This window comes from Clostridioides sp. LIBA-7678, assembly GCF_056716065.1.
This window is the reverse complement of the sequence record NZ_CP196987.1, coordinates 115343-230685: the sequence shown is the minus strand read 5'-3', so window position 1 is coordinate 230685 and position 115343 is coordinate 115343. Positions and strand designations below refer to the sequence as shown.

At 33.5% G+C, this 115343-nt stretch carries 89 protein-coding genes, 34 tRNA genes, 12 rRNA genes and 2 riboswitches (2 of these 137 running past the window's edge); of the genes, 9 read left to right on the top strand and 126 right to left on the bottom strand.

Annotation, left to right across the window (positions count from 1 at the left end; translation table 11 throughout):
- Window positions 1-315, bottom strand: the beginning of a protein-coding gene (locus tag ACTG46_RS01420) for a hypothetical protein (RefSeq protein ID WP_054268746.1). 510 nt of this gene lie to the left of the window's left edge; 315 of the gene's 825 nt are visible here — the first part of the coding sequence; it begins with the start codon at window positions 313-315; its stop codon lies beyond the left edge, outside the window.
- Between the two features lie 276 nt (window positions 316-591).
- Here ACTG46_RS01420 and ACTG46_RS01415 point away from each other — a divergent pair, with 276 nt between their 5' ends.
- Window positions 592-1779, top strand: a complete 1188-nt coding sequence (locus ACTG46_RS01415; RefSeq protein ID WP_407814221.1) for a class I SAM-dependent methyltransferase — start codon at window positions 592-594, stop codon at window positions 1777-1779.
- 130 nt (window positions 1780-1909) lie between these two features.
- On the opposite strand, the gene ACTG46_RS01410 is transcribed toward ACTG46_RS01415, so the two are convergent.
- The 4 genes from ACTG46_RS01410 to ACTG46_RS01395 all read right to left on the bottom strand — a co-directional run bounded on the left by ACTG46_RS01410 (window position 1910) and on the right by ACTG46_RS01395 (window position 6712).
- The gene (locus tag ACTG46_RS01410) at window positions 1910-3136 is read right to left on the bottom strand and encodes an NAD(P)/FAD-dependent oxidoreductase (protein ID WP_054275606.1); all 1227 of its coding nucleotides are present in this window, start codon (window positions 3134-3136) and stop codon (window positions 1910-1912) included.
- Window positions 3111-3584 (bottom strand): 4Fe-4S dicluster domain-containing protein, encoded by a 474-nt coding sequence (locus ACTG46_RS01405; protein WP_054268743.1) that lies wholly within the window; start codon window positions 3582-3584, stop codon window positions 3111-3113. The genes ACTG46_RS01410 and ACTG46_RS01405 overlap by 26 nt, the downstream gene beginning before the upstream one ends.
- On the bottom strand, window positions 3577-5478 hold the full coding sequence (gene cooS, locus ACTG46_RS01400; protein ID WP_054275605.1) for an anaerobic carbon-monoxide dehydrogenase catalytic subunit: 1902 nt from the start codon (window positions 5476-5478) through the stop codon (window positions 3577-3579). Before cooS ends, ACTG46_RS01405 begins: the two co-directional genes overlap by 8 nt.
- Before the next feature lie 169 nt (window positions 5479-5647).
- The gene (locus tag ACTG46_RS01395) at window positions 5648-6712 is read right to left on the bottom strand and encodes a CapA family protein (RefSeq protein WP_479923448.1); all 1065 of its coding nucleotides are present in this window, start codon (window positions 6710-6712) and stop codon (window positions 5648-5650) included.
- Window positions 6713-6996: 284 nt separating this feature from the next.
- On the opposite strand from ACTG46_RS01395, the gene ACTG46_RS01390 reads away from it, so the two are divergent.
- A complete protein-coding gene (locus ACTG46_RS01390) occupies window positions 6997-7167 on the top strand; it encodes a DUF362 domain-containing protein (RefSeq protein WP_009888017.1) in 171 nt (56 codons plus the stop codon).
- A gap of 169 nt (window positions 7168-7336) precedes the next feature.
- Here the strand turns inward: ACTG46_RS01390 and ACTG46_RS01385 are convergent, their stop codons facing one another.
- Together ACTG46_RS01385 and ACTG46_RS01380 are read right to left on the bottom strand one after the other, a co-directional pair.
- Window positions 7337-7876, bottom strand: a complete 540-nt coding sequence (locus tag ACTG46_RS01385) for an FmdE family protein (protein WP_054268740.1) — start codon at window positions 7874-7876, stop codon at window positions 7337-7339.
- 144 nt (window positions 7877-8020) lie between these two features.
- A complete protein-coding gene (locus ACTG46_RS01380) occupies window positions 8021-8653 on the bottom strand; it encodes a redox-sensing transcriptional repressor Rex (RefSeq protein ID WP_021382595.1) in 633 nt (210 codons plus the stop codon).
- 135 nt (window positions 8654-8788) lie between these two features.
- Here ACTG46_RS01380 and ACTG46_RS01375 point away from each other — a divergent pair, with 135 nt between their 5' ends.
- Entirely contained in the window at window positions 8789-10702 is a 1914-nt protein-coding gene (locus ACTG46_RS01375) for an ABC-F family ATP-binding cassette domain-containing protein (RefSeq protein ID WP_479923447.1), read from the top strand.
- Between the two features lie 15 nt (window positions 10703-10717).
- Window positions 10718-12094, top strand: a complete 1377-nt coding sequence (locus tag ACTG46_RS01370; protein WP_407814225.1) for an MATE family efflux transporter — start codon at window positions 10718-10720, stop codon at window positions 12092-12094.
- A gap of 99 nt (window positions 12095-12193) precedes the next feature.
- Here ACTG46_RS01370 and ACTG46_RS01365 read toward each other — a convergent pair whose 3' ends face one another.
- Complete coding sequence (locus tag ACTG46_RS01365) at window positions 12194-12844, bottom strand: Crp/Fnr family transcriptional regulator (protein ID WP_054268737.1); 651 nt, start codon at window positions 12842-12844, stop codon at window positions 12194-12196.
- A 466-nt stretch (window positions 12845-13310) separates the two neighbouring features.
- Between ACTG46_RS01365 and ACTG46_RS01360 the strand changes: the two genes are divergently transcribed.
- The 3 genes from ACTG46_RS01360 to ACTG46_RS01350 all read left to right on the top strand — a co-directional run bounded on the left by ACTG46_RS01360 (window position 13311) and on the right by ACTG46_RS01350 (window position 18280).
- Entirely contained in the window at window positions 13311-15314 is a 2004-nt protein-coding gene (locus ACTG46_RS01360; protein WP_479923446.1) for a sigma-54 interaction domain-containing protein, read from the top strand.
- A gap of 359 nt (window positions 15315-15673) precedes the next feature.
- Window positions 15674-16894 (top strand): M20 metallopeptidase family protein, encoded by a 1221-nt coding sequence (locus tag ACTG46_RS01355; protein ID WP_407814227.1) that lies wholly within the window; start codon window positions 15674-15676, stop codon window positions 16892-16894.
- Window positions 16895-16930: 36 nt separating this feature from the next.
- On the top strand, window positions 16931-18280 hold the full coding sequence (locus tag ACTG46_RS01350; RefSeq protein ID WP_479923445.1) for an APC family permease: 1350 nt from the start codon (window positions 16931-16933) through the stop codon (window positions 18278-18280).
- An 85-nt stretch (window positions 18281-18365) separates the two neighbouring features.
- On the opposite strand, the gene ACTG46_RS01345 is transcribed toward ACTG46_RS01350, so the two are convergent.
- From ACTG46_RS01345 to metK, 27 genes are all read right to left on the bottom strand, one after another.
- Window positions 18366-18833, bottom strand: coding sequence for a VOC family protein (locus ACTG46_RS01345; RefSeq protein WP_479923444.1), 468 nt, complete (start codon window positions 18831-18833; stop codon window positions 18366-18368).
- A 391-nt stretch (window positions 18834-19224) separates the two neighbouring features.
- On the bottom strand, window positions 19225-20175 hold the full coding sequence (gene hpdA / locus ACTG46_RS01340) for a 4-hydroxyphenylacetate decarboxylase activase (RefSeq protein WP_479923443.1): 951 nt from the start codon (window positions 20173-20175) through the stop codon (window positions 19225-19227).
- A complete protein-coding gene (hpdC, locus tag ACTG46_RS01335; RefSeq protein ID WP_054275595.1) occupies window positions 20168-20425 on the bottom strand; it encodes a 4-hydroxyphenylacetate decarboxylase small subunit in 258 nt (85 codons plus the stop codon). Before hpdC ends, hpdA begins: the two co-directional genes overlap by 8 nt.
- A 3-nt stretch (window positions 20426-20428) precedes the next feature.
- Window positions 20429-23137: a 4-hydroxyphenylacetate decarboxylase large subunit gene (gene hpdB / locus ACTG46_RS01330; RefSeq protein WP_054275594.1), complete on the bottom strand. Its 2709-nt coding sequence runs from the start codon at window positions 23135-23137 to the stop codon at window positions 20429-20431.
- 296 nt (window positions 23138-23433) lie between these two features.
- Window positions 23434-24450, bottom strand: a complete 1017-nt coding sequence (tsaD, locus tag ACTG46_RS01325; protein WP_054268729.1) for a tRNA (adenosine(37)-N6)-threonylcarbamoyltransferase complex transferase subunit TsaD — start codon at window positions 24448-24450, stop codon at window positions 23434-23436.
- A 5-nt stretch (window positions 24451-24455) separates the two neighbouring features.
- Window positions 24456-24932, bottom strand: coding sequence for a ribosomal protein S18-alanine N-acetyltransferase (rimI, locus tag ACTG46_RS01320; protein ID WP_054268728.1), 477 nt, complete (start codon window positions 24930-24932; stop codon window positions 24456-24458).
- Entirely contained in the window at window positions 24922-25638 is a 717-nt protein-coding gene (gene tsaB, locus ACTG46_RS01315; protein WP_479923442.1) for a tRNA (adenosine(37)-N6)-threonylcarbamoyltransferase complex dimerization subunit type 1 TsaB, read from the bottom strand. The genes rimI and tsaB overlap by 11 nt, the downstream gene beginning before the upstream one ends.
- Window positions 25638-26090 carry a tRNA (adenosine(37)-N6)-threonylcarbamoyltransferase complex ATPase subunit type 1 TsaE gene (gene tsaE / locus ACTG46_RS01310; protein WP_054268726.1) on the bottom strand — a complete coding sequence of 151 codons (453 nt, stop codon included), beginning with the start codon at window positions 26088-26090 and terminating at the stop codon, window positions 25638-25640. Before tsaE ends, tsaB begins: the two co-directional genes overlap by 1 nt.
- A gap of 137 nt (window positions 26091-26227) precedes the next feature.
- On the bottom strand, window positions 26228-27268 hold the full coding sequence (locus ACTG46_RS01305; RefSeq protein ID WP_054268725.1) for a DUF4116 domain-containing protein: 1041 nt from the start codon (window positions 27266-27268) through the stop codon (window positions 26228-26230).
- A 336-nt stretch (window positions 27269-27604) separates the two neighbouring features.
- Complete coding sequence (locus ACTG46_RS01300; RefSeq protein WP_167640128.1) at window positions 27605-28210, bottom strand: ECF transporter S component; 606 nt, start codon at window positions 28208-28210, stop codon at window positions 27605-27607.
- Window positions 28211-28333: 123 nt separating this feature from the next.
- Window positions 28334-28451: riboswitch (FMN riboswitch) on the bottom strand.
- Between the two features lie 59 nt (window positions 28452-28510).
- Window positions 28511-29677 carry an amidohydrolase gene (locus ACTG46_RS01295; RefSeq protein WP_054268723.1) on the bottom strand — a complete coding sequence of 389 codons (1167 nt, stop codon included), beginning with the start codon at window positions 29675-29677 and terminating at the stop codon, window positions 28511-28513.
- Window positions 29678-29821: 144 nt separating this feature from the next.
- Window positions 29822-31963: a Tex family protein gene (locus ACTG46_RS01290; RefSeq protein WP_054268722.1), complete on the bottom strand. Its 2142-nt coding sequence runs from the start codon at window positions 31961-31963 to the stop codon at window positions 29822-29824.
- Between the two features lie 146 nt (window positions 31964-32109).
- Window positions 32110-33217, bottom strand: a protein-coding gene (prfB, locus tag ACTG46_RS01285; protein ID WP_479923441.1) for a peptide chain release factor 2 whose coding sequence is annotated in 2 segments (ribosomal slippage) — window positions 32110-33141 and window positions 33143-33217 — 1107 coding nt in all. Because the reading frame shifts where the segments join, the coding sequence is not laid out codon by codon here.
- Between the two features lie 14 nt (window positions 33218-33231).
- Complete coding sequence (gene secA / locus ACTG46_RS01280; RefSeq protein WP_054268720.1) at window positions 33232-35907, bottom strand: preprotein translocase subunit SecA; 2676 nt, start codon at window positions 35905-35907, stop codon at window positions 33232-33234.
- Window positions 35908-36038: 131 nt separating this feature from the next.
- Window positions 36039-36590 (bottom strand): ribosome hibernation-promoting factor, HPF/YfiA family, encoded by a 552-nt coding sequence (gene hpf, locus ACTG46_RS01275; protein WP_054268719.1) that lies wholly within the window; start codon window positions 36588-36590, stop codon window positions 36039-36041.
- Between the two features lie 550 nt (window positions 36591-37140).
- Window positions 37141-37815: a copper homeostasis protein CutC gene (locus ACTG46_RS01270; protein WP_054275590.1), complete on the bottom strand. Its 675-nt coding sequence runs from the start codon at window positions 37813-37815 to the stop codon at window positions 37141-37143.
- A gap of 2 nt (window positions 37816-37817) precedes the next feature.
- Window positions 37818-38870, bottom strand: a complete 1053-nt coding sequence (locus ACTG46_RS01265; RefSeq protein WP_479923440.1) for a Sapep family Mn(2+)-dependent dipeptidase — start codon at window positions 38868-38870, stop codon at window positions 37818-37820.
- A gap of 46 nt (window positions 38871-38916) precedes the next feature.
- The gene (locus ACTG46_RS01260; RefSeq protein WP_479923439.1) at window positions 38917-39876 is read right to left on the bottom strand and encodes a glycosylasparaginase; all 960 of its coding nucleotides are present in this window, start codon (window positions 39874-39876) and stop codon (window positions 38917-38919) included.
- Window positions 39877-39952: 76 nt separating this feature from the next.
- Window positions 39953-40471, bottom strand: coding sequence for a GrdB-related putative oxidoreductase (locus ACTG46_RS01255; RefSeq protein ID WP_054268715.1), 519 nt, complete (start codon window positions 40469-40471; stop codon window positions 39953-39955).
- A 10-nt stretch (window positions 40472-40481) separates the two neighbouring features.
- A complete protein-coding gene (gene celB / locus ACTG46_RS01250; protein ID WP_054268714.1) occupies window positions 40482-41816 on the bottom strand; it encodes a PTS cellobiose transporter subunit IIC in 1335 nt (444 codons plus the stop codon).
- Between the two features lie 38 nt (window positions 41817-41854).
- Window positions 41855-42181 carry a PTS sugar transporter subunit IIB gene (locus ACTG46_RS01245; protein WP_074179932.1) on the bottom strand — a complete coding sequence of 109 codons (327 nt, stop codon included), beginning with the start codon at window positions 42179-42181 and terminating at the stop codon, window positions 41855-41857.
- Window positions 42182-42206: 25 nt separating this feature from the next.
- Complete coding sequence (locus ACTG46_RS01240) at window positions 42207-42515, bottom strand: PTS lactose/cellobiose transporter subunit IIA (protein WP_054268712.1); 309 nt, start codon at window positions 42513-42515, stop codon at window positions 42207-42209.
- A gap of 140 nt (window positions 42516-42655) precedes the next feature.
- Window positions 42656-44569 carry a BglG family transcription antiterminator gene (locus tag ACTG46_RS01235; RefSeq protein WP_074179954.1) on the bottom strand — a complete coding sequence of 638 codons (1914 nt, stop codon included), beginning with the start codon at window positions 44567-44569 and terminating at the stop codon, window positions 42656-42658.
- A 333-nt stretch (window positions 44570-44902) separates the two neighbouring features.
- Window positions 44903-45685, bottom strand: coding sequence for a ComF family protein (locus tag ACTG46_RS01230; RefSeq protein ID WP_054268710.1), 783 nt, complete (start codon window positions 45683-45685; stop codon window positions 44903-44905).
- Between the two features lie 2 nt (window positions 45686-45687).
- On the bottom strand, window positions 45688-47907 hold the full coding sequence (gene recD2 / locus ACTG46_RS01225) for an SF1B family DNA helicase RecD2 (protein WP_223153382.1): 2220 nt from the start codon (window positions 47905-47907) through the stop codon (window positions 45688-45690).
- A 259-nt stretch (window positions 47908-48166) separates the two neighbouring features.
- Window positions 48167-49264, bottom strand: a complete 1098-nt coding sequence (locus tag ACTG46_RS01220; RefSeq protein WP_054268708.1) for a YkvI family membrane protein — start codon at window positions 49262-49264, stop codon at window positions 48167-48169.
- A gap of 318 nt (window positions 49265-49582) precedes the next feature.
- A complete protein-coding gene (gene metK, locus ACTG46_RS01215; RefSeq protein ID WP_054268707.1) occupies window positions 49583-50776 on the bottom strand; it encodes a methionine adenosyltransferase in 1194 nt (397 codons plus the stop codon).
- A gap of 136 nt (window positions 50777-50912) precedes the next feature.
- Window positions 50913-51016: riboswitch (SAM riboswitch) on the bottom strand.
- Between the two features lie 188 nt (window positions 51017-51204).
- Here metK and yyaC point away from each other — a divergent pair.
- A complete protein-coding gene (yyaC, locus tag ACTG46_RS01210; RefSeq protein WP_161803358.1) occupies window positions 51205-51714 on the top strand; it encodes a spore protease YyaC in 510 nt (169 codons plus the stop codon).
- A gap of 110 nt (window positions 51715-51824) precedes the next feature.
- On the opposite strand, the gene fabZ is transcribed toward yyaC, so the two are convergent.
- From fabZ to ACTG46_RS01005, 41 genes are all read right to left on the bottom strand, one after another.
- On the bottom strand, window positions 51825-52253 hold the full coding sequence (gene fabZ / locus ACTG46_RS01205; protein ID WP_054268706.1) for a 3-hydroxyacyl-ACP dehydratase FabZ: 429 nt from the start codon (window positions 52251-52253) through the stop codon (window positions 51825-51827).
- A 15-nt stretch (window positions 52254-52268) separates the two neighbouring features.
- On the bottom strand, window positions 52269-53288 hold the full coding sequence (mreB, locus tag ACTG46_RS01200) for a rod shape-determining protein MreB (protein ID WP_021382530.1): 1020 nt from the start codon (window positions 53286-53288) through the stop codon (window positions 52269-52271).
- Window positions 53289-53483: 195 nt separating this feature from the next.
- Entirely contained in the window at window positions 53484-53744 is a 261-nt protein-coding gene (spoIIID, locus tag ACTG46_RS01195; protein WP_044212029.1) for a sporulation transcriptional regulator SpoIIID, read from the bottom strand.
- Between the two features lie 97 nt (window positions 53745-53841).
- The gene (locus tag ACTG46_RS01190) at window positions 53842-54510 is read right to left on the bottom strand and encodes a M23 family metallopeptidase (RefSeq protein ID WP_054268705.1); all 669 of its coding nucleotides are present in this window, start codon (window positions 54508-54510) and stop codon (window positions 53842-53844) included.
- Between the two features lie 65 nt (window positions 54511-54575).
- On the bottom strand, window positions 54576-55640 hold the full coding sequence (gene spoIID / locus ACTG46_RS01185) for a stage II sporulation protein D (protein ID WP_479923438.1): 1065 nt from the start codon (window positions 55638-55640) through the stop codon (window positions 54576-54578).
- A gap of 86 nt (window positions 55641-55726) precedes the next feature.
- Window positions 55727-56980, bottom strand: a complete 1254-nt coding sequence (gene murA, locus ACTG46_RS01180) for a UDP-N-acetylglucosamine 1-carboxyvinyltransferase (RefSeq protein ID WP_054268703.1) — start codon at window positions 56978-56980, stop codon at window positions 55727-55729.
- Window positions 56981-57000: 20 nt separating this feature from the next.
- Window positions 57001-57738, bottom strand: a complete 738-nt coding sequence (locus ACTG46_RS01175; RefSeq protein ID WP_479923437.1) for a YwmB family TATA-box binding protein — start codon at window positions 57736-57738, stop codon at window positions 57001-57003.
- 86 nt (window positions 57739-57824) lie between these two features.
- Window positions 57825-58694, bottom strand: coding sequence for a 4Fe-4S binding protein (locus ACTG46_RS01170; RefSeq protein ID WP_479923436.1), 870 nt, complete (start codon window positions 58692-58694; stop codon window positions 57825-57827).
- A 181-nt stretch (window positions 58695-58875) separates the two neighbouring features.
- Window positions 58876-60177: a rhodanese-like domain-containing protein gene (locus ACTG46_RS01165; RefSeq protein ID WP_479923435.1), complete on the bottom strand. Its 1302-nt coding sequence runs from the start codon at window positions 60175-60177 to the stop codon at window positions 58876-58878.
- Window positions 60178-60370: 193 nt separating this feature from the next.
- Window positions 60371-62203, bottom strand: coding sequence for a glutamine--fructose-6-phosphate transaminase (isomerizing) (gene glmS / locus ACTG46_RS01160; protein WP_074179926.1), 1833 nt, complete (start codon window positions 62201-62203; stop codon window positions 60371-60373).
- A 268-nt stretch (window positions 62204-62471) separates the two neighbouring features.
- Window positions 62472-63818: a phosphoglucosamine mutase gene (glmM, locus tag ACTG46_RS01155; RefSeq protein ID WP_479923434.1), complete on the bottom strand. Its 1347-nt coding sequence runs from the start codon at window positions 63816-63818 to the stop codon at window positions 62472-62474.
- Between the two features lie 170 nt (window positions 63819-63988).
- A complete protein-coding gene (locus tag ACTG46_RS01150) occupies window positions 63989-64546 on the bottom strand; it encodes a 2-oxoacid:acceptor oxidoreductase family protein (protein WP_054268697.1) in 558 nt (185 codons plus the stop codon).
- Window positions 64547-65299: a thiamine pyrophosphate-dependent enzyme gene (locus ACTG46_RS01145; protein WP_003420710.1), complete on the bottom strand. Its 753-nt coding sequence runs from the start codon at window positions 65297-65299 to the stop codon at window positions 64547-64549. It lies immediately after the preceding gene.
- Entirely contained in the window at window positions 65299-66378 is a 1080-nt protein-coding gene (locus ACTG46_RS01140) for a 3-methyl-2-oxobutanoate dehydrogenase subunit VorB (protein WP_021382548.1), read from the bottom strand. Before ACTG46_RS01140 ends, ACTG46_RS01145 begins: the two co-directional genes overlap by 1 nt.
- A gap of 28 nt (window positions 66379-66406) precedes the next feature.
- A complete protein-coding gene (locus ACTG46_RS01135) occupies window positions 66407-66622 on the bottom strand; it encodes a 4Fe-4S binding protein (RefSeq protein ID WP_021382532.1) in 216 nt (71 codons plus the stop codon).
- A 42-nt stretch (window positions 66623-66664) separates the two neighbouring features.
- Window positions 66665-67342, bottom strand: coding sequence for a hypothetical protein (locus tag ACTG46_RS01130; RefSeq protein ID WP_054268696.1), 678 nt, complete (start codon window positions 67340-67342; stop codon window positions 66665-66667).
- Window positions 67332-68411, bottom strand: a complete 1080-nt coding sequence (buk, locus tag ACTG46_RS01125) for a butyrate kinase (RefSeq protein ID WP_054268695.1) — start codon at window positions 68409-68411, stop codon at window positions 67332-67334. The genes ACTG46_RS01130 and buk overlap by 11 nt, the downstream gene beginning before the upstream one ends.
- 21 nt (window positions 68412-68432) lie before the next feature.
- On the bottom strand, window positions 68433-69335 hold the full coding sequence (ptb, locus tag ACTG46_RS01120; RefSeq protein ID WP_021382540.1) for a phosphate butyryltransferase: 903 nt from the start codon (window positions 69333-69335) through the stop codon (window positions 68433-68435).
- A gap of 305 nt (window positions 69336-69640) precedes the next feature.
- Window positions 69641-70822: a CdaR family protein gene (locus tag ACTG46_RS01115; RefSeq protein WP_479923433.1), complete on the bottom strand. Its 1182-nt coding sequence runs from the start codon at window positions 70820-70822 to the stop codon at window positions 69641-69643.
- Window positions 70819-71658, bottom strand: coding sequence for a diadenylate cyclase CdaA (cdaA, locus tag ACTG46_RS01110; RefSeq protein WP_021382536.1), 840 nt, complete (start codon window positions 71656-71658; stop codon window positions 70819-70821). The genes ACTG46_RS01115 and cdaA overlap by 4 nt, the downstream gene beginning before the upstream one ends.
- 914 nt (window positions 71659-72572) lie before the next feature.
- A tRNA-Arg gene (locus ACTG46_RS01105) sits at window positions 72573-72646 on the bottom strand.
- A 9-nt stretch (window positions 72647-72655) separates the two neighbouring features.
- A tRNA-Gly gene (locus tag ACTG46_RS01100) sits at window positions 72656-72730 on the bottom strand.
- A 10-nt stretch (window positions 72731-72740) separates the two neighbouring features.
- Window positions 72741-72817, bottom strand: a tRNA-Asp gene (locus tag ACTG46_RS01095).
- A gap of 5 nt (window positions 72818-72822) precedes the next feature.
- Window positions 72823-72898: transfer RNA gene (locus ACTG46_RS01090), tRNA-Val, on the bottom strand.
- Window positions 72899-72903: 5 nt separating this feature from the next.
- Window positions 72904-72977: transfer RNA gene (locus ACTG46_RS01085), tRNA-Gly, on the bottom strand.
- A 9-nt stretch (window positions 72978-72986) separates the two neighbouring features.
- Window positions 72987-73061, bottom strand: a tRNA-Glu gene (locus tag ACTG46_RS01080).
- 14 nt (window positions 73062-73075) lie between these two features.
- A tRNA-Met gene (locus ACTG46_RS01075) sits at window positions 73076-73151 on the bottom strand.
- 14 nt (window positions 73152-73165) lie between these two features.
- Window positions 73166-73251: transfer RNA gene (locus ACTG46_RS01070), tRNA-Leu, on the bottom strand.
- 5 nt (window positions 73252-73256) lie between these two features.
- Window positions 73257-73331: transfer RNA gene (locus ACTG46_RS01065), tRNA-Asn, on the bottom strand.
- Window positions 73332-73337: 6 nt separating this feature from the next.
- Window positions 73338-73454 (bottom strand): 5S ribosomal RNA (gene rrf / locus ACTG46_RS01060).
- 114 nt (window positions 73455-73568) lie between these two features.
- Window positions 73569-76465 (bottom strand): 23S ribosomal RNA (locus ACTG46_RS01055).
- A gap of 273 nt (window positions 76466-76738) precedes the next feature.
- Window positions 76739-76814: transfer RNA gene (locus tag ACTG46_RS01050), tRNA-Ala, on the bottom strand.
- 55 nt (window positions 76815-76869) lie between these two features.
- Window positions 76870-78372: ribosomal RNA gene (locus ACTG46_RS01045) — 16S ribosomal RNA — on the bottom strand.
- A 110-nt stretch (window positions 78373-78482) separates the two neighbouring features.
- Window positions 78483-78559 (bottom strand) — tRNA-Ile (locus tag ACTG46_RS01040).
- An 11-nt stretch (window positions 78560-78570) separates the two neighbouring features.
- Window positions 78571-78659: transfer RNA gene (locus tag ACTG46_RS01035), tRNA-Leu, on the bottom strand.
- A 5-nt stretch (window positions 78660-78664) separates the two neighbouring features.
- Window positions 78665-78781, bottom strand: a 5S ribosomal RNA gene (gene rrf / locus ACTG46_RS01030).
- A 199-nt stretch (window positions 78782-78980) separates the two neighbouring features.
- Window positions 78981-81877: ribosomal RNA gene (locus tag ACTG46_RS01025) — 23S ribosomal RNA — on the bottom strand.
- A 273-nt stretch (window positions 81878-82150) separates the two neighbouring features.
- Window positions 82151-82226, bottom strand: a tRNA-Ala gene (locus ACTG46_RS01020).
- A 55-nt stretch (window positions 82227-82281) separates the two neighbouring features.
- A 16S ribosomal RNA gene (locus tag ACTG46_RS01015) occupies window positions 82282-83784 on the bottom strand.
- Together the 16S, 23S and 5S rRNA genes with 13 tRNA genes alongside form the textbook arrangement of a ribosomal RNA operon.
- 802 nt (window positions 83785-84586) lie before the next feature.
- Window positions 84587-85126, bottom strand: coding sequence for an anaerobic ribonucleoside-triphosphate reductase activating protein (gene nrdG, locus ACTG46_RS01010; protein WP_054268693.1), 540 nt, complete (start codon window positions 85124-85126; stop codon window positions 84587-84589).
- A gap of 21 nt (window positions 85127-85147) precedes the next feature.
- The gene (locus tag ACTG46_RS01005; protein ID WP_054268692.1) at window positions 85148-87499 is read right to left on the bottom strand and encodes an anaerobic ribonucleoside triphosphate reductase; all 2352 of its coding nucleotides are present in this window, start codon (window positions 87497-87499) and stop codon (window positions 85148-85150) included.
- Between the two features lie 372 nt (window positions 87500-87871).
- On the opposite strand from ACTG46_RS01005, the gene ACTG46_RS01000 reads away from it, so the two are divergent.
- Window positions 87872-89056 (top strand): pyridoxal phosphate-dependent aminotransferase, encoded by a 1185-nt coding sequence (locus ACTG46_RS01000; protein WP_227832691.1) that lies wholly within the window; start codon window positions 87872-87874, stop codon window positions 89054-89056.
- 198 nt (window positions 89057-89254) lie between these two features.
- Here the strand turns inward: ACTG46_RS01000 and rrf (ACTG46_RS00995) are convergent.
- The 50 genes from rrf (ACTG46_RS00995) to rplF form a co-directional block, all read right to left on the bottom strand.
- Window positions 89255-89371, bottom strand: a 5S ribosomal RNA gene (gene rrf / locus ACTG46_RS00995).
- A gap of 114 nt (window positions 89372-89485) precedes the next feature.
- Window positions 89486-92382 (bottom strand): 23S ribosomal RNA (locus ACTG46_RS00990).
- 273 nt (window positions 92383-92655) lie between these two features.
- Window positions 92656-92731, bottom strand: a tRNA-Ala gene (locus ACTG46_RS00985).
- A gap of 55 nt (window positions 92732-92786) precedes the next feature.
- Window positions 92787-94289, bottom strand: a 16S ribosomal RNA gene (locus tag ACTG46_RS00980).
- A gap of 115 nt (window positions 94290-94404) precedes the next feature.
- A tRNA-Met gene (locus tag ACTG46_RS00975) sits at window positions 94405-94481 on the bottom strand.
- A 7-nt stretch (window positions 94482-94488) separates the two neighbouring features.
- A tRNA-Phe gene (locus ACTG46_RS00970) sits at window positions 94489-94564 on the bottom strand.
- Between the two features lie 3 nt (window positions 94565-94567).
- Window positions 94568-94644, bottom strand: a tRNA-Ile gene (locus ACTG46_RS00965).
- Between the two features lie 6 nt (window positions 94645-94650).
- Window positions 94651-94727, bottom strand: a tRNA-Pro gene (locus ACTG46_RS00960).
- 61 nt (window positions 94728-94788) lie between these two features.
- Window positions 94789-94864 (bottom strand) — tRNA-Trp (locus ACTG46_RS00955).
- An 11-nt stretch (window positions 94865-94875) separates the two neighbouring features.
- Window positions 94876-94949 (bottom strand) — tRNA-Ile (locus ACTG46_RS00950).
- A gap of 4 nt (window positions 94950-94953) precedes the next feature.
- A tRNA-Pro gene (locus tag ACTG46_RS00945) sits at window positions 94954-95030 on the bottom strand.
- Between the two features lie 8 nt (window positions 95031-95038).
- Window positions 95039-95129 (bottom strand) — tRNA-Ser (locus tag ACTG46_RS00940).
- A gap of 24 nt (window positions 95130-95153) precedes the next feature.
- A tRNA-Ser gene (locus ACTG46_RS00935) sits at window positions 95154-95242 on the bottom strand.
- A 2-nt stretch (window positions 95243-95244) separates the two neighbouring features.
- Window positions 95245-95320: transfer RNA gene (locus ACTG46_RS00930), tRNA-Lys, on the bottom strand.
- A 10-nt stretch (window positions 95321-95330) separates the two neighbouring features.
- Window positions 95331-95406 (bottom strand) — tRNA-Gln (locus tag ACTG46_RS00925).
- A gap of 9 nt (window positions 95407-95415) precedes the next feature.
- A tRNA-Arg gene (locus tag ACTG46_RS00920) sits at window positions 95416-95492 on the bottom strand.
- Between the two features lie 10 nt (window positions 95493-95502).
- Window positions 95503-95576: transfer RNA gene (locus ACTG46_RS00915), tRNA-Gly, on the bottom strand.
- Window positions 95577-95585: 9 nt separating this feature from the next.
- Window positions 95586-95670: transfer RNA gene (locus ACTG46_RS00910), tRNA-Tyr, on the bottom strand.
- A gap of 14 nt (window positions 95671-95684) precedes the next feature.
- Window positions 95685-95759, bottom strand: a tRNA-Thr gene (locus ACTG46_RS00905).
- 12 nt (window positions 95760-95771) lie between these two features.
- Window positions 95772-95848, bottom strand: a tRNA-Asp gene (locus ACTG46_RS00900).
- A 5-nt stretch (window positions 95849-95853) separates the two neighbouring features.
- Window positions 95854-95929, bottom strand: a tRNA-Val gene (locus tag ACTG46_RS00895).
- A gap of 5 nt (window positions 95930-95934) precedes the next feature.
- Window positions 95935-96009, bottom strand: a tRNA-Glu gene (locus tag ACTG46_RS00890).
- 4 nt (window positions 96010-96013) lie between these two features.
- Window positions 96014-96088, bottom strand: a tRNA-Asn gene (locus tag ACTG46_RS00885).
- Window positions 96089-96095: 7 nt separating this feature from the next.
- Window positions 96096-96212, bottom strand: a 5S ribosomal RNA gene (rrf, locus tag ACTG46_RS00880).
- Window positions 96213-96344: 132 nt separating this feature from the next.
- A 23S ribosomal RNA gene (locus ACTG46_RS00875) occupies window positions 96345-99241 on the bottom strand.
- A 268-nt stretch (window positions 99242-99509) separates the two neighbouring features.
- Window positions 99510-99585 (bottom strand) — tRNA-Ala (locus ACTG46_RS00870).
- Between the two features lie 55 nt (window positions 99586-99640).
- Window positions 99641-101143, bottom strand: a 16S ribosomal RNA gene (locus ACTG46_RS00865).
- Between the two features lie 283 nt (window positions 101144-101426).
- Window positions 101427-102131, bottom strand: a complete 705-nt coding sequence (gene cwlD, locus ACTG46_RS00860; RefSeq protein WP_074179374.1) for an N-acetylmuramoyl-L-alanine amidase CwlD — start codon at window positions 102129-102131, stop codon at window positions 101427-101429.
- Between the two features lie 530 nt (window positions 102132-102661).
- On the bottom strand, window positions 102662-103054 hold the full coding sequence (gene rpsI / locus ACTG46_RS00855; RefSeq protein WP_003421105.1) for a 30S ribosomal protein S9: 393 nt from the start codon (window positions 103052-103054) through the stop codon (window positions 102662-102664).
- A gap of 28 nt (window positions 103055-103082) precedes the next feature.
- Entirely contained in the window at window positions 103083-103514 is a 432-nt protein-coding gene (gene rplM, locus ACTG46_RS00850) for a 50S ribosomal protein L13 (RefSeq protein ID WP_021382526.1), read from the bottom strand.
- A gap of 119 nt (window positions 103515-103633) precedes the next feature.
- Window positions 103634-104365, bottom strand: coding sequence for a tRNA pseudouridine(38-40) synthase TruA (gene truA, locus ACTG46_RS00845; RefSeq protein ID WP_479923432.1), 732 nt, complete (start codon window positions 104363-104365; stop codon window positions 103634-103636).
- Window positions 104366-104394: 29 nt separating this feature from the next.
- Entirely contained in the window at window positions 104395-105198 is an 804-nt protein-coding gene (locus ACTG46_RS00840; protein ID WP_054275571.1) for an energy-coupling factor transporter transmembrane component T family protein, read from the bottom strand.
- Complete coding sequence (locus ACTG46_RS00835) at window positions 105192-106058, bottom strand: energy-coupling factor transporter ATPase (RefSeq protein WP_054275570.1); 867 nt, start codon at window positions 106056-106058, stop codon at window positions 105192-105194. The genes ACTG46_RS00840 and ACTG46_RS00835 overlap by 7 nt, the downstream gene beginning before the upstream one ends.
- Window positions 106046-106879 (bottom strand): energy-coupling factor transporter ATPase, encoded by an 834-nt coding sequence (locus tag ACTG46_RS00830; protein ID WP_054268686.1) that lies wholly within the window; start codon window positions 106877-106879, stop codon window positions 106046-106048. Before ACTG46_RS00830 ends, ACTG46_RS00835 begins: the two co-directional genes overlap by 13 nt.
- Window positions 106880-106998: 119 nt before the next feature.
- Window positions 106999-107340 (bottom strand): 50S ribosomal protein L17, encoded by a 342-nt coding sequence (rplQ, locus tag ACTG46_RS00825; RefSeq protein ID WP_003421117.1) that lies wholly within the window; start codon window positions 107338-107340, stop codon window positions 106999-107001.
- Window positions 107341-107360: 20 nt separating this feature from the next.
- The gene (locus ACTG46_RS00820; protein WP_003427733.1) at window positions 107361-108308 is read right to left on the bottom strand and encodes a DNA-directed RNA polymerase subunit alpha; all 948 of its coding nucleotides are present in this window, start codon (window positions 108306-108308) and stop codon (window positions 107361-107363) included.
- A 77-nt stretch (window positions 108309-108385) separates the two neighbouring features.
- Window positions 108386-109009 (bottom strand): 30S ribosomal protein S4, encoded by a 624-nt coding sequence (gene rpsD / locus ACTG46_RS00815; RefSeq protein ID WP_021382518.1) that lies wholly within the window; start codon window positions 109007-109009, stop codon window positions 108386-108388.
- 32 nt (window positions 109010-109041) lie between these two features.
- On the bottom strand, window positions 109042-109440 hold the full coding sequence (gene rpsK / locus ACTG46_RS00810) for a 30S ribosomal protein S11 (RefSeq protein ID WP_003421122.1): 399 nt from the start codon (window positions 109438-109440) through the stop codon (window positions 109042-109044).
- A 35-nt stretch (window positions 109441-109475) separates the two neighbouring features.
- A complete protein-coding gene (rpsM, locus tag ACTG46_RS00805; RefSeq protein ID WP_021382517.1) occupies window positions 109476-109847 on the bottom strand; it encodes a 30S ribosomal protein S13 in 372 nt (123 codons plus the stop codon).
- 152 nt (window positions 109848-109999) lie between these two features.
- Window positions 110000-110113 carry a 50S ribosomal protein L36 gene (gene rpmJ, locus ACTG46_RS00800; RefSeq protein WP_002509257.1) on the bottom strand — a complete coding sequence of 38 codons (114 nt, stop codon included), beginning with the start codon at window positions 110111-110113 and terminating at the stop codon, window positions 110000-110002.
- A 35-nt stretch (window positions 110114-110148) separates the two neighbouring features.
- The gene (gene infA, locus ACTG46_RS00795; protein WP_003421127.1) at window positions 110149-110367 is read right to left on the bottom strand and encodes a translation initiation factor IF-1; all 219 of its coding nucleotides are present in this window, start codon (window positions 110365-110367) and stop codon (window positions 110149-110151) included.
- 37 nt (window positions 110368-110404) lie between these two features.
- Entirely contained in the window at window positions 110405-110674 is a 270-nt protein-coding gene (locus tag ACTG46_RS00790) for a KOW domain-containing RNA-binding protein (protein ID WP_021382520.1), read from the bottom strand.
- 21 nt (window positions 110675-110695) lie between these two features.
- The gene (gene map, locus ACTG46_RS00785; protein WP_021382516.1) at window positions 110696-111442 is read right to left on the bottom strand and encodes a type I methionyl aminopeptidase; all 747 of its coding nucleotides are present in this window, start codon (window positions 111440-111442) and stop codon (window positions 110696-110698) included.
- Window positions 111443-112093, bottom strand: coding sequence for an adenylate kinase (locus tag ACTG46_RS00780; protein WP_054268685.1), 651 nt, complete (start codon window positions 112091-112093; stop codon window positions 111443-111445).
- A 16-nt stretch (window positions 112094-112109) separates the two neighbouring features.
- Window positions 112110-113378, bottom strand: a complete 1269-nt coding sequence (secY, locus tag ACTG46_RS00775; RefSeq protein ID WP_054268684.1) for a preprotein translocase subunit SecY — start codon at window positions 113376-113378, stop codon at window positions 112110-112112.
- 43 nt (window positions 113379-113421) lie between these two features.
- The gene (gene rplO / locus ACTG46_RS00770; protein ID WP_003421135.1) at window positions 113422-113865 is read right to left on the bottom strand and encodes a 50S ribosomal protein L15; all 444 of its coding nucleotides are present in this window, start codon (window positions 113863-113865) and stop codon (window positions 113422-113424) included.
- A 32-nt stretch (window positions 113866-113897) separates the two neighbouring features.
- Window positions 113898-114083, bottom strand: coding sequence for a 50S ribosomal protein L30 (gene rpmD, locus ACTG46_RS00765; RefSeq protein ID WP_003421137.1), 186 nt, complete (start codon window positions 114081-114083; stop codon window positions 113898-113900).
- 14 nt (window positions 114084-114097) lie between these two features.
- The gene (gene rpsE / locus ACTG46_RS00760; RefSeq protein ID WP_003421138.1) at window positions 114098-114607 is read right to left on the bottom strand and encodes a 30S ribosomal protein S5; all 510 of its coding nucleotides are present in this window, start codon (window positions 114605-114607) and stop codon (window positions 114098-114100) included.
- 20 nt (window positions 114608-114627) lie between these two features.
- Entirely contained in the window at window positions 114628-114996 is a 369-nt protein-coding gene (gene rplR / locus ACTG46_RS00755) for a 50S ribosomal protein L18 (protein ID WP_054268683.1), read from the bottom strand.
- Between the two features lie 35 nt (window positions 114997-115031).
- Window positions 115032-115343: the 3' portion of a 50S ribosomal protein L6 gene (rplF, locus tag ACTG46_RS00750; protein ID WP_054268682.1), read on the bottom strand. It continues 231 nt past the right edge of the window; only the last 312 of its 543 coding nucleotides appear in the window; its start codon lies off the right edge, out of view — the gene reads right to left on this strand; the stop codon is at window positions 115032-115034.

Below are 115343 nucleotides of genomic sequence, written 5' to 3'. Positions count from 1 at the left end.
TCCTTCAATTGACAATCTATCTACAATCTGATTAACCATTTTTTTTGATGTACCAATAATAAGAATCTTGCTTATATTTTCATTTTTAATTGTATCTCTAACTTCTTTCCTATGCTCCAAATTATAAAAAATAGCTCTTTTAACTGCTTCTATAGTAGTATTTGCTTGTTTTGCTGATATTCCAGCTAAAACCTTGTTTTTATATATTAAAATTCCATCATCAATTATATAATCTATATCATTTTCATATGCAAACTCTAAAGCCTTAAAACTCTTTCCTGTACCACTTGACCCAACCAAGGCATATACTTCCATTTTACATCTCCTTCATAAAACAGCTTTAAGCTATTTACTCAAAATTTTATTACACTTTATTGATTAAAATTATTATATCATTAACAGTTGAATATTATATCCAATACGAAATTTTATAAGCAAAAAATATACCACAATATGAAATTCTCTTACAAAAGACAGATTTCCTTCAAACAAAAAATTTATTGAAAAAATTTTACTTTTTTAAAAAAAGGAATATAATATATTTTAAAGCAAGAAAAACTTACTGGATTTACATTAGAAGGAGCTGGTAATATGAATATTACAAAAAATTTTTTAAGAGACTATTTAGAAAGATTTGGCGAAACACCATTTCTAGTTAGGCTTAAAGATGGAGAAGAATTTCTAATTGGAGATGGCTCTCCTCAGTTTAAAGTTATTGTAAATAATGATATTAGCAAATCTGAACTACTAAAAAGTACATCTTTAGCACTTGGAGAAGCCTACATAAATAGAGATATTGAAATTGAAGGAGATTTATTCTTAACTTTAAATCTACTTTTAAGACAAATAGACAAATTCAATATTGATAATTCAGCTGTAAAACATCTATTACACTCATCAAATTCAATGAGACATCAAAAGAAAGAAATACATGCTCACTACGATATTGGTAATGATTTTTATAGTTTATGGTTAGACAATACACTTAGTTATTCTTGTGCATATTTTAGAAATGATAATGATACTCTTTATGAGGCTCAAGTCAATAAAGTTCACCACATATTAACTAAACTAAATTTAAAAGAAGGTATGAGTCTTCTTGATATTGGTTGTGGTTGGGGATTCTTACTAATAGAAGCAGCAAAGAAATATAAGATTCATGGTGTTGGAATTACACTTAGTGAAGAACAATATAAAGAATTTAATAAAAGAATTCAGGAAGAAAATCTTCAAGATTATCTCGAAGTAAAGCTTATGGACTATAGAGAGCTTAAAAACTCAGACCTTATGTTTGATAGAGTTGTAAGTGTTGGTATGCTTGAACATGTTGGTAGAGAAAATTATGAGCTTTTTATTAAAAATGTAAATGCTGTTCTAAAGGATGGGGGATTATTTTTACTTCACTATATAAGTGGTCTTAAAGAGTCTTATGGAGACCCTTGGATAAAAAAATACATTTTCCCAGGAGGGGTTATTCCTAGTCTAAGAGAAATGATACATATCTGTAGTGATTACAAATATCATACTATAGATGTAGAAAACTTAAGATTACATTATGTAAAAACCTTATTATACTGGCAAAGAAATTTCTATGAAAATCTTCCAAAGATTAAAGAGATGTTTGATGATAAGTTTATAAGAATGTGGGACTTATACCTTTGTTCTTGTGCTGCTGCTTTCAACACTGGTATTATAGACATACATCAGATACTTTTCACCAAAGGTATAAAAAACGATTTACCTCTTACTAGAGAATATATGTATACTTGTTCAAAATAATATCTTTACAAACTATAACATAATCTAAACTTAGTTATAAAAATAGAGCTATTTCTAAACAAGATTACTCATTCTAGAATAGCTCTATTGATTAATTTATTATATTGTAAGCATTGCTCTACATATATCTTTATACACTATAGCAAAACTCTCCATTTTCTTTTATATTAAAAAAGTCTGCATAACATACATCAAATATCCTATTTTCTAAATCAGATATTTCAACTTTGTTTTTTATCAAATACGTTAATACACCAACATATGAAATATCGCCTTGTACAACAGCTCCATAAATTATATTGTCCTTAAAAACGAATTTTTTATAATCATTAATCCCATCTCTAGTTAATACTTTATAGCTATTATCTACTGGTGTATTCATACCTATAGATATGGTTGGTATATCCATGAAATTCATGCTATTTTTAAAAGCAAATTCATCTTCTATCTTTTTATCTTTTCCAACCATATTGTACGCAGCTACAATTCCTTGCTTTACTGCTAAAGGCCAAATAGCATTTTTACCAACAACATCACCAGCTGCATATATATCTTTTTGTGTTGTTTGGCACATATCATCTATTACTATACCTCTATCATATTCTATTCCTGTTCCATCTAGAAAATCAGCATTTGGTTTAACTCCTGTAGCCACAATTACCATATCAGCATCAAGAATCTCTCCATTTGAAAATGCAACACCTTTAACATTTTTATTATCATCCAAGACAATTTCTTGGATTGATGCACTTGGGTAAAATTTCACACCCTTTTCTTTAAACTTGTTTTCATATACTGAAGCTGTATATTCATCCAATTGTCTATCTAAAATGTACTTTTCCATAAATGCTACAGAAATATTTAACTGCTCATATTTAAATAATCCAACTAATGCATCTATACCAACTAGCCCAGCACCTATTATAACTACATTTTTAGAGTTTGCTGCTTTTTCTTTTATTTTATAAATATCATCTATGTTTCTCACAGAATATACAAAATTTCCATCTCTTAAATTTTTTATTGGAGGAATAGCAGAAGACGCACCTGTAGCTATTAAAAGCTTATCATAATTTACAGTAATATCTTCTGTCTGAACTACCTTTTTATTTATATCTATACCTTTAACAGTTTCACCTGAAATCCAATTTACATTATTTTTCTCCATAAAATCTTCATCAACAAAATTTATTTGTTTTAAAGTTCTGTGTTCAGATATAACATGATGTAACATACATCTTGAGTATATATTTTCATCTTTAGAAATTACTACTATATTTGAATCTTTATCTAATTCTCTTAATGTTTTTACTGCATTGATACCAGCAGCACTAGCTCCTAATACTACATAATTCATCGTTTTCCTCCTTCTGTAATTCAATTGCTCCACTTGGGCAATTAGCTACACATCTAGGATATTCCTCATCTTTACATAAATCACATTTAAGTATGTTTTGCTTGCTTCTGTCATCTGGCTTTAATAATCCATATGGACAAGACATTACACACATATAACATGAACCACATTTTTCTTCATCATAAGAAACGATTCCACTTTCGCTATCTTTATGCATTGCACCACTCATACATGCTAATACACATTCAGGTTCATCACAGTGTCTACAAAGAATTGGAACTGGATTATTATGCTTGCTATCTAACTCTATATGTCCTCTACTATCATTATCTATATTTTCTAAATCAAGAGTATACATATCATAGTCTTTATTGTGTTTTAGCATACATGCTAATACACAACTCTTGCATCCTGTACATAAATCTTTATTTATAAAAATTCTATGCATTACATTCCACATCCTTTAACCCTAAATTTTTTCTTCTGTCTATTATTATTTCTTCTAATTGATTAGCTGAAGATTTAGGGTCTGGATTCACTATAACATGTCCTCCTGTTAAGTCTTTTAATTTTTCTGTTAATACTTCTGTTACTAATTTTCCTCCTGTTATAAATGGAGGTAAAGCTAAATGAAGAGGTAAACCAAGAGCAAGACCAAAAGCTCCATCAGCTAATGCTTGTTCTTCCAACCATTGTGGCGCTGAAAGTACCAATGGTAATTGTGGTAAGTCTATTCCAAGCTCAGCTGCTAATTCAGTTGCTACTATTTCTAGTCTTCCTATAGCTAGACATGGACCAAAGTTTAATACTGGTGGTATCCCTAGAGTCTTACATACTTCTTTTAAGTTTTCTCCTGCTAATTCTTCTGCTCCAGGTGACATAAGACCAACATTTTCTAAGCCTCCAGTAGAACATCCTGCAGAAAGAACTATGATATCTTTTTTAATCAATTCTTTAGTAAGCTCAACAGTATTTACATCATGTCCTCCTGCTGTCATATTTGAACATCCTACAACAGCTGCAACACCTTTAATTTTTCCTTCTGCAATTAAATTAATGAGAGGTTTCCATGAATCTCCTAAAAACGCTTTTAAGTTCTTTTCACTTACACCAGTTAAAGATTGCTCGAATCCATGGTCTTTTGGTATGTCTATTTCAACACTTCCTCTTCTCTCCTTATAAGATTCTAATGCTTTTTCTATCAATGTATTACTAAGTTCATCTAATTTACTTCTGTCTAATCCTATATATTCTGCATTTGCTTTTTTGGCAACATCATCTAAGCAAACCATTTTAACTTTATATTTATCTGCTATTGGCTCAAGACCTGGTATAGTACAGTTAAACTCTGAGAGAACTATATCTATTGCTCCAGTTGATAAAACTGCTTCACTTGTAAAATTGTTACCTGCATGTCCAGCAAATACTTCTTGATAATGTTCTCCTCTTAATTGTAAATCTTGACCAACGCAAGTACATCCTACTAACTTAAAGCCTTTTGCTCCAGCAGCTTGAGCTAATTTTATAACATCTTCATCTTTTAATCTATCTTGGAAATTTGCAAATGTTGAATGTTGATGACCTGTTATCATTATATTTATGTAGTCTGGGTCTATTACATTAAATCCTACAGGAGCCATTCTTATAACTGGTTCCCCTAACATAACATCATTTAAAAGATTAGTTAGTGTAAGACCATATAATCCTGTTGATATACCTAGATTTAAACAGTTAACTAACATATCTACTGGATCACTATTTAAATTTGTTGATGATTTTACTATTGCATCAAAAACTTCTGACTTTGCACCACCAGGCATTATACCTAACTCTTTCCATTTCTTCACTCTAGGTGCATAAGCTATTTTTTCTACCAATTCCATTTTGTCATCTCTTGATTTATATAAATCATTAATAACTTTATCAGCAACTTTTATACATTTATCATATTTTTCATCACTTTCAATTCCAAACATCTCTGCTAATTGATTTAATGTTTTTTCTCCTTTAATAACACCTTTAGTTATTCCAACATTCTTTAAATTCTTAGCTGTATTTTCTACCACATGTAAATAACAAGCTGCTCCTGATGCTACAGCTCTTAAAAAGTTTCTTGCTACTATAGTGTCTGCATCTGCTCCACATATACCTCTTGGAGATTTAGGAGTTACTCTACATGGTCCATTTGAACAGAGTCTACAACAAACCCCCTGAAGTCCAAAACCACATTTAACTTTTTGATCTTCTGTTCTATGAAATGCTGTTTCAACATCCTTTGAAGCTACAAAACTTTCTAATTTCTTGTCTGCGCTTTCGCACATTTTACAAGTGTTACAAGCCATTACAAATTCCCCCTTATATTTTTATATTAAAAAAGTAGATTAGATAGCTTTATTATAATTGATTATAATTTAACTATTAAAATCTACTTATTTAATACCACGTTTTACCATATCCTAAACAAAATATAAATTATTAAAATAAATATATATATTTATTTTTTTTTACATTTTATTTATTCAAATCTTTACTTATTTTTTCTAGTTTATTTAAAACTCTATCTTTCTCACTTCCATCCAGCACTTTTGGTTGATAATTGTTTCTAAAACTACTAGATGTTATTGATGTTGGTATTATATTTGGCTCTTTAATTGAAGTTAATTTGTCATCTGAAAAAGAAAAAGTCTGTTGATATATATAGCTATCTGTATCAGAAGGATTCTTATTTCCTCCAAAACAAAAATTTCCTAAACTATAAGCTATGTACTTATCTTTATATTTTTCTATACCTTGAATAACATGTGGATGAGAACCCATAACTAAATCAGCTCCCTTATCTATTACATAATGAGCAAAATCTTTTTGTTTTTTATCTGGATAATAATCTAATTCTATACCCCAGTGAAAATACACCACAACAACATCTGATTTTTTCTTTAGTGCTTTAATATCATCTTCCATTTGTTTTAAATTCTTTTCATTATATTCAGTTGATAATCCATTATATCCTAATAAACCTACCTTAATTCCTTTAACATCTATAACAACATCTTTACCAAGACCAAAATAGTTTATTTTATTTTCATCTAATATAAACTGTGTATCTTTCATTCCTTCTTCAAAATAATCTTCTGAATGGTTATTTGCGATACTTACTGCCTCTACACTTCCAGATTTTAAAATATTTACATACCCTGGAGTCCCTTTAAATGCAAATTTCTTTTCTTTTGCATTTGATGCAGTAGTAAGTGGTCCTTCCAAATTAACTACTGTTAAATCATCTTTTTCAAATATAGGTTTTACATTTTTAAGAAAATAATCATAATCTTCTCCTTGTCTTTTAAATTCATGGTCAAAACTACCATAATAAGATGACCCTTTATAGTTTCCCATAGTTACATCACCAGCAAAACTTATAGTTATGTCTTTTTTTACAGGCTCTTTTTTTTCTTCAACCTTACTTTGGCTATTTTTAGAATCCTTTTTAATATTGCTTTCCTTATTTGGATTATTAGAACATCCTACTACAAATAACACTATACTCATAATACATATGTAAACTAATTTATTTTTCATATTAAACCCCCTTTGTATTAATAGTTTTTAAGATAAAATATACTTTTTTAGAGTATAACATTTTTAAATAGAATCGATACCCTATTCTTTAACTTTAATTTTATTTTTAAAATAAGCCCCTTTAAGATAAATAAAAATATAAGCAGATTAAACTTTATTGTAAAACTTTCAAACAAGAATATCACAATAAAGTTTTTGTTGTAGAATTAATTTAATTGTTATATTCAATAATATTTGTTATAATGTTATTGAATTACAATACATATAAAAGGGAGGATTTCAAAATGGCATATAAAATTACTGACGCTTGTATAAGCTGTGGTGCTTGTGAGGCTGAATGCCCTGTTAGCTGTATATCAGCTGGAGACGACGCATATGTTATAGATGCTGGTTCTTGTATAGACTGTGGTTCTTGTGCAGGAGCTTGTCCTGTAGATGCACCTCAACCAGAATAATAATTCGTTATTCATAAAGAGACTGATTTTATTTTATCAATATTAATCAGTCTCTTTTTAATTATGTATAATTCAAGTATCATAATTTATATAATTTGTTATATTCTATATATTTCTCTTCTTAATATACTATTAATCTACATTTAGATACTTTTAATTTAATATAAATTTAATCCTCTTCATAAAATCTTTCATATTTATCAAAGCAATCAAGGCATACTTTTTTATTTTCTTGAATCCTTATATACTGCTCAGGTGCAAATTCACCACATACTTCACATTTAAGAGATTTAAATATTCTTGCTTTTTCAGGAAGTTTTAGCTTTGTATCTGTAATCTCAAAGATATCTTCAAAATCACTTTCTAATAAGTATTTTTTATACCCTTCTCTGTCCATGTCAAACGGTTTAGATTTTACATATATTCTTATAGATTTTCCATTTTCTCTATTAAAGAAATGATATACTGATTTTCCAGTCAGCCTAAGTAGTAAATTTCCTTTGCCCATTGTACAGCTTAGCACTACTTGTATACCATCTACCCCACAGGCATCATTTTCAGAAATGCATACAATTTCCTCATCTCCTGATTGTTTACATCCTAAGTATTCTCTTGCTGCAAGTGCTGCTTTAAATCCTATAGCCAAACCTGGACATTCATGACCATGAAATTCAATAGCCTTTGACCATAATTCCTCCACTAAAATCACTCTCCTTAAATATTATTTATTTATATAAATTATTTAAATCTTTATTTTATCCTAATACTTCAAAAAGCCAGAGGATTTAATATTAAATCGTCTGACTTTCTCAATACTTCTCATAACCACTGATTATTAATATGTTTAAGTTGTCTACTTTCCTTCTTTCATTAAATATGATAAGGTAAATAAGCTTTCTGTTAGGTTTACATTTTCAACTATAACACCTTTCGGAACTTCTAAGTCTAATGGCGCGAAATTCCACACCCCTTTTATTCCAGCTTTTACAACTCTATTAATAACTTCCTGCGCTCCATTTTTAGGTATACATAATACAGCAATATCTATATCATTATTTTTTATAAAGTCTTCTAAAGTATCTGAATCTAATACTTCAAATTCTCTTATCTTTAAACCTATCATTCTAGGATTTGCATCAAATAAAGCTTTTATCTCGAATCCAGCTTTTCTAAATCCTGCATAATTGGCTATGGCTTGTCCTAAGTTACCTGCTCCTACAAGAACTGCGTTGTATGGTCGATCCAATCCAAGAATTTTACCTATCTCAGTATGAAGAGCCTCCACGTTATAACCATATCCTTGTTGTCCAAATCCACCAAAGTTGTTTAGGTCTTGTCTTATTTGAGAAGCAGTAAAACCTATTATATCACTCAATTCTTTAGAAGATATTCTTTGTATATCCCTATCTAATAAGTCTCCAAGATATCTATGATATTTTGGGAGCCTTCTTATAACTGCCATTGATATATTTTTATTTCCCAACATCTTCACCTCCTAAAAGTGTCCTCTTTTTTGTTTGATTCACAATAAAATATTTCTTTTTCAAAACTAATACATATAACCTTGATTATATTATATCAAAACATTATAATTTTAGATAGTTCAAGGAGGTAGAAATTTATGATTGTTTTGTCATGTAATAACTTAAATAAAAGTTTTGGTATAGATTCTATATTAGAAAATATTAGTTTTACAGTAAATGAAGGCGATAAAATTGGTATAATCGGGGTTAATGGTACTGGAAAAACTACTTTATTTAAAATAATTTCAGGAATTTATGGTTATGATAGTGGAGATATTTACACTTCTAAAGATTGTGAAATCGGATATTTAGAACAAAATACCAATTTTTATTCGGATAATACTATTTTAGAAGAAGTGTTAGAAGTTTTTAAAAATTTGATAGAGATGGAATCTTATCTAAGAGAATTAGAGGTTAAAATCTCAGAAGAAAGTACAAAAACAGACTCTCCAATTCTAGAAAAAATAATGGACGAATATTCACATAAACTGGAATTATTTTCAGATTTAAATGGATATGGTTATAAATCTGAAGCCAAAGGTGTTTTAAAAGGATTAGGATTTAGTGAAAATGATATGGATAAACCAATAAGTATACTTTCTGGTGGTGAAAAAACTAGGGTTCTTTTAGGAAAATTACTTCTTAAAAAACCAACTTTATTGTTACTTGATGAACCGACTAACCACTTAGATTCTGAAGCTATAGAATGGTTGGAAGTATTTTTAAAACAATATAAAGGTACTATTATGTTAATATCTCATGATAGATATTTCCTAGACCAATCTGTAAATAGAATTTTTGAGGTTCATAATAAAAGACTTAAAGTATATAATGGTAACTACTCTAAATTTGTTGAGTTATCTAAAGTAGAAAAAGAATTAGAACTTAAAAAATTTGAAGACCAGCAAAAAGAAATAAAAAAGCAGGAAGAATCAATAGAAAGACTTAAAGCTTATGGTAGAGAAAAACATCTAAAACGTGCAAGAAGTAAAGAAAAAGCATTGGATAAAGTAGATGTTCTAGATAAGCCAGAAGCTTATAGAAAAAAAGCTCGTATACAATTTACTCCTTCTGTCCAGAGTGGTAATGATGTTCTTCAAATCAGAGATGTATCCATGGGTTATGGGGAAAGAATACTTTTTAAAGATTTGGATTTAGATATATATAGAGGAGAAAAGGTAGCTCTTATTGGTGCAAATGGTATTGGTAAATCTACATTATTTAAAATAATAACTAACGAATTACAACCTCTTAGTGGTAATATTAAATTTGGGACTAATGTACACGTTTCTTACTTCCATCAGGAACAAAAAACCCTTAATTTAGATAACACAATAATTGATGAGATTTGGGAAAATAATACGCATCTTACTCAAACTACCTTGAGAAATATGTTAGGAGCATTTTTATTTGTTGATGAAGAAGTTTTTAAAAAGATTTCTACATTAAGTGGTGGAGAAAGAGCTAGAGTTGCCATACTTAAACTTATATTATCAAATGCAAATCTATTATTATTAGATGAGCCTACTAACCACCTAGATATTGATTCTAAAGAAGTTCTTGAAGAGGCATTAACTAATTATGATGGGACTATATTTACAATATCACATGATAGATATTTTCTAAATACAGTTGTTGATAAGATTTTAGTTTTAGATGAAAATGGAATTACTGAGTACCTAGGAAATTATGATTATTATATTGATAAAAAAAGGCAAATCCAAGAGATGAGTCTTCTAGAAGAAAAAGAAGAAAAAACTAGAACTCAAATAAAAGATGAAAAAAGAAAAGAAAGAGAACAAAGAGAAGTAGAAAAGAAGAATAGAATAAAAAGACAAAACATAGAAAAAGAAATTGAAAAGTTAGAACTTAAAATTGAAGAATTAGATATACTTTTATGTCAAGAAGAAGTATACTCTAATCCAGATAAGGCTAAAGAAGTTAGCCAAGAAAAAATTAATCTAGAAAATAACCTTGCCTCTCTATATGATGAGTGGGAAGAATTTATGTAAAAAGGAGAGGATTATTTGCAAGAACTATTTTCTTTAAAAGACGAAAATAAAAGATTTTATAAAATACTTCTATCTTTATGTATACCTATTATCATACAGAACTTAATTTCTACTTCTGTCAATGTAATAGATACAGTTATGATAAGTAGTTTGGGGGAGGTATCTGTAGCTTCAGTTGGAGTTGCAAACCAGTTTTTCTTTCTTTTTAATATGTCCCTATCTGGTATTACAGGAGGAGCTGGAGTTTTTATTTCACAGTTTTATGGAAAGAAAGATATAAGTAACATAAGAAAAGTCACAGGACTTACTTGTGTATTGGCCATTGTCCTAAGTTTTGTATTTGTTATTCCTGCTTTACTAACACCAGAACCAATTATACACATATTTTCTTATGATTCAGAAGTTGTAAAACTTTGTATAGATTACTTTAGTATTGCAGTATTTAGCTATCCATTAATAGCTATAAGTACAGTATTTAGTACTGGTTCCAGAGGTGTTAGAAATCCTAAGTTAGGTATGATTTGTAGTGCATTTGCTCTTGTAACAAATGTTGTTTTAAATTATGGATTTATATTTGGTAATTTTGGTCTTCCTGCATTGGGTGTAAAAGGTGCAGCATTAGCAACTGTTATTGCTAGAATATGTGAACTAATTTTAATGATTACTTACGTTTATTTTTATAAAAAGGACTATATATTAAAATTCGGTTTGAAAAATTTAAAAGCTATTGATAAGATTTTTATAAAATCTTTTTCATCAAAAAGCTTTCCTATATTTGTAAATGACTCTGTATGGGCAGTTGGAACTGTTCTGTATTCTGTTGCATATGCAAGAGCAGGTACATCAGCCATAGCAGCAAGTCAAATAGCAACCAGCACAGGTAATTTTTTCATAATGACGGCTGTATGTATTGCATCTGGTGCATCTATTATGCTTGGAAATGAACTTGGAGCTGACCATATTAAAAGAGCTATTGAGTATGCTAAAAAGTTTTCTATACTGGTATTTTTAGCTGGCTTAATACTTGGAATTATTTTAATTTTAAATATACCATTATTATTAAAGATGTTTAGTGTCTCTGATAGTTTATCTTCTGATATAACTAAGATATTCTTCATAATGGGAGTACTAATGGCTCTTAAATCCTTTAATACATTAGTCATAATTGGTATTTTAAGAAGTGGTGGAGATACTAAATATGCTCTATTTTTAGAATTAGGATGTATGTGGTTAGCTTCTATCCCTTTAACTTTTATAGCTGCATTTAAAGGAGCTCCTATATTTATTCTTGTTCTACTCACTTATAGTGAAGAAGTAGTTAAATTTATATTTGGTGTTCCTAGAGCCTTATCTAAAAAGTGGGCTATTAATATAGTAAAGGAAATTGACTAATAACGATACTATACCTTATAAGTATATAATATTTATAAACAGTCTCATTGAAAACAATTAAGATATTTTTTATTTTCAATGAGACTATTTCTATATCCTCTATTCATCTTCCAAAAACTCTTTTACTTCAAATGACAACCTATGTAATTCATCATAATTTAAAATCTCATATGTATTGCTTATTTTTTTTATTATCCCCTTCTCAGTTAATTTTAATAGCGAATAATACCTACTTTTTCTACTAATAGAATATATTTCACTAAAATGGCGAATAGCTTTTATATTGCAGACATTATTTTCTTGTTTTTTAAAAATACAATATGCAATAACTTCTGTGCAAGAAAATAACTCTCTTACCATTCTAGTTTTATATAGCTCATATATTCTTCTTGTGCATTTGCTATGAAATAGTGCAATAAAATCTGGTTTAAGATAAAATTCTTCAAAGATATGTTTCTCAAATCGAAATAATTTTATATTGGTCTTTGCAAATATATCGCATTTCAAATTATGTTCATATATATAACTGATTTTACCTATAAATTCATTTTCAGGTACAATGTCAACAAGAAATTTATTTCCCCCTCTAGTCGTACATTCTACTAAAGCAACTCCCTCTATTATGAAAAATACTTCTTGTAAATCTTTATCTGATGCTACAAATCTCTGACCTTTTTTATATTCAACAATTGATACTTGATTTAAATTATTTTTAATAATTGGGTATATGCTTGTTTTTTCTGCTTTCATCAAAGTTCTCCTTTATAGTATATTGTATAAAACGTTTTATTTATATATTTAAATTTATATTATTTTTAATAAAAGACACTATTACTATTAAATTAATCTTGACAAATCCATTCTACTCACGCAGAATAAACTTATACATATATATTTTCATACATTATTTATTTTAATACAATTCTATATTTATGAAATTATTTTATCAATAGAATTTATTAAAATAAATTTTTTAGGTGTATATTATAATTTAATCGAATAGAAATGAAAAATATACATACAGTTTTAATTTTAAGCAACAATTAGGGGGATTTGGTGACAAGATTTAATTATAAGTAAGAAAGTGTCTTAAGGTGACTTTTATAAAGTCATGGATAGACACTTTCTTTTTTATTTGATAAATTTAAATTATAAAAATTATATAGCCCTATACAAGCATTTTATTAGAGGCTATCTATTATATAAGGAGAAGTTAATGAAAAAATCAGTTGCATTGGTAAATGATAGTAGAAAAGATTTAATAGATTTTTTAGAAAATAATTTAAAATTAGTTTTTGGAGATTATATAAATATTAACAGATACTTTATAGATGAAATAAATGATAATGACATTATAAATGATGATGTGATATTAGTAATGTCAGTAGAAAGATTAGATAAAATCATAAATAATATATTAGATAAGAAAAAAGTTATTGTGATAAGAAGAACTTTTAAGGAAGATAAAATATATAATTTATTATCTTTACCACAGGGAACAAATGCTCTAATCGTAAATGATTCCGATGAAACTACTCTAGAAACTATAAGTTTGTTTTATAAAATCGGAGTAACTAATATCAGACCAATCCCATATATGAATGACAATACTTATAAAGATATAAAGATAGCTATAACTCCAGGAGTTCCAGAAAAAGTACCTAGCTTTATCTCAGATATATTTGATTTAGGCCATAGATATATAGATATATCAACTTTTATAGAAATAATAAACTTATTACAAATTGATTCAAAAGAAATACAATCTAAACTAGTAAAATATTCAGAGGAGATAATAAGTCTGGATACTGGTATAAAAGATAAATATAAAGAACTGTTCTTAAAAATAGAAGAATTAGATACAATATTAAACTTGTCAAAGGATGGCATACTATTTACTTCAAAAGATGGTGAAATAAATACATATAATAGTAAAGTAAAAGACATCTTAGACATAAAAGAAGATATATATGGAAAGCATATTGAAGAAATATTTACAGATAGTTTAAAGGTTTTATTAAATGAAAAAGAAATACTGGACAAAGTTATTATGTTCAATAAAAAATATATAAATGTAAATAAAAAAAATATATACAATAGAGATGAAAAGATGGGTACATACTATAGTTTACAAGAAATAACATATATAAAAAAATTAGAACAAAATCTTACTAAGAAATTAAGGGAAAAGGGACAAATAGCAAAATATACATTTAAAGATATAAAAACAGATAGCCCTAAGATGATTGAATGCATAGATTTAGCTAAGAAAGTTTCTAAGTCTGACCTAAGTATACTTATCAGAGGCGAAAGTGGAACTGGTAAAGAACTAATAGCACAATCTATTCATAATAATTCAAATAGAAAAAATCAGCCCTTTATAGCAGTAAATTGTGCGGCCGTCCCTGAGAATTTACTAGAAAGTCAGTTATTTGGATATGATAAGGGAACTTTTACTGGAGGTCTAAAAGATGGAAAACAAGGATTATTCGAACTTGCTAATAATGGGACAATTTTCTTAGATGAAATAGGCGATATGCCCTTAGAATTACAAACAAAACTACTTCGAGTTCTTCAAGAAAAACAAATAATGCCAGTTGGCTCTCACAATGTAATTAATATAGATGTTAGAATCATATCTGCTACAAACAAGAACTTAGAACAAATGATTGATAAGAGCCAGTTTAGGGAGGATTTATATTATAGATTAAATACAATTCCAATAAACATCCCTCCTCTAAGAGAAAGAAAAGAAGATATATTAATTATCATGGAAGATTTAATTAATAAGAAATTAGTAATTACACCAGAGGCCAAAAAGCTTATACAAAACTATACATGGAAAGGTAATATAAGAGAACTCCAAAACGTAACATCTTATTTAAATATTATGTGTGATGATATTATACTAGAAAAAGATTTACCCCCAAATTTAAGAACTTTAAATAACAAAAATTCATCATTAAAATTAAAATATAATAAAAATGATATATTAAATATACTTGAGATATTAATTTTAAATAAGGAATCAGATGTTGGAATTGGTAGAGGACTAATTTTAAAGACATTACTAGATAAAAATATCCAAATCACAGAAGGTAAAATTAAAAAAATATTTGAATATCTGAAAAAAGAAGAACTTATAATTTGTGGTTCAGGGAGATATGGAAGTAAAATAACTCAACAAGGAGAAGACTTTTACAATAAATTAAAATTATAATATATTAAACAAAGAAATCTATTCAGGTGCAAGACGCTTCCTCAATAGATTTTTTATTTTTCAAATGTGTAAATATAGTACATTATTTCATGTGTAATCAATAGGAATTAATAGGAATAGGATAAGTTTAATAATTCCTATTATTTTTATATAGGCTAATATATAAGCTTATTCTTATTTAAAACAATACTTTTTTTGGAAAATTGCAATAAAATAATCATTTTTATATTTTGTCAACAAATAAATGATTATTTTATTGCAAAATTCTTATAAAAAACAAAATTTATTCCTTAAAAATTATGGCACAATAATTGCTACTATAATTAACCAAACAATAAAAAGTAATTGGAGGAATAAAGATGCAACAGGCTTTAAAATTAGAATATCAAACTAAAGAATTAGAAAAAGATTTTGTAATAGAAAATTGTAATTCTATAAAACCTTGGCTAATAAATGTAAGAAGAGAATTGCACAAAATTCCAGAATTGGCTCTTGAAGAAAACCTTACCAAGCAAAAAGTCATTTCTTATTTAGAAGAAATAGGAATTGATTATATTGAATTTACAAAACACAATGGGATTATGGCATATATTTTAAAAGAAAATGCAGATAAAACTATTTGTATAAGAGCGGATATGGATGCCCTTCCTATAGAAGAAGAAAATAATATACCTTATAAATCAATACATTCTGGAAAAATGCATGCTTGTGGTCATGATGCACATACAACTATGCTACTTGGAGCGTGTAAAGTTTTAAATTCAATAAAAGATAGATTAAACGTAAATGTAAAGTTCTTATTTCAACCAGCAGAAGAAGGCTTTGGAGGAGCAAAATTCTTAGTTGAAGATGGATGTCTGGAAAATCCTAAAGCTGATTATATATTTGGACTTCATGTTATGCCACATATTGAGACAGGATTTATTGAAACAAAGTATGACACATTAAATGCTAGTGTTGACACTATAACGATAAATGTTAAAGGCAAAAGAGCTCATGGTGCATACCCTGAAAATGGTATTGACGCAATAGTTACAGCATCACAAATTGTTACATCATTACAAACTATAATAAGTAGAAACTTAGAACCAAATAATGCTGCTGTTTTAACTATAGGTAAAATATATGGTGGTGATGCACACAATGTAATATGTGAGGATGTAAAACTAGAAGGCACTTTAAGAACTTTAAATGGCAAAACAAGAAACTTTATGATTGATAAGATATCTAAGATTGTTGAAGACACTGCATCTGCATTTGGATGTGTTGGAACATTGCATGTAAGTGATGAAAATTATCCAGCTGTTATAAATGAAAAGGAATTAGTAAATACTGTTATCTCAAGTACTAAAGAATTATTTGGAGAAGAAAAATTTATATTAAGACCAAACCCTTCTTTAGGTGGTGAGGATTTTTCTTTTTATACAGAACATTGCAAGGGGGCATTCTTTCATTTAGGCTGTAAAAATGAAGAAAAGGGATTAATTTCACCTCTACATACATCTAGCTTTAATATAGATGAGAATTGTCTTCCAATAGGTGTTATGATGCATGTAATGAATACTTTATATTTTAATTAATACAGTAATTAATAAAAGAATAGGAGATAAATTAATATGGAAAAGGCTAAAAAATTAGGGTTATTTAGTATGATATTATTAGGAATTAATAGTATAATAGGTTCAGGTATATTCTTACTACCAGGTAAAGTTTATAACCTAGCAAGTCAAAACAGTATATTTATATACATTTTTGCTACAATTTTAGTTCTATCAATACTTTTATGTTTTGCAGAAGTTGGAAGTATGTTTGATAAAAATGGTGGTGCATATCTATATTCCAAAAAAGCATTTGGAGATTTTATAGGCTTTGAAGTTGGTACCATGTCTTGGGTTATAAGAATTATATCATGGTCTACTCTAGCAGTAGGATTTGCAACAGCTTTAGGTTCATTTTGGCCAGAAGCTGCAACTGAATACAAGGGCTATATAGCAGCAGTATTAGTAACACTACTTTCTATAAATAGCTTATTTGGAATTAAAAGTACAAAGATAATGAATAATGTAATAACTATAGCTAAATTAGTACCACTAATAGTTTTTGTAATAGTCGGAATATTCTTTATAAAATTCGGAAATATTGCCCCTTCAGGTAACGTAGTTAACTCTAGCATGGGACCAGCTATCATATTGGTATTTTACGCATTTACTGGATTTGAATCATTTATCGTAGCAAGTGGAGAAATGGAAAACCCTAAAAAAAATCTTCCAATTGCCTTAATAACTACAATATTTATATGTGCAATAATTTATATTTTAATTCAAGTTGTCTGTATGGGTATACTTGGAGATAAACTATTTGAAAATAGTATTCCAATTGCAGATGCTTCAAGTGTGTTTTTAGGTAACTATGGTAAGGTATTTATATCTGTAGCTACATTAATATCTATATTTGGTATAAATATAGGTTCTTCAATAGTAACTCCTAAATGTGGTTCTTCTCTAGCAGAAGAAGGTTCTCTTCCATCATTTATAGGAAAAACAAATAAATATGATGCTCCATATGTAGCAATAATTATATCTTTAATTTGTTGTATACCACTTGTATTGACTGGAAGTTTTGAACAACTTGCAGTAATGAGCGTAATTGCAAGATTTGCTCAGTATATCCCAACTTGTTTGTCAGTAATAGTTTTAAGAAAAAGAACAGATATTCAAGGCTCTTTTAAGATTCCATTTGGTCCAGTTATACCAATAGTAGCTATTTTAGGTAGTTTATGGCTGTTACAACAAGCTTGGGCAGAAGATATGGCAAAACCTATAACTCAAAATAGAGTTTTAATAGGATTAGGAGCAATGTTATTAATAGCCCCTCTATACATATTTATGAAAAAAAACAAGGGAATTGAGTATGAAGATAAAGCAGAGGATTCAAAATTATATATTTCTAGAGAAAAAATTCAATAACATTTTATAGATTATTTAGAGAATATAATAAATAAAGGCGAAAGCATAGATTTGCTAACGCCTTTATTTTAATATAATCTATCACCTAGTTTAAAACTGATTCAATATATTCAATAGTTACATCCATTCTTTTAGCCACCTCATTCATTGAAAGTCCACTATCTAAAAAACGTCTACATACAGATGATATAGTTTCCCCAACCTCAATAATATGACCATCTAAATCATAAAATCTAATTGCTCTTTGACCCCAACTATGTTCTACAACCAGATGAATATAATTTATATCTTTCATTGTACTCAATCTTTCAACAAAAATATCAAAATATTCTTCTTCAAAATATAACTCTGCATCATTTCCATTGAATTGTACTTCATTATCACTCTTATTAATAAACTCTAACCAAAGTTTTTTTTCTTGTAATGATATATTACCTTCTAACACAACATTTTCTTCAAAATCACAGGTTACATTTAATCCTAAAACATCATAATAAAACTTTTTTGATTTCTCAATATCTTTAACCACTATTAAAGCATTTACAAACTTCATATTACCTCCTTGATATACATATATTTTATTTATATCTTATAAATAAAATTAAACTATATAGATTTCAATAGGATATTATATAAATAAAGAAATTACAAACCTTATTGAAATAGTATAGTTGATTGTATCATATAGTACATATTTTAATCTTGTAAAAAACGGACATCTATAATACTCTCTATACTTTTTGTACCTTTCATTGATAATTTATTTTAGTTGTTTATAAAATAGATTCTATTAAATTTTTTCATATTCATGCTTTACCATATTACATTTACTACAATAAAGTAAACGTAATATATCTTCTAATCATAATTTAAACTATATAAAAAGGATGTCACTCTAGCTTTTAGTGTAACATCCTTTTTAATTAACCTTATATTATTTACTTTTAGAAAGCTGTCTCATGACCAACATAACAAGCAATACCATTATCCAAAAATATATATTGTAACTCTTCAAGATGCTCTTCATCAACATCGCCCTTATCAGAATACTCATACTCCTTACCTAATTGAATCCACTTTGATTCTCCTAGCCTATGAAATGGTAATAAGTTAATCTCTACCAAGTTGTTTTTGTGCATAAAAGATATAATATCACTTATATTTTCAGTACTATCGTTAAATCCTGCTATAACTGGAACTCTAAGTACCAATCTTCCTTTCCAGTCAGAGTTAGCAAGATTTGATACATTTTCCAATATTAAATCATTATACACACCTGTTTGCTCTTTGTGTTTTTCTCTATCCATATGCTTTATATCAATAAATGCAAAATCAATATCTTTAAATATTTTATTAAAAATTTCATTGGAAACACATGCACTCGTCTCAATAGCAGTGTGTACATTTATCTCATGACATTTCAATAATACTTCATGTAAAAATTCATGTTGAAGTAGTGGTTCTCCCCCACTAAATGTTACTCCTCCATTACTTCTCCAATTATTAGAATCACGTTTAATTACTCTTATAAGTTCATCTACAGTATAAGGCTTCGCACATAACTTAAACGCATTGTAATAACATGAGTTGACACATTCAAAGCTTTCACAGTCTTTACATATGTTCCAATCTATAATTGGCTTATTATCAAGATTAAAACTCAATGCACCTTTTTTACATTTACCATGACATACAGTACACCCATCTTCATATTTACAAGATAACTCACTAAACATCATATGGGGTCTTACAGTCCAACTTTCAGGATTTGCACACCATTTACAACTAAGTGGACATCCATTTAAAAATACAGTTGTTCTGCAACCTGGTCCATCATGAACTGAAAAGCTTTGTACATCAAAAATCATACCTGCTAGTTGATTTTGGCTACTCATTAAACATATGTCCTTCACAAGTAATTGCATTTAATGTTGAATATACCCAGTCTTCCTTTTCAAGACCAACACATTTGCCTATACCTTCATCATTAACATCAACGAAATTTTTACAATTTTTACATTTTGGCATCACTTTTAATTCTTCACAAGCTTCATCATCTAAGTTAAGCATTTGTTTTGATAGTCTACAAATTCCTTTTGTAGCATCTACTGCACAAAAATTCATACAATCACTATGTTTTTTCATATTTTACACCCCTTCATACTCTGTTCTAGCAATTACTTCATCCTGTATTGGTTTTCCTAATTCACACCAGTATTGAGTAAATCCAGCAACACGCACCATCAATTGACGATAATTATCAGGATTTTTCTGTGCCTCTTTTAATGTTTTAGAATCCACGACATTGTATTGAATATGGAAACCACCTTTTCTTAAATAACTTCTTGTTAAATCTAATAATTTTTTAGTACCTTGTTGTCCTTTAATTGTTGTTGGATGAAGTTTTAAATTCATCTGAGAATTTTGAACTACTGCTTGGTCCCAAATAGTTGCAGACTCAAATAATGCATAGACACCATTTTTATCAGTTCCTGCATATGCAGAGACTGAGCCATCTGAATATGTTGTTCCACTTAGTCTACCATCTGGAGTAGCTAAAGTGGCAGCTCCTTGTGGTCCATGTGTAGAAACAGATATTTGACAAGGATACATTTTTTTAGCATATAAAGATTGTGCTTCTTCGCACACTTTTGCTAGCCATACTTCATAGTTTTTAAGAATGCTATCTGCATATAAATCATTATTTCCGTATTTAGGTGCATCAAGACAGGCCTTGTAGATAGCATCATATTTACCAGTTTTATCTACTTTTACTTGGTCTGCCATAGAATAGTTTCCAACTTCTAAAGCATCTTTAAATCCAAAGTTATTCAAAATAGCCTCTTTCATTTCTTCAAGTGTAAATTCTTTATCATCATATACAAGTTTTTTAAGTGCAGCAAATGAATTAACCATAGTAACAGTACCACAAGTTTCTACATTTAATGTCGCATTATAACGGTATCCCATATTTCCTATATGTTGACCCTTGTCTAAACAATCTGGTTTTAATAGCGAATTTATTACAGAAGTATCAAACTTTCTCCATATATCTAATTCAATATTATTTGCTCTTTCAAGGACATTTATTGCTTGTTTATAATAATCTTTAAATACTTCTACGACCTCTTCATATGTATTTAGAGGTTTATTATGAGGTTCAAATACTTGCACATTCATACGATGGTCTTTACCATTCATAAGAACAAGTTCTAATATTTTAGGATTAGCTAAAAAATGCACTCCAGAACCAGCTGTTTGCCCTGCTCCACCTGCTATAGAATATGTTTTCCCATTTAAAGTTAATTGTTTCCAACATCCTGGAGATGTTTCTAGACATCCGCCTAATGCAAAAGCTCTAGCTTCTTCAACAGTCATACCCTCATCGCCAAATTGTCTCATCATGAAAGTTGTCCCATTTGAGTTGTTTACCCATGCTGGATAACCAGAACCAAGCTTTGTACATTCAACAGCCTTCATCAAGAAATCTTCTGGAAGTTTTTCATCGTACAACATAGTTAAACTAGGTTGAGGAGTTCTACATCTCATACTTGCTTCTAATAGTAATTCTTCTAATTCATTTGCTCCTGTAGAGCCATCTTCTCTTAGTCCACCTATAGATAATGTGTTAAATGTATTTCCTGATAATACTCCTCCATTTACTCCTGCTGAAGCAAAACAGTCAATACAAGTAATCTTTATTCTATAAAGTTCTAATAATTCAATTACTTCTTCTTTTGTGATTATTCCTTTTTCTATATCTTGCTCATACCAAGGATATAAGATTTGACCAAAGCGCCCTATAGACATACCAGATATAGCATCTTCGTTTACTGATGCTATATGGATTGTATAAGTCAATTGAAGCGCTTCCCTAAATGTACGAGGTTGTTTGTGTGCAATGTGCTCTAATATCTCCACTAAATCTGAATATTCTTTTTTAGCTTCTAAATCTTTCTCTATACTTTCTAAATATTTTGCATGTTTTGCATAATTTAAAATCCAAGTTTGTAGACCTTCAATAACTTGAACAACTGCTTCATAGAAATATAGACGGTCCATTCCAATAAGTCCATCTCCAGATGCGTTTCCTGCAACTGCTTTCTTACATTCTTTTGCCATTTCTATGATTCCATCTAGCCCATAATTCAAAGGATAAAAATAGTTTATAACTTCTCTACCTTGAGGAAGTGTATATCCTGAATCAAACATACAAATAAGTGTACTCATTAATTTTTCTTTTAAATCATAATCTGGCATCATTTTCTCATAATGAAAACCTAAATCTTCAACTGATCTTCCAACCCATTCCTTAGCCATTTTTACAAGTACAGGTACTTCTTCTTTTCTCATTCCAAATTTACCAGCTATTGAAACAACATTTCCAAAACTCTCAGTTACATTTCCCCCACCAGAACCAAATTTTGTAAGTTCATCTGCTGTGTTACTAGCTAACTTATTTGCTTCTTCTTTCATTTGTTCCCCTTGAGCTACGAAGAAACTCTCACTTACCCAAGGCATTGGAAATGACCCTCTATAGTGGCGTGTTTTTTGCATTACTATCTTCTCGCCTGGTATTATATTTGGTGTCATATGAGAAAAAGCAGATTTAAGAGCTTTAGCTCTTCTAACTACAGGTATATCACCATCTGATTTTCTATATTCTCTATTATACCAATATGGAAATTCCATATCAGCTGTAGACAATGTATTATAATATACATTTAATAAATCATCAGCCCTTTTACTTGCTTTTTTTTCACTAAATTCATCTAAATTTTCTTTATCTTGAAAATTTGCCTTAATATTTTTTGCTTCTAAAATACTTCTTATTTTGTCTTCTTTACTTTGACTCATTTCTTCCCCTCCTTAATCTTTCTATAATTAGTATAAAACTTTTTAATAAGGGAAAAAAAGGGTATATTACCCACTTTTTAAAATAATCTTTCTACAAAAAAATTAAACTTGAAGTAAATTCACACCAAAGATAAACTTTATATCCTAAATGTATTGCAATTCATTAGAATATAAAGGTTATACATCGTTTTACTTCAAGTTTTAACATATACTATATTTATTTTGATTGTATTTATTTTTACTTATATTTATTTTTCTGAAACAATTCTTTAATATATTTATAAATTTATTTCATATTACTGATTTATTTTTAAATTTGGAACTGCATTTAAACTCATATCATGTGTTTTACCATTTATAAAATTATAATATCCTGCACACCCAATCATCGCTGCATTATCTGTGCATAAAATTAAAGGCGGATATTTAACAGTGATACCACTATCTTTTGCAATCTCTGTTATTTTAGCTCTGAGCCCTGAATTAGAAGCAACTCCACCAGAAAGAGTTATAATATTGTAGCCTTTATCTCTTGCTGCTTTTAGTGCTTTAGTAGATAAAACTTCTACCACAGCCTCTTGAAAAGATGCTGCTACATCTTCAACTACTATTTCCTCATTTTTCATTCTTTTTCCATTTAGATAGTTTAACACAGAAGATTTTAATCCACTAAAACTAAAATCATAGCTATCTTCTTCTAAATATGCTCTTGGAAACTCTATAGCATGCTTATTTCCTTTTTTGGCGAGATTATCAATAATAGGTCCTCCTGGATAGCCTAGATTCATCGCTCTTGAAATCTTATCAAATGCTTCTCCAGATGCATCATCTCTAGTTTTTCCTAAGATTTCATACTTACCATAGTCTTTGACCTCAACCAAGTGGGTATGACCTCCAGATACTATTAATGTTATAAAAGGAGGTTTCAAATCCTTATGCTCTATATAGTTTGCACTTAGATGACCTTCTATGTGATTTACTCCTACAAGTGGTATATTCAAAGTATATGCAAGTGCTTTAGCATAAGATAAGCCTACTAGTAAAGCTCCTACCAACCCAGGTCCATATGTAACTGCAATATGGTCTATATCATTAAATCCTATATTTGCTTTATCTAAAGCCTCCTGGACAACTATATCAATATTTTCCACATGTTTTCTTGAGGCTACTTCTGGGACTACACCACCAAACTTTTTATGTGTTTCTATTTGGGTAGAGATTATGTTTGAAAGTACTTCTCTACCATTTTTTAAAACTGATGCAGCTGTTTCATCACAACTACTCTCTATAGCTAATGTTATTATATCACTCATAAACTCTACACCTCCTTTAATTGGTTCCACATTATAATTGCATCTTCTTTATTATCACTGTAGTATTCTTTTCTTATTCCACCCATTTTAAATCCATATTTTCTATATAGATTTTGTGCTATTTTATTTGATGCTCTAACTTCTAATGTCATAGACACAATATTATTGTCTTTGCACAAATCAACTATACCTTTTATCAACTTGTCTCCTATTTTTTTGCCTCTGTAGTCACTATGAACAGCCACATTATTTATATGCCCTTCATCAAGTATAAGCCAAATTCCCACATATCCAACAACTTTTCCATCTAGTTTAGCGACTATATACCTTGCTACTTCATTAGATAACTCTTTTCTAAAAGATTCTTTTGACCAATAATCTTCAAAACAATTTTTTTCTACTTCAAAAACTTCATCTATATCTTTAATAGTCATTTCTTCTATTTTTATATCATCTACTATTAGTTTTGTATTATCTTTCATCATTTAGCCTCTTCATTTTTTCATCATATTGTACTTCAGCTTGAGATTTTCTGATATACATAGGATTTATTGTATAACAAGTATGTACATCTATATTTTTATTATATTTACTTAATGCCAAAGAACATAAACTTCCTGCATTAGACACATTGTTAACTGGCGAAGGTATTTTTATATTTTTTACATTCTCTAACCTATCTTTATATTTATATACAGCTTCTCCAACTACTATAAATTCTTCATCACTTGATACTATTTCCTCTAATAAAGTATCAAATTCTACAACATTAACACCCTCTAATTCTATTAGCTCTCCATTCTCAAGTTTATATTTAGCTGAATAGACTTGATTCTTCTGTGCATCTAATATACAACATATCTTCCTCTCACATAGATTCATGTTATTTGCTAGGGATTCCAAAGAATTCACTGCTATTATTGGTATATTATTTACATGAGCCATAGCTTTTACTGTAGCCATACCTATTCTAAGACCTGTAAATGAGCCAGGACCTATACATATAGCTAATAAATCTATATCTTTTATACTTAAATCACTCATGTTCAACATACTTTCTATCATTGGCATAAGTTTTTGCGAATGAGTTTTTTTGTTATTTACTGTAAACCCACATATTAAGCTATCACCTTCTACAACTGACACACTTGCTGCCATAGAAGATGTATCCATACCTAGTATTTTCATTATTTAATCAACTCCTCAACTATCTCTTTGTAAAACTCTCCCTTTGGAGTTAATATCATTTCTCTTCCTTCATCTTTATATTTTAATTCTATATTTAAATATTCTTTTGGAAGTATATCTTCTATTAGATTAGCCCATTCAATTATGCAAATTCCATTTGAATTTACATATTCCTCATATCCAATATCATACATTTCATCACTGCTACCTATTCTATATACATCAAAATGATACAAAGGTACTTTGCCTTCATATTCATTTATTATAGTAAAAGTTGGACTTGTTATATAGTCTTTTATGCCTAATGAATCTGCCAAACTTTGTGTCATTGTAGTTTTCCCAGCCCCTAAATCTCCTACTAAACAGATAACACTACCTTCTTTTAAGAGTTTACCTAATTTATATCCTATTTCTCTAGTTTTGCTTTCATTTTCCAAATATATTTTTGCCATTAATTCATCTCCATTTTGATATAATCGTCATGTGAATTTATATCACTGCTTAATTAATTATAGTATAAGCCTCAATTATTATAAAGTACTTCTATTTATCTTTTTTATCTTTCAATATTAATAATCTCATCTAAATCTTATATACATTCTTCAATATAAATCTTCACATATTCCTTTGCCTTGCAATTCTGCTTTAAGGCTTCTCTACATATTTTCTCAGATTGTTCTTTTACATACTTGAGAGATTTATAATTTTCCTTTACTGCTTCAATGCACATTCTCTCTGTTTGATTTTTTATATACATTAACATCTTTCCATTTCGCCTTACAATTTCTATACATATATCTTCTGTATAGCTATCTATGTAACTTAACACATCTTTAATATTATATCTTTTATCTAGATATCTTATGGCTTTTATACATATTGCTTCTGTCTTATTATTAACGAACTGTAGACTTCTTCCATCTTGTTTGACAGCTTCCATACATATATTATCTGTTTGCTTATTTACATATTGCAATGCCATACCATTTTGATTTACAGCTTCTATACACATTTTATCTGTTTGATTTTTTACATATTGTAGTGCTTTATAATTTTGCCTAATCGCTTCCATACATAATTCTTCGCTCTGCTCTCTAACATATGCAAGACATCTACCATCTTTTTTAATTGCTTCTAAACATATACTCCTTGTTTGAACTTCTAAAGCTTTTAAAATACTTACAACATCTATATTAGAAGAACACCTTATTACTTTTATAATAAGCTCATCAGTTTTATTTCTTACATATTTAAGTGCATTACAGTCCTTTTTTATGGCTTCAAGACATATATACTCTGTCTGTTCTTTTACATATTCTAGTGCTTTATAGTTATATCTTATCGCCTCTAAACATAATTCTTCTGTTTGTTCTTTTATATACTCTAGTGCTTTATAATTCTGCCTTATTGCTAGTATACACATCCCATCAGTTTGATTTTTTATATTTTTTAATTCACGATAATCATACTTTACACTTTCCATATTTTCAATATATTCATTTGTAATATACTTTAAAGACTTTTCCAATTTTGAGTTATCAATACCTATATGAATATTTTCCCAATTACTATTAAAATAATACCCTTTATCATCTAAAAATAAATTTTTCAATTTTTTAGATATGTTCATCTATATACACCCCTATCATTATTAAATTAGATATTATTAAAAAATAAAGCATAAATCTTTATTTATTTTTAATAATATCTTTATTTTTTGTTTATTATAAATTCGCTCTGTGTATTATAGATACCTTTTTAGTATTTTAATAGTTAATCGTTTTAATTCTTCCTTTATTTCAAAAATTAAACTTGTCTAAATATTTCTTATTTTATATACAATTTTTGATAAATTAATAAAGCCATAATATATTTAATATATCAATCACAGTGTAGGACTGAAGTTACAAATAAATTATGGCTATTCAATGCGTTTAATTTTAAAATTTTATATTTTCTTGTCTAATTATTTTTTTATTACATTACCCATTTTTTTGTAAAGTGGTAACGTTACTAAGGATATTACAACAGCCTTTAATACATTAAATGGAGCTATCATCCAAATTACAAAAGTAAATAAATCATGAACTTGAGGGTTTATAGCTGAACCTAGACCTATTATAGCATCTAGTCCCATTAATTGCCCATAAAGTGGTAACATTACAAAATAATTCACCAATGAACCAATTATAGTCATAGTTATTGTCCCTAATACAAATCCAATTACTACACCTTTTAAATCTTTACTTTTCTTATATGAATAACAAAGTATAAGTACATAAGAGCCACCAATTAATATATTTGCAAATTCTCCTACTCCTCCAGTTGTTGTCGCTGTTATCATTTGTAGTATATTTTTTACTACAACTACACCAAATCCAACTAATGGTCCTAAAGACATTCCGCCAAATATTGCTGGGATATCTGATAAGTCAATTTTTAAGAAATCTGGAAAAATACCTGGTATTGGTGCCTGAATAAACATCAATAAATAAGATATTGCAGATAAAATTGACATAACCACCAAAGTTCTTGTTGAAATCATATTTCCTCTTTTTACTGTATTTTGCATAACTACTTTCCTCCTAATCAATAGTTTATATTTTTTAGGAAAAACAAAAAACTCGAAGATCCTATCTTCGAGTTTTTATGGACATAGTTTAAACAAACTAAAATAAACTTATTTATATTCCATAAATATCTTCTCTCATCCAGACTTTACTGTCGGCTTTGGAATCTCACCAAATCAACCACCTAAGTAGTTCGCGGGCTATACCGCCGGTAGGGAATTTCGCCCTGCCCCGAAGATCTTCTTTGATTTTTTAATTTTCCTTACACTCTTATATTAGTTAATTTTTTAATAATTGTCAAGTTATTTTTTCTCATATACTATTTTTCCATTTATTATAGTGTAAAGCACATTACTTTGAATCTCTAGTGGGGAATTATCCCATATTACTATGTCTGCATCTTTACCAACTTCTATAGAACCTACTTTATCTTCTATTCCTAAAGTCTTAGCTGGATTTATTGTAATTGATTCTATTGCCTTTTCTTCTTTCATACCATGTTTAACAGCTATGCCTGCACATATTGGAAGATATTGAACTGGTATCACTGGATGGTCTGTCATTATACATACATCAAGACCTGCATTTGAAAGTATTCCAGCTGTATTAAATGTCAAGTTTCTAAGTTCAAACTTAGACCTTTCTGATAAAGATGGGCCTACTATTACAGGAAATCCTTCTTCTACTAATTCTTCTACAACAAGATGACCTTCTGTACAATGGTCTAATGTAAGTTTTAAGTTAAATTCTTTTGCAATTCTTATTGCTGTAAACATATCATCAGCTCTATGAGCATGTGCCTTAAATGGAATTTCTCTCCTCAATACAGGTATTAAGCTTTCCATTTTTATATCATATTCAGGCTTTTCACAGTCTTCATCATCATGGCTCTCATATACATCAATATCCTCTAGATATTCTTCTGCCTTTTTTAAGTTCTCTCTAAGCAAAGCCGCTATAGCCATTCTAGTCTGTGGAGATTTATCATCTTGACCATAACAACTTTTTGGATTTTCTCCAAATGCTATTTTAGATGCAACTGGATTTTTTATTACCATTTTGTCAATTCTTCTTCCATATGTTTTTATGGCTATACATTGACCACCCATAACATTTGCACTTCCAGGTGTTGTACATACAGAAGTTATACCACCTTCAAAAGCTTCTTTAAATGTTCTATCCATTGGATTAATACCATCTATAGGATTTAGTTGTGGTGTTATTGGGTCAGTTTCTTCATTCCCATCTGCCCCTTCAAAACCTATGCCATCTTCCCATAGCCCCAAATGAGTATGAGCATCTATAAATCCAGGGAACACAAGTTTATTACTTGCATCTATTATATCAACATCTAAAGGTGCTATTAGATTTTCCCCTATTTCTATTATTTTTCCTTCATCTATAAGGATATCTCCTTGAATTATTCCATTTGTTACGGTATTTATTTTACCATTTTTTATAAAAATCATTCATTTTCCTCCTGATTTTCAAGACTCTCGTACTTCTTTCTAACATTGTTTTTTACAATATAATTTTACACTTTTTTAATACTTATATATTCTATAAATCATACTTACAAATATAGTATCAAAAACAAACATACATAAGCTTATTTATTTTTTCATTGATAGAGCTACTCTCTTTTTATTTAAGTCAATTCCAATAACTTTTACATCGACTATATCTCCTACTGTAACAATACTCATAGGGTCTTTTACAAAGCTATTACTCATTTCTGATTTATGGACTAATCCATCATTTTTTATTCCGATATCTACAAATGCACCAAAATCTACAACATTTCTTATTGTACCTTTTAAAGACATTCCTTCTTGTATGTCTTCAATTTTTAAGACATCAGTTCTAAGAATAGGTTTTATTCCTTCTTCTCTTGGGTCTCTTCCTGGCTTTTTAATTTCAGATATAATATCTCTTAAAGTGACTTGACCTACTTCCAGTTTTTCACTTAATTCTCTCAATCCAATCTCTTTTATTTTCTCATCTATTTCTTCTATATTTTTATTTTTTATATCATTTAAAGAGTATCCTATTATCTCAATCATTTTTTTGCATATATCATAACTTTCAGGATGCACACCTGTATTATCTAGTGGGTTTTTACCATCTAAGATTCTCATAAATCCAGCACATTGAGTAAATGCTTGAGGTCCAAGTCTTTTTACTTTTTTAAGTTGTACTCTTGATGTGAAGTCTCCATTTTCTTCTCTATATGCTATTATGTTTTTTGCAATGGCCTTACTTATTCCTGCAATATGCTCTAGTAGAGAGTATGATGCTGTATTTAAATCTACTCCAACACTGTTTACAGAATCTTCAACAACACCATCTAGTACTTCTTCTAGTCTCTTTTTATTTAAATCATGCTGATATTGACCTACACCTATACTTTTAGGGTCTATTTTTACAAGCTCTGCTAATGGGTCTTGTAATCTTCTAGCTATAGATATAGCTCCCCTTATTGATACATTTATATCTGGATGTTCTTCGTTCGCAAGTTCAGATGCCGAATAAACAGAGGCTCCAGCTTCACTAACTATAACATATTGTACTTCCCTATCTATCTCTTTTATCATTTCTGATACAAAAGTTTCTGATTCTCTAGATGCAGTACCATTACCGATTGAAATTATATCTATATCATATTTTTCAATCAATCCTTTTAAAACTTTCTTTGCCCCTTCCACATTATTTTGAGGGTCTGTTGGGTATACTGTTGTATAATCTAATAGTTTACCATTTTTATCTACTATAGCTATTTTACATCCAGTTCTAAATGCGGGGTCAAATCCCATAACTACCTTGTCTTTAACTGGTGGTTGAAGCAATAAACTTTTAACATTTTTTCCAAATACACTTATAGCTCTTTCTTGAGCTATTTCTGTTAAATGATTTCTTATTTCTCTTTCTATTGATGGAAAAATTAATCTTTTATAAGAATCTTCTATTGAGCTTACGATTTCTTCTTTATTTTTGAAATTTTTATCATTTACATATTCATTTATTATGTAATTTAAAACTTTATCATTATTTATTTCTAACTTAACTTTTAGGAAGTTCTCTTTTTCTCCTCGATTTATCGCCAAAACCCTATGTGGAGCCATACTCTTTACTGCTTCATTATAATCATAATACATATCATAAACTGATTTCTCATCAGTAGAACTTTTGCTAACTATCATGCCTTCTCTTAAAGCTAATTCTCTTATATATTTTCTAATCTTAGCATCATCTGAAACTAATTCTGCAATTATATCTCTCGCACCTTTTAATGCATCTTCAACAGAGAGAACTTCTTTCTCCTCATCAATATAATTCTTTGCTTCTATTTCTATACTATCTAGACTATTCTCTAGTATTGACAATGCTAAGTTTTCTAATCCCTTTTCCTTAGCTATTATTGCTCTAGTTCTTTTCTTTTGTTTATATGGAGCATAGATATCTTCTACTTCTTGTAATGTCTTTGCTTTTTCTATATTTTTTGTTATTTCATCTGTTAGCTTTCCTTGCTCATCTATTAGTCTAACTACATCATCTTTTCTACTTTGAAGGTTTCTTAAATACATCAATTTTTCATGAAATTCTCTTAGTGTGACATCACTCATCTCACCAGTCATTTCTTTTCTGTATCTAGCTATAAATGGTATTGTATTACCCTCATCAATAAGTTTTAATGTATTGTTTATTTGCTCATCTCTAAGATTAAATTCTTTTTTTAAGATTTGATTTATATCCAATTTTTTCACTCCTAATGTTAGTTTTTTCATAAGTATAATAATAAACAGAACGAAGGCTGAGGGTTGTCGTCCTCAGCCTAAGTGCTGTAAGTGCATAGTAAGCACTAACCTTCTTATACATATCTCTTAATTACGGTGCATATTTATTAAACTGTTTTATTCATTTTTAAGTATTCATTAATAAATAGGTCTATATTTCCATTCATTACACTATCTACATTTCCAAACTCAGCATTTGTTCTATGGTCTTTAACCAATTTATATGGTTGAAAAACATATGACCTAATTTGACTACCCCATGTTATTTGTGAATATTTCCCTTGTATGTCTTCTATTTTTTCTTTTTGTTCCAATTCTTTTAATTCTATCAATTTTGCCATCAAAAATCTCATAGCTCTATCTTTATTTAGATGTTGAGACCTCTCATTTTGACACTGAACTACTACACCTGTAGGGATATGTGTTATTCTAACTGCTGAATCAGTTGTATTTACATGTTGCCCTCCAGCTCCAGATGCTCTATATGTGTCTATCTTTAAATCTGATGGATTAATTTCTACTTCTATGTTCTCATCTAGCTCTGGTGTTACATCTATAGATGCAAATGAAGTATGTCTTTTTCCTGATGGGTCAAAAGGAGATATTCTTACCAACCTATGAACACCTTTTTCACTCTTTAAGTATCCATAAGCATTTGTTCCCTCTACAAGAATTGTAGCTGTCTTTATTCCTGCTTCAGGGTCTGATATTATATCTAAAAGCTTAACTTTATAGCCCTTGCCTTCTGACCATCTTATATACATTCTCAAAAGCATCTGAGCCCAATCTTGGGCATCTAATCCACCTGTTCCAGCGTTTATAGATAATATGGCATTATTTTTGTCGTACTCTCCACTTAGAAGAGTTTTTATTTTAATTTCAGATAATTTTTCTTCTATTGATTCTATGGACTTTTCTATATCCTTTTCTACAGAATCATCCTCTTCTTCTAGACCTATTTCAATTAATACTTCTACATCTTCTAATAAATTTTTTAAGCTTTCATATTCTTCTAGTGTCTCTTTTAAAGATTTATTTTCTTGAAGTACTCTTTGAGCAAACTCATTATCATTCCAAAAATCCTGTTTGTTCATCTTTTCTTCATTAATCTGCATCTTTTCCATCAATGAAGCTATGTCAAAGAGAAACCCTCAATTCTTCTAAATTTGAAGCTATTTGCTCCACGCTATGTCTATACTCTTGTATCTTTAACATTTAATCCTCCAAGATTATCTACCACAACAGTTTTTATATTTTTTACCACTTCCACAAGGGCATAAGTCATTTCTTCCAACTTTTTCATCTTTTTTAACTGTTTTACTTGTTGGAAGTGTCCCATCTGATGGTGAAGATAGATTTTCAACATCTACAACTGCTTTTCTTTCCACTGGAGTTTCTATTGTTATATTAAATAAATATCTTACAGTATCTTCTTTGATATGTTTATTCATTTCATCAAACATGTCAAAACCTTCCATTTTATAAGCAATAACTGGGTCCTGTTGACCTACAGCACGAAGACCGATACCTTGACGTAATTGGTCCATAGCATCTATATGGTCTATCCAATGGTTATCAACAGCTTGAAGTAAGATTACTCTCTCAACCTCTCTCATTCTTTCATAGCCTACTTGTTCTTCTTTTGAAGTGTATATCTTCATAGCTATTTCATAAACTTTTTCTGTTATTTCAACTGGATTAAGTTTTTCTATTTCTGGTATCTCTATGCTACCTTTTGGTAAGAACAGATTATACATATGCTCTTTAAATCCATCTTCATCAAACCCTTTATCTTGTGTATAAAGAGTCACAGCTTCCTCTATTATAGAATGAGTCATTGACTGTATTTGCTCTTGTAAATCTTCACCTTCTAATACACGCTTTCTTTCTGCATATATTATTTCTCTTTGTTTATTCATAACATCATCGTATTGAAGTACATGCTTTCTTATTCCAAAGTTTTTACCTTCAACTTTCTTTTGTGCTCCTTCAATAGATTTAGATAATATTCTATGTTCTATTGGCATATCTTCTTCAAGACCTATTTTATCTACAATTCCAGATATCCTATCACTTCCAAACAATCTCATAAGGTCATCATCAAGACCTATATAAAATCTTGAACTACCTGGGTCACCTTGACGACCAGCACGACCTCTCAACTGGTTATCTATTCTTCGAGATTCATGTCTCTCTGTACCAATTATAGCAAGTCCACCTGCTTCTACAACTTGTTTTTGTTCTTCTTGTGTTTGTTGTTTAAACTTTTCAAATAGTCTTTCATACTCTGCTCTAGCTTCAAATAGAGTCTCATTACCTTTTACAGGTATACCTTCTATTGGAGTATCTACCCTATTTACTATTTCCTCTTTAAATCCATTTCTTCTCATTTCTCTCTTAGTTAAGAAATCTGGGTTTCCACCTAAAACTATATCTGTACCACGACCAGCCATATTTGTAGCTATTGTAACAGCGCCTAATCTACCAGCCTGTGCTATTATCTCTGCCTCTTTATCATGATGCTTAGCATTTAATACTTCATGTTTAATGCCTTTTTTCTTTAATATTTGTGATAATAATTCTGATTTTTCTATTGATACTGTACCTACAAGTATTGGCTGATTAACTTTATGTCTTTCAATTATTTCTTGTGCTACAGCATTAAATTTACCTATTTCACTTTTGTATACAGAATCTGGTAAATCTTCTCTTACCATAAGCTTATTGGTAGGTACTTGGAAAACGTCCATTTTATAAATTGCTTTAAACTCTTCTTCTTCTGTTTTTGCTGTACCAGTCATACCAGAAAGTTTTTTATACATTCTAAAGTAGTTTTGGAATGTTACAGTAGCTAGTGTTTTAGATTCTCTTTGTATTTTAAGACCTTCTTTAGCTTCTATTGCTTGGTGTAAACCTTCTGAATATCTTCTACCAAACATAAGTCTACCAGTAAACTCATCAACTATTACTATTTCTCCATCTTTAGCAACATAGTCAACATCTTTCTTCATTATTACATGCGCTCTTAAAGCCTGATTTATATGATGGTATAACTCTGTATGAGATATATCAGTTATATTATCAACATTAAAATATACTTCTGCCTTTTGTATACCTGATGCTGTTAGAGATACCGCCTTGTCTTTTTCTTCTAATTCGTAATCATCTGGTTTTAGAGTTAACACAAATGTATTTGCATCTGAATATAAGTGAGTTGATTTGTCGCCAGGCCCAGATATGATAAGTGGTGTTCTAGCTTCATCTATTAGTATAGAGTCAACCTCATCCACTATAGCATAATTTAATCCTCTTTGAACTCTTTGCTCTTTGTGTATTACCATATTGTCCTTTAAGTAGTCAAATCCGTACTCATTATTTGTACCATAAGTTATATCACAATCATATTGCTCTTTTCTAACTTTTGGATTTTGACCATGTATAATAACACCTACACTCATTCCTAAAAATTCATATATTTTTGCCATTTGGTCTCTATCACGTTTTGCAAGGTAATCATTTACTGTTACAACATGTACACCTTTTCCTGTAAGGGCATTCAAATAAACAGGAGCAGTTGCAACCAAAGTTTTACCTTCACCTGTTTTCATTTCGGCTATTCTTCCTTGATGTAACACTATACCTCCAACCATTTGGACTCTATAGTGTCTAAGTCCTAACACTCTCTTAGAAACTTCTCTAACTACTGCAAAAGCTTCTGGAAGTATATCATCTATACTTTCATTATTTGCTAATCTTTCTTTAAATATATTTGTCATATTTTTAAGTTCCGAGTCTGCCATAGATTCAAATTTAGGTTCTAATGAATCTATTATATCAACAGTTTTATTGAACTTTTTTAATTCTTTTTTATCTGCCATGTTGAATAAATTATCCATAAAGCTCATATTTTACATCTCTCCTCGTTCTTTATTGTACTATTATTCATTTTACCATAAAAACTATACTTTTAATATTAATTTAAAAAGCTATCGATAATTTATTTATCGATAGCTAATATGATTAAATCTAAATTGCTTTATTCATGTTCTATTATACCATATCCACCATTATGACGCTTATAAACTACTGCTATTTCATCTGAATCTATATTCTTGAACATATAAAAGTCATGTCCTATTAACTCCATTTGTAATACAGCTTCTTCTTCGCTCATTGGTTTAACACTAAATTTTTTACGTCTTTGAATTACTAATTCTTGATTTTCATCCCCATAATCTTCTTGCTCATCAGCTAGATTTATTTCTGCATCTTGGAATCTTATGCTCTTGTTGTCTTTATGTTTATCTTGTAATCTCTTTTTATATTTTTTTAATTGTTTACTTAATTTATCATATACAACATCTATAGCTGTGTATAAATTTTCCTGCATATCTTCTGCTCTAATTATAGGACCATTTACAGTAGCTATTGTTACCTCTATTTTTTGTCTTGCTTTTTTAGCACTTACTGTAACTTTTACATCAGTGTCTGGATGAATGTAATTATCTAACTTACTTAGTTTGTTTTCGATTTTACTTTTTATTGCATCAGTTAATTCGATTTGTTTTCCAGATATAATTATGTTCATAAGTACATCTCCCTTCAATTATGCCAGTATAAGAAAATTTATACTTTAATAATATATTCTACACGAACTTTCATAATCCTCTTTTTATTATTAACTTTTATGATTTTTTATATTCAATTGATAGAATTATTTATCATTTTTAGTTATTTAAAAACTTATGTGGATTAATATTATTACAACCACCTGTGGATAATGTGGATAAAATTGTTAATAACTCTTGTATTTGTTTATTTAAAGCTATTTTTGCTACTGTTTATATCCACAAATATCTCCATTAATTGTTTATTAATATGTGAATTCATGTCATAAGTTGGTAATTTTAGGAAATTATATGTATTATATGCCGTTCGACTTTTATAAATCTTTTATAAATATAAACCCTCTAAAACCTCCATATTTTATTTTTTCTTTCATTATTAGTATTCAAGACTATATAAAAGTAGTAAAGCACCTCCAACAATAATTTCATACTTAATACCTATTATCATGCATATACCCAAATTATAATTAACTCACACTCTTTATTTAGATTAAATATTTAATGTTTGTATTATTTTGAAATTATATTTACAAGCTGTTTAAGTTTTTGTTTATCTATATCTTCAAAAGGACTGTTATTTATTCTAATAGCTGTACCAAAATGAAAATTGCTTGCTTTAGTTAATTCCTTTATCTTCTCTATATTGCTGAAATTAAGACCTCCACCTAAAAGAATTTTTATATGATTAGAATTAAGTATCATATTATTTATTGTTTGTATGTTATCAACTATATTGCCCTTTCCACCTGATGTTAATATATTTGTAATTTTATTATAATCCTTCAAAATTTTAATACTATCCATTATACTTGATTCATCTATAGCTCTATGAAATGTAACATCAAGATTATCACAACATTCTAACAAAACATTTAAATTTTTTTCATCTATGTTATTGTTTTTATCTAACATACCAAATACAACTCCATTAGCACCAATATCTTTAATTATGCTTATATCTTTTTGCATGATTGTTATATCTTCTTCACTATAAGTAAAACTTTTTGCATGATGTCTTATCATTACATTCACAGGTATCTTTACACTATTAACAACTCTTTCTATAAGACCAAAACTTGGTGTCAATCCACCTTCAGTTAAAGCACTAACCAGCTCTATTCTATCTGCGCCACAATCTTCTATAATTTTAGCGTCTTCTACTGTCATTCCTATTATCTCTAACATAATTACTCCTTCGCCAATTCATATATTGCATTTGCAAATATCTTTGCATTTAAAATTATATCTTCTATATCCATGTATTCATCAGGATTATGAGCTATTCCTTTTTGTCCTAGAAATGAAGGTCCAAATGGAACTATATTTGGCATTACTTTTGCATATGTACCTCCATTGGTTGTTACTGGAGTTCCATCTAATAATGTAACTCTTTCATATGCTATCTGAAGTTTTTTAATAAGCTCACTCTCTTTATCAAAATATACAGGATTAAAATTAGAAATTACTTCTACTTCAATACTATTTGGAAAACTAAATTTTATTTCATCTAATACATTTTTTAGTTTATAACTAAAATCGTATTTTACCTTTATATCCAATATAATATCACTATTCTCTTTGTTTAACTCTTTATATGTAACAAGCACATTTTCAGACATGTTTTCTATAAAACCTAAAAATGTGTCTTCTTCATAGGTATTTTTGCTTTTGATTCTAATCTTTGCCATTCCTTTTTCACCATATACAACAGGATACTTGCAATCTGGTGTAAATCCCATAAGAGGAGCTTTTTCTTTTTCTAAATAATATGGTATATCTTCAAATCCACTCTCTTCGTTTGTACCAAATATTATTCTAACTTTTTTATCTAAATCTAAAGCCAATTCTTTAATAGCATACAATCCATATAAAGCAGATATTATAGGTCCTTTATTATCTAATACTCCTCTACCATAAATTCTTCCATCGACTTTTTCTCCTTTATAAGGTTGATACTCCCAACCTTCACCTTCATGTACAATATCTACATGACCAATCACGCAAATGTAATCTTCACTCTCTCCATATTCTGCGTAACCGATATAATTATCTAAGTTTTTAACCTTAAATCCCAATTTTTTTGATATTTCTAATGCTTTATTAAGTGCTTTACCTACTTTTTCGCCAAAAGGGAAGCCATTTTCTGACTCCCCTTTAACACTAGGTATTTTTACAATATCTATAATATCACTTAATAAGTCTTCTCTTAATTCATCTACTTTATTATTTATGATATTCATAAAAATCTCCTTATTATAAAAAACTCTACATTATTATATGACTGATTTATTCTTTCACTTCTATTGGAGCTTTTATTCTAGCTTCGTATGCTTCCATCCATTCATTTGATATAACCTTATGTATAGTTTTCCCATTCACTCTATTTGAAATATAGACTGTAGGTGCTTCTTCCTCAGTTACTACTGAAAAAGTAAAATCAGCTATATTTGTAGCTACTCCCCATTCGCCCTTATTGTTCATGGCAACTAGTGATAAGTCACCAGCTTTCCCTCTTCTTTTAATAAGCTGTTTATCAAGTTCATTTACTGCTATATCACAAGCTTCTTGTGGATGTTTTCCTTCTTTCATAAGTCTAACTATTTCATAAGATATACATCCCTTCATCAAGTCTTCTCCTAGACCAGTAGCTGTAGCTCCTCCTATACTACTATCAACAAAAAATCCCGAACCTGATAGTGCAGAATCTCCTATTCTGCCTCTTTTCTTCATAAATAATCCACTTGTTGAAGTAGCTGCACACATCTTCCCATTTTTATCTAAAGATATCATTCCAACAGTATCATGACCCGAATATGGACTTAATCCCTTGTCTAAAGTTTCTTTTTTTCTCTTTTTATAATGCAACTTTGCTCTGTCGGTCAACATATTTTTTCTTTCAAATCCATTTTTATGTGCATACTCTTCAGCACCTATTCCGACCAAGAAATTATTTACCTTCTCATAACTAAGTTTTCTCGCTATGCTGACAGGATTGGAATAATCCCTTATCCCAGCAACTGCTCCAATATCTAATGTATTACCATCCATAAATGCAGCATCAAGTTCTACCTCACAGTTTTCATTTGGAAGTCCTCCATAACCAACTGACTTATAGAATGGATAATCTTCGACTCTTCTTACAGCAAGCTCTACTGCATCTCCTGCTTCCATACCATTTTCCAAACTCTCTGATGCCTCAGTTATACCTTCTAGAGCCATTCTCCATGTTGCTATCATTCCCCACATGTCAAAATTCCCCTCCTTATTATATAGATTCTAGTAATCTGTTTTCATTATAAATATTATATTACTTAGATTTGTATTAATAACAAAATTCTTCTCTCATTAAAGTTATATCCTCTTTATTTGCCATTGATTTTGCTAATTTACATATGTTGTTTAATGAATCGTTAAGCCCAATCCCACCTTTTTTTGGTGTTTTAACTATACATATATCATTTCTATATTCGTTTATTATATCTATATTTTCTTCTGACATAGCCGCAAACGCTGATATATCAGTCTTATCATTTATATTTTTGCATAATATAGCTGACATCTTAGAAAAATTTTCATAATTGAAACTTGGACCACAAATTACTACATCAGGATTTAATTTTTTTACCATGGCTATCATTTTGTTTGTTACATCTTCTTCGTTATTTATAAAAAATTCGTCTCCACAAAATAATGTAGCTATTACTTTAGAATCATCTAAAAATGGTTCCATCATTATACCTGGACCTAATGGGCTTGATTTTCCAGCAGGAGGTATATTATTTTTTTCTTTTCCTCCAGCACCAGCTTGTATTTGATCCAATATCATAACTATTTTTTTCATAATATTCCTCCTATAATACTAAATCATCAAAAGATATATCATCATCTTCCTCTTCAACATTTGTCTTTTCTTCTCTCAAATATTGTTTGTCCAGCATTTTTATAAATGGCATATACATAAATATTCCTAGTACAAGAAGTGCTAATTGTAAGACAGCCCCTTGCCATCCTGTTGTTAGAAATCCAGAGAATATAATTGGAGTTGTCCATGGTAATTGGACTCCATTTGTAAGTGGTACCAAACCTGCTGACATACAGAAATAAGCTATTATTATATTTATTGTTGGAACTATTGCAAATGGTATCAATAATATTGGGTTAAGCATTATTGGTAGACCAAATATCAATGGCTCATTTATACCAAATATTCCTGGTAAGATTGATAATTTTCCCATTGACTTTATACGTTTACTTTTACATATTAATAACATGGCTATGACTAATGATAGTGTACTACCTGCTCCACCAAATGTTGCAAACATATCTTGGAATTGACCAGTTATTATGTTTGGTATTTTTGAACCAGCTTGAAATGCAGCTAAATTTTCAGCTGATAAAATCTTTAATATAGGATTATATACAGCTCCAACAACACTACTTCCATTTATTCCAAAGAACCAGAATAAGTGTAAGAATATGTAAGCGATTGCCATAGCACCCAAGCTATTTCCTAGTTTTAACAATGGCATCTGTAAAAATTTAAATATAAATTCATGTATACTTCCATATGGTGTAGCTTCAAAGGCTATCTTAACTAAAAAGAAGACTATCATAACTATTGCACTTGGTATTAATGCAGCAAATGATTTTGATACAGTTGGAGGAACTCCATCTGGCATTTTTAATGTCCATCCTTTTTTGACAACTGCTGCAAATAATTTTACAGAAGTTATTGCTGTTATCATACCTACAAACATTCCTTTAGAGCCCATCCACCCCAGTGGTATTCCTGTGACCATATAAACTGATGTTGTTCCTTCTGGTGTATATGGTATCACAAATGGTGTTACTATAAAAAAAGCAACTATTGCAACTGCTGCTGATGCTATTGGGTCTACATCTATTTGTTTTGCATAAGAATATCCAATTCCTAGAACTGCAAGTAGAGTCATTACTTCAAATGTCGCTACAGTTGGTTGTTGTAATTTGACAGCCCAATCTGAACCAAAAATTTGACCTACAAATTCATCCCATCCTTTTATCGGAAAATTTGCTACCAATAAAAATAACGAACCTATTATTAATAATGGTGATGATACTAAAAAACCATCTCTAATTGCAATTAATAATTTATTTTTACCTATTTTCTCAGCCAATGGCATAAGTATTCTTTCCAATTTATTCATCTATCCACCCTCATTTCCAATTATTTTCTATTATAATCCTACACTTGTTTAGATTTTATTAACTTTATAGCAAGTTTTAATACTTTTTCACCATTCATAGTTCCATAATCAGCTTCATTTATCATATCTATAGGCTTACCTTGTGCTTCAAACTTTGGCTTTAATTCCTTTAACATGTACTTAACTTGTGGCCCTAATAATATACAATCTGGATTTTTTTCTGCAACTATTTTATCAATTTCTGCTATCGGAAATGCTTCTACTTCTATTGGTAAATTATGCTCATCAGCTACCTTTTGCATCTTACCTGCAAGCAAACTTGTTGACATTCCAAAACTACAAAATAAATATACTTTTCTTTTCATTCTTCTAAATCCCCCTTAATCTTTTTTATTTTAATTTTTGAATTTCTTTTCTTAATATAATCATTTCTTTGATAAGATTTCTCTCGCTCATACAAGTCATTAGATGGTCTTGAGAGTGAATTAACAATATAGATATATCTGACTTATCTCCTCCAGCTTCTTTTTGTATAAGTTCAGTTTGTACTTTATGTGCTTTTAAAATTTCTTCGTTTGCACTTTCAATTAATTCATCTGCTTTTTTAAAATCGTTTTCCTTTGCACAACTAAGTGCTTCATAAAGCATGGATTTTGCATTTCCAGCGTGAATTATAATCTTTAAAACTATTTCTTCCATTTTTTCCTCCTAAGTTGCTTCTCTGCTTTTAGATAGTTTATATCTTACAAATATATAATATCGTATAAAAACAAAAAAACATGCACAACTTTTTCCATCACATGGAAAATTTTGTGCTTATTTACATCTCACTATGAATTTTAAATAAGAACATCTTTTATTTTTGATATATCACACTTACTTAGAGTATCCAACATACCTTCATCTTCTGTTAAACTAGATATTTCTTTAAATAACTCTCTAAATATTTTTCTATCATCATCCTTTTTGTAAGCTAATAAAAGTATAATATTTATATCTTTTCCATTTCTAATTTTTATTGGTGTCTTTAATCTTGCAAAACATAACACAGATTGCTTTATGTATTTCATATCTCCATGAGGAAATAGTATTCCTTTGCCAACATTGGTTGGATATGATTTTTCTCTTGTTATAATAGATTCTAAATACTCTTTTTCAGCATAGTGCTTTTCAATTAACAAATTAGTTAGATATGTTATAGCTTCATAAATATCATCGTGTTCTAACTCTCTTATTAAATAATCAGACATCATTAATCTATTCATAAGCTTGTATGATGTATCTTTTTCTTTTATTTTATTTGTAAATTCCTTAAGTTTGTTTTCATCTTCATCAGTAAATAACGGCGTTGTTATGAAAATTGGCTTTTGAATATTTTCATATTCTTGAAATGCAATTATAAAGTCTATCATTTTATTGAAGTTGTCTCTTTTTAAATCTTCCTCTCTTAGAGTTTCAACAATTTCTATATTATCAAATCTCTTTTCTATTTTCACTTTTAATAACATACTTACCCCAAAACTAAATGGGCATACAATACTTGCTTTCTTATTTGATTCCCTCTTATTATATTTCCTTTCTAAAGATGTTTGAAAGTGGAGTGTAAGATAACCTATTTCATCTTCTGTTATTTGTTTTCCTTTTAATTCAATTCCTATTGAATTTGATATTACTGTGAATAAAAAGCAAAATTTAGTTTTTATATTATCTAAAAGTGGATTCTCCAAATATACATTACTTTTCATTTGGTGCATTGTAACATTTAAATGACATATTAATTGCTCATAAAGCAATATATCATTATTGAAATTTATTCCTGATTCTTCTGATACTAAATTTATAATTTTTTTTGTATATTCTACTAACTCTTCATTTAAATATAATGCTCTTTTAGTGTTACTACTATTTATTTGCTTATTCATACCAAATATTAAGGATTCTATAAACAATTTTTCTTCATGATTTAACACTATAGATAAATTAGATTTTAATTCATCTTCTATATCTAAAATAAGCATTTTTAATTTGAGCTCTTTCTTGTCATTTAATACCTCCAAAGAATTTCCTAATCTTATTCGTATTATATTTATAAGTAAAAACAACATTAATTGTCTGAATGATATATCTGTAAGTCTTATATCCATATTCTCTTCTATGGTAGACATTATATTTTTAACAACTATTATATCTACTATATGAAAATATTCTATTTCATCTATATTTAGCCTATATTTATCTATGTACTTAAACAAGAATGATACTAACATTACTCTTATGTCTTTCTCATCTCCTTCAATACATATACCACTGCCTTTTTTAGTTAATACATTTAAGTTATAATTATTTAATAACAATGATAATTTACTTATTTCTTCTCTGACAATATTTTTATTTATATATAATTTGTTAGATAAATCATTTAAGGTGATTTTCTTATTGTTACAAAGCAGTAAATTCAATATCTCAACTTGCTTATGTAGCTCACTATTTACTCTTTTAACTTCACCTCTTAACTTCTGATTTACTAGTATTTTATCTGTATCATCTCCACTAAATTTAACTCCTATGTTAGGTTTTCTTTTTATATAAGCATTACAGAAAGTAGATAACCAGTCATCAATATATTTGCAATCATTTCTTATTGTCCTTTCTGAACATTCAAAATCATTAGCAATCTCATTTACATTTATAAAATCTTTTTCTAATAGCAATGTCGTTAACAAGTTTTCCTGTCTTTTGTTCAAATATATCACCTCTTTATGACCTAATTTTAATTTATTATACACAAAAAAGAGCTACACATAAAAGTATTATGCTAGCTCTCTTTAATATGATATTTAGCTGACCTGGTTTTTGACCCCACACTCGCCTACTGGAGGGTTCGCTTGGGTTCGCCGCACTACTACTCTCTCTCGATTTTATTACCGGTAGGTCTTACTTCTAAGCCGCACCATGATCATTAACCCAATTTTTAGTGTTAACTTACGTGGATCCTTTTGCCTGCGACTGGCTTGGACTTTCAACCACAGACCTAAATATCACTTATTCATTTTAATATTTTAAATTAAAATTGTCAACATATAAGATTATTCCATAACATAATTATCACTTGCTCTTGTCAGTAGAGTCAATACAAATACCTTATTAGCACCAGATAACTTTAGAAGTTTAGAAATTTCATTTGTTGTCAAACCTGTAGTAAATATATCATCTATTAAAAGTAAATTTTTATCATTTATTAATTTTATATTTTCTTTAACTTCAAATACATTTTTTAGTTCTTCTTTTCTTTCTTTTTTGTTTAATTTATAGAGCATTCTTGTATATTTTTTTCTACTTATACAATCTAATAATGGAATATTAAGTATCTTACTTAAATTAGACGCTATTTTTTGTGCTTGATTAAAGCCTCTTTTGTTCAACCTTTTTTTATGAAGAGGAACAAATAGTATATAATCAAATTTCAAGTTTTCTAAATGCAACTTTTCTTTCATTATCTCAGCTATATACCTAGCCATAAATGTTTTCTGATTATATTTTAGCCCTAATACTATCTTTTTGGTTACATCATTATATTCAATACAGGATATAGATTTATCAAAATAAAAATCTTTATTAAAACAGTAACTACACTCTTCAAAAAACTCCTTTTCAATTGAATGATGTATTATTGGTTTTCCACATTTCATACAACCATCTTGTATAAAATTCATTTCATTAAAACAGCTTTTGCATATTGAATAAGTATTTGTTTTCTTTATGGATTTATCACAAATTATGCAACTTATATTCTCAGGATATATAAAATCCAGACATTTATTAATCATGTTTTGTAAACGCTTAATAAAATTATCATTGCATATTTTCATATTTATTCTATCAACAGCCCTTCTCGCTTAAATTTATTTAACTTATATCCTAAATTTGAATACCTTTGATTCACTCTATTATTTTTTATCATATATTCAAGATACTTTACATCTCCAACTAATACAACTAATTTTTTTGCTCTTGTTACAGCTGTATATAACAAATTACGGCTAAGTAACATAGGTGGAGCCCAAGTTATTGGTAATACTACAACTGGAAATTCACTTCCTTGACTTTTATGTATTGTTGTACAGAAACTATGGTCGATTTCATCTAATTCATCATATAGATAAGATACAATTTTAGTTTGGTCAAATAATACATATATGGTTTTCTTATCTTTATCTATGTGGTAGACATATCCAATGTCTCCATTATAGATGCCTTCTCCACTTTCTTTTTGGTCTTCTGTCTCCCATTTTTTTGTATAGTTATTTTTTACTTGCATTACTTTATCGCCAACTCTAAATAGTCTTTTAGAAAAACTTTCTTCAACTTTAAATTTTTCTTTTTTGTTAAGATACTTCTGTAACTCTATATTGAGATTAGTAACTCCTAACTCACCTTTTCTCATTGAAGATAAAACTTGTATATCTTTTAATTTATCAACTTTATAAAATTTAGGTAATCTTTCATTAACTAATCCTATTATTTCATTTAATATTTCTTCATTAGTAGATTTTCTTATAAAAAAGAAATCTTTCTCTTTTGTATTTAAATAAAGAGGTTCTCCATTGTTTATTTTATGAGCATTTACAATTATCATGCTCTCTTGTGCTTGTCTAAATATTTCATTTAATTTAACCACATTTATAATATTAGAATCAATCATATCTTTAAGTACATTTCCAGCTCCTACAGAAGGTAATTGGTCACTATCTCCAACCAAAATAACTCTTGTTCCTAATTTTATAGCTCTAAGCAAGTTGTACATTAAAATAATATCTACCATTGATACCTCATCAACAATGATTACATCTGAATTTATTGGGTCTTCTTCATCTTTGAAAAAAGTTAAATCATCATCTGTTGAGAAACCCATTTCCAACAATCTATGTATAGTTTTTGCTTCTTTATCAGAAGTTTCACTCATTCTCTTTGCTGCTCTTCCTGTAGGAGCTGCTAAGGTAACACTTTTACCATTATTCTCAAATATTTCTATGATAGAATTAATAGTGGTTGTCTTACCAGTTCCTGGACCACCAGTTATAATTAATACGCCACTATTAATAGATTCTTTGACTGCTAAAATTTGTTTTTCTGCTAGCTTGATTTTTTTATCTTCTTCCAAAATATTAATTTCACTATCTATATCTATTTTCAAGTCTTCGAATTCATACTGTGATAGTTTTACTATTTGGCTACATACTCCATTCTCAGCTAAGTAGTATGGCATAAGATATATAAGATTTTCATTGTTTACTTTCTCTATATGTATTTTTTGATTATAAACTAGCATCATTATGCACTCTTTTATTATTTCTCCTTTTAGCTCCAATAATTTTTCCGAATCTTGTATTAAGATATGCTCTGGTAAATATGTATGTCCATTGCTTAGAGATTTATTTAAAGTGTATAAAATTCCCTGACAAACTCTATCCTTGGAATTTTTATCTATACCAATTTTATTGGCTATACTGTCAGCCACCTTAAATCCAATTCCTCTTATATCTTCAGCAAGTTGATATGGATTTTTATTTATAACTTCTATTGCACTACTTTTATATTTCTTGTATATTTTTAGACAGTAATTTGGTGTTATTCCAAAAGGAGATAGTTCTATTATTATATTTCTCAGTTCTCTATCTTCTTCATAACTTTTTACTATTTGTTTTACCTTTTTACTCCCTATACCCTCTACTTCTTGTAGTCTCTCTGGTGAATTTTGTATGACATTTAGTGTATCTACACCAAATTTATCAATTATTCTCTTAGCCATTTTTTCACCAATACCATGTATCATTCCAGAAGATAAATAGACATAAATTCCTTCTAAGGATGAGGGTGTCACTGGCATAAAACTATTTACTTCAAACTGAGTACCATAAATCTTATGGTTTACCCATTTACCTTCAACTTCTATACTTTCTCCAGTTGCCAAAGTAGGCATACATCCTACAATTACAATTTCATCTTTTTCATTTACTAGATGAGCTATTGTATATCCATTGTCCTCATTTTTAAAGACTATTTCACTTATCATTCCTTCTAATTTTTCCATTTTTATCTCCTAAAAATACTAATACTCGCTCCTGTTAAGTCAGTATGTTTTATATGTCAAACTGTGATAGTTCTAGAAAAGTTTTTATATTTTTATACTTAACGTAATTTCCAACTATTATACATTTTATCAGAAACAAAAAAATTGTGCATCCAAAAATATGACACCTTAAAAAACAGGTGCCATATTTTAATAACTATTTTATTTTAATCACTTTATGTGTAAACTACAAATTAAATTTCATAAAACTATCCTAATACTAACTTATTTCAGATTTATTTTCCTTATATCCACTGGTCTTAGTAATTCTTCTATAAAGCATACATAGTAAAATTAAAATTCCCATGTAACCTGTATATGGATATAGAGTTCCTACTAGTTTATCAAATGGTAATAAGCCTCCTATACATGCTAATATACTTACTACTATTGTTATAATTCTAAATTTAGGATGGTCATCTTCTACAAATCTGTTAGTTACTGACCATAATAGTGGAACAGCTGTAGTGTATATTCCTAATAAAAGTACTACTGAGAATAAAACACCTATTATTGGAGATATTTTATCAGCTAAGTAAAGTGCTGGTATCTCTTTTGTATATATATTTCCTATGTCTGAAAGCAATGCTAGATTCATCATTATAGCTGCTGCCATAAGAGCTATTCCTCCTACTATACCACCCCATACAGCATCTTTTTTGTTTACTGCAGAAGAGCCCATTCCTGTTAAGAATGTGATTACTATAATTACATTATAACAAGTATAAAGCACACCTGAGAAATACCCACTTGATGTAGCAGTTTTAATGTTTAAACTATCAACCATAGCCCCAGCATTTGGTAAAGCATCAATATTACTACATAGACTAATAGCTCCTACTAAAAGTGTAAATATTATTATTATAGGACCTATATTACCTAGTATCTTAGAAAGTCTTGTTAGACCTAAAGAAACAGTTATTAGGGAAACGATTGCCATACCAATCCTACCTACATATGGATTTAATCCATAGTACTCTGATAATGTAGCTCCTGCCCCTGCAATCATTATTACTAGTGTTCCAAATAAGAACAATGGTCCAAACCATTCAAAGAATGTACCAAGATATTTTCCACAATATACTTGATAAATCTTTATTGGCTCCTTAAGTTTTAGCTCTCTTCCTTTATCTATAACTTCTGCTCCAAACCATGAAAATAATACCATAGATATTATTCCACCTATAATACCAGCATATCCATAAAACGTAAAAAATTGCAATATCTCTTGACCAGTTGCAAATCCAGAACCTATTACAGTAGCTACATAAGCTCCAGCAAAACTTATAACAGTTTTAATATTTACTTTTCCTGACATACACTACTCCCCCCTAATTAAAATAATTTTTAAAGTGTAAGTTTATTAAGATTATATTAGATGTATTGTTGTGATATTTCAATATATTTTCAATTATTTAACAGTAGTTAACACAATCTTAACCATTCTTTAACATATTTTCCATGATATGTACTGATTTAGTATAATATTAAAAAATATAATACACTAATCTAATTAAATACTGTTTATCTATTATATGATGGGAAATTAACATTTATTAAAAATATTTAATCTACAATAAAAAAACTGTTAGAATATAATCATAAAATTACATTCTAACAGTTTATTAATTAAAAATTATTCACCTAAGGCATCTTTTCTTAATTGCTCAACTTTGTCAATTTTTTCCCAAGGTAAATCTATATCAGTTCTACCAAAATGACCATAAGCAGCAACTTTTTTGTAAAGAGGCTTTCTTAAATCTAAGTCTCTTATTATAGCTCCTGGTCTTAAATCAAAGTGTTTTTCTACTAATTCAACAAGTTTTTCCTCTGAAACTTTACCTGTCCCAAAAGTATCTATGAATATAGACAACGGTCTAGCTATACCTATAGCGTATGCAAGTTCTATCTCGCATTTATCTGCAAGACCAGCTGCAACAATATTTTTAGCAACATATCTAGCTGCATAAGCAGCAGATCTATCAACTTTTGTAGGGTCTTTTCCTGAGAAAGCTCCTCCACCATGTCTAGAATATCCACCATAAGTATCTATTATTATTTTTCTTCCTGTAAGACCTGTATCTCCTTGAGGTCCTCCTATAACAAATCTTCCTGTTGGATTTATATAAATTTTAGTTTCTTCATCAAGTAATTCTGCTGGTATAACTGCTTTAATAACATGATTAATTATATCTTCTCTTATTTTATCATTTGATACTGTTTCACAATGTTGAGCTGATATAAGAACTGTATGTACTCTTACAGCTTTATTTCCTTCATATTCAACAGTAACTTGAGTTTTTCCATCTGGTCTTAAATAATCAACTATACCTGTCTTTCTAACTTCTGTAAGTCTTCTTGATAATTTATGAGCTAAAGATATTGGAAGTGGCATTAATTCTGGAGTCTCATTACATGCAAATCCAAACATTATTCCTTGGTCTCCAGCTCCGACTTTTTCTATTTCTTCTTCTATTTCTTCTCCAGTCTTACTTTCTAGACCTTCATCAACTCCCATAGCTATGTCTCCAGATTGCTCATCTATAGAAGTTATAACTGCACAAGTATCACAGTCGAATCCATATTTCGCTCTTGTATATCCAATTTCTTTTACTGTTTCTCTTACTAGTTTAGGAATATCTACATAAGCAGATGTACTTATTTCTCCTGCTACTAAAACTAATCCAGTCGTAACTGTAGTTTCACAAGCTACTCTAGATTGTGGGTCTTTTTCTAATAATGCATCTAATATTGAATCTGATATTTGGTCACATATCTTATCAGGATGTCCTTCTGTAACTGATTCTGACGTAAATAAATGTCTTGCCATTTTTATTCCCCCTTATACATTCTCAATTTTTATTATAGGTTTTACCTTATTTTTAATTTTAGAAATTTTACTCAAAATAAAAAACCTCTCCTTTATAAGAAGAGGTTAATAATCGTAATCGCATACTAATTAACTGACCTCATCTTTCAAGACTTTTGTCTTGTAGGAATTAGCACCTTTTCCCATTTGGGTGGTTGCTGGGCTTCACAGGGCCTATCCCTCAGCCGCTCTTGATAAGGTAATCAAGATTTAAGTTTTGTTTTACTTTACTAGCTTACTATTTTTTTAAAATTTTGTCAAGATTTTTAGTCATATTTTTCCCATTCCTTTTTTTGTAAGACAAATAAAATATTATCTCTATCTGAAATTTAAAGTTAGGTCTTTTTATTGTTTTTTATTCATATATTTTTTTGAAGGGGGTGTTCCTATTGTATTTAGCTAAAGTAAATTACAGCGATGATGATGTTATACAGATGCTAAGTTCAGTTCTAAAAACTATAATTAATGAAAATACGATTGTTGTTTGCATAGGAACAGACAGGGCTATAGGTGATACTTTAGGCCCTTTAGTTGGAACAATACTTAAGAACAGTAAATTTAAATACCCCGTTTACGGTACACTAGATAACCCTATTCACGCCTTAAATATATATGAGTCTTTAGATACTATAAAAAATACACATATACAAGGTAACTTCTTGGCTATAGATGCTTGCTTGGGGTCGCAGAGTAACATAGGTAATATACAAATTAGAGAAGGACCTATCCTGCCCGGAAAAGGTGTTGGCAAAAAACTACCTCAAATAGGAAATTATTCTATAGTAGGAATTGTAGATAAAATTGATGAAAATAATAGACTTTCATTTAATAATATACGTCTTAGCTTTATATTGGACTTAGCTGAAACAATAGCCTTAGCTTTATTAGTATCCACCTAAGTCCAATGTGAAGTAACTGATAAAATTTTTTATATAAAAAGGTAGATATTTTAGAGTATCTAATTGAATACTCCAAATTATCTACCTTTTTACTTTTATATTGTGAATTTTTACTTTTCCACCAAAGCGAACATTAATTCACCTTTACAGACAAGCTCATCACCAACATATGCCTTAGCATCTGCCTTAGCTATATTTCTTCTAAGAGTTGTCATTTCAACTTCCATAGTTAATGTGTCTCCTGGTCTTACTTCTCTCTTAATTCTAACCTTATCTATACCTGCAAATACACCTAATTTTCCTTTATTTTCATCTACAGACATCATTGCAACTCCACACACTTGTGCCAAAGCCTCTACTATCAATACTCCTGGCATCAATGGATATTCTGGAAAGTGACCTTGAAAAAATGGCTCATTCACTGTTACATTTTTTATACCAACAGCTCTTTTCCCAACTTCTAACTCTGTAATCTTGTCCACTAATAAAAATGGATATCTATGTGGTATTAATTTTTTTATTTCATCTATATTTAGCATTCTTAACTCTCCTAATTATTTTCTTCTAAAAGACCCACCTGTTTCAAGTAAGTCTATTGAACCCAAAGCTATTCCTGTCCCTTTTGCAACACAAGACAATGGCTCCTCTGCTATTGTAACAGTTATCCCTGTTCTTTGTTCTATTATTTTATCCAATCCGTATAATAATGAACCTCCACCAGTCATTATTATACCAACATCTCCTATATCTGCTGCTAATTCAGGGGGTGTTTTTTCTAAAACAGCATGAGTGGCAACTACTATTTGCTCAACACATTCTCTAAGTGCTTCTAGCATTTCTGTTGAATTTATAGTTATAGAACTAGGAAGCCCTGTAATTAAGTTTCTTCCTGTTATCTTCATATATTTTTCTTCTTCTCTCTTAAATGCAGAACCGATTTCAAACTTAATTTTCTCTGCTGTTCTTTCACCTATAAGAAGATTGTGTTGTTTTTTCATATACTTAACTATAGAATCATCAAATCTATCTCCACCAACTTTTATAGATTCACTTACAACAGCTCCTCCTAGAGATATTACGGCTATATCCACAGTCCCTCCACCAATATCTATAATCATATTACCATTAGGTTGTGATATGTCTACTCCAGCTCCTATGGCTGCTGCTATTGGTTCTTCTATGATATATACTTCTCTAGCTCCGGCTTGTCTAGTAGCATCCTCTACTGCTCTTTTTTCTACTTCTGTAACACCAGTTGGCACACATACCATAATTCTTGGCATGAAGAATCTTCCAAATCCTTTTTTATCAACTATCTTATCTATAAAAGATTTTAACATCTTCTCAGTTACATCATAATCCGAAATTACACCATCTCTTAAAGGTCTTATAGCAACTATATTACTTGGTGTTCTTCCTATCATTTTTTTAGCTTCTTCTCCCACAGCTAAAACAGAATCTGTCCTATTATCTATTGCTACAACAGATGGTTCTTCTAAAACGATTCCCTTACCACTAACATAAACAAGTACGTTTGCAGTACCTAAATCTATGCCTATATCAGCTCCAGCCATTTTTTCAACTCCTTCATTTATATATTAGATTATATTATAAGTCTACTTTAATACTCCTATAATAAAGCATATACAAAAAACTCGCTTTAATCAAGAGAAAATAAATGTTTTGAGGGTATTATTATTTTGATATTTATAATTATTTAATATATTTATTACAATAATCTAATTCAATAAAAAAAGTAGGTTTTTAACCTACATTTTTTTATGTTCCTTCTCATACTTTAATTTAGTTGCTAATCCCCCTCTAATATGTCTCTCTGATTTATTCTTGTCTAGCACACTTTTAACTTCTTTGGCAAGGGATGGATTTATTTCCTTCAATCTTTCTGTAACATCCTTGTGAATTGTACTTTTACTTACTCCAAATGTCTTGGCGGTTTGTCTTACTGTAGTGTTTTTTTCAAGTATATATTTTGCTACCACTATGGCCCTTTCCTCTATATGAGATCTCAAAGATTACCCCCCTCACATAATAGCTTTAATGATATATATGTAAAAACACCAAAAAATATAACAAGCTTAACCAAATATGATTAAACTTGTTATACTTTTACTTAATTAGACTCATTGGGTCTATAGATTTCTCTCCATTATATGCCTCTAAGTGTACATGGATACCCTCTTCACTTTCTATTTGAGAAGTACTTCCTACAGTACCTAGAGATTGTCCTTCTGTTACCTTTTGTTCTTTTTTAACACTAACATTTTCATCTAAATTTGAATATACAACTACAATATTATTGTCACTTTTTATTTTTACTGATTTTCCATATTCTTCATCATCAAATACATCTACTACCATTCCGTTTAATAGAGATTTTATTTCTTTACCTTTAGTACAGCTAACATCTACACCTTTATGAGTCTCCCAGACATCTAGTGTTTTTGAATAACTAGGTTCTTTTTCTGAATATCCTCTTATTATTTTATCTCCAATGTAGTTTAATTTTGTTGTACTCGACTTATTTTCCTCTTTTGACTTAGCTTTTTCTAAGTTTTGTTTTGAATCTGTTGAAGTGGGAATAGCATCTTTCTTATCTTTTTCAATTAAATGTATTTCCTCTTCACTATCTTTATTAGCATTTTCTATCATGCCTTTATTAGAAGCTAATTTATCTACATTATTATTTGTAAACCAAACTCCACCTACTGCTAATAAACAAACACATACAAATAAAGATAAATAAAAACCATCTTTTTCTAATAGCTTTTTCTTCATTTTGCACCTCCAAATATATTTCTACATTTGGATTATTGACGTGTTTTTGGTATTTTATACAATTATTAGTATATATCTTTTATTTTTGTATCTGTGTAGTAATGTGATAATATATCATAATATTTATAGCCTTCTTCTGCCATTCCTTCTGCTCCCCACTGGCTCATACCAACACCATGACCATATCCTTTTACTACAAAATCTATGTATCCTTCTCCAAACTTTATGTCAAAATTTGCAGAGTTCAACTTAAAAATAGTTCTAATGTCTTTTCCAGTCAACTCTTTATTTCCTAGTTTTATTTTCTCTACAGTTCCTGCATCACTTCTTTGAGTTATTGAAACTTGTTTACTTAAATTATTTGCATCTATTACAATAGTACTATATGCTCTTCTAAGACTCTTGACAAAGTCTGTATTACTTATTTTAAGTGTGGATGCAAACTTAGGAGAATACTTATCATAAGGACTTTCTACAGATTTTAAATAAGGATATTTTGCAGAAAATACTTCTTCACTGTTTTCTGTTTTTCCTGAAGATGTAGAAAAGTAAAGAGGAAGTATTGCCTTATCACTATAAGTTATTATCTGTCCTTTAGTTCCTCCAACTGCTTCTTGGATTTTAGAGTATTTGTTCTTAATCCATTCTTCTCCATTTAACTTTTTGAGAGTAGCATAACTTTTGTATTCCTGACAGTGCTTATAGTCAGTACATACTACTGCATTTTTATGTTTACCTGATTGTCCATGCTCTTGCTTATATACTACATATGTTCTAGCTGCCACAGCTTGAGCTTTTAAAGCTTCTATGTCAAAATCTGAAGACATCTCACCAGCTATCACTCCACATAAATAATTTTCCATGTCCATTTTTTCAGTTTTTCCTGTTATATGATTGTACACATTGATGATTGGTGTTTTTTTATTTACAGTTTCATAGTTCACTATCTTTTTTTCTTCTTCATTACTTTCTTCTTTAATATCGCTTTTTTTAATAGTTTTGTTTATAGAAACTGACTTCTCTGGTTTTTCAGTTAGTTCTACATTTTTATAAGAGACTAAAGTTATAAGTGATGGAACTAACACAGAGCAAGTCACGAATCCTAACAAAACAACCAATGGGTTCTTCATATACTCTCCTCCTTAGCTTTTAAAACCTTGTATTTAAGTATATGAACAACCCTATTAATTTATAACTTTCTTCTCTAAACCAATTATTAATCTTCTACTATTTCGATTCGACCACCTAATGCTGTTATCTTCTTATCTATATCAACATAACCTCTTTGAATATGGTATATTTCTCCTATTTGAGTTTCTCCTTCTGCTATAAGACCACATAAAATAAGTGCTGCACCTGCTCTTAAATCAGTAGCATTTACTGCTGCACCATGTAATTCATCTACACCATTAACAACAGCACTTCTTCCATCTATTTTTATATTAGCTCCCATTCTATTAAACTCTGCAACATGCATAAATCTATTTTCAAAAACAGTTTCTATAACTACACCAGTTCCATTTGCTACAGTAAGCATAGCCATAAATTGTGCTTGAACATCTGTAGGAAACCCTGGATGTGGTAAAGTCTTTATATCTATTGGTTTTAACACCTTTGGACCCACTACTCTAACAGAATTGTCCATCTCTGTAATTTCACAACCAGCTTCTCTTAATTTAGCTACAACTGGCTTTAAATGCTCCATTAAAACATTTTCAACAGTTATATCACCTTTTGTCATAGCTGCTGCAACCATATAAGTTGCTGCTTCTATTCTATCTGGAATTACATTATGCTCTGCTCCTTTTAGCTCTTTAACACCTTTTATCTTTATAGTGTTAGTACCTGCACCTTTAACATCTGCTCCCATTTCATTCAAAAAGTTTGCTAAATCTACTATCTCTGGCTCTTCTGCTGCGTTTTCTATTATTGTAGTACCTTCTGCTAAAGAAGCCGCCATCATTATATTTTCAGTTGCTCCAACAGATGGGAAATCTAGATATAATTTATTTCCTACTAACTTTTCTGTTGCTGCTTCAACAAATCCATGGTCCATCTCTATGTTTGCACCTAAAGCTTTAAATCCTTTTAAATGTAAATCTATAGGTCTTGTTCCTATAGCACATCCTCCTGGCATAGAAATTTTTGTACTATTAAATCTAGCAAGTAATGGTCCCATAACCAAAAAAGAAGCTCTCATCTTTCTTACAAGCTCATATGGAGCTTCACAAGTCTTTATATTACTTGCATCAACAGTAAGTGTATTTTCTTTATATTCAACCTCTGCTCCTACATGTCTTAATAAATCTGATATAACATGAACATCTCTTAAATTTGGTACTCCATTCAATGTTGATTTTCCGTTCGCTAATAAAGTCGCTGCTATTATTGGTAAAACTGCATTTTTTGCACCATCTATTTTAACACTACCTTTAAGTGGATTACTCTTTTTTACTATTATCTTAGCCATATTTTTTGATCTCCTCATAATTAATAATCTAATTTTATAATTGGTGTGGCAATATATATGAGTGTTTTTCCTTCATCCTCATTATATCTAATTCCTATATTTAAATTAATTTTTTCCCCTAAATATTCTAAATCATCATCATTTAATACTTTACTATATGCTGTTACTGATAAAAAGTTTACGTCTTTAACTTTATCTATTTGCTTAGCATTCATATTATATAATATTTTTTGTAAAATATCATCATATTTGTTGTTTTGTAACCTTTTTGTGTATTCTCCAACAATACAAGCAGACACATCTACTTGAGATGAATATTTATTTAACACATTTTCTACGTTACTATAAATATCCTCTTTATGTTTATATACTTTGTTATCCAATATGTCAACTATTATGTAACTTTCTTTATTATTTTTATTTATTCCTTTTATAGAAATTTCTTTATCGCTACCTTTTATAGTAGCACATAATTGCATTTTATCGCCATACCCTTTTTGATTCCAATTTATTCCTTTTCCATCTAGCTTTAGATTGTTAATTATTTCTATAAAAATATTACGAAATTCTTTATTTGGTAAATTATAATTTATAACAGAATTAATTTTAACATTATAAAATTTGAAGTCTGCTTCCGAAATTTCAAGTGCATTAGTTAATTTATTATACCTAGTATTTATACTTGTATCTGCATAAGATATTGTCATCCCTATAGTCATTAATATAAAAAAGCATATAGCTAATTTTATCCTTTTCATAATAAAAAATCCCCCTTAAATATGTTTTTCCTTATAACAGAATTATTAACAAATTTAAGAGAGATATACTTTCTCAATAGGTATTTTTATGCATTTTGCAATTTTATATTCATTAAATGTTTCTCAAACTCTTCAATACCAATTCTTTCTAATACTTTACTTATTCTTTCTCCTGGACTTGCTAATTGTTTATATGTATTAAATACATCTTGAACTAATTCTTCTATATTATCTTCTGTATACAGACTACTAAGTCTGTCTCCAAATCTATAACCTCTTCCCATTCTACCACCAAGATAAACAGCTAATCCTTTTTTATCAACTTCCATAGCTCCAAATGGACATACCTGAGCACATTTTCCACAATTTACACACTCTTCTTTATTCCACACTAGTTTCTTATTTTCCATATATACTGATTTTTGTCTACAAGATGATGTACATAATCCACAATTTTTACATTTATCTTCATTAAATTTTACATATACTTGCCCTACAATACCTACATCATTAGTATTCGCTTTTGCACAATTGTTTGGACATCCAACTAGAGTAATCTTAGTTTTAGATGGTAAATCATATCCAAAATATAAATCATGTAACTTCCCACATAATTCTTGTGTATCATATATTCCATGTTGACATACAGTACCTTTACATGCAACTAGTGGTCTTACTTTCTTTCCTGTACCACCATGTTCTAAACCTACAGTTTTTAAATCGTCTTTTATTGAATCTATATCTTCATATTTTATCCATGGTATTTCCACAGCTAGTCTAGTAGTAACACCCAAATAACCTCTACCATATTTCTCAGATAACTTTGACAAGTTAATAAGTTGTTCTGCTGTAAAGTTTCCAGCTCTACTTAATATTCTTATTGAGAAATATCCCTCTTGACTTTGAGCCAATATCCCCTCAGCTTTCAGCTTTGCTTTTTCATCTTTGCTAATCATCTCTTACACCTCATAATATAAATTTATAATTCTATACTGCTAATAATATGTTTAAATAAGTCTATATTTATATAATCATATTCTAACTCTGTTTATATTTTAAAACATAACAAAGGTATATTCAACTTATTAAAGAGAATACACCTTTATATTAAGTAATTCTATTGTACTTTAAAAGGCTCTATTTATACGCTCCAACTTCAATTTGATTTGAGTTATCAAGACTCCATCCCATCCATCCATCACTATAAAGAGATGTTTCTTCAACACCCATTACATTTGCATATGTTAATACCTCAGCAGCACGCCATCCACTTCCACACATGAATATAAGCTGTTTATTCACATCTATACTTTCTTTATTCCACATTTCTAAAATCTCATATTTATTTCTCATTGTGTCATCAATATTACGATATTCTTCTAGTGAAACACTATCACTACCTGAATGCCCATATAAAGCCCCTGGTACACGTCCCTTTTTATCATAATATGTATATCCAGATATTTTACCTATATGCTCATCCCAAGTACGAATATCTACTAATGCACATTTATTTCTTTCTTTTAGTCTTTGCTTTAATTGAGATGTTGTAACAATTAATTGCGGGTTGACTGGAATATTTGCTCCAAAATTAGTGCATGAATGCCTTGAGTTACTAGTAAATTCTAATTCATATCCTGCTGATATCCATGAATTTATTCCACCATTTAAAACCCTTACATCTCTTACTCCTATATAACTTAATATAACAGCTAGTCTATAAGATGCCATAGTTGTACTGCTTGAAACTATTACAGTATCATCCTTCGTAAATCCATAATTTAATGCAAACTGAGTCAGATTATTATCATTGTCTAGCATCCATGTTGGAGGTGGTTCTATAATATCAGTATTTATATGAACACTTGTAGGTATATGACCTTTCGCATACGATTCTTTTTCTTCTCCCCAACTTGCTTCAATCATTTTTATATGTTTGGAATTTTCAAATGTCTCTGGTATTCCCCCATCCAGTATTTCTTTTATTATAGAAGCTGGTACTATCATTTGATAATTTTTATACCTTTCCATTGGAAGATTCTCATTCTCTGCCCATTGATTAACATCATATTTATATAAATACTTATATCCCTTTTTAAACAAATACTCTGCTACAAGTAAAGCATCTTTTCCATTGGCATCATATAATACTATATTTTTATTTAAATCAATTCCCTTAGTTCTCAGTGCTTGTTCTAGTACTTCATCTTTTTTATCTGAGTATACACTTAACCAATTAGCAGAGAAATCTACAGCACCTTTTATATGTCCTCCTCTTTTTACTCCATCTAACTTCCATCCATTATATGCATCATTTAAACGAGTATCAACTACAATCCAAGATTTATCTTGTATTTTTTCTTGTAAAATTTCAGTAGAAATTGATTCGAGATTAATAAAAAAATCTTCTTTATTTTTCTTTTTAAAATCATCCGACATAATTTATTCTCCTATTTATAATATTTTTTTATTTGAAATTATTTCATTAAATTAAAACTGTTTTCTCATAAAGTATTAAATTAATTATAACAAAAAAAGATGCTTAATTCTTATAAAAAAGCTCATCCTATAAAATACAAACAATAGAATGAGCTTTTTAATAAATATTATCTATTTAATTTTTAATATATTTTTATTCAACTGTTACTGACTTAGCTAGATTTCTTGGTTTATCAACATCGCATCCTCTTAATACAGAAACATGGTAAGCAAGTAATTGCATTGGTACAACTGCTAATATAGGAGATAAAATATCATCTGAATTTGGTATATAGATTATTCTATCAGCAGCTTTCTCAACATCCTTATTGTGACTTTGAGCTATAGCTACTACATAAGCACCTCTTGCTCTTACTTCCTCCATATTAGAAACCATTTTTTCAAATAATTTTTCTTGAGTAGCTATAGCAATTACAGGAGTTCCTTTTTCTATTAAAGCTATTGTTCCATGCTTTAATTCTCCTGCTGCAAAAGCTTCTGCATGTATATATGAAATCTCTTTTAATTTTAATGAACCTTCCATTGCTAAACTATAATCTATTCCTCTTCCTAAATAGAATGCATGATCAGAACTCACAACTGTTTTAGCAATTTCTTTTATATATTCTTCGTTATCTAGTATTTCTTGTATCTTTGATGGTATTTCTTTCATCTTAGAAATCATACTATCATAAAATTCTCTATTTATTGTTCCTTTCTTAATAGCAAAGTCTAGAGCTATCATATATAGAGAAGTTATTTGAGTAGTATATGCCTTAGTTGATGCAACTGCTACTTCAGGACCTGCCCAAGTATAGAAAACATCATCTGATTCTCTAGCTATAGATGAACCTACAACATTAGTTATAGAAAGTATTCTTGCTCCTTTAGCCTTTGAGTCTCTTAATACTGCTAAAGTATCTGCTGTTTCACCAGATTGACTAACTAATATTACTAATGAATTTTCATCTACAAATGGGTCACTATATCTAAACTCTGATGCTATATCAGTTATTACTGGTATATTTACAAATTTTTCTATAGCATACTTACCAAGTAATCCAGCATTATATGCTGTTCCACAAGCCACTATATAAACTTTATTTATTTTATCTAAATCTTCTTTAGAAATATTTATGCTATCTAAAACTATGCTTCCATTGTCATCAAGTCTTCTTTCTAGCGTTTCTCTAACACCTGTTGGTTGCTCATGAATTTCTTTTGACATAAAGTAATCATATCCACCTTTAGATGCAGCCTCTACATCCCAAGTTACATGGAATACTTCTTTTTCTACTAGATTTCTATTAGAATCATAAACTGTTACGTTTTCATCTTTTAGATGAACTATTTCTCCATTTTCTAAGAAATAAACATCTCTAGTGTATTTTAATAAGGCAGGTATATCTGACGCTATAAAGTTTTCTCCTTCACCAACACCAACTACAAGAGGACTATCTTTTCTTACTGCAACTAGTTCATTTCCATGTTCTTTACAGATAACACCTAGTGCATAAGCTCCTCTTAATTTTGATATAGTTTTGTATACAGCATCTAATAAATTACCTTCATAATATTTATCTACTAAATGTGCTATTACTTCTGTATCTGTCTGAGATTCAAATTTAACACCTTCAGAGATTAACTCCTCTTTTATTTCCATATAATTTTCTATTATCCCATTATGAACAACTGCTATTGTTTTAGCTTGATTAAAATGAGGATGAGAGTTTACATCAGATGGTTCTCCATGAGTTGCCCATCTTGTATGCCCTATTCCCAAATTTCCATCAATAGGATTCTTTTCTAAATCCTCTGCCAATACAGAAAGTCTACCTTTAAATTTTCTGATATCAAGCTCTTCTCCATTAGAATTATTAACTGCTACTCCTGCAGAGTCATAACCTCTGTACTCTAGCTTAGAAAGTCCTTCTACTATAACTTCTGCTGCCTTTCTACTTCCTAAATATCCAACTATTCCACACATTATTTGTGTCCTCCTAAAAAATATTATTTATATATTTTAAGAGTTAGGTCATATAAGTTTACTTTGGCTTCCCTTTGTCCATAGGATTACTCCTATTATTTAAAGAAGTCTTTCGATGGTAAACACACCGCAGAGCATCCGCCGACAATTCGATTAACTCTGACCTCGTCAACTTAGTTCCTATGTTACTTAATAATTATGTCTATAACTAAGTTCTGGCGCTTAGAAAGGTGCTCTCAGTATTTATACCTGAGAATACCCTTATAAATTACGATAATTTTTCTTGTATAAGATTAGCTAAATTTGTTGCTAATTCTTTTATTTGACCTTCCTCTTTACCCTCTAACATAACTCTAACTAATGGCTCAGTTCCTGATGGTCTTATCAAAACTCTACCATTTCCATCTAAAATAGATTCTATTCTTTCTATCTCAGTTTTTATTTCTGGATATTCCATATATTTAGTTTTATTTTCATTTTTTATTGTTGCATTTACTAATACTTGTGGATATTGACTCATTATTGATGCAAGCTCTGATAAAGGTTTCTTTTCTTGCAAGATTATATTTGCAAGTATTAAAGAACTAAGTACTCCATCTCCAGTTGTATTGTAATCTAAGAATATCATATGTCCAGATTGTTCTCCACCAAGATTGTATCCATTCTTAACCATATCCTCTAAAACATATCTATCTCCAACTGCTGTAGTAGATAAATTTATTCCATTTTCTTTAGCAGCTATTGTTAATCCTATGTTACTCATAACTGTAACTACTAAAGTATCTTGTGCTAATTTATTATTTTTCTTTAAATTTAAAGCACTCAATATCATTATATGGTCTCCATCAACAATTTGACCCTTTTCATTTACAGCAATTAATCTATCAGCATCTCCATCATATGCAAGACCTAAGTCAGCATTATGTTCCAAAACAGCATTTTGAAGTTGTTCTGGATGTGTAGAACCACATTTATAATTTATATTATTTCCATCTGGTGAGCTATTTATTGAAATTACACTTGCTCCTAATTCATCAAATACTATTGGTGCTACTTTATATGATGCACCATTTGCACAATCCAATACTACTTTTAATCCTTTAAAATTGGTACTTATTATTGATTTCAGATAGTCTACATAGTCCCTTTGTGCATAATGTTCATGTAACTTTCTTCCTACATTTTCGCCAATTGGTAGACATTCAATTTTATCTATATCATCTATATACTCTTCTATTCTTAATTCAATTTCATCATCCAATTTATATCCATTCTTATTAAAGAATTTAATTCCATTATATTCAACAGGATTATGAGATGCAGATATAACCACGCCACAATCAGCACCATATTTTCTAGTTAAATATGCCACTGCAGGTGTTGGTATTATTCCAACAGTAATAACATCACATCCAACAGACATAAGTCCTGCTATTAAAGATGCTTCTAACATATCTCCTGATATTCTCGTGTCTTTACCTACCACTACTTTTACCCTGTGGTCTCCTTGAGCTAAGACAAAACCACCAGCTCTACCAAGTTTATATGCTAAGTCACATGTTAATTCTGTATTTGCTACTCCTCTAACTCCATCAGTTCCAAAATACTTTCTCACTAAAGATTCTCCTTCCATAATTGAAAAGCTTGCAATTTATATTATATTTTTATAGTTCATAAAATATCATTATATTCTTAATTTCAGTTATAAAAACATTTTAATACTTATCAGCAAAAAAGACAATAGAAATAATTCTATTGTCTTTTTTTTGACATCTTTTTTCTTTATTAGTTAGTTGCTACAGAACATGCAGCATCCATACCTTTTTGTAGAGCTTCTCTGTTTAATGGAACGAATTTTTCTTTTCTAGGTCCGAAAACTTTCTTAAATGCTTCTAATACAGATTCTATATCTACAGTATCAGCTACTTTTAAGTAAGCTCCTAACATTATCATATTAGCAACTTTGTCATTTCCTAACTCAACTGCTAATTCATTTGCTGGTATATAATAAACATCTACATCTGTTCTTTCAACTTTTTCTTTTATTAAAGAGCTATTTACTATTATTTTTCCACCAGGAATTACATCATCTTTGAATTTTTCAAATGCTGGTATGTTTAATAATATAGCTGCAGTTGCATCATCTGTTATAAGTGGAGAACCAACTGGTTCACTAGATACAGTTACTGCACAGTTTGCTGTACCTCCACGCATTTCTGGTCCATAAGATGGTAACCAAGAAACTTCTTTTCCTTCTAGCATTCCTGCATAAGTAAGTAATTGTCCCATAGACATAACACCTTGGCCTCCGAAGCCTGCACATATTACTCTAGCTGTAGACATTTACTTCACCTCCTCAACTTCAACATTTTTGAAATTTCCTAATGGATAGTATGGTATCATATTGTCTCTTAACCATTGTAAAGCATCATTTGGAGCTAGTCCCCAGTTTGTAGGACAAGTAGATAATACTTCTACTATTCCAAATCCTAATCCTGCTTGTTGAACTTGGAATGCTTTCTTTATAGCTTTTTTAGCTTGTCTAACATGAGCTGGAGTATCAACTGCTACTCTTTCTACAAATACAGCTCCTGTTAATGTAGCTAACATTTCGCTTACTCTTATTGGATAACCTTGAGTTTCAGCATTTCTTCCTGATTGAGCAGTAGTAGCTCTTTGTCCAACTAGTGTAGTTGGAGCCATTTGCCCACCAGTCATACCATATGTTGTATTGTTTACAAATATAGTAGTTATTTTTTCTCCTCTAGCAGCTGCATGAACTATTTCAGCAGTACCGATTGAAGCTAAGTCTCCATCACCTTGATAAGTGAATACTGTATTTTCAGGATGAACTCTTTTTATTCCTGTAGCAGCTGCTGGTGCTCTACCATGAGCAGCCTCTTGAGTGTCACAGTTAAAATATTTATATCCTAGAACTGAACATCCAACTGGAACAACACCTACAGCATCACCTAATACTCCTAATTCTTCTAATACTTCACCAACTAATCTATGGATTATACCATGTGTACATCCTGGACAGTAGTGAGTTTGAGTATCTTGTAATCCTTCAGTTTTCTTAAATACAACAGCCATTATCTAGCACCTCCTGCAACCAATTCTCCGGCAATAATTTTTTTAGCTTTTTCAACTATTTCTGCTGGTGTTGGAGTCATTCCTCCTGGTCTTCCATGGAAGTAAACTGGTAATTTACCTTCTACTGCCATTTTAACATCTTCCACCATTTGTCCCATACTCATTTCAACAGTTAATATGTTTCTAGCATTAGGAATTTGGTCAAATGCTTCAAATGGGAATGGCCATAATACTTTAGGTCTTATAAGACCTGCTTTTATTCCTTCTTCTCTTAATATATCAATTGCGCTTTTTACTACTCTTGAAGTAGTTCCATAAGCTGCAAATACAAATTCAGCATCTTCTGTTTTGTACATTTCGTATTGAACTTCATTTTTTTCCATTGCTTCAAATTTTTCTTGTAAATGCCAACAATGGTCTTCTAGTACTTCTGGCTCTAAGTATAGAGAGTTTATTACATTAGGTACTCTTTTTCCTTTAGTTCCAACAGTTGCCCAATCTTTAGGAGGCAATTCTCTTTTCTTTTCAGGAGCTTTAAATTCAACTGGCTCCATCATTTGACCTATCATACCATCTGCAACTACCATAACTGGTGATCTGTAGTAATCTGCAACGTCAAAAGCTTCCATTATCATATCAACAGCTTCTTGAACTGTAGCTGGTGCGAATACTGGAGTTCTGTAGTCTCCATTTCCTCCACCTCTTGTAGACATAAAGTAGTCAGCTTGTGAAGGTTGTATACTTCCTAGTCCTGGACCACCTCTCATTACGTTAAGTACAACACAAGGAACTTCTGCACCTACTGCATATGTTATACCTTCTTGTTTTAAAGCAACTCCTGGTGAAGATGAAGAAGTCATAACTCTTGCTCCTGCACCTGCTCCACCATAAACCATGTTTATTGCAGAAACTTCTGATTCAGCTTGAACGAACGCTCCACCTATCTTTGGTAACTCTCTTGATAAATATTCTGGTAATTCACTTTGTGGAGTTATTGGGTAACCGAAGAAATATTTGCAACCAGCTTCTATAGCTGCTTTTCCAAATGCTTCGTTACCTTTCATAAGTATCTTAGCCATTAAAATTCCCCCTTAAATATTAATTAAATTAATCTCTTTCTACTGTTATAACTACATCTGGACACATAGTTGCACAACTTGCACATCCTATGCATTTTTCCATTTCAAAAACAGTTGCTGGGTTATACCCTTTTTTGTTTATTACATTTGAGTCTAATTGTATGATTTTTACTGGACATGCTTCAACGCATAATCCACAACCTTTACAACGTTCTTCATTAAAAGATACTTTTCCTTTAGCCATTTACCTAAGCCTCCTTAAACTTTCTATATATTTGAGCTCAAACTACATCCAATCTTCTCTCATATATAATTTTATAGGAAAAATTTCTCCTTCTATGTCTTTTGGTAACTGTTCAACAAGATTTTCTAAACATGCAACATATCTTATAGGTATATTACATTTCTCAGAAACTTCTTTTGCAACTTTCTGTCCTCTTAAAACGTCATCAATAGTAGTAAATCTAATAAGATGAGTATTATTAATTAGACCTGTTACCTTTAACTTAGAAGATTTTTCTATTTCCTTTATATATTGGATAACTTCTTCAGAAGTTTGAGTTTTCTCCCTATTTGCATTTATTACAAAAAGCATATCATAGTCGCCTTCTTTTAACAAATGACTAAATCTTCCTATAACTCTGGCACCTACATTATCTCCACCTAAATCTATAACAGAATTGTATGAATTGTCCACCATAGGAGACATTACTTCTGCTGATACTGCTGGTAAGTCTAATGTTGGAGCATTGATTGAGCTATCAATTGGTTGTATACCTAAAGATTTCATTAGTTCTTTCTTTTCTCTAGTTCTAAAGTATACATTTACCACATCTAAATCGGCTATAGCAACTTTGCCAGAAACCATATCTCTTAATTTAATAACATAGTTCATCGCAAATTCACTTTTACCACTTCCATAGTGACCAGTTATGATTCTTATTCTTTTATCATTAGTTATCATAAACTTGGGCCTCTTCTTCACCAGTTAAAACTCTAAGTCCACCTTGAGCTAATGCAATCATTTCATCTTCTCCTGGATAAACTTTTACATCTGCTATAAATTTAACTCTATCTGTAATCATTTCTGTAAACATTTTTGAATATGCGATTCCACCAGTTAATAGTATTGCTTTTACATCTCCCTTAAGAACTGCTGCATTAGCTCCTATTTCTTTAGAGATTTGATATGCCATAGCTTCATATAATAATTTAGCCTTTTCATCACCAGCTTCAATTCTTTCTTCAACTTCTCTAGCATCATTAGTATTTAAATATGCAACTAATCCACCATTACCTTTTATTTTCTTTTTAATTTCATCTTGAGTATATTTTCCACTAAAGCACATTTTTACTAATGCACCTACTGGTAATCCACCACTTCTTTCTGGAGAGAAAGGACCTTCTCCATCTAATGCGTTTGCAACATCTACTATTCTACCATTTTTATGAGCTCCAACAGAAACTCCTCCACCCATGTGAGCAACTATAAGATTTATATCTTCGTATTTCTTACCTATTTCTCTAGCGTATCTTCTTGCTATTGCCTTTTGATTTAGAGCATGTACTACACTTGCTCTGCTTATTTCAGGCATACCAGAAATTCTAGCAATATCTTCTAATTCATCCACAACAACAGGGTCTACTATGTATGAAGGAACATTTACTTCATCACCTATTTGCTTTGCTATTATTCCACCTAAGTTTGAAGCATGTTCTCCTAAAACTCCTACTTTTAAATCTTCAATCATAGCAGCACTTACTGAATAAGTACCACCTTTTATAGGTTTAAGAAGTCCTCCTCTACCTACTACAGCATCTAATTCAGATGTTTTTACTCCACCTTCTTTTAGAGCTTCTTCTATTACTTGTTTACGGAATTCAAATTGGTCTGACACTTTCTCATATTTTCCGATTTCTTCTGAAGAATGTCTTAAAGTTTTTTCAAATACTAAATCCTCATTATCAAATACAGCTATTTTAGTTGATGTCGATCCAGGATTTATTGTTAAGATTTTAAATATTTTGCTCATTTGCCTATTTCCCCCTTAAATTTAAGCCTTTGCTGCCATTAAAACACCTAAAGCTATTGAGTTAAGTTTAGTTTCTTCACTATCTGCTCTAGAAGTTAGTATTATTGGTGCTTTAGCTCCAACTATAACTCCTGCATTTTTTGATTTTGAGAAGAATACTAAAGCTTTATATAATATGTTACCACCTTCAATATCTGGAGCTAATAATATATCAGCTCTTCCTGCTACAGGATGATTTATACCTTTATGTTTAGCTGCTTCTAAAGACACTGCATTATCAATTGCAAAAGGTCCACCAACCATACAACCTTTGATTTCTCCTCTTTCATACATTTCTTCTAGTTCTTTAGCTTCAACTGTATCTTTCATTTTTGGATTTACTTTTTCTTTTGCGCATATTGCAGCAACTTTTGGTTCGTTTATATCTAATGAATGTGCTACTGTGCAAGCATTTTCTATGATTTGCTTTTTAGTATTTGTATCAGGAGCTAAGTTCATAGCTGCGTCAGTTATGAAAAATAATCTGTCATATCCCTCTACATCAAATACTGCTACGTGACTTAATACATTTCCAGTTCTAAGACCTACTTCTTTATTTAAAACTGCTTTTAGTATTATTGATGTGTCTACTAAGCCTTTCATTACCATGTCGGCTTTTCCTTGTGAAACTAATTCAACAGATTTTAGAGATGCTTCTGCTAAATCTTTTATATCTATCAGTTCATAATTTTCGATATCCATGTCTATGCTTTTTGCAATTTCTTTAGTCTTCTCTATATCACCTACTAAAATAGCATCTGCTATTTTTTCTTTTCTAGCCATCTCAACTGCCATTAAAACTTCTTTGTCTTGACAACATGCTACTGATATAGTTTTAGGTCCTCTTTCTTTTGCAAACTTAATTACTTCTTCAAAGCTTTTCATGCATTTCCACCTCATCTTGAATTTTTTGAAATAGAACTTTTTATATCTCAATTAAATTATAACTCGTTCAGCAACGTTTTCCTAGGGATAATTGAAATATTTAATTCAAAAATATTTATTTAAATCTATTTATCAGTCTTTTTTCATAATTTCTAGTACTTTTTAGATTTAACAAATATCTCATTGTCCTTATTTTATAATATAACTAAAATAAACAAGATGCAACAAAAACATAAAATTAACAAACTTAATTTTATAGGTTTTTTTGTCGCATCTTGTAACAACTAAATATTCGAAATATTTGTTCATTCCACTTCAACAATATTAGGTTCTATATTTATTTTTTTAAATTGATATGTTGTTTCATATTTTACTTTGTATTTACTATCTTCTTCAGGTCCTTGCGATAAATCGATAAACAATGAAATATCTTTTTTATTTAACTTGCTTAAGTCTTCTGTCGATTCTACTACAACTTTTATATTTACATCAGAAATTATACTTGGATTATCCATATTTGCTGGTATATTTCTTAATTCAATATCCCCTACATTGTATAGAAACTCTGCACTTAACTGTTTTGTTTCATTTAATTTTATTGTTATAGAACTGTCTTCAAGAGTTATACCTTCTGGAACCTCTAAACTCACTTCTTTTTCTCCTCCATCAGCTAAATCAGCTAAATCAACAGGTTTTGTCTTAATATAATTTATTTTGTCTATATTTTCTTTTTTTCCTTTTATTGTAACTTGTTCTGCACTTAATTTATAGTTTTTCAGTGCATCATTATCTTTACCATCCTTCAAGTTCACTCTTATTGGTACAGTCTTTTCTTTTAATAATTCTATTTGTGCAGTTACAAAAGATGAGCTTAATGTTACACCTTCAACCTTTGTTCCACTACTATTCAATGGAATTAATTCTAATTTTTTAGAAAAGTCCTCTGTTTGATTTCCAACATCTAAGTTAGCTCTTACACTTTTGACTTCATTAACCAGACTTCTCGGTCCCGAAACATCGACAATATTCTTACTAAGTTCAATTTTATTTATATTTCTTTTTGAATTTCCACTTACTTCTACCTTTATATCTCTTTTTTCTTTTATATTTTTTTCAAGATTCACTACTAAAACATCATGTTTAAATTCTATAGTGACACCTTGAGGAATATTTGCTTTTAAATATACTTCTTTCTGTCCTTGTATTGGGTCTTCAATAGTTCCATACACATGTATATCCTCTTTTTTTACACTTTGTACCTTTGATAAACTACCTTTTATATATACATCTGCTGTTAATTTTTCGTCTGGATATATAACAAGATTTTTATCTTTTAAATCACTCATGTTACTTATAGATACAGGTATATCCTCAAACCCTTTAGTTTCTTCAGGGTCAACTACAGCCATAACATACATCCATAATGCAATTGCACTTAAAAATGATATTATTTTTATTTTGGTATTATTTTTCAGTCTATTTATCATTTAAATATACCACCTTTGAAAAAACTTCTTGTTTCTGTATTTGTTTTTAGATTACTACGTAATATATTCATCATTCTTTCTCTAGAGATATCTCTATATAACTTACCTGATTTAGCGATTGAAACGCCTCCAGTTTCTTCAGACACAATCAGTGTAATACAGTCAGATACTTCACTTACACCTATTCCCGCTCTATGTCTAGTACCTAAATCTTTGCTTAAATCCTTACTTTCTGTCAGAGGTAAAAAACATGCAGCTGCCTTTACTTTGGAATCTCTAATTACAACAGCTCCATCATGTAGTGGTGTATTTGGTATAAATATATTTATTAATAGCTGTCTAGAAATCTCAGCATCAATAATAGTTCCTGTATTTATTATATCACTTATTCTAGTTTCTCTTTCCATTATGATAAGAGCGCCTATCTTTTGTCTAGAAAGTGAATATAATGCCTCTACAATTTCCTCTATATTTCTATTAAGAGTCTCTTCTGATGTATTTACATTCTTTCCAAATAAATTAAATTTTGCTCTTCCTATATGCTCAAGTCCTGCTCTAAATTCTGGCTGGAAAATTATAAGGGCAGCTATAACTCCATAATCTAGAGCTTTAAGAGATATCCAATAAACGGTATGCAGTTTAAAAGTGTTACTAAGTTGAGTTGCTAGTAAAAGAAATATTATCCCTTTAAATACTTGTTCTGCTCTTGTATCTTTTATAAACATAAATATTTTGTAAAAAATATACGCTACTATAGATATGTCAATTAAATCATATATACTCATTCTTAATATTATATTAAAAAATCCATTTAAAAAAGAATTTATATCTAACACAGTTTTATCCTCCTGTTTGATAACTTCTTAATTATTTACACTATGTATTATACTATATAAATCTAACTCTATACAAACTATTTAACTTTTGTGTAAATAATTCTAATTTTATGGTTCGAGATTGTTAAATAATCTCTAAAGACATAAAAAATATTGATTCAATAAATGTATATTTTTATTAAAGTTAGTTTTAGGTCAAATAATTCAAACCATCAAGGCGCGAATACAAAATAGTACTCGCGCCTTAACACAGTTTTATGCTATAGAACCTATTTAATATATCATTAATTAATATATATTTACTAAAATAAATTTTATAATCTGCTCATTAATTATATAACTGAAACATTATCTATCATAAATATTATCTTATTAACTTATTAATGTAATTCTTGCCTTAAAATAATAATCTGCTTTATAACTAGTATAGATAAATTTATTTTAATATACTGCTACAAATACTATTAGAAATTATTTTCTATAGGTAAAATAACACGCATATTCTTAGACTTATGCATCTATTACCTATACTATTATAATTCATTTAGTATAACCTATAAATGTTACATTACATTGTCAATTCTCTATAATACTTAATTTTTCATAATTCATTATATAAGTACAATTAATTTATAAATTAATTAATCATTCTAATATATTAATACTATAAAGTATACAATATAATGTATATAGACTTTATCCTATAGTTAGTGATTCTTTCTAACTAGAACTTTTATAAACGTCTTGTAAACTATTATACATTAGCATTTATATGTTTACAATATTAATGAATATACTGTAACTCTTAGAAGGTTTAAAGTTTATAAAGAAAAAGACACAGGTAATATACATGTATCCTGTGTCTTTTTAAACAATATAAAAGTTTACTATAAAATATAGTAAACTTTTCTTAATGAGCGCACAGGGATTCGAACCCCGGACACACGCCTTAGAAGGGCGTTGCTCTATCCAGCTGAGCTATGCACCCAAGTTATTATGGAGCGGGAAACGAGATTCGAACTCGCGACTTCAACCTTGGCAAGGTTGCGCTCTACCACTGAACTATTCCCGCTTATTTAGTTTGGCGACCTGGAAGGGGCTCGAACCCTCGACCTCCAGCGTGACAGGCTGGCATTCTAACCAACTGAACTACCAGGCCGCAAATGGTGGGACCAACAGGGCTCGAACCTGTGACCCCCTGCTTGTAAGGCAGGCGCTCTCCCAGCTGAGCTATGGTCCCATTTTTGGAGCGGGTGAAGGGGATCGAACCCTCACAGCTGGCTTGGAAGGCCAGAACTCTACCATTGAGCTACACCCGCATATTTAATTGGTGACTCGTAGGGGAATTGAACCCCTGTTACCGCCGTGAAAGGGCGGTGTCTTAACCTCTTGACCAACGAGCCTTTTTGATTTTTAATGGTTGCGGAGGCAGGACTTGAACCTACGACCTTCGGGTTATGAGCCCGACGAGCTGCCAACTGCTCCACCCCGCGATATTGTTTATAAGTGCCGAAGACCGGAATCGAACCGGTACGAGAGGTAAGTCCCGCAGGATTTTAAGTCCTGTGCGTCTGCCAGTTCCGCCACTTCGGCTTTTTTGGCTCCAAGGGTGGGGCTCGAACCCACAGCCTACCGGTTAACAGCCGGTTGCTCCACCGTTGAGCTACCTTGGAACATTAACGTGGCTACGTCCTACTCTCCCAGGCAGTTTCCCACCAAGTACCATCAGCGCTAGAGAGCTTAACTTCTGTGTTCGGAATGGGAACAGGTGTATCCTCTCTGCTATTGTAACCACATAATCTTTATGCTTAATATTTCTATTAAGCTTTTAGAATCTAGTAATACTAGTTTCTTTAGAGTTAACACTCTAAAAACCACATATATATTTTATTGAATGGACATCAAATAATTTGGTCAAGTCCTCGACCTATTAGTATCGATAAGCTAAATACATTGCTGCACTTACACCTTCGACCTATCAACCAGATAGTCTTTCTGGGGTCTTACCCTTGCGGTGGGAAATCTTATCTTGAAGTTGGCTTCGCGCTTAGATGCTTTCAGCGCTTATCCATTCCGTACATAGCTACCCAGCCATGCCCTTGGCAGAACAACTGGTACACCAGAGGTGCGTCCATCCCGGTCCTCTCGTACTAAGGACAGGTCTTCTCAAATTTCCTACGCCTGCGACGGATAGGGACCGAACTGTCTCACGACGTTCTGAACCCAGCTCGCGTACCACTTTAATGGGCGAACAGCCCAACCCTTGGGACCTACTACAGCCCCAGGATGTGATGAGCCGACATCGAGGTGCCAAACCTCCCCGTCGATGTGGACTCTTGGGGGAGATAAGCCTGTTATCCCCAGGGTAGCTTTTATCCGTTGAGCGATGGCCCTTCCACGCAGAACCACCGGATCACTAAGTCCGATTTTCATCCTTGCTCGACCTGTATGTCTTGCAATCAAGCTCTCTTTTGCCTTTACACTCTACGTACGATTTCCGACCGTACTGAGAGAACCTTTGAGCGCCTCCGTTACCTTTTGGGAGGCGACCGCCCCAGTCAAACTGCCCACCTGACAGTGTCCCAAGACCAGATTCATGGCCTATGGTTAGAGTCCCAGTACTACAAGGGTGGTATCCCAAGGATGGCTCCGCCAAAACTGGCGTCCTGGTTTCAAAGCCTCCCACCTATCCTGTACATGTAGTACCAAGACCCAATGTCAAGCTACAGTAAAGCTCCATGGGGTCTTTCCGTCCTGTCGCAGGTATCCGGCATCTTCACCGGAATTACAATTTCACCGAGTCTGTTGTTGAGACAGTGCCCAAATCGTTACGCCTTTCGTGCGGGTCGGAACTTACCCGACAAGGAATTTCGCTACCTTAGGACCGTTATAGTTACGGCCGCCGTTTACTGGGGCTTAAGTTCACTGCTTCGATTACTCTAACAGATCCCCTTAACCTTCCAGCACCGGGCAGGCGTCAGCTCCTATACATCGTCTTGCGACTTAGCAGAAACCTATGTTTTTGGTAAACAGTCGCTTGGGCCTATTCTCTGCGGCCACCGGATGGTGGCACCCCTTATCCCTAAGTTACGGGGTCATTTTGCCGAGTTCCTTAACAACAGTTCTCTCGCGGGCCTTAGGATACTCTCCTCACCCACCTGTGTCGGTTTGCGGTACGGGTACCTTTAACCTCGATAGAGACTTTTCTTGACAGTGTGAAATCAGCTACTTCGCTACTAAATTTCGCTCCCCATCACATCCCAGCATTATCAAAGCGGATTTACCTACTCTGACTGCCTCAATGCTTGGGCACACATAACCAACAGTGTGCTTAGCTTATCCTACTGTGTCATCCCATCTCTCAAACGGTTATCGGTAGTACAGGAATATCAACCTGTTGTCCATCACCTACGCCTTTCGGCCTCAGCTTAGGTCCCGACTAACCCAGGGCGGACGAACCTTCCCCTGGAAACCTTGGGTTTACGGCCTGTGGGATTCTCACCCACATCTCGCTACTCATGCCAACATTCTCACTCCCATACTGTCCACATGTCCTTACGGTCATGCTTCAACCCGTATGGGAAGCTCCCCTACCCATCATAATGATGCCGTAGCTTCGGTAGTAAGTTTTAGCCCCGGAAATCTTCGGCGCAGGATCACTCGACCAGTGAGCTATTACGCACTCTTTGAATGAGTGGCTGCTTCTAAGCCAACATCCTGGTTGTCTGTGCAATCCCACATCCTTTACCACTTAACTTACATTTAGGGACCTTAGCTGACGATCTGGGCTGTTGCCCTTTCGACTATGAATCTTATCACCCACAGTCTGACTCCCAAGTATAAGATGACGGCATTCGGAGTTTGATAGTCTTCGGTAGGTGCAATACCCCCTAGGACATTCAGTGCTCTACCTCCGTATCTCTCACCTTGAGGCTAGCCCTAAAGCTATTTCGGGGAGAACCAGCTATCTCCGGGCTCGATTGGAATTTCACCGCTACCCACAAGTCATCCCCGAGCTTTTCAACGCTCGTGGGTTCGGACCTCCACGAAATTTTACTTTCGCTTCATCCTGCTCATGGGTAGGTCGCCCGGTTTCGGGTCTACGTCAAGTAACTGAACGCTCAGTTAAAACTCGCTTTCGCTACGGCTCCACACCTTAAGTGCTTAACCTTGCTACTTAACGTAACTCGTTGGCCCGTTCTACAAAAAGTACGCGGTCACACAAGAAATGTGCTTCCACAGCTTGTAAGTGCAGGGTTTCAGGTTCTATTTCACTCCCCTCCCGGGGTTCTTTTCACCTTTCCCTCACGGTACTATACGCTATCGGTCACTAGGTAGTATTTAGCCTTGGAGGGTGGTCCCTCCTGCTTCCCACAGGGTTTCACGTGTCCCGTGGTACTCTGGATCATATCTAAAGTTTTCTCGTTTAACATACAGGACTATTACCTTCTGTGGTGGGTCTTTCCAAACCTCTTCAATTACGATACCTCTTCGTTATGATATGTCCGCAACCCCAATAAAGAAAACTTTATTGGTTTGGGCTCTTCCGCGTTCGCTCGCCGCTACTTACGGAATCGAATTTCTTTCTCTTCCTTCAGGTACTTAGATGTTTCAGTTCCCTGAGTTCCCCTCATTAAGCTATGTATTCACTTAATGATACTTAGACATTACTCTAAGTGAGTTTCCTCATTCGGAAATCTTCGGATCAAAGTTTACGTGCAACTCCCCGAAGCTTATCGCAGCTTATCACGTCCTTCATCGGCTCCTAGTGCCAAGGCATCCGCCCTGCACCCTTAATAACTTGACCAGTTAAAAAGGTTTGATAGATTAAAGTCTATCAACTTGATAATTTTTAAAAGTTATCAGCTTTATATATTACAAATTAGATGTCATATCACTAAATATATATGCAGTTTTCAAAGTGCTAACGCACAACGCCAACGGATAAATCCCGTTGCTTAAAGTGCTAACGCACGTCGCCAACAAACAAACTTCACATTCGTTCAGTTTATTCTGTTGCTTAAAGTGCAATGTAAGAGTCTACTAGATAAATCAAAGATTTAAGTAATATGCTCTTAAATGGTGGAGATGAGGAGAGTCGAACTCCTGACCCCTTGCTTGCAAGGCAAGTGCTCTCCCAACTGAGCTACACCCCCAAATATGAAGTTCATAAAGAACTTTCAAAATTAAACAGTAGGCAATTCTCCTTAGAAAGGAGGTGATCCAGCCGCACCTTCCGATACGGCTACCTTGTTACGACTTCACCCCAGTTATTGATTCCACCTTCGACGACTTCTTCCAAAAGGTTAGATAATCGGCTTCGGGCGTCTCCAACTCCCGTGGTGTGACGGGCGGTGTGTACAAGACCCGGGAACGCATTCACCGCAGCATTCTGATCTGCGATTACTAGTAACTCCAGCTTCATGTAGGCGAGTTTCAGCCTACAATCCGAACTGAGAGTAGCTTTAAGGGATTAGCTCCACCTTACGGCTTGGCAACCCTCTGTACTACCCATTGTAGCACGTGTGTAGCCCTAAGCATAAGGGGCATGATGATTTGACGTCATCCCCACCTTCCTCCAGGTTATCCCTGGCAGTCTCTCTAGAGTGCCCAACTTAATGATGGCAACTAAAGACAAGGGTTGCGCTCGTTGCGGGACTTAACCCAACATCTCACGACACGAGCTGACGACAACCATGCACCACCTGTCACCAATGTCCCCGAAGGGAACTCTCCGATTAAGGAGATGTCATTGGGATGTCAAGCTTAGGTAAGGTTCTTCGCGTTGCTTCGAATTAAACCACATGCTCCGCTACTTGTGCGGGTCCCCGTCAATTCCTTTGAGTTTCACTCTTGCGAGCGTACTTCCCAGGCGGAGTACTTAATGCGTTAGCTGCGGCACCGAGGGGGGTAACCCCCGACACCTAGTACTCATCGTTTACAGCGTGGACTACCAGGGTATCTAATCCTGTTTGCTCCCCACGCTTTCGTGCCTCAGCGTCAGTTACAGTCCAGAGAGCCGCCTTCGCAACTGGTGTTCCTCCTAATATCTACGCATTTCACCGCTACACTAGGAATTCCACTCTCCTCTCCTGCACTCAAGTCTCCCAGTTTCAAGAGCTTACTACGGTTGAGCCGTAGCCTTTCACTCCTGACTTGAAAGACCGCCTACGCACCCTTTACGCCCAGTAAATCCGGATAACGCTAGCCCCCTACGTATTACCGCGGCTGCTGGCACGTAGTTAGCCGGGGCTTCCTCCTCAAGTACCGTCATTATCTTCCTTGAGGACAGAGTTTTACGACCCGAAGGCCTTCATCACTCACGCGGCGTTGCTGCATCAGGCTTTCGCCCATTGTGCAATATTCCCCACTGCTGCCTCCCGTAGGAGTTTGGACCGTGTCTCAGTTCCAATGTGGCCGATCACCCTCTCAGGTCGGCTACTGATCGTCGCCTTGGTAAGCCATTACCTTACCAACTAGCTAATCAGACGCGGGTCCATCCTGTACTGGCTCACCTTTGATATTTAAGAGATGCCTCTCAAATATATTATCCCGTATTAGCATACCTTTCGGTATGTTATCCGTGTGTACAGGGTAGGTTACCCACGCGTTACTCACCCGTCCGCCGCTCTTTACCGAAGTAAATCGCTCAACTTGCATGTGTTAGGCACGCCGCCAGCGTTCATCCTGAGCCAGGATCAAACTCTCAAATAAAAGTTTATCAGGCTCAGATACTATTGTTATCAAAATATCTGGCTTTATGGTTTGTTTCTTGTTTTATAAATTAACCTACTGTTTAATTTTCAAAGTTCTTTAAATTATTGTGGTGGGCCATCAGGGACTCGAACCCCAGACCTACCGGTTATGAGCCGGGCGCTCTAACCAACTGAGCTAATGGCCCACAATAATTTGTGGTGCCGAAGACCGGAATCGAACCGGTACGAGAGGTAAGTCCCGCAGGATTTTAAGTCCTGTGCGTCTGCCAGTTCCGCCACTTCGGCACATCACCTGGCTATGTCCTACTCTCCCAGGCAGTTTCCCACCAAGTACCATCAGCGCTAGAGAGCTTAACTTCTGTGTTCGGAATGGGAACAGGTGTATCCTCTCTGCTATTATAACCAGATTATTGTCTAAATTTTCATTTAATTTTTTTCTAAGACAAGTATTATAATAACATCTTTGTCTTATTGTGTCAATACTTTTTTTATTCGATTTTTTAATTAAAAAAGTATTAAAAATCTATAAGTTTTGACAAGTTTAAATATATAGAGTTAGCACTCTAAAAACTACACATATATTTTATTGAATGGACATCAAATAATTTGGTCAAGTCCTCGACCTATTAGTATCGATAAGCTAAATACATTGCTGCACTTACACCTTCGACCTATCAACCAGATAGTCTTTCTGGGGTCTTACCCTTGCGGTGGGAAATCTTATCTTGAAGTTGGCTTCGCGCTTAGATGCTTTCAGCGCTTATCCATTCCGTACATAGCTACCCAGCCATGCCCTTGGCAGAACAACTGGTACACCAGAGGTACGTCCATCCCGGTCCTCTCGTACTAAGGACAGGTCTTCTCAAATTTCCTACGCCTGCGACGGATAGGGACCGAACTGTCTCACGACGTTCTGAACCCAGCTCGCGTACCACTTTAATGGGCGAACAGCCCAACCCTTGGGACCTACTACAGCCCCAGGATGTGATGAGCCGACATCGAGGTGCCAAACCTCCCCGTCGATGTGGACTCTTGGGGGAGATAAGCCTGTTATCCCCAGGGTAGCTTTTATCCGTTGAGCGATGGCCCTTCCACGCAGAACCACCGGATCACTAAGTCCGATTTTCATCCTTGCTCGACCTGTATGTCTTGCAATCAAGCTCTCTTTTGCCTTTACACTCTACGTACGATTTCCGACCGTACTGAGAGAACCTTTGAGCGCCTCCGTTACCTTTTGGGAGGCGACCGCCCCAGTCAAACTGCCCACCTGACAGTGTCCCAAGACCAGATTCATGGCCTATGGTTAGAGTCCCAGTACTACAAGGGTGGTATCCCAAGGATGGCTCCGCCAAAACTGGCGTCCTGGTTTCAAAGCCTCCCACCTATCCTGTACATGTAGTACCAAGACCCAATGTCAAGCTACAGTAAAGCTCCATGGGGTCTTTCCGTCCTGTCGCAGGTATCCGGCATCTTCACCGGAATTACAATTTCACCGAGTCTGTTGTTGAGACAGTGCCCAAATCGTTACGCCTTTCGTGCGGGTCGGAACTTACCCGACAAGGAATTTCGCTACCTTAGGACCGTTATAGTTACGGCCGCCGTTTACTGGGGCTTAAGTTCACTGCTTCGATTGCTCTAACAGATCCCCTTAACCTTCCAGCACCGGGCAGGCGTCAGCTCCTATACATCGTCTTGCGACTTAGCAGAAACCTATGTTTTTGGTAAACAGTCGCTTGGGCCTATTCTCTGCGGCCACCGGATGGTGGCACCCCTTATCCCTAAGTTACGGGGTCATTTTGCCGAGTTCCTTAACAACAGTTCTCTCGCGGGCCTTAGGATACTCTCCTCACCCACCTGTGTCGGTTTGCGGTACGGGTACCTTTAACCTCGATAGAGACTTTTCTTGACAGTGTGAAATCAGCTACTTCGCTACTAAATTTCGCTCCCCATCACATCCCAGCATTATCAAAGCGGATTTACCTACTCTGACTGCCTCAATGCTTGGGCACACATAACCAACAGTGTGCTTAGCTTATCCTACTGTGTCATCCCATCTCTCAAACGGTTATCGGTAGTACAGGAATATCAACCTGTTGTCCATCACCTACGCCTTTCGGCCTCAGCTTAGGTCCCGACTAACCCAGGGCGGACGAACCTTCCCCTGGAAACCTTGGGTTTACGGCCTGTGGGATTCTCACCCACATCTCGCTACTCATGCCAACATTCTCACTCCCATACTGTCCACATGTCCTTACGGTCATGCTTCAACCCGTATGGGAAGCTCCCCTACCCATCATAATGATGCCGTAGCTTCGGTAGTAAGTTTTAGCCCCGGAAATCTTCGGCGCAGGATCACTCGACCAGTGAGCTATTACGCACTCTTTGAATGAGTGGCTGCTTCTAAGCCAACATCCTGGTTGTCTGTGCAATCCCACATCCTTTACCACTTAACTTACATTTAGGGACCTTAGCTGACGATCTGGGCTGTTGCCCTTTCGACTATGAATCTTATCACCCACAGTCTGACTCCCAAGTATAAGATGACGGCATTCGGAGTTTGATAGTCTTCGGTAGGTGCAATACCCCCTAGGACATTCAGTGCTCTACCTCCGTATCTCTCACCTTGAGGCTAGCCCTAAAGCTATTTCGGGGAGAACCAGCTATCTCCGGGCTCGATTGGAATTTCACCGCTACCCACAAGTCATCCCCGAGCTTTTCAACGCTCGTGGGTTCGGACCTCCACGAAATTTTACTTTCGCTTCATCCTGCTCATGGGTAGGTCGCCCGGTTTCGGGTCTACGTCAAGTAACTGAACGCTCAGTTAAAACTCGCTTTCGCTACGGCTCCACACCTTAAGTACTTAACCTTGCTACTTAACGTAACTCGTTGGCCCGTTCTACAAAAAGTACGCGGTCACACAAGAAATGTGCTTCCACAGCTTGTAAGTGCAGGGTTTCAGGTTCTATTTCACTCCCCTCCCGGGGTTCTTTTCACCTTTCCCTCACGGTACTATACGCTATCGGTCACTAGGTAGTATTTAGCCTTGGAGGGTGGTCCCTCCTGCTTCCCACAGGGTTTCACGTGTCCCGTGGTACTCTGGATCATATCTAAAGTTTTCTCGTTTAACATACAGGACTATTACCTTCTGTGGTGGGTCTTTCCAAACCTCTTCAATTACGATACCTCTTCGTTATGATATGTCCGCAACCCCAATAAAGAAAACTTTATTGGTTTGGGCTCTTCCGCGTTCGCTCGCCGCTACTTACGGAATCGAATTTCTTTCTCTTCCTTCAGGTACTTAGATGTTTCAGTTCCCTGAGTTCCCCTCATTAAGCTATGTATTCACTTAATGATACTTAGACATTACTCTAAGTGAGTTTCCTCATTCGGAAATCTTCGGATCAAAGTTTACGTGCAACTCCCCGAAGCTTATCGCAGCTTATCACGTCCTTCATCGGCTCCTAGTGCCAAGGCATCCGCCCTGCACCCTTAATAACTTGACCAGTTAAAAAGGTTTGATAGATTAAAGTCTATCAACTTGATAATTTTTAAAAGTTATCAGCTTTATATATTACAAATTAGATGTCATATCACTAAATATATATGCAGTTTTCAAAGTGCTAACGCACAACGCCAACGGATAAATCCCGTTGCTTAAAGTGCTAACGCACGTCGCCAACAAACAAACTTCACATTCGTTCAGTTTATTCTGTTGCTTAAAGTGCAATGTAAGAGTCTACTAGATAAATCAAAGATTTAAGTAATATGCTCTTAAATGGTGGAGATGAGGAGAGTCGAACTCCTGACCCCTTGCTTGCAAGGCAAGTGCTCTCCCAACTGAGCTACACCCCCAAATATGAAGTTCATAAAGAACTTTCAAAATTAAACAGTAGGCAATTCTCCTTAGAAAGGAGGTGATCCAGCCGCACCTTCCGATACGGCTACCTTGTTACGACTTCACCCCAGTTATTGATTCCACCTTCGACGACTTCTTCCAAAAGGTTAGATAATCGGCTTCGGGCGTCTCCAACTCCCGTGGTGTGACGGGCGGTGTGTACAAGACCCGGGAACGCATTCACCGCAGCATTCTGATCTGCGATTACTAGTAACTCCAGCTTCATGTAGGCGAGTTTCAGCCTACAATCCGAACTGAGAGTAGCTTTAAGGGATTAGCTCCACCTTACGGCTTGGCAACCCTCTGTACTACCCATTGTAGCACGTGTGTAGCCCTAAGCATAAGGGGCATGATGATTTGACGTCATCCCCACCTTCCTCCAGGTTATCCCTGGCAGTCTCTCTAGAGTGCCCAACTTGATGATGGCAACTAAAGACAAGGGTTGCGCTCGTTGCGGGACTTAACCCAACATCTCACGACACGAGCTGACGACAACCATGCACCACCTGTCACCAATGTCCCCGAAGGGAACTCTCCGATTAAGGAGATGTCATTGGGATGTCAAGCTTAGGTAAGGTTCTTCGCGTTGCTTCGAATTAAACCACATGCTCCGCTACTTGTGCGGGTCCCCGTCAATTCCTTTGAGTTTCACTCTTGCGAGCGTACTTCCCAGGCGGAGTACTTAATGCGTTAGCTGCGGCACCGAGGGGGGTAACCCCCGACACCTAGTACTCATCGTTTACAGCGTGGACTACCAGGGTATCTAATCCTGTTTGCTCCCCACGCTTTCGTGCCTCAGCGTCAGTTACAGTCCAGAGAGCCGCCTTCGCAACTGGTGTTCCTCCTAATATCTACGCATTTCACCGCTACACTAGGAATTCCACTCTCCTCTCCTGCACTCAAGTCTCCCAGTTTCAAGAGCTTACTACGGTTGAGCCGTAGCCTTTCACTCCTGACTTGAAAGACCGCCTACGCACCCTTTACGCCCAGTAAATCCGGATAACGCTAGCCCCCTACGTATTACCGCGGCTGCTGGCACGTAGTTAGCCGGGGCTTCCTCCTCAAGTACCGTCATTATCTTCCTTGAGGACAGAGTTTTACGACCCGAAGGCCTTCATCACTCACGCGGCGTTGCTGCATCAGGCTTTCGCCCATTGTGCAATATTCCCCACTGCTGCCTCCCGTAGGAGTTTGGACCGTGTCTCAGTTCCAATGTGGCCGATCACCCTCTCAGGTCGGCTACTGATCGTCGCCTTGGTAAGCCATTACCTTACCAACTAGCTAATCAGACGCGGGTCCATCCTGTACTGGCTCACCTTTGATATTTAAGAGATGCCTCTCAAATATGTTATCCCGTATTAGCATACCTTTCGGTATGTTATCCGTGTGTACAGGGTAGGTTACCCACGCGTTACTCACCCGTCCGCCGCTCTTTACCGAAGTAAATCGCTCAACTTGCATGTGTTAGGCACGCCGCCAGCGTTCATCCTGAGCCAGGATCAAACTCTCAAATAAAAGTTTATCAGGCTCAGATACTATTGTTATCAAAATATCTGGCTTTATGGTTTGTTTCTTGTTTTATAAATTAACCTACTGTTTAATTTTCAAAGTTCTTTATGCTTTATCTGTTTGCCCTTTTCTTGAGGACAAGTATTACTATACCAACTTTTCCTTTTAGAGTCAATAACTTTTTTCACATTTTTTACTTTCAAGTATCTCATTTATTTACATATGGTTATATTATCCACATTATAAACAACTGATTCATATTGTTTTAACTTATTATATTAAATATTATCCACATTATAAACATATTTATCCACAAATTACAAAATTTAATATTTTTTATACAAATATATGTATTATATGTAATTAGACTTATTTACTTAATTGATTTATACTATAAAATTTGTTTATAAGAAAGATACAAACCAAGAAATATTATTAAAAATATTCATTTTAAAGATTTTCTATTTTTTAAAATGCTTAATACCAATCTTGATGGCACTAGGTAAATTACTTTCTGAGCTCCTTGTCAACATTTAATCATTTATTTGAATTCTTCTCTTATAGTAACTAAAGATTTTTACATAACAACTAAACATTCTAGTTTCTTAGCAAAGAATCCATAAATTAATACTTGTATATCCTTTAGAAACTATCTATTAGAATCATCCAGCTTATAAAAGAGTTAAATAAAATACACGATAAGCATTTTTATTTAACAATTACATCTTATATGATGCAAATAAACAAAATTACATAAAGATAGACGGAGGTAAATACATTATTATATTTACTTCCGTCTATTTATATTTTATTCTGCTATGGATAAATCATCTTTCATATATTGTTCAACTAAAAATACTTTTTTATATTTCAAACTTTTTTGAACATCAATTATTCTTTGATTTGATGAACCTCTGAACTTTAAACTTATATCTTTTTTCTCAGCCATAAACTTTCCATCTACTAAAATATCAATTTGTTTTAGTAAATTTAAATTTTTAAAATATCTACTATTTTTTTTATCTAATAACTGCTCAAATGTGAATCCAGTATATGACCATACATCCAGTCCATTTCTTTTAGCTTCTTTTGCTACTTCTTCTAATGGTTCTGGCTGTAAAAATGGTTCTCCTCCTGATAATGTAATACCTTTTTGTAACTTTAATGATTTTATCTTATTTATAATTTCTTCTGTATCCATGTAAAATCCCCCACATAAATCATGTGTCTGAGGATTATGGCATTCTTTGCAATTATGGATACATCCTTGAGTCCATATTACCATCCTTAATCCTGGTCCATCAACTATACTGTCATGGCTTATAGTAGATGACATTCTTATTTTCATAACTTATTCCTCCAAATAAAACTATCTATGCTTTACTCTATCTCTTACTTCAGCTTTTTTTGCATTATTAAATCTGTCAACTGTACCAACTAAGTAACCTGTTATTCTTCTTATTCTTTCAAATTTGATATCACTTTCATCTTCATTTCTTCCACATACAGGACATATGTTACTTCCTATTACACCTGAAAATCCACATATTGGATCTCTATCTACAGGATGATTTATGCTTCCATATCCTATACCTAAGTCTTTCATAGCTTTTATAACTGTTTCAAAAGCTTCTAGATTATCTGATGGATCTCCATCTAATTCCACATATGTTATATGACCTGCATTCGTCAGTTCATGATATGGAGCTTCTATCTCAATTTTGTCATATGCACTTATATTATAATAAACTGGTACATGGAATGAATTAGTATAATATTCTTTGTCTGTTATACCTTTAATCTCTCCATATACTTTTTTATCTATTTTAGTAAATCTACCTGAAAGACCTTCCGCTGGTGTACCCATTAAAGAGAAGTTTAATTTATATTTATCTGTGGCTTCGTCCATTTTAGCTCTCATGTGTGACACTATTCTTAATCCTAATTCTTGGGCTTCTTTGCTTTCTCCGTGATGTTTACCCATAAGAGCAATAAGACATTCTGCTAAACCTATGAATCCAATTGTCAATGTTCCTTGCTTTATTACTTCTTTTAGTGTATCTTCTGGTCCTAAATCATCAGAACCTTTCCATACACCTTGACCCATCAAGAATGGGAAATTCTTCATTTTTTTATTTCCTTGAACCTCAAGACGTTCTAATAATTGCTCTATAATTAAGTCTATCTTTTCATCTAATTCTTCAAAAAAACTATCTAAATTAGCTTTCTCATCATTTACAATGCCATGCTTTATACCCAATCTTGGTAAATTAACTGTAGTAAAAGATATATTTCCTCTACCACTAACTGTTTCTGAACCACATACATTACTAAGTACTCTTGTTCTACAACCCATATATGTGGCTTCTGTATCTGGTTCACCTTTTCTGTAATATTTAGCATTAAAAGGCGCATCTAAGAAACTAAAATTAGGAAATAGTCTTTTAGCTGATACTCTGCATGATAATTTAAATAAATCATAATTAGGGTCTTCAGGATTTAAATTTACTCCTTCTTTAACCTTAAATATTAAAATTGGAAAAATTGGTGTTTCTCCATTACCTAGTCCTCTTTCTTGAGATAGTAAAAGATTCTTAGTTACCATCCTTCCTTCTTCAGAAATATCTGTTCCAAAGTTCACACTTGAAAATGGAACCTGTGCACCTGCTCTAGAATGCATTGTATTTAAATTGTGTATAAATGCTTCCATAGATTGGTATGTTTTTTTATCAGTTTCTCTATATGATTCTTCAAATGCAAAGTTTTGCATGTTATTTGCAAGTTCTTCATCAATATCAAAAGTTTCTATCAATTTCTTTTTTTCTGAGTTTATATATAATTCCTCTCTTTTAAGACCAACCTTTTTATTTGTTTCTTTTTCTGTATTATATACTATGTTCTTTATTGCATCATTATTTTCAATTCCTTTAAATAATTTCAATGCTTTAGCTAAGTTTCCTATGTAGAATTTCTTAAAGGTCTTATATACACCTTCAGCCAATCCATAATCAAAAAATGGTATACTTTGACCTCCATGTTGGTCATTTTGATTACTTTGTATAGCGATTGCAGCTAATGCTCCATAACTTATTATATCTTGTGGTTCTCTTAAAAAACCATGTCCTGTTGAAAATCCACCATTAAATAGTTTTTTAACATCTATCTGGCAACAAGTTAATGTACCCATATTTAAAAAGTCCATATCATGTATGTGTATATCTCCATTCTCATGGGCAAAAGAATGTTCTGGCTTTAATATATGAGTCTTACAAAATTCTTTAGATACAGTGCTTCCGTATTGTAGCATAGTCCCCATAGCTGTATTACCATTAATGTTTGCATTTTCTCTTTTTATGTCTGCATCTTCTGCATCCTCAAAAGTAATCTCCTCTATTGCCTTCATCAGTCTTGTTTTTGAATTTCTTATTCTACTTCTTTCAGTTCTATATATTATGTATTCTTCACTAGTTTTTGCATGACCAGTTTCTATAAGAATCTTAACTACTGAGTCTTGAATATCCTCAACACTTGGAACTGTTTCCGAATATTTATGATTTAAAAATCTTATTACTTCCTGAGTTAATTGCTCAGATAATTTATAATCAGGTACTATTCCTTCCCTTTCTGCAACATTTGTCGCTGCTAAAAATATAGCTCTTGTTATTCTATCTTCATTAAATGGGATTACTCTTCCATCTCTTTTTTTCACGAATTCAACCAATTAAAAAAACCTCCTATTACTATATATTGTATTTTATTAATCTACATACCACTATATGTAGTATATTAAGTCTAAAAAAATCCCCTTCAACTAAGTTAAAGGGATTATCTTAATAATTTCTATATTAAGATTACCAAATTTGTACATAATAGTCAAACTTACGCAAGTCATTGCAAATACTATCTAGATATTTTGAACAGTAGCGTTTCTAACAACTCTGAGAGTCAAAAATTTTTTCTCTTTTTTTTACACTAATTTTAGGCAAAAAACGTATAATTTCATGTACATTAATGTATATATCTACAAATTTCCTTATGTAAATTCTTTAAAACTGTCGTATAATATAAATAATAATTTAAAAGGAGGCATTTTATGTTATCAAAAAGACTAAACTTTATAACTCCATCCTACACAATAGGTATTAGTTCAAAAGTTAAAGAAATGGAAAACAACGGAATTAAAGTAATAAATCTTAGTATAGGAGAACCTGATTTCAACGTACCTAATAATGCAAAAGCTTATGGTATTGACTCTTTAAATAAAGATTGTACTAAATATGATTTAGTTCCAGGGTTAAAAATACTTAGAGAGGAAATTTGTAAAAAACTTATTGATGAAAATAATTGTAAATATTCAATAGATGAAATAGTTATATCAAGTGGAGCAAAAAACTCTATAACGAATACTTTGCTAGCTTTAACAGATGAGGGAGATGAAGTATTATTGCCAAAACCTTATTGGGTTAGTTATCCTGAAATGGTTAAATTAGTAAATGCTGTACCAGTTTTCATCGATACTAAAAAAGAAAATGGATTCAAGTTAACAAAAGATGAGCTTAAAAAATCTATAACAAATAAAACAAAAATTCTTGTAATAAATAATCCTTCAAATCCTACTGGTAGCATTTATACAAAAGATGAATTAATAGAAATTGTAGATGTATGTATAGAAAATAAAATATATATTTTAGCAGATGAAATATATGAAAAAATATGCTATGATGGGGAATTTACATCAATTGCCTCATTAAGTGAAGAAGCTAAAGATATAACAATAACTGTAAATGGTTTTTCTAAATCTGCTGCAATGACTGGATTAAGATTGGGATATACAGCATCTAATAAAACCATTGCTAAAGCAATGAGTTCTATACAGGGACATCTTATATCTCATCCAAGTTTAACAGCACAATACATAGCATATGGAGCCTTAAAAGATTGCTCAGCTGATATAGATAATATGGTTAAGACATATAAGTCTAGAAGAGACTTAATTACATCAAAATTAGACTCTATCGAAAATGTAGGATATGTAAATCCAAATGGCGCATTTTATGCATTTATAGACCTCTCTAAAGTATCTGAGAGATTTAAGTATAAAGATAGCTTTTCTATAGAATTTTGTAATCAATTTTTAGAAGAATATAACGTTGCAGTTGTTCCTGGAATAGCATTTGGTATGGATAAATATATTCGTATATCTTATGCTTGCAGTGAAAATACGTTCTTATCTGGATTAGATAAACTAAAAGAGTTTGTATATAAAATAATGGCATAATAACAATTTAAATTAAATGATGGTTAATATCCCAAATAAGCATATAAGATTTTTATTTACTAACTTAACTAAAATACTAGATAAAAAACAAAAGAGCTACTGATTTAAAAATCAGTAGCTTTATTTTTTAATTAAAATATTAAATTAAGTAAAATGTTGAATTAAAGTGCTAAGTTAATTTATTATAATAAAAAGATTACGTGGCTACGTCCTACTCTCCCAGGCAGTTTCCCACCAAGTACCATCAGCGCTAGAGAGCTTAACTTCTGTGTTCGGAATGGGAACAGGTGTATCCTCTCTGCTATTGTAACCACATAATCTTTATGCTTAATATTTCTATTAAGTTTTTAGAATCTAGTAATACTAGTTTCTTTAGAGTTAACACTCTAAAAACTACACATATATTTTATTGAATGGACATCAAATAATTTGGTCAAGTCCTCGACCTATTAGTATCGATAAGCTAAATACATTGCTGCACTTACACCTTCGACCTATCAACCAGATAGTCTTTCTGGGGTCTTACCCTTGCGGTGGGAAATCTTATCTTGAAGTTGGCTTCGCGCTTAGATGCTTTCAGCGCTTATCCATTCCGTACATAGCTACCCAGCTATGCCCTTGGCAGAACAACTGGTACACCAGAGGTACGTCCATCCCGGTCCTCTCGTACTAAGGACAGGTCTTCTCAAATTTCCTACGCCTGCGACGGATAGGGACCGAACTGTCTCACGACGTTCTGAACCCAGCTCGCGTACCACTTTAATGGGCGAACAGCCCAACCCTTGGGACCTACTACAGCCCCAGGATGTGATGAGCCGACATCGAGGTGCCAAACCTCCCCGTCGATGTGGACTCTTGGGGGAGATAAGCCTGTTATCCCCAGGGTAGCTTTTATCCGTTGAGCGATGGCCCTTCCACGCAGAACCACCGGATCACTAAGTCCGATTTTCATCCTTGCTCGACCTGTATGTCTTGCAATCAAGCTCTCTTTTGCCTTTACACTCTACGTACGATTTCCGACCGTACTGAGAGAACCTTTGAGCGCCTCCGTTACCTTTTGGGAGGCGACCGCCCCAGTCAAACTGCCCACCTGACAGTGTCCCAAGACCAGATTCATGGCCTATGGTTAGAGTCCCAGTACTACAAGGGTGGTATCCCAAGGATGGCTCCGCCAAAACTGGCGTCCTGGTTTCAAAGCCTCCCACCTATCCTGTACATGTAGTACCAAGACCCAATGTCAAGCTACAGTAAAGCTCCATGGGGTCTTTCCGTCCTGTCGCAGGTATCCGGCATCTTCACCGGAATTACAATTTCACCGAGTCTGTTGTTGAGACAGTGCCCAAATCGTTACGCCTTTCGTGCGGGTCGGAACTTACCCGACAAGGAATTTCGCTACCTTAGGACCGTTATAGTTACGGCCGCCGTTTACTGGGGCTTAAGTTCACTGCTTCGATTGCTCTAACAGATCCCCTTAACCTTCCAGCACCGGGCAGGCGTCAGCTCCTATACATCGTCTTGCGACTTAGCAGAAACCTATGTTTTTGGTAAACAGTCGCTTGGGCCTATTCTCTGCGGCCACCGGATGGTGGCACCCCTTATCCCTAAGTTACGGGGTCATTTTGCCGAGTTCCTTAACAACAGTTCTCTCGCGGGCCTTAGGATACTCTCCTCACCCACCTGTGTCGGTTTGCGGTACGGGTACCTTTAACCTCGATAGAGACTTTTCTTGACAGTGTGAAATCAGCTACTTCGCTACTAAATTTCGCTCCCCATCACATCCCAGCATTATCAAAGCGGATTTACCTACTCTGACTGCCTCAATGCTTGGGCACACATAACCAACAGTGTGCTTAGCTTATCCTACTGTGTCATCCCATCTCTCAAACGGTTATCGGTAGTACAGGAATATCAACCTGTTGTCCATCACCTACGCCTTTCGGCCTCAGCTTAGGTCCCGACTAACCCAGGGCGGACGAACCTTCCCCTGGAAACCTTGGGTTTACGGCCTGTGGGATTCTCACCCACATCTCGCTACTCATGCCAACATTCTCACTCCCATACTGTCCACATGTCCTTACGGTCATGCTTCAACCCGTATGGGAAGCTCCCCTACCCATCATAATGATGCCGTAGCTTCGGTAGTAAGTTTTAGCCCCGGAAATCTTCGGCGCAGGATCACTCGACCAGTGAGCTATTACGCACTCTTTGAATGAGTGGCTGCTTCTAAGCCAACATCCTGGTTGTCTGTGCAATCCCACATCCTTTACCACTTAACTTACATTTAGGGACCTTAGCTGACGATCTGGGCTGTTGCCCTTTCGACTATGAATCTTATCACCCACAGTCTGACTCCCAAGTATAAGATGACGGCATTCGGAGTTTGATAGTCTTCGGTAGGTGCAATACCCCCTAGGACATTCAGTGCTCTACCTCCGTATCTCTCACCTTGAGGCTAGCCCTAAAGCTATTTCGGGGAGAACCAGCTATCTCCGGGCTCGATTGGAATTTCACCGCTACCCACAAGTCATCCCCGAGCTTTTCAACGCTCGTGGGTTCGGACCTCCACGAAATTTTACTTTCGCTTCATCCTGCTCATGGGTAGGTCGCCCGGTTTCGGGTCTACGTCAAGTAACTGAACGCTCAGTTAAAACTCGCTTTCGCTACGGCTCCACACCTTAAGTGCTTAACCTTGCTACTTAACGTAACTCGTTGGCCCGTTCTACAAAAAGTACGCGGTCACACAAGAAATGTGCTTCCACAGCTTGTAAGTGCAGGGTTTCAGGTTCTATTTCACTCCCCTCCCGGGGTTCTTTTCACCTTTCCCTCACGGTACTATACGCTATCGGTCACTAGGTAGTATTTAGCCTTGGAGGGTGGTCCCTCCTGCTTCCCACAGGGTTTCACGTGTCCCGTGGTACTCTGGATCATATCTAAAGTTTTCCCGTTTAACATACAGGACTATTACCTTCTGTGGTGGGTCTTTCCAAACCTCTTCAATTACGATACCTCTTCGTTATGATATGTCCGCAACCCCAATAAAGAAAACTTTATTGGTTTGGGCTCTTCCGCGTTCGCTCGCCGCTACTTACGGAATCGAATTTCTTTCTCTTCCTTCAGGTACTTAGATGTTTCAGTTCCCTGAGTTCCCCTCATTAAGCTATGTATTCACTTAATGATACTTAGACATTACTCTAAGTGAGTTTCCTCATTCGGAAATCTTCGGATCAAAGTTTACGTGCAACTCCCCGAAGCTTATCGCAGCTTATCACGTCCTTCATCGGCTCCTAGTGCCAAGGCATCCGCCCTGCACCCTTAATAACTTGACCAGTTAAAAAGGTTTGATAGATTAAAGTCTATCAACTTGATAATTTTTAAAAGTTATCAGCTTTATATATTACAAATTAGATGTCATATCACTAAATATATATGCAGTTTTCAAAGTGCTAACGCACAACGCCAACGGATAAATCCCGTTGCTTAAAGTGCTAACGCACGTCGCCAACAAACAAACTTCACATTCGTTCAGTTTATTCTGTTGCTTAAAGTGCAATGTAAGAGTCTACTAGATAAATCAAAGATTTAAGTAATATGCTCTTAAATGGTGGAGATGAGGAGAGTCGAACTCCTGACCCCTTGCTTGCAAGGCAAGTGCTCTCCCAACTGAGCTACACCCCCAAATATGAAGTTCATAAAGAACTTTCAAAATTAAACAGTAGGCAATTCTCCTTAGAAAGGAGGTGATCCAGCCGCACCTTCCGATACGGCTACCTTGTTACGACTTCACCCCAGTTATTGATTCCACCTTCGACGACTTCTTCCAAAAGGTTAGATAATCGGCTTCGGGCGTCTCCAACTCCCGTGGTGTGACGGGCGGTGTGTACAAGACCCGGGAACGCATTCACCGCAGCATTCTGATCTGCGATTACTAGTAACTCCAGCTTCATGTAGGCGAGTTTCAGCCTACAATCCGAACTGAGAGTAGCTTTAAGGGATTAGCTCCACCTTACGGCTTGGCAACCCTCTGTACTACCCATTGTAGCACGTGTGTAGCCCTAAGCATAAGGGGCATGATGATTTGACGTCATCCCCACCTTCCTCCAGGTTATCCCTGGCAGTCTCTCTAGAGTGCCCAACTTGATGATGGCAACTAAAGACAAGGGTTGCGCTCGTTGCGGGACTTAACCCAACATCTCACGACACGAGCTGACGACAACCATGCACCACCTGTCACCAATGTCCCCGAAGGGAACTCTCCGATTAAGGAGATGTCATTGGGATGTCAAGCTTAGGTAAGGTTCTTCGCGTTGCTTCGAATTAAACCACATGCTCCGCTACTTGTGCGGGTCCCCGTCAATTCCTTTGAGTTTCACTCTTGCGAGCGTACTTCCCAGGCGGAGTACTTAATGCGTTAGCTGCGGCACCGAGGGGGGTAACCCCCGACACCTAGTACTCATCGTTTACAGCGTGGACTACCAGGGTATCTAATCCTGTTTGCTCCCCACGCTTTCGTGCCTCAGCGTCAGTTACAGTCCAGAGAGCCGCCTTCGCAACTGGTGTTCCTCCTAATATCTACGCATTTCACCGCTACACTAGGAATTCCACTCTCCTCTCCTGCACTCAAGTCTCCCAGTTTCAAGAGCTTACTACGGTTGAGCCGTAGCCTTTCACTCCTGACTTGAAAGACCGCCTACGCACCCTTTACGCCCAGTAAATCCGGATAACGCTAGCCCCCTACGTATTACCGCGGCTGCTGGCACGTAGTTAGCCGGGGCTTCCTCCTCAAGTACCGTCATTATCTTCCTTGAGGACAGAGTTTTACGACCCGAAGGCCTTCATCACTCACGCGGCGTTGCTGCATCAGGCTTTCGCCCATTGTGCAATATTCCCCACTGCTGCCTCCCGTAGGAGTTTGGACCGTGTCTCAGTTCCAATGTGGCCGATCACCCTCTCAGGTCGGCTACTGATCGTCGCCTTGGTAAGCCGTTACCTTACCAACTAGCTAATCAGACGCGGGTCCATCCTGTACTGGCTCACCTTTGATATTTAAGAGATGCCTCTCAAATATGTTATCCCGTATTAGCATACCTTTCGGTATGTTATCCGTGTGTACAGGGTAGGTTACCCACGCGTTACTCACCCGTCCGCCGCTCTTTACCGAAGTAAATCGCTCAACTTGCATGTGTTAGGCACGCCGCCAGCGTTCATCCTGAGCCAGGATCAAACTCTCAAATAAAAGTTTATCAGGCTCAGATACTATTGTTATCAAAATATCTGGCTTTATGGTTTGTTTCTTGTTTATAAATTAACCTACTGTTTAATTTTCAAAGTTCTTTATTGATATAGTTAGATGGTAGCGGTAATAGGAGTCGAACCTATGACCTTTCGGGTATGAACCGAACGCTCTAGCCAACTAAGCTATACCGCCGTATTTCTGGTGCCCAGAGGCGGAATCGAACCACCGACACGGGGATTTTCAGTCCCCTGCTCTACCGACTGAGCTATCTGGGCAAATGGTGGGCCTAGCTGGACTCGAACCAGCGACCTCACGCTTATCAGGCGTGCGCTCTAACCACCTGAGCTATAGGCCCTTTTCTTGGTCGAGGTGAAGGGACTCGAACCCCCGGCCCCATGGTCCCAAACCATGTGCGCTACCAAACTGCGCTACACCTCGAAATTTCATTTACTATTTTATACTACTCTAAAATCTATTTTTTTTCAAGTCCTTTTTAATTTGGCAGGGGTGGAGGGACTCGAACCCCCGGCGCACGGTTTTGGAGACCGACGCTCTACCAACTGAGCTACACCCCTATGAAGAATAATGGACCTTCAGGGACTCGAACCCCAGACCTACCGGTTATGAGCCGGGCGCTCTAACCAACTGAGCTAAAGGTCCAAGTTGGTCGAGGTGAAGGGACTCGAACCCCCGGCCCCATGGTCCCAAACCATGTGCGCTACCAAACTGCGCTACACCTCGTTTTTAAATGGCGGAGAAGGAGGGATTCGAACCCTCGCACCGGTTACCCAGCCTAATCCCTTAGCAGGGGATCCTCTTGAGCCACTTGAGTACTTCTCCAAATTTAAGTCCTATTTATTTACTTGGCGGAGAGGGTGGGATTCGAACCCACGGCCCCTTTCGAAGTCACTGGTTTTCAAGACCAGCTCCTTAAACCACTCGGACACCTCTCCATTGGTGATCTATCCGCGACTCGAACGCGGGACACCCTGATTAAAAGTCAGGTGCTCTACCGACTGAGCTAATAGACCATATTTTATTTGGCTGGGGATGCAGGACTCGAACCTACGCATACATGAGTCAAAGTCATGTGCCTTACCGACTTGGCTAATCCCCAATATATATGTGGTGAGCGCACAGGGATTCGAACCCCGGACACACGCCTTAGAAGGGCGTTGCTCTATCCAGCTGAGCTATGCACCCACGCTTTCTTTGGAGCGGGTGAAGGGGATCGAACCCTCACAGCTGGCTTGGAAGGCCAGAACTCTACCATTGAGCTACACCCGCATATTTAATTGGTGGAGGATGGTGGATTCGAACCACCGAAGTCGATGACAACAGATTTACAGTCTGCCCCCTTTGGCCGCTCGGGAAATCCTCCGTATTAGTTTTACATGGAGCTGGTGATAGGAATCGAACCTACAACCTGCTGATTACAAGTCAGCTGCTCTACCGTTGAGCCACACCAGCATTTTTTTGTTTTGGCGACCTGGAAGGGGTTCGAACCCTCGACCTCCAGCGTGACAGGCTGGCATTCTAACCAACTGAACTACCAGGCCGCAAATGGTGGGACCAACAGGGCTCGAACCTGTGACCCCCTGCTTGTAAGGCAGGTGCTCTCCCAGCTGAGCTATGATCCCACAAATGGTGACTCGTAGGGGAATTGAACCCCTGTTACCGCCGTGAAAGGGCGGTGTCTTAACCTCTTGACCAACGAGCCATATTGGCTCCAAGGGTGGGGCTCGAACCCACAGCCTACCGGTTAACAGCCGGTTGCTCCACCGTTGAGCTACCTTGGAATATCCAACGTGGCTATGTCCTACTCTCCCAGGCAGTTTCCCACCAAGTACCATCAGCGCTAGAGAACTTAACTTCTGTGTTCGGAATGGGAACAGGTGTATCTTCTCTGCTATTATAACCACATTTTTTCTTGTTGCTAGGACAAGTATAATATTAACATTTTTTGTTATTTTTGTCAATACTTTTTTTAATTTTTTTTCAGAGTTAACACTCTAAAAACTACACATATATTTTATTGAATGAACATCAAATAATTTGGTCAAGTCCTCGACCTATTAGTATCGATAAGCTAAATACATTGCTGCACTTACACCTTCGACCTATCAACCAGATAGTCTTTCTGGGGTCTTACCCTTGCGGTGGGAAATCTTATCTTGAAGTTGGCTTCGCGCTTAGATGCTTTCAGCGCTTATCCATTCCGTACATAGCTACCCAGCCATGCCCTTGGCAGAACAACTGGTACACCAGAGGTACGTCCATCCCGGTCCTCTCGTACTAAGGACAGGTCTTCTCAAATTTCCTACGCCTGCGACGGATAGGGACCGAACTGTCTCACGACGTTCTGAACCCAGCTCGCGTACCACTTTAATGGGCGAACAGCCCAACCCTTGGGACCTACTACAGCCCCAGGATGTGATGAGCCGACATCGAGGTGCCAAACCTCCCCGTCGATGTGGACTCTTGGGGGAGATAAGCCTGTTATCCCCAGGGTAGCTTTTATCCGTTGAGCGATGGCCCTTCCACGCAGAACCACCGGATCACTAAGTCCGATTTTCATCCTTGCTCGACCTGTATGTCTTGCAATCAAGCTCTCTTTTGCCTTTACACTCTACGTACGATTTCCGACCGTACTGAGAGAACCTTTGAGCGCCTCCGTTACCTTTTGGGAGGCGACCGCCCCAGTCAAACTGCCCACCTGACAGTGTCCCAAGACCAGATTCATGGCCTATGGTTAGAGTCCCAGTACTACAAGGGTGGTATCCCAAGGATGGCTCCGCCAAAACTGGCGTCCTGGTTTCAAAGCCTCCCACCTATCCTGTACATGTAGTACCAAGACCCAATGTCAAGCTACAGTAAAGCTCCATGGGGTCTTTCCGTCCTGTCGCAGGTATCCGGCATCTTCACCGGAATTACAATTTCACCGAGTCTGTTGTTGAGACAGTGCCCAAATCGTTACGCCTTTCGTGCGGGTCGGAACTTACCCGACAAGGAATTTCGCTACCTTAGGACCGTTATAGTTACGGCCGCCGTTTACTGGGGCTTAAGTTCACTGCTTCGATTGCTCTAACAGATCCCCTTAACCTTCCAGCACCGGGCAGGCGTCAGCTCCTATACATCGTCTTGCGACTTAGCAGAAACCTATGTTTTTGGTAAACAGTCGCTTGGGCCTATTCTCTGCGGCCACCGGATGGTGGCACCCCTTATCCCTAAGTTACGGGGTCATTTTGCCGAGTTCCTTAACAACAGTTCTCTCGCGGGCCTTAGGATACTCTCCTCACCCACCTGTGTCGGTTTGCGGTACGGGTACCTTTAACCTCGATAGAGACTTTTCTTGACAGTGTGAAATCAGCTACTTCGCTACTAAATTTCGCTCCCCATCACATCCCAGCATTATCAAAGCGGATTTACCTACTCTGACTGCCTCAATGCTTGGGCACACATAACCAACAGTGTGCTTAGCTTATCCTACTGTGTCATCCCATCTCTCAAACGGTTATCGGTAGTACAGGAATATCAACCTGTTGTCCATCACCTACGCCTTTCGGCCTCAGCTTAGGTCCCGACTAACCCAGGGCGGACGAACCTTCCCCTGGAAACCTTGGGTTTACGGCCTGTGGGATTCTCACCCACATCTCGCTACTCATGCCAACATTCTCACTCCCATACTGTCCACATGTCCTTACGGTCATGCTTCAACCCGTATGGGAAGCTCCCCTACCCATCATAATGATGCCGTAGCTTCGGTAGTAAGTTTTAGCCCCGGAAATCTTCGGCGCAGGATCACTCGACCAGTGAGCTATTACGCACTCTTTGAATGAGTGGCTGCTTCTAAGCCAACATCCTGGTTGTCTGTGCAATCCCACATCCTTTACCACTTAACTTACATTTAGGGACCTTAGCTGACGATCTGGGCTGTTGCCCTTTCGACTATGAATCTTATCACCCACAGTCTGACTCCCAAGTATAAGATGACGGCATTCGGAGTTTGATAGTCTTCGGTAGGTGCAATACCCCCTAGGACATTCAGTGCTCTACCTCCGTATCTCTCACCTTGAGGCTAGCCCTAAAGCTATTTCGGGGAGAACCAGCTATCTCCGGGCTCGATTGGAATTTCACCGCTACCCACAAGTCATCCCCGAGCTTTTCAACGCTCGTGGGTTCGGACCTCCACGAAATTTTACTTTCGCTTCATCCTGCTCATGGGTAGGTCGCCCGGTTTCGGGTCTACGTCAAGTAACTGAACGCTCAGTTAAAACTCGCTTTCGCTACGGCTCCACACCTTAAGTGCTTAACCTTGCTACTTAACGTAACTCGTTGGCCCGTTCTACAAAAAGTACGCGGTCACACAAGAAATGTGCTTCCACAGCTTGTAAGTGCAGGGTTTCAGGTTCTATTTCACTCCCCTCCCGGGGTTCTTTTCACCTTTCCCTCACGGTACTATACGCTATCGGTCACTAGGTAGTATTTAGCCTTGGAGGGTGGTCCCTCCTGCTTCCCACAGGGTTTCACGTGTCCCGTGGTACTCTGGATCATATCTAAAGTCTTCTCGTTTAACATACAGGACTATTACCTTCTGTGGTGGGTCTTTCCAAACCTCTTCAATTACGATACCTCTTCGTTATGATATGTCCGCAACCCCAATAAAGAAAACTTTATTGGTTTGGGCTCTTCCGCGTTCGCTCGCCGCTACTTACGGAATCGAATTTCTTTCTCTTCCTTCAGGTACTTAGATGTTTCAGTTCCCTGAGTTCCCCTCATTAAGCTATGTATTCACTTAATGATACTTAGACATTACTCTAAGTGAGTTTCCTCATTCGGAAATCTTCGGATCAAAGTTTACGTGCAACTCCCCGAAGCTTATCGCAGCTTATCACGTCCTTCATCGGCTCCTAGTGCCAAGGCATCCGCCCTGCACCCTTAATAACTTGACCAGTTAAAAAGGTTTGATAGATTAAAGTCTATCAACTTGATAATTTTTAAAAGTTATCAGCTTTATATATTACAAATTAGATGTCATATCACTAAATATATATGCAGTTTTCAAAGTGCTAACGCACAACGCCAACAAACAAACTTCACATTCGTTCAGTTTATTCTGTTGCTTAAAGTGCTAACGCACAAGCTTGTATAAAAATAAGCTTAAAGTGCAATGTAAGAGTCTACTAGATAAATCAAAGATTTAAGTAATATGCTCTTAAATGGTGGAGATGAGGAGAGTCGAACTCCTGACCCCTTGCTTGCAAGGCAAGTGCTCTCCCAACTGAGCTACACCCCCAAATATGAAGTTCATAAAGAACTTTCAAAATTAAACAGTAGGCAATTCTCCTTAGAAAGGAGGTGATCCAGCCGCACCTTCCGATACGGCTACCTTGTTACGACTTCACCCCAGTTATTGATTCCACCTTCGACGACTTCTTCCAAAAGGTTAGATAATCGGCTTCGGGCGTCTCCAACTCCCGTGGTGTGACGGGCGGTGTGTACAAGACCCGGGAACGCATTCACCGCAGCATTCTGATCTGCGATTACTAGTAACTCCAGCTTCATGTAGGCGAGTTTCAGCCTACAATCCGAACTGAGAGTAGCTTTAAGGGATTAGCTCCACCTTACGGCTTGGCAACCCTCTGTACTACCCATTGTAGCACGTGTGTAGCCCTAAGCATAAGGGGCATGATGATTTGACGTCATCCCCACCTTCCTCCAGGTTATCCCTGGCAGTCTCTCTAGAGTGCCCAACTTAATGATGGCAACTAAAGACAAGGGTTGCGCTCGTTGCGGGACTTAACCCAACATCTCACGACACGAGCTGACGACAACCATGCACCACCTGTCACCAATGTCCCCGAAGGGAACTCTCCGATTAAGGAGATGTCATTGGGATGTCAAGCTTAGGTAAGGTTCTTCGCGTTGCTTCGAATTAAACCACATGCTCCGCTACTTGTGCGGGTCCCCGTCAATTCCTTTGAGTTTCACTCTTGCGAGCGTACTTCCCAGGCGGAGTACTTAATGCGTTAGCTGCGGCACCGAGGGGGGTAACCCCCGACACCTAGTACTCATCGTTTACAGCGTGGACTACCAGGGTATCTAATCCTGTTTGCTCCCCACGCTTTCGTGCCTCAGCGTCAGTTACAGTCCAGAGAGCCGCCTTCGCAACTGGTGTTCCTCCTAATATCTACGCATTTCACCGCTACACTAGGAATTCCACTCTCCTCTCCTGCACTCAAGTCTCCCAGTTTCAAGAGCTTACTACGGTTGAGCCGTAGCCTTTCACTCCTGACTTGAAAGACCGCCTACGCACCCTTTACGCCCAGTAAATCCGGATAACGCTAGCCCCCTACGTATTACCGCGGCTGCTGGCACGTAGTTAGCCGGGGCTTCCTCCTCAAGTACCGTCATTATCTTCCTTGAGGACAGAGTTTTACGACCCGAAGGCCTTCATCACTCACGCGGCGTTGCTGCATCAGGCTTTCGCCCATTGTGCAATATTCCCCACTGCTGCCTCCCGTAGGAGTTTGGACCGTGTCTCAGTTCCAATGTGGCCGATCACCCTCTCAGGTCGGCTACTGATCGTTGCCTTGGTAAGCCATTACCTTACCAACTAGCTAATCAGACGCGGGTCCATCCTGTACTGGCTCACCTTTGATATTTAAGAGATGCCTCTCAAATATGTTATCCCGTATTAGCATACCTTTCGGTATGTTATCCGTGTGTACAGGGTAGGTTACCCACGCGTTACTCACCCGTCCGCCGCTCTTTACCGAAGTAAATCGCTCAACTTGCATGTGTTAGGCACGCCGCCAGCGTTCATCCTGAGCCAGGATCAAACTCTCAAATAAAAGTTTATCAGGCTCAGATACTATTGTTATCAAAATATCTGGCTTTATGGTTTGTTTCTTGTTTATAAATTAACCTACTGTTTAATTTTCAAAGTTCTTTTGTCGTATTTTTGTGCTCCTTTTGGGCACTCATATATAATACCATCTATATGATTTCAAGTCAACGCTTTTTTAACTTTTATTTTAAATATTTTTTTGTCAAAACAAAAATAGCCTATATTAATGCATTTTAACTGCTTTAATACAAGCTATTTACATATTCAGACTTATTTATATAGTAACTTTAACTTAGATATTTTTGTATTCCTATGTATATCGCCCATGCTATCTTCTCTTGATATGTTTCATCAGTCAAAAGTTTACATTCTTTTTCATTCGATAAAAAACCACACTCTATTAGTACTGATGGAATATTGTTCTCTTTTAAAAGATATATATCATCTCTAGGCTTGACTTCTCTATTATTTGTTTTATCTACTACTCTTTTAAGTTCTTCTTGAATACACTTTGATAGCTCTTTACTATCTTGTTTGTCTTTAGGATAAAAAGTTTGAGCTCCATAGTATTTTGATTGTTCAAATGCATTGAGATGTATGGAGACGAACATGTTAGCATTAGAATTGGATATCATTTCTTTCCTATTTTTCAAATTTTCATTATACTTTTGTCTTGTTGTTTTATTATTTCCCTCTTTGTAAAGACTACTATCATCTTCTCTAGTCAATATTACAAGACCTCCACTTGATTCTATAAGCTCTCTAAGCTTAAGTGTTATAGCTAAGTTAATATCCTTTTCAGATGTGCTCTTATCCTTATTTAACGCACCTGGGTCAATACCCCCATGACCAGCGTCTAAAATTATTGTTTTATTTGTTACTGGCATATACTTAATAACATCTTCAGATATATTTTTCACTTCAAATATTGACACTATTACTAGGCACACCATAACAAAACTAAAAATTATATGTTTTATGTACTTTCTCACAACATCACCCTGTATATGTATACTTATAAAAACACTATAATATTCCAAATATTAGTACAAACATTTAAATTCTCCTTTTCTAATTATCAATTTCCATTTATTATATTGATTTATCAATATCGATATATGTGCTTTACAATATTATATATTATTAACCTCTTTAATTTAATACTCTTATCTACTATTGAATAACTATTATTTTGACAACAAATCATATAATTTATAATAACATAGTCTACGAATTATACTAATGTATATTCATAGACTATGTTATTATAGTATATAAAATTTTTAATTATTAATATATAAACTACTTTTGTTAATAATGCTATTGCATTAAATAAATCTAATGCATAGTCTTTCCATTATATAAATAAAAAAGGATGCTTTCCCTACAGAAAAACATCCTAATAAAATATCTTATTATTTTATTGTATATCACTCTTAATTCAAACCCAACATTTTTAACATACAAATACTTTTTAAATAAAAATATATAAAGTATTTTGTTTTTCCAAAAAAATAAGTAATTATCTTTTTGAGAATTGTGGAGCTCTTCTTGCTGCTTTTAATCCGTATTTCTTTCTTTCCTTCATTCTTGCATCTCTAGTTAAAAAACCTTCTTTCTTTAAAGCAGGTCTTAAATCTAAATCAGCTTTTAATAAAGCTCTAGATATACCATGTCTTATAGCTCCAGCTTGTCCAGTGAATCCTCCACCTTCAACTTTTACTATAACATCATATTTATTTTCATTTCCAGTTAAAACTAATGGTTGTTTAACATCTCTTATTAGTGTTTCATAGTTAAAATAATTTTCTAATGCTCTTCCATTTACTAATATATTTCCTTCACCTGCAACTAGTCTTACTCTAGCAACAGAACTTTTTCTTCTTCCAGTTCCATAATATTGAACGTTAGCCATTATAAACTCCTCCTTTCACCTATTAATCTTACTTAAAGTTTAAAACTTCTGGATTTTGAGCTGCATGAGTGTGTTCAGCACCTGCGAATACTCTTAATCTAGTCATCATTCTGCTTCTTAATTTGTTCTTAGGTAACATACCACTTACAGCATGTGCTATAACTTCTTCTGGTTTCTTATCCATCATATCTCTGTAAGATATTTCTTTTAATCCACCTACATAACCAGTATGGTATCTGTAATATTTTTGATCTAATTTTTTACCACTTAAAACTATCTTTCCTGCATTTACTACAACAACAAAATCTCCACCATCAACGTGAGGAGTAAATGTTGGTTTATGTTTACCTCTCAATACTGTCGCTATTTCTGTTGCTAAACGACCTAGTGTTTTACCTTCAGCGTCAACTAAGTACCATTTTCTTTGTACATCAGCTGGCTTAGCTATATAACTTTTCATAACTGTCCCTCCTTAACTATTTCTCATAAAATTTTTTTACCGTTTATGTCAAGTCCGGGGCAAGTGGACTTATTAACACATTCTCATATATTTTAATACATGTAGCCTGGTGTGTCAAGTTAATAATGAACTTTTTTAAGAAATAATCCTTGTGCTGGAGCTGTATGTCCACATTTTGACCTAGTTTTAGATTCTATTATATCTAAAAATGACTCATTAATCCTACCACGACCTATATCAATAAGTGTTCCAACAATAATTCTTACCATATTATATAAAAATCCATTTCCACTAATTTCTATGACAATTAAGTCATCATTTCTATTGATATCAATATCATATATAGTTCTAATTGTATCTTTTACAGATGAACCAGTACTCATAAAACCTTTAAAGTCATGTGTTCCTAAAATACTCTTTGACTCTAAACACATTTTATCAAAATCAAGTTCATATTTTACTTGATACGATATATCACTAAGTATCGGATTTCTAAACTTGCTATTATATATTAAATATTTATATGTTTTACCTTTTGCACTATACCTTGAATGGAAATCTTCCTTAACTTCACATGCTTTTATAATTGATATATCCTTTGGTAGTTTAGCATTTAAAGCCATTGGTATACTTTCTACATTTATGTCTGAATTAATTTTAAAATTTGCAATTTGACCAATAGCATGAACTCCTGAATCAGTTCTACCTGACCCTATGAGTTTAACTTCTTCCCTTGTTATATCATATATAGCCTTTTCTATTGTACCCTGTATTCCTAAAGAATCAGGTTGTTTTTGCCATCCACAATAATTACTGCCATTATATTGGATTGTAATTTTTATATTTCTCATACTTTACCTCGTTTATATCTATGTTTCTATTAAATTACTATAAATCTAGTAGCTATAATCACGCCTAAATAAACAACTTGGAATACACATGCTATATAGTCTCCCTTTGCTATGACAGACTCTCTCATTTTAGTTCTATTGTGTCCACCTCTATAACATCTAGCTTCCATGGCCATAGCTAATTCATCAGCTCTTCTAAACGCACTCACAAATAATGGCACCAAAAGAGGCACTAAGTTCTTAGCTCTATTTATAAGGTTTTTACTTTCAAAATCTGCTCCTCTAGACATTTGAGCTTTCATTATTTTATCTGTTTCATCCAATAATGTAGGAATAAAACGTAAAGCAATTGTCATCATCATTGCAAGCTCATGTACTGGTAAACCAATTTTTTTAAATGGGTTAAGCAATCTTTCTATACCATCTGTTAATTCTATTGGAGAAGTAGTTAGAGTAAGTAAAGATGTCCCAACCACTAAAAATATAAGTCTTATTGCCATAAAAATTGCTTGTCTTAGACCTTGTTTTGTTATTGCTAAAAATCCAAATGACCATATTTCATCACCTGGCAAGAAAAAAATATTTATAAGAAATGTAAATAAAATAATCCATTTAAGAGGCTTTACACCTTTAATAATATACTTAACTGGTATATTAGCTAACTTTATCATACCTAATAAACATAATAAAACTACTATATAAGGCCAAAATTTATTTACTACAAATATAGACACCATAAATACAATTGTTGCTACAAGTTTTATCCTTGGATCTAATTTATGAATAGCAGAACTTGTTGGGTAGTATTGCCCTATAGTTATATCTTTTAACATAATCCTCGTCCTCTCACAACTTTTAATATTTCTTGTTTTGCTTCCTCTAAAGTCAATATATCTTCTCTGATGTTAAATCCTTTTTGTCTCAATTTCAATGCAAGCTCTAAAACTTGTGGAATATCTAATCCTATCTCTTTCAATTTACTAGCATTTGATTTAAATACTTCTCTAGGAGTTCCCATAAATTCTATTCTACCATGATTCATAACAATTAAAGTCTTTGCTAGTTTTGCCATATCATCCATACTATGAGATGACAGTATTATAGTCATATTGTTTTTTTCATGTAAATCCTTTATTAAATTAAAAATTTCATCTCTTCCTCCAGGATCAAGACCAGCAGTAGGTTCATCCAGTATAAGAACTTCTGGGTTCATAGCTATAACTCCAGCAATTGCTACCCTACGCTTTTGACCACCAGATAATTCAAAAGGAGATTTGTCCTTAAATTCCTCATAATCAAGTCCTACAGCTTCCATTGATGCTTTTACCCTATTATGTATCTCAGACTCCTCTAAGCCTAAATTAGCAGGTCCAAAGGCTATGTCTTTATCAATCGTTTCTTCAAACAATTGGTATTCTGGATATTGAAATACAACACCTACCCTTTTTCTAATCTCAGTTAAATTCAAGTTTTTATCTGTTATATTAAAATCATTTATAAATATTTCTCCTGAGGAAGGCTTTAATAATCCATTTAAATGTTGTATTAATGTAGATTTTCCTGAACCTGTATGACCTATGAGACCAACAAAATCTCTATCTTTAATCTCAAAAGAAACATCATCAAGTGCCTTACTTGCAAAAGGCATCCCTTCATTATATATGTGTGTTAAATTCTTTACTATAATTGACATAATTCCATCACCATCTCATCCACAGTTAATATATCACTACTAATATTCATTCCTTCTTCTATTAATAAACTAGATAATTCTGTCATACAAGGTACATCTAAACCGATTTCCTTTAGCATCTTTATTTCACTGAATACTTCTCTAGGAGTTCCCTCTAAGATTTTTTTCCCTTTTTCCATAACCACAACTCTATCTGCCTCTACTGCTTCTTCCATAAAGTGTGTTATATGTATAACAGTTATATTTTCTTCTTTATTAAGTCTTTTTATTGTTTTCATAACTTCTTTTCTTCCAGATGGGTCTAACATTGCTGTTGCTTCATCAAATATTATACATTTAGGCCTCATAGCAATAATTCCTGCTATTGCAACTCTTTGTTTTTGACCACCTGATAACAAGTGTGGTTGTCTACCTCTTAAATCATACATACCTACACTCTTTAAAGATTCCTCTACAATACGCCTTATTTCTTTAGGCTCTACACCTAAGTTTTCAGGTCCAAACGCAACATCTTCTTCTACTATTGTAGCAACTATTTGATTATCTGGGTTTTGAAATACCATGCCTGCAGTTTGTCTTATATCCCATAATCGTTCTTCCTCCTTAGTATCCATTCCATCAATAAGAATGTTTCCCTCAGTAGGCATAAGAATTGCATTTAAGTTTTTAGATAAAGTAGACTTACCAGAACCATTATGTCCTATTATCGCAACAAATTCTCCTTTTTTAACATCTAGGCTTAAATTATCTATTGCTTTAAGTTTTGCTTCATCTGTAATATACTCAAACGAAATATTATTTACCTTTACTATATTATCCATTAATTCATACTCCTTTTAGTAAGCAATAACTTATAAAAATCATTTTACACATTATTATATCACACCTGAGTCAAAAAAATAAAAAAAAGATTAAGCCATCAAGCCTAATCCTTTCCTTACTATACTAATTCTATAAAAGCCATTTCAGCAGCATCGCCTTTTCTTGGCCCTATTTTTATTATTCTAGTGTATCCACCATTTCTCTCAGCATATTTTGGAGCTAAATCTGTGAATAAGTTATTAACTACTGTTTCATCCATAACATAAGCTAAAACTTGTCTTCTAGCATGAAGATCTCCTCTTTTAGCAAGAGTTATCATCTTTTCAGCCATTCTACGAGTTTCTTTCGCTCTAGTCACTGTAGTTTCTATTCTTCCACTTCTTAGTAAGCAAGTTACTAAGTTTCTTAACATAAGGTTTCTGTGAGCTGTTTCACGTCCTAATTTACGGTACTTAGCCATTCTTATCCCTCCTTTGCTCGCTATTCTTCACTTGGTTTTAATCCTAGTCCAAGTTCCTCTAGTTTTTGTATTACCTCTTCTAATGACTTCTTACCTAGGTTTCTAACCTTCATCATATCATCCTCAGATTTATTAGCTAATTCTTCAACTGTATTAATTCCCGCTCTCTTTAAACAGTTATATGATCTAACTGATAAATCTAATTCTTCTATAGTCATTTCAAGAACTTTTTCTTTTTGATCTTCTTCTTTTTCTACCATGATTTCAACACTACTTACATGTTCAGTTAAGTCTATAAATAGATTTAAATGCTCAACTAATACTTTCGCAGCTAATGATATACCCTCTTGAGGATTTATACTACCATTAGTCCATACTTCTAGCACTAATTTATCATAATCTGTTTTTTGACCAACTCTTGTGTTTTCCACATGATAACTAACTTTCTCAACAGGAGTATATATTGAATCCACAGGTAAAACACCTATTGGAACATTCTCTGTTTTATTTTCTTCAGCAGAAACATATCCTCTACCTTTATCTACAAATATCTCCATATTAAGTTTAGCATTATCATCTAATGTAGCTATTGCTAAATCTTTACTTAATATTTCAACATCTGGAGGACAGATTATATCTGCACCTGTGATAGAGCATGGTCCTTGAGCCTCTATTTTAAGTGTTCTACTTCCTTCACCATCTATAGTTGCTGAAAGCTCTTTTAAAGTTAATATTATCTCAGTAACATCTTCTTTAACACCAGGTATTGTAGAGAATTCATGAAGAACTCCATCTATTTTTATAGCATTTACTGCTACACCTGGTAATGATGATAATAATATTCTTCTTAATGCGTTACCTATAGTTATTCCATATCCTCTTTCTAGAGGTTCTATAACAAACTTACCATATCTATAGTCTTCGCTAAGCTCAACTATATCTACTTTTGGCTTTTCTATTTCTATCATGGACAAAACCCTCCTTAAAATTCAGTAATCCACTGAGGGTAAACAAAATTTTAAAATAATTTTTAAAAGTGTGCTTATTATTTAGAGTAAAGTTCTATGATTAAGTGTTCAGCTATCTCAAGGTCTATATCTTCTCTTGTTGGAACACCAACTACTTTTGCTGTCATTCCTTCTACATTAGCTTCTAACCATTTAGGAGCTATTCTTGAGTTAACTTCTACTAAATTTTTGAATTTTGCAGAAGATCTTGATTTCTCTTTAACTTCTATAACATCCCCAACTTTAACTACTAATGAAGGTATGTCTACTTTATTTCCATTTAAAGTGAAATGACCATGAGCTACTAATTGTCTAGCTTCTTTTCTAGAAGATGCTAGTCCCATTCTGTAAACTACATTATCTAATCTTCTCTCTAATAAACTTAATAAGTTTTCACCTGCTTTACCAGGCATATTTTCAGCACGTTCATATAAGTTTCTAAATTGAGTTTCTAAAACTCCATATATTCTTTTAACTTTTTGTTTTTCTCTTAATTGTAATCCATAGTTAGAAACTTTCTTTCTCCCTTGGCCATGTTGACCTGGAGCATAGTTTCTTTTTACTATAGCACATTTATCTGTATAACATCTATCACCTTTAAGGAATAATTTCATTCCCTCTCTACGGCATTGTCTACATGATGCACCTGTATATCTTGCCATTTATCTACACCTCCTATTTGTACTCTTCTTAATTACACTCTTCTTCTCTTTGGTGGTCTGCATCCGTTATGTGGGATTGGAGTAACGTCTTTTATCATAGTTACTTCTAGTCCAGTTGCTTGTAAAGCTCTTATTGCAGCTTCTCTTCCTGAACCTGGCCCCTTTACGAATACCTCAACACTTTTTAGTCCGTGTTCCATCGCAGCTTTTGCAGCTGTTTCAGCAGCCATTTGAGATGCAAATGGAGTTGATTTTCTTGATCCTTTGAATCCTAATTGTCCAGAACTTGCCCAAGATATAGCATTTCCATGAACGTCAGTTAAAGTTATTATTGTATTATTGAAAGTTGATTGTATATGAGCATGACCACGTTCTATATTTTTACGTTCTCTTCTTCTAATACGTGTAACTTTCTTTTTTGGTTTAGCCATTTTCCTTTTCCCTCCTTCATCTAATTATTATTTATTTATTTTTTCTTTTTACGAGATACTGTTTTTCTAGGACCTTTTCTAGTTCTAGCATTAGTCTTAGTTCTTTGTCCTCTTAATGGAAGACCTTTAGCGTGTCTTATTCCTCTATAACATTTTATATCTCTTAATCTCTTTATGTTTAAAGCAATTTCTCTTCTTAAGTCACCTTCAACTAAGAAATCGTCATCTATAACTTTTCTTAAATCATTAACTTGATCTTCTGATAAATCTTTTATTCTAGTATCTGGATTTATCTCAGCCTTAGCTAATATTTCGTTAGCAGTTGCTTTACCTATACCATATATATAAGTTAAGCCTATCTCCGCTCTTTTTTCTCTAGGTAAATCTACCCCAGCTATTCTTGCCATGATCGCACCTCCTACACATAGTTTTTAGTGTTTAAAACTTCGTATCATATACCAATCCTACGCCAGATTGTTCAACGATTTTAACGTTCTTTTGTTAACATCACAATATAGTATTATACTATAAATTTTAACAAAATACTAGTAATAATTTCTTATCCTTGCTTTTGCTTATGCTTTGGATTTTCACAGATAACCATTACTTTTCCTTTTCTTTTTATTACTTTACATTTTTCACATATTGGTTTTACTGATGGTCTAACCTTCATTATTAATCCCTCCTTAGACTAAATATTAATATAGTCTACTTCTTACGCCAAGTAATTCTTCCTCTTGTAAGGTCATATGGAGAAAGTTCAACATTCACCTTATCACCTTCAAGAATTCTTATGAAGTTCATTCTTAGCTTTCCAGAAATGTGGCATAATATCTCATGTCCATTTTCTAGTTTAACTTTGAACATAGCATTAGGTAAAGCTTCTGAAACTGTACCTTCTAATTCTATAACATCTTTTTTGGCCATTAACTAACCAGCCCTCCATTTCAATAAGTTAAATTATCTAATTTAACTTAGTAAGTTCAGCTCTTAAAAAAGAATCTGTAATTTCTTGTCCAGATACTACTCTTTTTCTAACTTCATCATTAATAAAATTATATTTTTTTAAGTGCTTCACTTTCTTTAACTTAGGTTTGTCAAGTTTTCTTTTCTTTCCATCAGCTATTAATACATATTCATTATTAACTATTTTGACTACGAAAAATAAATTTCCTTTGTCTCGTCCTAATGAAACTTTAACAACTTGACCTATACTTAAATTATCTGATAGCACTTTTTTCACCTACTTTTTAAATTACAACTTTGTCAATATCAAAGGTTCATGTTCAGTAATTGCTATCGTATGCTCATAATGAGCTGATTTTTTTCCATCTATTGTAACAGTCGTCCACCCATCTGATAGAGTCTTTACATGATAACGACCTGCATTAACCATTGGCTCTATAGCAATAACCATTCCTTCTCTAAGTCTTGGTCCTTTTCCTGGGAGTCCATAATTAGGTACTTGTGGATCTTCATGAAGATTTGCTCCAACTCCATGACCCACTAAATCTCTAACTACTGAGAAACCATGTTTCTCAACGTGTGTTTGTACTGCGTGTGAGATATCTGAAAGTCTATATCCTAATTTAGCAAATTTTATTCCTTCATAGAAGCTTTCTCTAGTTACTTCTATCAATTTCCTATCTTCTTCAGATATCATGCCTACTCCGTGAGTTTTCGCAGAATCACCATGATATCCTTTATAATAGGCTCCTATATCTAAGCTTATAATGTCTCCTTCTTTTAATATGGTTTCTCCTGGAATCCCATGTACTACTTCTCTATTGATAGAAGCACATATACTTCCTGGAAAACCTCCATATCCTTTAAAAGAAGGTTCTGCATTATATTTTCTTATATTCTCTTCAGCTATTTTATCTAATTCTAAAGTAGATATTCCCGGAGAAATAGCTTTTCTTAAAACTTCATGAGTATCAGCAACAATTTTTCCAGCTTCTCTTAGAAGTTCTATTTCTTTTTTTGATTTCAAGATAATCATTTATTTTCCACTTCCTAAAGCTGAGACAATATCTTCAAATACTTTATCTATTGCTTGGTCACCTTTTATATCTGCTATTATACCTTGCTTGCCATAATAGTCTACTAAAGGTTTTGTTTCATCTAGATAAACTTGTATTCTCTTAGATACAGTTTCTTCATTATCATCAGCTCTTTGATATAATTCTCCTTGGCATACATCACATACACCTTCTACTTTAGGAGGATTAAACTCAACATGGTAAGTAGCTCCACAAGACTTACATATTCTTCTACCAACTGCTCTAGATACTAGTATGCTCTTGTCAACTTCAATATTAACAACTTTATCTAGTTCTATACCAGTATTTTTTAAGAATACATCTAAGTGTTCTCCTTGTGCTACATTTCTTGGAAATCCATCTAACATAAATCCATTTTTACAGTCTTCTTGAGATATTCTATCAGTAACTAAACCTACAGTTAACTCATCTGGTACTAATAAACCTTGGTCCATGTATTCTTTAGCTTTTTTTCCAAGTTCTGTTCCCTCTTTTATATTCTTTCTGAATATATCTCCTGTTGATATATGAGGTATATTGTATTTTTCTACTATTCCTGCCGCCTGAGTACCTTTACCAGCACCTGGAGGTCCAAGTAATATTATTCTCATATTATCCATCTCCATTTTATTTTAAGAAACCTTGATAGCTTCTCATAACTAAGTTTGACTCTAACTGTCTCTTAAGTTCCAAAGCAACCCCAACAACGATTAGCAATGAAGTCCCAGCTAGACTCATATTTACTTTCATATAATGTGTTGTAAGAGCTGGTACCATAGCAATTATTGCTAAGAAAGTTGCTCCAGCTAAAGTTAATCTAGTTAAAATTCTATTTAAATAATCCATAGTAGGTTCACCTGGTCTTATACCTGGTATAAATCCACCATTGTTTTTCATATTTTTAGATATATCTTCTGTATTGAATGATACAGTTGTATAAAAATATGAGAAGAAAATTATAAGTAGAATCTCAATTGATCTATATGTCCAAAATCCTTGTTCTGTTGCCATACTTAAGTATTTTTGAACAAAAGCTTGAGCATTTGGTCCCATAAACATAGCTATTGTTTGAGGAAAAGCTAAAAGTGAACTAGCAAAAATTATAGGCATAACTCCTGATTGGTTAACTTTCATTGGTATATGAGAACTTTGTCCTCCATACATCTTTCTTCCAACAACTCTTTTAGCATATTGTACAGGTATCTTTCTAGTTGCTTCTTGTATGAATGTAACTCCTGTAACTGTAAGTAATATAACTACAATTAGAAGTATTATAACCCAAGGTGCAACTTGACCAGATTTAACTTGTTGCGCGATTTTAATAACATCTGTTGGTATTCTTGATATTATACCTGCAAATATTATCACTGAACTACCATTACCGATTCCTTTTTCAGTAATTTTGTCCCCAATCCACATTACTAACATACTTGCTGAAACTAATGTTATTACAACAGTTGATATAAAAAACACACTATTTGATATTAAAGCACTTCTTACAATTCCTAATGTAATTCCCAAAGCTTGTACAACTGCTAGAGCTAGTGCTGTATATTTAGTGTACTTATTAATTTTTTTCTTTCCTTCTTCACCAGATTTTTGAAGTTCTGCTAGACTCTCAAAACCTACTGTTAGAAGTTGTATTATGATTGATGCAGTAATATATGGACTTATACCTAAAGCAAATAGTGAAAAGTTACTAAATGCTCCACCAGTAAACATATTATACAGAGAAAGTAGACTATTGCCGCCTACCATCTTTTGTATAATACTAGTGTCTATGCCTGGAACTGGTATAGTAGTACCTATTCTGAATATCACGATCATCATAAGTGTATACATTACTTTTTTTCTTACTGCTTTAATCTTCCAAGCTTGTTTTAATTTTGACAGCACGCTAATTCACCCCGCCTGTACTGGCTAGGAGATTAGCAGGTTATTATACTAACTCTGCTTTTCCACCAGCTTTTTCTATTTTTTCTTGAGCTGAAGCTGTAAATTTAGCAGCTTTAACAGTTAAAGCTTTCTCTAAATTACCTTCACCTAAGATTTTGATTCCATCTTTACCTATCTTGCTTATAGTTTTAGTAGATTTTAATAATTCTGCAGTTATTTCTGTTCCATTTTCAAATCTATTTAAAACTTCCACATTAACTTCTGTGTAAACTTTCTTAAATATGTTATTGAAACCTCTCTTAGGAAGTCTTCTAGCTAGTGGCATTTGTCCACCTTCAAATCCTACTCTTACTCCACCACCAGAACGAGACCATTGACCTTTTTGTCCACGTCCTGCAGTTTTACCTTGTCCAGTTGCAGTACCTCTACCTAATCTTCTTTTAGCTCTTACTGCACCTTCAGCAGGTTTTAACTCATGTAACTTCATGGATTGCACCTCCTTGCACTACTTTATAAAAATTATTCAGCTATTTCAGTTACTTCTAATAAGTGACTCACTTTATTTATCATACCTCTTGTTTGAGCATTGTCTTCTTTTACAACAACTTGTTCTCTTTTTCTTAATCCTAACGCTTCAACATTCTTTTTTTGGTTAGGAGTAGTTCCTATAACACTTCTAACTAACTTTATTTGTAATTTAGCCATTTTACACTACCTCCTTACCCTAGAAGTTCTTCAACTTTTTTACCTCTAAGTTTAGCTATATCTTCAACTGTTTTTAGAGAATTAAGTCCTTCTATTGTAGCATTTACCATATTTCTTGGATTGTTAGATCCTAAAGACTTAGCTCTAACGTCTTTTAGTCCAGCTAGCTCAAGTACGGCTCTAGCAGGTCCCCCAGCTATTACTCCTGTACCTTCTACAGCAGGCATTATTAATATATTTCCAGCACCAAAGTGTCCGCGTACTTCGTGAGGAATTGTAGTCCCAACTATTGGCACTACTATTAGATTTTTCTTAGCATCTTCAACTGCTTTTTTTATAGCGTCTGGTACTTCCATTGCCTTCCCAGCACCTATACCAACGTGTCCGTTTTCATCTCCAACAACTACTAACGCTGCAAATCTGAAGTTTCTACCACCTTTTACAACCTTAGTAACACGTCTTACTTCAACAACTTTTTCTTGTAAGTCAAGTTGTCCTGCATCTATCGGCTTACGACGTAGCATGTATTTTTCCCTCCTTCGTATTAGAACTTAAGACCAGCTTCTCTAGCACCTTCAGCTAATTCTTGAATTCTTCCATGATATAAGTATCCACCTCTGTCAAATACAACTTCAGTGATTCCTTTTTCAACAGCTTTTTTAGCAACTAATTCTCCAACTTTCTTAGCTGCTTCCTTGTTTCCTGTATGATTGACAGCACTCTTAACTTCTGCTTCTAAAGAAGATGCAGCAACTAGAGTTACTCTGTTTGTGTCATCTATTATTTGAGCATATATATTATTAGCACTTCTAAATACACATAATCTTGGTCTTTGAGAAGTACCGCTTATTTTTCTACGAACTCTCTTATGTCTTTGAAGTCTATTAGCATTTTTATCAGCTTTTTTTAACACCTAGCTCACTCCTTTCTAGCGTTTAAGTTTTGGTATTATTTTTTACCAGTTTTTCCTTCTTTACGTCTGATTACTTCATCAACGTATTTTATACCTTTACCTTTGTATGGCTCTGGTTTTCTCCAAGCTCTTATCTTAGCAGCATAATTTCCTACTAATTGCTTGTCTATACCTTTTACTATTAACTCTGTTTGGTTTGGAGCTTCAACAGTTATTCCTTCTGGATCTTCCATTTCAACTGGATGAGAGAAACCTAAGTTCATAACTAATTTACTTCCTTGTTTTTGAGCTCTATATCCAACACCTTTTAGTTCTAATTTCTTTTCGAAACCAGTATTTACACCTAC

What these genes read in the sequence shown, in the direction of transcription:
- ACTG46_RS01415 (WP_407814221.1), top strand. Translation starts at nt 592, where the DNA reads ATGAATATTACAAAAAATTTTTTAAGAGACTATTTAGAAAGATTTGGC.
- ACTG46_RS01410 (WP_054275606.1), bottom strand. Translation starts at nt 3,136, where the DNA reads ATGAATTATGTAGTATTAGGAGCTAGTGCTGCTGGTATCAATGCAGTA.
- ACTG46_RS01405 (WP_054268743.1), bottom strand. Translation starts at nt 3,584, where the DNA reads ATGCATAGAATTTTTATAAATAAAGATTTATGTACAGGATGCAAGAGT.
- cooS (WP_054275605.1), bottom strand. Translation starts at nt 5,478, where the DNA reads ATGGCTTGTAACACTTGTAAAATGTGCGAAAGCGCAGACAAGAAATTA.
- ACTG46_RS01395 (WP_479923448.1), bottom strand. Translation starts at nt 6,712, where the DNA reads ATGAAAAATAAATTAGTTTACATATGTATTATGAGTATAGTGTTATTT.
- ACTG46_RS01390 (WP_009888017.1), top strand. Translation starts at nt 6,997, where the DNA reads ATGGCATATAAAATTACTGACGCTTGTATAAGCTGTGGTGCTTGTGAG.
- ACTG46_RS01380 (WP_021382595.1), bottom strand. Translation starts at nt 8,653, where the DNA reads ATGTTGGGAAATAAAAATATATCAATGGCAGTTATAAGAAGGCTCCCA.
- ACTG46_RS01375 (WP_479923447.1), top strand. Translation starts at nt 8,789, where the DNA reads ATGATTGTTTTGTCATGTAATAACTTAAATAAAAGTTTTGGTATAGAT.
- ACTG46_RS01365 (WP_054268737.1), bottom strand. Translation starts at nt 12,844, where the DNA reads ATGAAAGCAGAAAAAACAAGCATATACCCAATTATTAAAAATAATTTA.
- ACTG46_RS01360 (WP_479923446.1), top strand. Translation starts at nt 13,311, where the DNA reads ATGAAAAAATCAGTTGCATTGGTAAATGATAGTAGAAAAGATTTAATA.
- ACTG46_RS01355 (WP_407814227.1), top strand. Translation starts at nt 15,674, where the DNA reads ATGCAACAGGCTTTAAAATTAGAATATCAAACTAAAGAATTAGAAAAA.
- ACTG46_RS01350 (WP_479923445.1), top strand. Translation starts at nt 16,931, where the DNA reads ATGGAAAAGGCTAAAAAATTAGGGTTATTTAGTATGATATTATTAGGA.
- ACTG46_RS01345 (WP_479923444.1), bottom strand. Translation starts at nt 18,833, where the DNA reads ATGAAGTTTGTAAATGCTTTAATAGTGGTTAAAGATATTGAGAAATCA.
- hpdA (WP_479923443.1), bottom strand. Translation starts at nt 20,175, where the DNA reads ATGAGTAGCCAAAATCAACTAGCAGGTATGATTTTTGATGTACAAAGC.
- hpdC (WP_054275595.1), bottom strand. Translation starts at nt 20,425, where the DNA reads ATGAAAAAACATAGTGATTGTATGAATTTTTGTGCAGTAGATGCTACA.
- hpdB (WP_054275594.1), bottom strand. Translation starts at nt 23,137, where the DNA reads ATGAGTCAAAGTAAAGAAGACAAAATAAGAAGTATTTTAGAAGCAAAA.
- tsaD (WP_054268729.1), bottom strand. Translation starts at nt 24,450, where the DNA reads ATGAGTGATATAATAACATTAGCTATAGAGAGTAGTTGTGATGAAACA.
- rimI (WP_054268728.1), bottom strand. Translation starts at nt 24,932, where the DNA reads ATGAAAGATAATACAAAACTAATAGTAGATGATATAAAAATAGAAGAA.
- tsaB (WP_479923442.1), bottom strand. Translation starts at nt 25,638, where the DNA reads ATGAAAATACTAGGTATGGATACATCTTCTATGGCAGCAAGTGTGTCA.
- tsaE (WP_054268726.1), bottom strand. Translation starts at nt 26,090, where the DNA reads ATGGCAAAAATATATTTGGAAAATGAAAGCAAAACTAGAGAAATAGGA.
- ACTG46_RS01305 (WP_054268725.1), bottom strand. Translation starts at nt 27,268, where the DNA reads ATGAACATATCTAAAAAATTGAAAAATTTATTTTTAGATGATAAAGGG.
- ACTG46_RS01300 (WP_167640128.1), bottom strand. Translation starts at nt 28,210, where the DNA reads ATGCAAAATACAGTAAAAAGAGGAAATATGATTTCAACAAGAACTTTG.
- ACTG46_RS01295 (WP_054268723.1), bottom strand. Translation starts at nt 29,677, where the DNA reads ATGATTTTTATAAAAAATGGTAAAATAAATACCGTAACAAATGGAATA.
- secA (WP_054268720.1), bottom strand. Translation starts at nt 35,907, where the DNA reads ATGAGCTTTATGGATAATTTATTCAACATGGCAGATAAAAAAGAATTA.
- hpf (WP_054268719.1), bottom strand. Translation starts at nt 36,590, where the DNA reads ATGAACATAATTATATCTGGAAAACAAATCGAATTAACTGATGCAATA.
- ACTG46_RS01270 (WP_054275590.1), bottom strand. Translation starts at nt 37,815, where the DNA reads ATGTTAGAGATAATAGGAATGACAGTAGAAGACGCTAAAATTATAGAA.
- ACTG46_RS01265 (WP_479923440.1), bottom strand. Translation starts at nt 38,870, where the DNA reads ATGAATATCATAAATAATAAAGTAGATGAATTAAGAGAAGACTTATTA.
- ACTG46_RS01260 (WP_479923439.1), bottom strand. Translation starts at nt 39,876, where the DNA reads ATGTGGGGAATGATAGCAACATGGAGAATGGCTCTAGAAGGTATAACT.
- ACTG46_RS01255 (WP_054268715.1), bottom strand. Translation starts at nt 40,471, where the DNA reads ATGAAAAAAATAGTTATGATATTGGATCAAATACAAGCTGGTGCTGGA.
- celB (WP_054268714.1), bottom strand. Translation starts at nt 41,816, where the DNA reads ATGAATAAATTGGAAAGAATACTTATGCCATTGGCTGAGAAAATAGGT.
- ACTG46_RS01245 (WP_074179932.1), bottom strand. Translation starts at nt 42,181, where the DNA reads ATGAAAAGAAAAGTATATTTATTTTGTAGTTTTGGAATGTCAACAAGT.
- ACTG46_RS01240 (WP_054268712.1), bottom strand. Translation starts at nt 42,515, where the DNA reads ATGGAAGAAATAGTTTTAAAGATTATAATTCACGCTGGAAATGCAAAA.
- ACTG46_RS01230 (WP_054268710.1), bottom strand. Translation starts at nt 45,685, where the DNA reads ATGAAAATATGCAATGATAATTTTATTAAGCGTTTACAAAACATGATT.
- recD2 (WP_223153382.1), bottom strand. Translation starts at nt 47,907, where the DNA reads ATGGAAAAATTAGAAGGAATGATAAGTGAAATAGTCTTTAAAAATGAG.
- ACTG46_RS01220 (WP_054268708.1), bottom strand. Translation starts at nt 49,264, where the DNA reads ATGTCAGGAAAAGTAAATATTAAAACTGTTATAAGTTTTGCTGGAGCT.
- metK (WP_054268707.1), bottom strand. Translation starts at nt 50,776, where the DNA reads ATGGCAAGACATTTATTTACGTCAGAATCAGTTACAGAAGGACATCCT.
- fabZ (WP_054268706.1), bottom strand. Translation starts at nt 52,253, where the DNA reads ATGCTAAATATAGATGAAATAAAAAAATTAATACCACATAGATATCCA.
- mreB (WP_021382530.1), bottom strand. Translation starts at nt 53,288, where the DNA reads ATGGCTGGAGCTGATATAGGCATAGATTTAGGTACTGCAAACGTACTT.
- ACTG46_RS01190 (WP_054268705.1), bottom strand. Translation starts at nt 54,510, where the DNA reads ATGAAGAAAAAGCTATTAGAAAAAGATGGTTTTTATTTATCTTTATTT.
- spoIID (WP_479923438.1), bottom strand. Translation starts at nt 55,640, where the DNA reads ATGAAGAACCCATTGGTTGTTTTGTTAGGATTCGTGACTTGCTCTGTG.
- murA (WP_054268703.1), bottom strand. Translation starts at nt 56,980, where the DNA reads ATGGCTAAGATAATAGTAAAAAAGAGTAATCCACTTAAAGGTAGTGTT.
- ACTG46_RS01175 (WP_479923437.1), bottom strand. Translation starts at nt 57,738, where the DNA reads ATGAAAAGGATAAAATTAGCTATATGCTTTTTTATATTAATGACTATA.
- ACTG46_RS01170 (WP_479923436.1), bottom strand. Translation starts at nt 58,694, where the DNA reads ATGATTAGCAAAGATGAAAAAGCAAAGCTGAAAGCTGAGGGGATATTG.
- ACTG46_RS01165 (WP_479923435.1), bottom strand. Translation starts at nt 60,177, where the DNA reads ATGTCGGATGATTTTAAAAAGAAAAATAAAGAAGATTTTTTTATTAAT.
- glmS (WP_074179926.1), bottom strand. Translation starts at nt 62,203, where the DNA reads ATGTGTGGAATAGTTGGATATTTAGGAAGTAGAAAGGCAGCAGAAGTT.
- ACTG46_RS01150 (WP_054268697.1), bottom strand. Translation starts at nt 64,546, where the DNA reads ATGTCTACAGCTAGAGTAATATGTGCAGGCTTCGGAGGCCAAGGTGTT.
- ACTG46_RS01145 (WP_003420710.1), bottom strand. Translation starts at nt 65,299, where the DNA reads ATGGCTGTTGTATTTAAGAAAACTGAAGGATTACAAGATACTCAAACT.
- ACTG46_RS01140 (WP_021382548.1), bottom strand. Translation starts at nt 66,378, where the DNA reads ATGGCTAAGATACTTATGAAAGGTAACGAAGCATTTGGAAAAGCAGCT.
- ACTG46_RS01135 (WP_021382532.1), bottom strand. Translation starts at nt 66,622, where the DNA reads ATGGCTAAAGGAAAAGTATCTTTTAATGAAGAACGTTGTAAAGGTTGT.
- ACTG46_RS01130 (WP_054268696.1), bottom strand. Translation starts at nt 67,342, where the DNA reads ATGATAACTAATGATAAAAGAATAAGAATCATAACTGGTCACTATGGA.
- buk (WP_054268695.1), bottom strand. Translation starts at nt 68,411, where the DNA reads ATGAGCAAAATATTTAAAATCTTAACAATAAATCCTGGATCGACATCA.
- ptb (WP_021382540.1), bottom strand. Translation starts at nt 69,335, where the DNA reads ATGAAAAGCTTTGAAGAAGTAATTAAGTTTGCAAAAGAAAGAGGACCT.
- ACTG46_RS01115 (WP_479923433.1), bottom strand. Translation starts at nt 70,822, where the DNA reads ATGATAAATAGACTGAAAAATAATACCAAAATAAAAATAATATCATTT.
- nrdG (WP_054268693.1), bottom strand. Translation starts at nt 85,126, where the DNA reads ATGAAAATAAGAATGTCATCTACTATAAGCCATGACAGTATAGTTGAT.
- ACTG46_RS01000 (WP_227832691.1), top strand. Translation starts at nt 87,872, where the DNA reads ATGTTATCAAAAAGACTAAACTTTATAACTCCATCCTACACAATAGGT.
- rpsI (WP_003421105.1), bottom strand. Translation starts at nt 103,054, where the DNA reads ATGGCTAACGTTCAATATTATGGAACTGGAAGAAGAAAAAGTTCTGTT.
- rplM (WP_021382526.1), bottom strand. Translation starts at nt 103,514, where the DNA reads ATGAAAAGTTATATAGCTAAGCCAGCTGATGTACAAAGAAAATGGTAC.
- truA (WP_479923432.1), bottom strand. Translation starts at nt 104,365, where the DNA reads ATGAGAAATATAAAAATTACAATCCAATATAATGGCAGTAATTATTGT.
- ACTG46_RS00840 (WP_054275571.1), bottom strand. Translation starts at nt 105,198, where the DNA reads ATGTTAAAAGATATAACTATAGGGCAATACTACCCAACAAGTTCTGCT.
- ACTG46_RS00835 (WP_054275570.1), bottom strand. Translation starts at nt 106,058, where the DNA reads ATGTCAATTATAGTAAAGAATTTAACACACATATATAATGAAGGGATG.
- ACTG46_RS00830 (WP_054268686.1), bottom strand. Translation starts at nt 106,879, where the DNA reads ATGGATAATATAGTAAAGGTAAATAATATTTCGTTTGAGTATATTACA.
- rplQ (WP_003421117.1), bottom strand. Translation starts at nt 107,340, where the DNA reads ATGGCTAAGTACCGTAAATTAGGACGTGAAACAGCTCACAGAAACCTT.
- ACTG46_RS00820 (WP_003427733.1), bottom strand. Translation starts at nt 108,308, where the DNA reads ATGATAGAAATAGAAAAGCCAAAAGTAGATATAGTTGAGCTTAGCGAA.
- rpsD (WP_021382518.1), bottom strand. Translation starts at nt 109,009, where the DNA reads ATGGCAAGATATACAGGTGCATCATGTAGACAATGCCGTAGAGAGGGA.
- rpsK (WP_003421122.1), bottom strand. Translation starts at nt 109,440, where the DNA reads ATGGCTAAACCAAAAAAGAAAGTTACACGTATTAGAAGAAGAGAACGT.
- rpsM (WP_021382517.1), bottom strand. Translation starts at nt 109,847, where the DNA reads ATGGCAAGAATAGCTGGGGTAGATTTACCTAGAGAAAAAAGAGCGGAG.
- rpmJ (WP_002509257.1), bottom strand. Translation starts at nt 110,113, where the DNA reads ATGAAGGTTAGACCATCAGTAAAACCAATATGTGAAAAATGTAAAGTA.
- infA (WP_003421127.1), bottom strand. Translation starts at nt 110,367, where the DNA reads ATGGCCAAAAAAGATGTTATAGAATTAGAAGGTACAGTTTCAGAAGCT.
- map (WP_021382516.1), bottom strand. Translation starts at nt 111,442, where the DNA reads ATGATTATCTTGAAATCAAAAAAAGAAATAGAACTTCTAAGAGAAGCT.
- ACTG46_RS00780 (WP_054268685.1), bottom strand. Translation starts at nt 112,093, where the DNA reads ATGAGAATAATATTACTTGGACCTCCAGGTGCTGGTAAAGGTACTCAG.
- rplO (WP_003421135.1), bottom strand. Translation starts at nt 113,865, where the DNA reads ATGAAGTTACATGAGTTAAAACCTGCTGAAGGTGCAGTAAGAGCTAAA.
- rpmD (WP_003421137.1), bottom strand. Translation starts at nt 114,083, where the DNA reads ATGGCTAAATTACAAATAAAGTTAGTTAGAAGTGTTATAGGAACTACT.
- rpsE (WP_003421138.1), bottom strand. Translation starts at nt 114,607, where the DNA reads ATGCTACGTCGTAAGCCGATAGATGCAGGACAACTTGACTTACAAGAA.